The sequence below is a fragment of the Streptomyces anthophorae genome (genome assembly GCF_049310305.1).
GTDB lineage: Bacteria > Actinomycetota > Actinomycetes > Streptomycetales > Streptomycetaceae > Streptomyces.
Genome location: NZ_JBLWQQ010000001.1, coordinates 6,632,163 through 6,744,751, shown reverse-complemented (window position 1 = coordinate 6,744,751; position 112,589 = coordinate 6,632,163). Strand labels below are relative to the sequence as shown.

Genomic DNA, 112,589 nt, shown 5'->3' with positions numbered 1-112,589 from the left:
CATCGCCGTCATCTCCCACTCGCCGGAGAACTGCTTGATGAGCTTCGCCATCATCACGCCCGTCTGCGCCTCCGCGTTGGTGAGGTCGAAGCGGACCAGCTCCTCGCCCGTCGCCGCGTCCATGAGGCGGCAGTACGCCTTGGCGACCTCGGTGAACTTCTGGCCCGTGAACGAGTTCACCGTGAAGACCAGGCCCGTGACCTCCTGGGGGATGCGGCCCAGGTCCACGACGATCACCTCGTCGTCGCCCGCGCCCTCGCCCGTGAGGTTGTCGCCGGAGTGCTTGATCGCGCCGCCCACGATCGAGAGCTTGCCGAAGTAGCAGCTGTCGACGTGGTTGCGCTGCGGCCCGTACGCGATGACCGACGCATCGAGGTCGATGTCCTTGCCGCGGTAGGCGGGCTCCCAGCCGAGGCCCATCTTGACCTGCGAGAGCAGCGGCTTGCCGCCCTTGACCAGGGACACCGTCTGGTTCTTCTGGAGGGAGACGCGGCCCTTGTCGAGGTTGATCTTGCCGGAGCCGGGCGCCGGGGCGGGCGCGGCAGCGGCGGCGGGCGCGGGCGCGGCGGCGACCGGCGGGGGCGGGGCCATCCGCGGGTCGACCGGAGGCGTCGTCGGCGCGGGCATCGGGGCCGGCGGCGCGGGCGGCGCCTGCGGGGCGGGGGCAGGCGCCGCGGCCGGGGCGGCCGGCTCCTCCACCGACACACCGAAGTCCGTGGCGATACCCGCAAGCCCGTTCGCATACCCCTGGCCCACCGCGCGCGCCTTCCACGCGCCGTTCCTCAGGTACACCTCCATGACCACCAGCGCCGTCTCCGCGCCGAGCTGCGGCGGCGTGAACGTGGCGAGGACCGAGCCGTCGTCCGCGCTGCGGATCGTGGCCGTCGGCTCCACGCCCTGGAACGACTGGCCCTCGGCGTCCGGGCTCGCGGTGACGACGATCTTCTCGATGCCCGGCGGCACCGCGGCCGTGTCCACCGTGATGGAGTCCGGCGAGGTGCCGCCGCCCGACGTGTACGTCACGCCGGGCCCCGAGGGCTGGTTGTAGAAGATGAAGTCGTCGTCCGAGCGCACCTTGCCGTCGGCGGTGAGCAGCAGGCCCGATACGTCGAGCCGCACGGGCGCCGTGACGTCAACCGCCACGCGCTGCGCAGTGAGCGGGATGTTCGAGCCGGGAGTCATTGCGGTCATGCCTGGGGTAACGAGCGACTCCGCTTTACCGTTCCCTTACCCGGGACTTTTGCGGGGCACTTTTGCGGGGGACTTTTCGCGCCCCCGCATGCCTGCGGCGCGTAGCTGCGACGCCAGGCATTTAATTTGCGAGAGTGCCCGTCGTGAACATGCACAAAGGGCACCAAACCGGACCGGCCGGGGAAGACCCCCACCTCGACGACCCGATCACCGCCGAGGGGGTCACCGACGCCGGTGACCTCGGGTACGCCAAGAGTCTTCAGCCCCGCCACATCAGCATGATCGCGATCGGTGGGGCGATCGGCACGGGGCTCTTCCTCGGCGCCGGCGGCAACCTCGCCAAGGCGGGACCCGCCCTCGCGTTCGCCTATGCGATCTGCGGCGTGTTCGCCTTCTTCGTGGTGCGGGCCCTGGGTGAACTGGTCGTGCACCGGCCCTCCTCCGGCTCCTTCGTGAGCTACGCGCGCGAGTTCCTCGGCGAGCGGGGCGCGTTCGTGGCCGGCTGGATGTACGTACTGAACTGGTCCTCGGCCGGGATGGCCGACATCACCGCCGTCGCCCTGTACGTGCACTACTGGTCGATGTTCACGACGATCCCGCAGTGGGTGCTGGCCGCGGTCGCCCTCGCGATCGTGCTGACCATCAACCTGATCTCGGTGAAGAGCTTCGGTGAGATGGAGTTCTGGTTCGCCATCGTGAAGGTCGCGGCCCTGGTTCTCTTCCTGCTGATCGGGATCTTCTTCCTGGTGACGGGCAAGCCCGTCGACGGGAATGCCGACCCGGGCATCTCGCTCATCAGTGACAACGGCGGCTTCTTCCCGCTGGGCGTGCTGCCCGTCGTCCTCATCACGCAGACCGTGGTCTTCGCCTACGCGGCGGTCGAGATGGTCGGTGTGACGGCCGGCGAGACCGCGGAGCCGGAGAAGGTCGTGCCGAAGGCCGTGAACTCGATCATGTGGCGTGTCGGCATCTTCTACGTCGGCTCGGTCGTGATGCTGACGCTGCTGCTGCCCTGGACGGCCTACTCGGCGGGCGAGAGCCCCTTCGTGACGGTGCTGTCGAAGATCGGGGTGCCGGCGGCAGGCGGCATCATGAACCTGGTGGTGCTGACCGCCGCGATGTCCTCGCTCAACTCCGGGCTCTACACCACGGGCCGCATCCTGCGCTCGATGTCGATGGCGGGCTCGGCCCCCTCGTTCACGGCCCGGATGAGCGGCAGCCACGTCCCGTACGGCGGGATCATGCTGACGGCGACGGTGGCGCTGTTCGGGGTCGCGCTCAACGCCTGGCTGCCGGAGGACGCGTTCGCCATCGTCACGAACGTCTCCTCGCTCGGCGTCATCTCCACCTGGGTGATGATCATGCTCTGTCACCTGGTGTTCGTGCGGCGCGCGCGAGAAGGCGTCGTGCACCGGCCCGCGTTCCGGCTGTGGGCCTCGCCGTGGATCGAGCTGACGACGATCGCGTTCCTGCTCGCCGTGATCGTGATGATGTGGTTCGACAAGGACGGCGCGGGCCGGAACACGGTGCTGATGCTGATCCCGATCGCGGTGTGCCTGACGATCGGCTGGTACGCGGTGCGGGGGCGGGTCCACCGGATCGCCTCGGAACGCGAGGCGCCGCCGGTGGACCCGCTCGAGTGAGCCCTCGGGCCCTCAGCCCTGGCGCTTCCAGGGGCCCTTGATGGCCAGCATGATGCCGGGCGTCTGGATGTTGGCGTAGAGCGTGGAGCCGTCGGGCGAGAAGGTCACGCCCGTCATCTCGCTGTACTCCGGCTCCGCCTCGGTACCGATGTTGAGGTCGTTGCGCGCGATCGGGTACGTACGGCCCTGCTCGGTCGCCCCGAACAGGTGCTGGATGCCCTCGCCGTCCTCGGAGATGACCAGACCGCCGTACGGGGAGACGGTGATGTTGTCCGGGCCGTCGAGGGCCCCGTCCTTCGACGGGTCCGGGTTCACGCCGAGCAGCACCTTCAGGGTGAGGGTGCGGCGCTTGGGGTCGTAGAACCAGACCTGGCCGTCGTGCGCGACGGGGCTCTCCTCGCGGGCGAACGAGGAGACGACGTAGGCGCCGCCGTCGCCCCACCACATGCCCTCCAGCTTGCGGGCACGGGTGATCTCGCCGTCCTTGAACTGCTTGCGCGTCGACACCGACTTGGCGTCGCGGTCGGGGACGTCGACCCAGTCGACGCCGTACGTCGTGCCGATCTTCGTGGCGCGCGACAGGTCGTCGACGAAGCGGCCGCCGGAGTCGAAGCACCGGGTCGCCTGGAGCACGCCCGCGTCGTCGGCCAGCGTGCGCAGCTTGCCGCGGCCGTGCTCGAAGCCCTTCGGCGGAACCCAGCGGTAGAGCAGTCCGTTGGGGCCCGAGGCGTCCTCGGTGAGGTAGGCGTGGCCGCGCTTGGGGTCGATGACGACGGCCTCGTGCGCGTAGCGGCCGAACGCCTTGATGGGCTTCGGGGACCGGTTGGCACGGCGGTCGGCGGGGTCGACCTCGAAGACGTAGCCGTGGTCCTTGGTGAAGCCCTTGGAACCGGCCTTGTCCTCGGTCTCCTCGCAGGTCAGCCAGGTGTTCCACGGGGTGTGGCCGCCCGCGCAGTTGGTGGCGGTGCCGGCGATGCCGACCCACTCGGCGACCTCTCCGCCGCGGCGCACCTCGACGACCGTGCAGCCGCCGGCCGCCATCGGGTCGTAGACGAGGCCCTCCGTCAGCGGCACCGGGTGCGGCCAGTCGGCGCGGGCGCCCGCCAGCTCGTGGTTGTTGACGAGCAGCGTGGCGCCTCGCGGACCCGCGAAGGTGGCGGTGCCGTCGTGGTTGGAGGGCGTGAACTCGCCGGACTCCAGCTTGGTCTTCCCGCAGTACGTGATGATCGTGTACGAGAAGCCCTCGGGCAGCGCGAGGATGCCGTCGGGGTCGTCGACCAGCGGGCCGTAGCCGATGCCCTTGTCCCTGCCCTTGAGGACGTCGACGGAGGCGTCGTCGGTGGCCGCGAGGGCGTTCGGTGCGGTGGCCAGGGAGCCGACGGACCCGGCGAGTGCGATGCCGGCGCCGGTGGCCGCGGATCGTCTGGTGAAGTCCCTGCGAGTGAGCGACATGCTGGCTGTCTCCCGTGATGATCGATGAGAGTGAACGGGCCCTGTTTTCGGCCATACGTTCTCGCTCGCGTATAAACGGCGGTTGAACACCGTCCAACGCCGAGGGGCCCGCTTACATGACTTCCGTGAACCTGGAACCGTCCGACCGCCGCGTCCTCGTGTCGGGGGCCTCGCGCGGCCTGGGCCGGGCGCTGGCCCGTGCCTTCGCGGCGAACGGCGACCGGGTGGCGGTGCACTACGGCTCGCGGGAGGACGAGGCGCGGGCCACGCTCGACTCGCTCGACGGCGCGGGGCACGTCCTCGTCGGCGGCGACATCTCCACGCCCGACGGCGCGGCAGACGTCGTCGAGCGCGCCGCCGACGGCCTCGGCGGCCTCGACGTCCTGGTCAACAACGCCGCCGTGAACACCCCGCATCCGCCTGCCACCACCCCGTACGAGGAGTGGGTGCGGCAGTGGCAGAGCCACGTCTCCGTGAACCTGCTCGGCACCGCGCACCTCAGCCACCTCGCCGCGCAGCGCATGATCGGGCAGGGCACGGCGGGCCGGATCGTCAACATCGGCTCGCGCGGCGCCTTCAAGGGCGAGCCGGACCACCCGGCGTACGGGGCGACGAAGGCGGCCGTGCACGCGCTCGGCCAGTCCCTCGCGGTGGCGCTCGCGCCGCACGGGATCGGGGTGGCATCGGTCGCGCCCGGCTTCATCGAGACGGAGCGGGTGGCGCACCGGCTGACCGACGAGGTGCGGGCGCAGAGCCCGTTCGGCCGGGTGGCCTCGGCCGAGGAGATCGCCGAGGCCGTCCTGTGGCTCGCCTCGCCGGCCGCGCAGTGGTCCTCCGGCACCGTCCTCGACCTGAACGGCGCCTCGTACCTGCGTACATGACACGGCAAGGGCCCGCGGCCCCCTCCACGGGCCCTGCGCAATCTTCGTAAAGAAGGTCAACAGGCGCATCTCACCCCCAGACCCATGATTTCGCGCGGACCTCCTTGACCGGCCTGCCGAGCGGCAATAGACAGACGGCAGCAGACCGTTCGAAGGTCGGAGGGTGGCGAGCCGATGGACGTACGCCAGGCACGCGGCCTCCATGAGAGCCGGCTGATGAGGCTGGCCAATGTCACCGGAGTCGGGACCGGGAAGGACGAGCACTCGGGCGAGGACGTCATCGTCGTCTTCGTGACCCGCAAAGTGCCCCGCGACCGGCTCCGTGCGGAGGACATCGTCCCCGAAGCGCTCGACGGGGTACCGGTGCGTGTGCTCGCGATCGGTGACGTGCACGCCCAGAACGACGAGTCGTGAGGGGTCCCCCGCACTTCAGCGGCAAGTCAGGGGAATAGAGGTGGTCTGGCGTGCGCCAGCCCGAATTGATGCGCGGACCGGCCGGCGGGCAGCTCAGCGACAGCTCCCGGCAGCAAGCGACCAGCGACTTCCTGCGGCGCGAGGCGCCCCTTGCCAATGTGGTCGGCTTCGGCCACGGCGTGAAATGGTCGAACGGCGAGCCGACGGGCGAGGAGGCCGTCCTCGTCTTCGTGACCCAGAAGGTGCCCGAATCACTGCTCCCCGAACGGGATGTGATTCCGCGTCAGATGGACGACGGCACCCCGACCGACATCGTGGCCGTCGGCCACATCTCCGCCCAGCGCCGGCAGAGCCGCCCCTCGGGGGCCCGCTCCGAAGAGGTCACGTACGGCCCCGACGGCGGCATCTCCCAGCAGCTGTCCGGCGTCGGCCAGCCGCTCCTCGAGGAGCTCGGCGGGCTCGGCGCGTTCGAGCCGCAGCAACTCGTACGCCGGATGCGCCCGTGCCCCTCCGGCTTCTCCGTGGGCAATGTGTCCATCACCGCGGGCACCCTCGGCAGCGTCGTCTACGACTTCCTGCCGGGCGCCACGGTGGACCCGCCGGGCCCGGGGCTCGGCACCCCGGCGAAGTTCTACATCCTCTCCAACAACCACGTCCTCGCCGACTCCAACCGGGCCCAGCTGGGCAGCGCCATCGTGCAGCCCGGCCGGTTCGACGGCGGCACGGACCCCGCGGACCGCATCGCCACGCTGTCCCGCTTCATCACCATCCAGTTCGCCCCGCAGACGCCGCTCGACCGGCAGAACAACGTGGTCGACTGCGCGCTCGCCGAGGTCCAGTTCCAGGACGCCACGCGCGAGCAGTACTTCAGCGGGGCGCCGCGCGCCTGGCGCCGCAAGGCGAACGTCGCGGTCGGCGACCTGGTGAAGAAGACGGGCCGGACGACGAACGTGTCCTTCGGCCGGATCGTCGCGGTCGACGCCACGATCGACGTCAACTACGGCACGGCGGGCACGGCCCGGTTCAAGGACCAGATCCTCACCACGAACATGTCCGCGGGCGGCGACTCCGGCTCGCTCGTGACGTCCTACGACAACGTGGCGGTCGGCCTGCTGTTCGCCGGCTCTTCGACGGTCACGGTCGAGAACCACATCGAGAACGTACGCGCGCTGCTGCGCGTCGAAGTCTCCGAGCAGTTGGCATAGGAGGAGGTGACGGAGACGCCATGACCACTCAGGCACGCAAGGGCAAGGGCCAGACCCGCTCGGAACACCGCTTCCACAACCCGCAGGGCGCGGAGGTCAAGACCCGCGACGAGGCGTTCGCCGCGCAGCGCGAGGTGTCCGCGGAGGCGCTGACGGTCGACTGCAAGCTGGAGCTGAACAACGGCTCGGTCACCTTCGCCATCACCGCGAAGATCAACCCGAACACGCACCCCTTCGTGGTGACCGGCGGCCAGATCACGTCGGGCATCTGCGGTGCCCCGTGGGACATCACCGGTGGCTTCATCGGTGACACCATCCGCCTGGACGCGAAGCGCGCGGGCCAGGGTTCGTGCGCCTCCACGATCACGGTGGTCGGCGAATTCCAGAACCCGCCGTCGTACCGCGGCACGTACGGCTTCGACGGCGCGTCCTCGTCGTTCAAGCACACGACGCGGTATCTCTGCTGAGCGCGCAACGCCCGGCCGCCGCGTACAAGCGGCGGCCGGGCGTATTTCCGGCCCCTGCGGCGATTGAGCAGCGGGGTCCGGGGCAGAGCCCCGAGACCGCAACCCCGCCGCAGCGCACCATCACCCCCCGTTGGCGGACCGCGCCTTGAACGCCGCCTTCCGCGCCTCCTTGGCCACCTTCTTGTCGGGATGCAAGCGCCCCATCGCCTCCAGCACATCGGCGGTAGCCGGGTGCTCCACCCGCCACGCCGCCGAGAAGAACCCGCTGTGCTGCGCCGCGAGCCCCTCCACCAGCGCCTGAAGCTCCTCCGAGTTCCCCTCGATGGACAGCTGCGCCGCGATCGTGTCGACGGTCAGCCAGAACACCAGGTCCTGCGAGGGCGCCGGCACGTCCGCGAACCCGTGCTCGGCCAGCCACACCCGGGCGAGCCCGCCCAGCTCCGCGTCGTCGAGCACCTCGCGCAGCGCCGGCTCGGCCTCCGCGCCGACCAGCGACAGCGCCTGCTGGCACCGCAGTCGCCGCAGCGGCGCCCACTCGTCGGCGCCGCGCGCCGCGGCCAGCAACTCCCGCGCCGCGGCCAGCGGTTCGCGCCGCGCGAGCCACTGCTCGATCTCGACCTGCGCCGCGGCCTGCGGGAACGTGGCCGTACCGTCGAGCAGCGCGTCGGCGCCCTTGTCGGCGAGGTCGCCGACGGCCGGGGCGTCCAGGCCCGCGTCGAGCATCCGCGCCCGCACGCCGTACAGGCCGAGGGGCGTGAGCCGCACCATCCCGTAGCGGGAGACGTCGGAGTCGTCGACGGGCCCGGCGACCGGCTCGTCGGCGTCGGCCATCAGCGCCTCGTCGACCGGCTGGAACTCCACCAGGCCGATCGGGTCGAGCAGCCGGAACTGGTCGTCGAGCCGCATCATCGCGTCCGAGACCTGCTCCAGGACGTCGTCGGTGGGCTCGCCCATGTCGTCGGGCACGATCATCGACGCGGCGAGCGCGGGCAGCGGCACGGCCTCCTCGCCGGCGCCGCCCTCGCTGACCGTCAGCAGATACAGATTGCCGAGCACGCCCTCCAGGAACTCGGACTCCGCCTCGGGGTCCCAGTCGAGCTGCGAGAAGTCGATCTCGCCGCCCTCCTCCATGGCGCCGACCAGGTCGTCGAGGTCGGGCACGCTCGCGTCGGCGAGCACGGTGTCGAGCGCGCCCAGCCACACCGTGAGCACGTCGGCGGGGCCGCCGGAGGTGAGCGTACCGAGCTCCTCACCGACCGTGACGGTGCCCTCCTCCTCGTCCACGACCTCCACGAGGCCCGTGTCGACGGCGATGCGCCAGGCCTCGCTCGCGTACGCGGCGCCGTCGGCCTCGTCGACGGAACCGGTCAGCCCGAGCTCGGCCGCGGCGGCGGGCAGCTGCTCCTCGACGAGCTCACCGCCCGCACCGACCCGGGTCTCGGGGCCTGCCCAGCGGGCGAGCTTCACCGCGCGGGACAGGAGGGGGGTGGCAAGGGCGTCCCGCGCCAGCTCCGCTTCGGCGGGCAGCCGCACCGGCGGCAGGGGGGAGCTGTCTGACATCGGCTGGTTCTCCTCGGGGCGGTGCATGAGGCGTACGTAGGTTTGCGACCGCCCAGCCTAGACGGATTTACACCGGTGCTGCCCGGTTCATGTACCGGTCGGCTCCCCCTCATGCCCCCGACATCCGCGAAACCTTGACAACTCGCGGGCGCAGGACGGAAATTGACGCGCGTAGAAGTACACGGGGGCGCACGGGGTCCACGGCACGCGCCGCCCGGCTCCCGTGGCTCCAGGTCCCGCTCCGCCACCACGTCCCGGCACCCGCCGGCCGCACGTCTTTCGGAGGATCCGTTGTCCCGTCCGACGCCCCACCCGTTCTCCCGGTCGCGCCTCGCCGCGCTGGCCGTCGCCTGCGCGGCGGTGTCCGGCACCCTCGCCACGATCCCGGCCGACGCGGCCGCCGCCGACGTCGCGATCCACGACATCCAGGGCACCACCCGCACGTCCCCGCTCGCCGGACAGCAGGTCACCGGCGTGACGGGGGTGGTGACGGGCGTCAGAACGTACGGCTCGTCCCGCGGCTTCTGGTTCCAGGACACCAGTCCCGACGCCGACCCGGCCACCAGCGAGGGCGTCTTCGTCTTCACGAGTTCCACTCCCACGGTGAAGGCGGGCGACGCCGTCACCGTGTCCGCGACGGTCTCCGAGTACGTTCCCGGGGGCGCCTCGTCCGGCAACCAGTCGCTCACCGAGCTGACGAAGCCGACCGTGACCGTGAACTCGTCGGGCAACCCGGTGCCGGTCACCACCATCAGCGCCACGTCGGTCCCCGCCGCGTACGCGCCGCAGGGCGACCCGGCGGCGAACGGCTCGATCAACAAGCTGCCGCTGCGCCCGAGCGCGTACGCCCTCGACTACTACGAGTCCCTGGAGGGCCAGAACGTCCGCGTCGGCTCCTCGCGGGTCGTCACGGCGTCCGACGCGTACGGCGAGCTGTGGGTGACGGTGAAGCCGCACGAGAACCGCACCAAGCGCGGCGGCACCCGGTACGCCTCGTACGAGGACCAGAACGGCGGACGGCTTCAGATCCAGTCGCTGGGCGCGCTCGCGGACTTCCCCGCGGCCGACGTCGGTGACACCCTGACCGGCACCACCGAGGGCCCCCTCGACTTCAACCAGTACGGCGGATACACGCTGGTGGCACGGGAGTTGGGGACCCTGCGGCAGTCCGGCCCGGAGCGCGAGACGACGCGCGCGCAGAAGTCCGGCGAGCTGGCCGTGGCGACGTACAACGTCGAGAACCTCGACCCGTCCGACACCACCTTCGGCGCGCACGCGGCAGCGATCGTCGACCATCTGCGCTCGCCCGACATCGTGTCCCTGGAGGAGATCCAGGACAACAACGGCGCGAAGAACGACGGGACGGTCGCCGCCGACGCGACGATGGGCAAACTGATCGACGCGATAGCCGCCGCGGGCGGGCCGCGCTACGACTGGCGTTCGATCGACCCGGAGAACAACAAGGACGGCGGCGAGCCGGGCGGTAACATCCGCCAGGTCTTCCTGTTCAACCCGGACCGCGTGTCCTTCACCGACCGCCCCGGCGGCGACGCCACCACGCCGGTGGGCGTGACCCGCGAGAACGGCAGGGCGGCGCTCACCGCCTCCCCCGGCCGCGTGGCGCCCGCCGACACGGCCTGGGCGAACAGCCGCAAGCCGCTGGCCGGCGAGTTCACGTTCCGTGGCAAGCAGGTCTTCGTGATCGCCAACCACTTCGCGTCCAAGGGCGGCGACCAGGGCCTGACCTCCCAGTACCAGCCGCCGGCCCGCTCCTCGGAGACGCAGCGGCACGCGCAGGCGACGGTGGTGAACGCCTTCACCAAGGACATCCTGAAGGCGCAGCCGGACGCGGACGTGATCACGCTCGGCGACATCAACGACTTCGAGTTCTCCGGCACGGCGCAGCGCCTGGAGGCAGGCGGCGCGCTCTGGTCGGCGATCAAGTCCCTGCCGAAGCAGGAGCGTTACACGTATGACTACCAGGGCAACAGCCAGGTCCTGGACCAGATCCTGATCAGCCCGTCGATCAGGAAGAAGGACGCGTTCGCGTACGACAGCGTGCACATCAACAGCGAGTTCCACGACCAGATCAGCGATCACGACCCGCAGGTGCTGCGCTTCCGCCCCTAGGGTCTGCCGTTCGGATCCGCTAGTCGAAGATCCTCGCCAGCCAGTCGCCCCACTCGACCTCGTTGCGCGCGGCGTCGGCGTCCGGCGCGAAGTCATGGACGCTGACGCCCACGGGCGCGCCCCAGTGCCCGCGCCCGAAGAAGCGGTACAGGGCGTCGTCGGTGCGCAGGCCGAGGAACTGGGCGTTGCGGTAGTCGAGCACGGTGTCCAGGGTTCGGCCGTCCGGGCCCTGGACGCGGAACCGGGCGCCCTGCGTCGCGTCGGCGGGCAGGTCGAGCGCGCGGGCGACGGCGGTGAGCGCCTCGGGGTTCGCGGAGGCGGGCGGCCCGTCGAGCGTCGCGAAGGCGGCCGGGCGGCCCGCGAAGTGCGTCACGTACTGGCACAGTGTGTGCAGGTAGAAGTCGGTGTGCTTGTCGCAGGCGTCGTACTGCTCGTCCCAGCGGTCGGCGAAGATGCCGCTGTGGACGTAGCGGACCCGGGCGCGGCTGCCGCCGTCGCGCGGCTCGATGGTCCAGTCGAGCTGGTTCAGCGGCTGCCCCGGCGGCAGGGCGTCCGGGTCGTCGGAGCGGACGGTGAGCCGGTGCGGCGGGTCCCACGCGGTCAGCACGGAGCGGAAGGGGCCCTCGCCGCCCTCCTTGGGCTCGTACTCCATGGGCCACAGCCAGCCGCCGGACCCCTTGGTGACCGCGTCCCACACCCGCTGGGGAGCGGCGCCGACCTCGAACTCACGCCGGACCTCGAACGGCTTTCCGCCGTCGGGGGGCCCGCTCATGACCGCCGGATTCGTCGCATGGACTCACGGTCCCACAGGTCGGCCCGCCCCGCCCCCGCGCGGCTACCCGTCCTCTCCCATCGTCCGCCCCAGGCGTGCCAACTGCCCCTGGAACCAGTCGAGTCGGGCCTGGAGCAGGGCCGCCTCCGCCGCCAGTTCGGGCATTTTGGGGGCGGGTCCCGACGGCCCCGCCGCCGGTGCGGCACGCACCCGCAGCCCGTCTCCCGCGAGCCGGGCGAACGCGTCCAGGGTCCAGCGCGGCCTCCCGCCCACGCACCCGGGACACGCCGCCTCAAGGGCCATCCCCCAAGCTCTCGGCTCCGCTCGAGCAGGGGAGACCCCACTGCCCGCGCGCCCCCACCCGGCGTCGGCGAGCACGGTGGCCTCGGCGCCGCACGGGCACGGGCCGACGGTGGCGGTGCGCACCCGCTGGCGCCCGTAGCGGAACCCGCGCTCGAACCGGATGTAGGGCCCGAGGACGGAGACCTCGAGCAGCACCGCCCTGCGGTGCCCGACCTCGGCCAACATCCCTTCCGCCCAACGGCGTTCGTGCACGCAGTGGAATCCGCAGTCGCAGCGCCGGTGCGGCGCGCGGTGGCGCCGCCCGTACACGCAGCGCGCCTCGTCGAGCACCTGGTAGGGCGCGGCTGCACCGAGCGAGACGCCCAGGAATCCGGCGCTCCCCCGGTCCGCGGCGAGCACGGGGTGGGCGATCTTGTAACCGGTGGGCGGCTCCGTCGGGCGCTCCTGCGGGAGCCGCAGCCTCATCGCGCGGCCGGGACCTCGGCGGGCTCCGGGGCGGCCTCGCGCGCGACGGTCTCGGCCGCCAACTCCTCGGCCTTGTCGTCCACTTCGGGCCGCTCGGTGTCCCGCGGCGCTTCCTCGGCGATTCCGGTGGCGAGTGCTTTGCCGAGCCTCATGGTGCCTCCCCTGAGCGGCCTTCGGCGATCCGGTTGCCGGTCACCGGCCTCTCATGGTGGCGCACCCGGCCCGATTTGGCACCAGTGCGTTCGGCGTCCTGCATGAGCAGGGCGTGCTCGTCGGCCACCAGTGCCTCGGCCACGGCCACCGCGCGCTCCCCCGCGAGCCGCAGCCCGGCCTGCGACCAGGGTTCGGGCGCCGGGTGCCGGCGGCGCCACCACACGGCGCACGCCGCGTAGAGCCCGCTCGCACACATCACCGCGGGCGCGGCAAGCGCCATCACCATGTCTCGCACCACACGCACCTCGCGAACGGACCAGCGTCTTCACTGCGGTTCATCGGGTTTCCGCCGCGCCACCTGAAGCGCACATCTCAGCCAAAACGGTCGACGGGCGACGCATTCAAGCCCCGCCGTTCCGCTTCCACTTCGACTCTTCAGCAGTGCTTCGCACCACCTCGTAGCAGAATTAAGTGGAGCTAAGCGGCGCCCGGACCGACACTCCGGTCATGACCGACGCAACCCCACGCCCTGCCCCCTTCAACCGCGCCCTGTGCGCCATGGTCACGCCCTTCACACGGACGGGGGCGCTCGACCTGTCCGCCGCCCAGAAGCTGGCGGACCGGCTCGTCGCGGAGGGCTGCGAGGGCCTCGTCCTGTCCGGCACCACCGGGGAGTCGCCGACCACGACGGACACGGAGAAGGCCGACCTCGTGCGGGCGGTGCGCGAGGCGGTCGACGGCCGCGCCAAGGTCGTCGCCGGCATCGGCACGTACGACACTCGCCACACCGTCGGCCTCGCCCACGAGGCCCAACAGGCGGGCGCCGACGGCCTGTTGGTCGTCACCCCGTACTACAGCCGCCCGCCGCAGGACGCGGTCGAGGCACACTTCCGGGCGATCGCCGACGCCACGGACCTTCCCCTGATGCTGTACGACATCCCGGGCCGCACCGGCACCCGCATCGAGCCGGAGACGATGATCCGGCTCGCGGGCCACCCCCGGATCGTCGCCGTGAAGGACTGTGCGTACGACCTCCTCGGCACCCAACGGGTCATGTCCGAAACGGACTTGGCGTACTACACGGGCTGCGACGAGTACGTCCTGGCGCTGTACGCGCTCGGCGGCGCGGGCTACGTCTCGACGGTCTCGAACGTGGCGCCCGCCGCCTTCCGCGCCATCGTCGACGCGTACGACGCGGGCGACACCGCGGAGGCCGCCCGCCGCCAGCGACTCACCGTCCCCCTCACCCAGTTGATGATGTACGCGGGTCTGCCGGGAACGGTCACCGCGAAGGCGCTCCTCGGTGGCCCGGTCCGCGCACCGCTGCAACCCGCCGGCCAGGAGGCGGCCGACGGGCTGCGGGCGGCGCTCGAGGAGCTGCTCAGCGCGTCGTGAACTGGGGCGACCAGCGCCCCGGATAGTCGGCCGACGCCCTGCGGAAGTCGCTGAGCTGGACGACCTTGTCGCTGCCGATCGTCACCAGCAGCAACTGGTTGCGGAACTCGCCCTTGCCGTCGCACTTCTTGGGGTCGCAGCCCCAGGCGATGAGCCGCTTGTCGTCGGCCCAGGCGAGCAGCTGCTGCGCGGGCAGCCTGTCGACGAGGTCGCCGGTCCGCGCGTCGTTCACGGCGACGGCGATGGTTTTCTTCCCGCCCGCGAAGTCCCTGCCCGGCGAGAATTCTTCCGTGTAGCTTCCCTCGGTGGACAACGGCAGAGAACCGATCGACGAAGCGACGATGCGCCGGCTGATGGAGGTGCAGCGGATCACGGCGGAGCAGCGGCAGGTGCGGTCCGCCTGGGGCCGGGTCGAGAACTGGCTCGGCGAGCACGCCCCCGGCTCCCTCGCGGCGCTGCGGCCGAGCCCGCAGGCGGGCGAGGTCCAGGAGCTGGCCCGGCGCATCGGCGTCCGGCTCTCACCGAGCCTGACCGCGCTCTGGTCACTGCGCCCCGGCGCGTACGAGGAGCTGCCCTGGGCGGCGTTCATGCTCGACGAGATGGCGCTGCTGCCCCTGGACCGGGTCGCCGAGGCGTACGAGTTCCACATGAGCGTGGCCCGCGGCTCCGGCATCGACGAGGCCGAGGAGGGCGCCGTGCCGCACTGGCGGGCGTCCTGGATCCCCTTCTGCGCCCCCGACCGCCATGAGCTGCATCCCCTGCTGTACGTGGACCTGGAGACGGGCCGGGTCTGCTTCTGGTCGAAGTACGGCGACCGTGGCCCCCGCTACGAGTCCGTGACGGACTACCTGGAGGAGATGGCCGACCGCCTGGAGTCGCCGCACCTGCTGGGCGGGCTCGTACCCGGCACGCAGGACATGCGCGTACTCGTCTGGGACAGCCCCGAACCAGGTACGGATACTCATGACGGGGGCCCGGACCCGGCGTGACCATAGAGGGAAGAACGGCACCATCACCCACGGGGAGACGACCGATGAATGCCCGCACCCTGCTGCGCCTGACTGTCACCAATCCCGCGTCGGCGGTCTATCTCGGCCTGGTCGGGGCGACGATGGTGTTCGAAGCCGTCGTCCTGCTGACGTCCCCCGACCCCGGCATGGTCGGCGTCTGGAGCTTCTTCGTGACCGCTCCGACGTCCCTGGTCGCGATCTCGTTCATCCCCGAGGCACCCTTCGGCGTCCTCGTCGCCGCGGTCGCCGTGAGCGCCCTGGTCCAGTCGCTGGCCCTCGGAGTGACCTACGACGGACTGCGCGGCCGCCTCCGACGGGGGCGCCCCGCCTGACGTCCCCCGGAAAACGCACGAGCGCCCTCCCGTGAACCACGGGAGGGCGCTCGGCTGTACCGGCTGACGCAGGTCAGTTGTGGCTGTGCAGCACCTCGTTGAGGCCGCCCCAGACCGCGTTGTTCGGGCGGGCCTCGACCGTGCCCGTCACGGAGTTGCGGCGGAAGAGGATGTTCGAGGCTCCGGAGAGGTCGCGGGCCTTGACGACGTCTCCGTCGGGCATCGTGACGCGGGTGCCCGCCGTCACGTAGAGGCCCGCCTCGACCACGCACTCGTCGCCGAGCGCGATGCCGACGCCCGCCTCGGCGCCGACGAGGCAGCGCTCGCCGATGACGATGCGGACGTTGCCGCCGCCGGAGAGCGTGCCCATCGTGGAGGCGCCGCCACCGATGTCCGAGCCGTCGCCGACGACGACACCGGCGGAGATGCGGCCCTCGACCATCGACGTGCCGAGCGTGCCGGCGTTGAAGTTCACGAAGCCCTCGTGCATGACCGTGGTGCCCTCGGCGAGGTGCGCGCCCAGGCGGACGCGGTCCGCGTCGGCGATGCGCACACCCTTGGGCGCGACGTAGTCCGTCATGCGCGGGAACTTGTCCACGGACGTCACCTGGAGGTGCAGGCCCTCCGCGCGGGCGTTCAGCCGGGCCGTCTCCAGGTTGTCGACGGCGACCGGGCCGAGCGAGGTCCAGGCGACGTTGGCGAGGAAGCCGAACATGCCGTCCAGGTTCTGGCCGTGCGGCTTCACCAGGCGGTGCGAGAGCAGGTGCAAGCGCAGGTACACGTCGTGGGCGTCGAGCGGCTTGTCGTCGAGGGACGCGATGACCGTGCGGACGGCCACGACCTCGACGCCACGGCGGGCGTCGGGACCGATCGCCTTCGCCGCGCCCGCGCCGAGCAGCTCGACGGCCTTCTCGGCGGAGAGCTTCTCGGTCCCGGCCGGACCGGGCTCGGCGACGAGCTCGGGCTTCGGGAACCAGGTGTCGAGCACGATGCCGTCGGACGTAACGGTTGCGAGGCCGGCGGCGACGGCGCCGGTGGAGCGGGGAGCAGTGGTGTCGGTCATGGCCCCAAACCTAATCGGCGCGGGCCCGCGGAGGCTAACCGGTGCCCGCCCCCGTCTCACCAGCCGGGCGCCGCCGCGGTCAGGGGATCAGCCGCGCCAGCATCTCCCGCGTGTACCCGGGGTCGTACTCGCCGCCCGTCAGCAGCACTTGGAGCGAGATCCCGTCCATGAGCGCGACCAGGGCCCGCGCGGTGACGGGGTCGGTGCGCCGGGCGACGACCTCGGCGAGCTCCTCGCACCACTCGGCTGCGACGGGCCGAAGCGACGGCCTGCGCAGCGCGGCCAGGTACAGCTCGTACTCCAGCTCCACGCCGTCGCGGTCCCCGGCCAGCCACTCGCCGAGCACGGCGGCCAGCTCGGCGGGCAGATCGCTGTCCGGGTCCTCGATGGCGTGGTGCCCCGCGAGGACCTTCGCGAAGCCCTCGTTGGCCTGCCGCAGCGCGGCCACCATCAGCTCGTCGAGCGTCTTGAAGTGGTACGTGGTCGAGCCGAGCGGCACGTCGGCCTCACGGGCGACGGAGCGGTGGCTGAGCCCGCCGATGCCCTTCGAGCCGACCACCCGGATCGCGGCGTCGATGATCCGCTGGCGGCGCTCGGGGTCGTAGCGGCGCGTGCCCATCAGTGCGCCCCGCCCAGATTGAGCAGCACGACGCCCCCGATGACGAGGACGATCCCGCCGACCTTGGCGAGCGTCAGGCCCTCCCCCAGGAACAGCATGCCGATCGCGGCGATGACGGCCGTGCCGGTGCCCGCCCAGATCGCGTAGGCGGTGCCGATCTGCACGGTCTTCAGCGTCTGCGCGAGCAGCGCGAACGCGACGATGTAGCCGGCGACGGTGAGCACCGAGGGCCAGAGCCTGCTGAACCCCTCGCTGTACTTCATGGCGGTGGTGGCCCCCACCTCGGCGGCTATGGCGCCGGCCAGCAGCACGTATCCCATGTGTACGAGTGTACACAGTGTTGCGTACACCCGTACACAGCCAGAGCAGCAAGGCGGCCGGCACGCACCCACCGACCCCCGCTCGCGGGCCCGCATCGCCCACCACACGAACCGCCGCTTCGTGTACGCAGCCCCGGCCGGTTCGTAGCCGCAGGAGACGAGCCGGTCGCCCAGGTGCTGGCACACAACACGACCAGCTCGGCTCGCACATCTCGGCGGCGTACGCCTCGCGCAGGAAGCGGCACAGGCCCCGCAATTGGCTCTCCGGAGCAACGCGACCAAGCCCTCGAAGCTCATCCCGCGCCAGCACGAACCCCCCAACCGTTCCCGCCACTTGGCGGTCACGTCCCTCACCCAGCATCGACGGCGTCGTCATGACCGCCGCTCCACCTCGTCCACGTCCAGGCCAAGCTCGTGGAAGGCGAGCACGTCCGGGTTGGCAAGCAGCACCAGTTCAGGAGTTCGCGCTCCCACTCCGTGGCGCCTGATGAAGAATCACTGCATGCCGTCGAGCGTGCCCGCGCCCCAGCAAAGCGCCCGGGAACAGTTCAGTTCCCTGCTGCAGGAGACACTGCGGGGATTGGGGCGTCCCACGCTCGTCAATATCGTCCGGGCAAGTCGCGTTCGCGGCACTCCTCACTTGAACAAGTCGTCCGTGAGTGAATGGCGTCGCGGAGTGAGCATTCCAGAGACTCACGACCTCCTCGAAACTCTGCTCCTCGCGCTCGATCGCATCGCCGGAAAACGCGGGCTGATGGACCGGGAACAGTGGCTGAGCATCTACGCTGCAGCGCTGAAAGAGGCCCGCACCGGCCCATCAGAACCCGCACCGGTGCGGGACTGGACGGCCATGGAACTGGGTGTCCACAGACCCCAGCTCCTGCCGAACGCTCCGACTCTCACACCGTATGTACGCCGAGATGTCGACGCCACGGTGGAACTGGCTCTGAGTCGGCTCCTGGGCAAGGGCGGCATGGTGCTCCTCACCGGGGACTCGGCTGCCGGCAAGACCCGCACGGCTCACCACGCGATGAGGACGGCCGCGCTGGACTCCATGCTCCTGGCACCACAGGGCAGCGTCGACCTCGCCGACACCGTCGACACGGCTGTGTCCCTGTCTCGCCGAGGAACACCCAGCATCCTGTGGCTCAATGACGCGGAGCGCTTTCTGGGCACGCACGGACTGACCATGCAGCAGTTCAGACGCCTCCGGTCTGCGCGGACGGTCGTGCTTGCCACACTGCGTGACACCTTCCAGCAGCAGCTCCTCACGGACGGCGTCGCAGCAGATGTCATGAATCTGGCCCATGAGATACGGGTCGAGCGCCTGTGGTCGTCTGCCGAACTCTCACGTGCCGCAGAGGTAGCCACATCAGCCCGTGACCCCCGACTGGCGGAGGCTCTACAAGCTTCAACCGATCATGGAATCGCCGAGTATCTGGCGGCAGGACCACAGCTGTGGCGTGAGCTGCAACAGGCTCCCCGCGTCGGGGGAAACCCGCGCGGGGCGGCCCTCGTGCACGCGGCGATCGACCTCGCCCGCGCCGGGATCAGTGGCGCGATCACCCGCGACGCCTTGGTCGATCTACACGAAAAGCTTCTTCCGGGCAGCAACACGTCGCTTCTTACTCCCGAGCCCCTCGACCGCGCCTGGTCATGGGCGACAGAGGCGCGGTATGGGGCGACACGGCATCTGATCCCTGTCGATGACGGCTGGCAGGCCTTCGACTACCTCGTGGATGCGGTGATGAGGGCGACGGCGCCCGCTCCCCTGCCACAGGAAGTCTGGGAGACCGCTCTCGAACTCGCTGTTCAGAGCCACCAACGACACGACGTAGCACTCGCCGCGTTCGCGAACGACCGCTCCGATGTCGGGGAACGCTCACTGGGCCCACTGGCAGAGGCAGGGGATGTGGACGCCATGCGTGCACTGGGAGTGCTGCACCGCAGAAGGGCTCCCAAGCGCGCCAAGGTCTGGTTGAAGAGAGCCATCGCCACCGGCGACGCCGTTTCCATGCGGCTGCTCGGCAACCAATATGTGTTTCAAGGTCAGCGGGGACGGGCCGAGAAGTGGTACCGCAAGGCCGCGAAGGTCGGAGATCCTAAGTCCGAGGCGTACTTCAACGAACCGGGTATCTACCCTCAGCCACGCGATAAGGAGCCGCCCGAAGGGGACCTTTCGCGCAGCTCCGAGGAACTGTCGGACGAGGAGGACGACGACAGGCCGTGGCAGCCCTCGGCACGCACCCTCAAGGTCCTGGAAGCCGCCCTCGACATCGACTGCGACATGACGTACGACGCGATCAAGGAGTTCGGAGGGAAGGCGATCAGGCCGAGGAAGTTCGGGCCGTTCATGCTCGCCAATCTCCCGTCACAGACCTGGCAGCAAGGCCGTAAGTGGCGAAGAAAGTTCGCACGCTGCTACGACGATCTGGCCGAGGACATCCGAGCCGGCCGGCTGCCCTCCCCCACCTGTACGGGCGAAGAGATGGCACTGCACATGGCGCTCCAGAGCGCTTCTGCCATGACGCTGGACCAAATGGACTTCGTGGAGGAGATCTGCGTCGGACTGCCCGAGTCCCCCGACGACTTCGACTGGGCCGACTGCAAGGATCTCCTCTTCGAGGATCACGACGTCCTCTGGCTCTACTGGCCTTGGATGTCGGGCGTCGAAGACCCGGCCGACCCTGTCAACAGGTTCGCAGGCATCGCCTATCTGCGCCCGGAGGAGTGGTTCGAACCGTTCAGCAAGGACAAGGCTCGCGCTTCTGGCCGAGGGCATCGCCGCTGAGCCGGCTGTCTCCTCGTCCGGTCCGGAATTCCGGTCCCGCCCCCATGACCTGGACCTTCCCCGTCTCGACCGCGGTCCGTCACTCCGCCTTTTGAACGACAGCACTTCACTGAGGGCGTCGGGCGAGCGTCCGGCAGTCTCATTGGAAGGCGCACATGAACTCGCTGAGTGACCACATCCCCCTCGTCATCGCCTTGCTGGCTCTTGTAGCCGTAGTGCTGCTCGTGACAACCCTGGTCACGCTACGGGGTCTGCGCGGCGAGCACCGTATCGCTGTGTACCGCTCGTTCCTGCGCGCTCTCCGCAGGTAGGTAGTCAGGGCCGTGAGCAAGCGCTGTGGGGTGCCACCGATGTCGGTGGCACCCCACAAGAGCGGTGAGCAGTGATACTCACACGTTGAAGCCGAGCGCCCTCAGCTGCTCGCGGCCGTCGTCCGTGATCTTGTCCGGGCCCCACGGCGGCATCCAGACCCAGTTGATCCGGAGCTCGTTGACGATGCCGTCGGTGGCGGACTTCGCCTGGTCCTCGATGACGTCCGTGAGCGGACAGGCCGCCGACGTCAGCGTCATGTCGATCGTCGCGATGTTCGCGTCGTCGACGTGGATGCCGTAGATCAGGCCCAGGTTGACGACGTCGATGCCCAGCTCGGGGTCGACGACGTCGTACAGCGCCTCGCGGACCTCCTCCTCGGAGGCCGGCTTCATCTCCACTGCCGTGCTGTCACTCATGCGGTCTTCGCCTCCTCCGCGAAAGCCTGCGCCGTCGCGTCCTTCCACGCCATCCAGCTCAGGAGGGCGCACTTCACTCGGGCCGGGTACTTGGCGACCCCGGCGAACGCGACCGCGTCCTCCAGGATCTCCTCCATCGAGTCGTCCGGCTCGATCTGACCCTTCGACTGCATCAGTTCCAGGAAGGTCTCCTGGATCTTCCGCGCGTCGGACAGCTCCTTGCCGACCAGCAGCTCGTTGAGCACGGACGCCGAGGCCTGGCTGATCGAACAGCCCTGCCCCTCGTACGACACGTCAGCGATCTTCTCGCCTTCGTACTTCACGCGCAGTGTGATCTCGTCACCGCACGTCGGGTTGACGTGGTGCACCTCGGCGTCGCCATCCCGCAAGCCCCGGCCGTGCGGGTGCTTGTAGTGGTCCAGGATGACTTCCTGGTACATCGAATCCAGCTTCATGCGATTCCTCGCCAACCCCTCAACCGAAGAAGTTCCGTACGTGCTCCAGGCCGTCGACCAGCGCGTCGATCTCGCCGGGCGTGGAGTACAGATAGAACGACGCTCGCGTGGTCGCAGGAATTCCGTACCGCAGGCAGACCGGCCGTGCGCAGTGGTGACCGACCCGGACCGCGATGCCCTGCTCGTCGAGGACCTGGCCCACGTCGTGCGGGTGGATGTCGCCGAGCGTGAAGGAGATCGCCGCGCCCCGGTCCTCGGCCGTTGCCGGGCCGATGATCTTCAGGTCGGGGACCTCCTGGAGCCGCTTCACCGCGTACTCCGTGAGCGCCTGCTCGTGCTGGAGGATCCGGTCCATGCCGATCGATTCGAGGTAGTCGATCGCCGCGCCGAGGCCGACGGCCTCCGCGATCGGCGGCGTACCGGCCTCGAACTTGTGCGGCGCCGGGGCGTACGTCGAGGAGTGCATGGACACCGTCTCGATCATCTCGCCGCCGCCGAGGAACGGGGGCAGGTCCTCCAGGAGCTCCTGCCGTCCCCAGAGCACGCCGATGCCCGTCGGGCCGCACATCTTGTGGCCGGTGAAGGCCACGAAGTCGGCCTGGAGCGCCTGCACGTCGACCGGCATGTGCGGGGCGGCCTGCGAGGCGTCGATCAGGACCAGGGCACCGACCTCCTGGGCGCGGCGCACGATGGCCTCGACCGGGTTGTGGGTGCCGAGGATGTTCGACACGAGCACGAAGGAGACGATCTTCGTCTTCTCGGTGATGACCTCGTTGATGTTGCTCAGGTCGAGGCGGCCGTCGTCCGTCAGACCGAACCACTTCAGCTTCGCGCCGGTGCGCTGCGAGAGCAGCTGCCACGGAACGATGTTGGAGTGGTGCTCCATCTCCGTGATCACGATCTCGGTCTCGTGATCGACCTTGTACGGCTCGTCGGCCCAGCCGAGCATGTTGGCGACGAGGTTGAGCGACTCCGAGGCGTTCTTCGTGAAGATGACCTCGTCGCGGCTCGGCGCGTTGATGAACCCGGCGACCTTGTCGCGCGCGCCCTCGTACAGCGCCGTGGCCTCCTCGGCCAGCACGTGAACGCCGCGGTGGACGTTGGCGTTGTGCCGCTCGTAGTACCCCGTCATGGCGTCGAGGACCTGGCGCGGCGTCTGCGAGGTCGCCGCGTTGTCCAGGTACACGAGGTTCTTGCCGTCGTGAAGCACCCGGTCGAGGATCGGGAAGTCCTTGCGGATCGCCTCGGTGTCGAGGAGGCCCGGCAGCTGTGTCACGCGGATGCGCCACCCTTCACGTACTTGTCGTAGCCCTCGGCCTCGAGCTGGTCGGCCAGCTCGGCGCCGCCGGACTCGACGATGCGGCCGCCCGCGAACACGTGCACGTGGTCGGGCTTGATGTAGCGCAGGATGCGCGTGTAGTGGGTCACCAGGAGGGTGCCGACCTCGCCGTTCTCACGGACGCGGTTGATGCCCTCGGAGACGATGCGCAGGGCGTCGACGTCGAGGCCGGAGTCGGTCTCGTCGAGGACGGCGATCTTCGGCTTGAGGAGCTCGAGCTGGAGGATCTCGTGGCGCTTCTTCTCACCGCCGGAGAAGCCCTCGTTCACGTTGCGCTCGGCGAAGGACGGGTCCATGGAGAGCTTCTCCATGGCCTCCTTGACCTCCTTCACCCAGGTGCGCAGCTTGGGGGCCTCGCCGCGCACGGCCGTGGCCGAGGTGCGCAGGAAGTTGGAGACGGAGACACCGGGGACCTCGACCGGGTACTGCATGGCCAGGAAGAGGCCGGCGCGGGCACGCTCGTCGACGGACATCTCGAGGACGTCCTCGCCGTCGAGGGTGACGGTGCCGGAGGTGATCGTGTACTTGGGGTGACCCGCCAGGGAGTACGCGAGGGTCGACTTGCCGGAGCCGTTCGGACCCATGATCGCGTGGGTCTCGCCCTGCTTCACGGTCAGGTCGACGCCCTTGAGGATCTCCTTCGTGGCGTTGTCCGCCTCGACGGTGACGTGCAGGTCCTTGATTTCAAGCGTTGCCATGGGGACTTCAGTTCTCCTGGGTGAGGGAGACGAGAACGTCGTCCCCTTCGATCTTCACGGGGTATACGGGCACAGGGCGGGTGGCCGGGAGGCCGGACGGCTTGCCGGTGCGCAGGTCGAACGCGGACCCGTGCAGCCAGCACTCGATCTGGCAGTCCTCCACCTCGCCCTCGGAGAGCGAGACGTTCGCGTGCGAGCAGATGTCGTTGATCGCGAACACCTCGCCCTCGGTGCTCACGATGGACACGGGCGTGCCGTCGATCTCCACCCGCTTCGGGGTGTCGGTCTCCAGCTCGGCGAGCCCACAGGCACGTACGAAGGACGGGGACATCAGACCGAGGCCTCCAGCTCGACCTCGATCTTCTCGAGCAGGCGCTCCTCGATGTCCGGGACGCCGATCTGCTGGACCAGCTCGGCGAAGAAGCCGCGCACGACGAGGCGGCGGGCCTCCTCGGCGGGGACGCCGCGGGACATCAGGTAGAAGAGCTGCTCGTCGTCGAAGCGGCCGGTGGCGGAGGCGTGACCGGCGCCGACGATCTCGCCGGTCTCGATCTCCAGGTTCGGCACCGAGTCGACGCGGGCACCGTCGGTCAGAACCAGGTTGCGGTTCATCTCGTAGGTGTCCGTGCCCTCGGCCGCGGCCTCGATGAGGACGTCACCGATCCACACGGCGTGCGCGTCGTCGCCCTGGAGCGCGCCCTTGTAGACGACGTTCGACTTGCAGTGCGGGGTGTTGTGGTCGACCAGGAGGCGGTGCTCCTGGTGCTGGCCCGCGTCGGTGAAGTACAGGCCGAACAGCTCGGCCTCGCCGCCGGTGCCCGCGTAGTTGACGCGCGGGTTGAGGCGGACGACGTCGCCGCCGAAGGTGACGACGACCGACTTGAAGGAGGCGTCGCGGCCGACCAGCGCGTTGTGCTGCGCCACGTGCACGGCCTTGTCGTCCCAGTCCTGCACGGAGACGACGGTCAGCTTCGCGCCGTCGCCCAGCAGGTAGTCGACGTTGGCGGCGAGCACCGCGTCACCGGTGTGGTCGATGACGACGACGGCCTCGGCGAAGGCGCCCAGCTCGATGACCTGGTGGCCGTAGGCGACACCGCCCTCGCCGCGCACCGCGATGCGGATCGGCTCGGTGAGGACCGTCTCCTTGGGCACGGAGACGACGGACGCCTTCTCGAACGCCGAGTACGCCTGCGCGGCGACACGGTCGACGGGCTTGCCGGCCTTGCCGACGCGCGCGTCGTCGCGGCCGACCAGTTCGACGCTGACGCCCTCCGGGGCCTCGACGTCGACCTTCACGCCGTCACCGGTCGCGGTGGCGGTGCCGTCGTGCAGACCGCGCAGCCGCTCCAGCGGCGTGAACCGCCACTCCTCCTCGCGGCCGTGCGGGACCGGGAAGTCCTGCACGTCGTAGGAGGGGGGCGCGCTCATGCGCGTGGCAACGGTCGACTCGGCGGCGACCGCGACGGCGCCCGCGGTCGTCGAGCCTGCCGGGATGGTGGTGGGAGCCTCAGCCATGGCTGTCGTGGTGCTCGCTTTCGTTACGTGAGTGACTTGATGGCGACGTCAGTCGGCGGTCAGCCGACCGAGCCTTCCATCTGGAGCTCGATCAGCCGGTTGAGCTCGAGCGCGTACTCCATGGGCAGCTCCTTCGCGATCGGCTCGACGAAGCCGCGCACGATCATCGCCATGGCCTCGAACTCGGAGAGACCGCGGCTCATGAGGTAGAAGAGCTGGTCCTCGGAGACCTTGGAGACGGTCGCCTCGTGACCCATGGACACGTCGTCCTCGCGGACGTCCACGTACGGGTACGTGTCGGAGCGCGAGATCTGGTCGACGAGCAGGGCGTCGCAGAGCACGTTCGACTTGGCGCCCGGGGCGCCCTCGCCGATCTCGATGAGGCCGCGGTAGGAGGTGCGGCCGCCGCCGCGCGCGACGGACTTCGAGACGATGTTGGACGACGTGTTCGGCGCCATGTGGACCATCTTCGCGCCGGCGTCCTGGTGCTGGCCCTCGCCCGCGAAGGCGATGGACAGCGTCTCGCCCTTGGCGTGCTCGCCCATCAGGTAGACGGCCGGGTACTTCATGGTCACCTTGGAGCCGATGTTGCCGTCGACCCACTCCATGGTCGCGCCCTCGTAGGCGACGGCGCGCTTGGTGACCAGGTTGTAGACGTTGTTCGACCAGTTCTGGATGGTCGTGTAGCGGCAGCGCGCGCCCTTCTTGACGATGATCTCGACGACGGCGCTGTGCAGGGAGTCCGACTTGTAGATCGGGGCGGTGCAGCCCTCGACGTAGTGGACGTAGGCGTCCTCGTCGACGATGATCAGCGTCCGCTCGAACTGGCCCATGTTCTCCGTGTTGATACGGAAGTAGGCCTGGAGCGGGATCTCGACGTGCACGCCCTTCGGCACGTAGATGAAGGAGCCACCCGACCACACGGCGGTGTTCAGCGCGGCGAACTTGTTGTCGCCGGTCGGGATGACGGTCCCGAAGTACTCCTTGAAGAGCTCCGGGTGCTCCTTCAGGGCCGTGTCGGTGTCCATGAAGATGACACCCTGCTCCTCCAGGTCCTCACGGATCTGGTGGTACACGACCTCGGACTCGTACTGGGCCGCGACACCGGCGACGAGGCGCTGCTTCTCCGCCTCCGGGATGCCGAGCTTGTCGTACGTGGCCTTGATGTCCTCGGGCAGGTCCTCCCAGGACTCCGCCTGCTTCTCCGTGGAGCGCACGAAGTACTTGATGTTGTCGAAGTCGATGCCCGACAGGTCCGAGCCCCAGTTCGGCATGGGCTTCTTGCCGAACAGCTTCAGGCCCTTGAGGCGGAGCTTGGTCATCCACTCCGGCTCGGACTTCTTGGCGGAGATGTCCTTGACGACGTCCTCGTTGATGCCGCGCTTGGCAGAGGCACCGGCCGCGTCGGAGTCCGCCCAGCCGTATTCGTACTTGCCCAGGCCCTCGAGCTCAGGGTGGGCAGTCTCCTCGATGGGGAGAGTCATGCGGGGTTCCTCCCGGCCGTGCTTGCAGATGCGTTGGTGGTCGTGTTGGGGGTGTTCTTGGGGATGAACGTCGTGCAGACCCCGTCGCCATGGGCGATGGTGGCCAGTCGCTGTACGTGGGTGCCCAGCAGCTGCGAGAACATTTCTGTCTCGGCCTCGCACAATTGCGGGAACTGCTCGGCTACGTGGGCGACTGGGCAGTGGTGCTGGCAGAGCTGCTCACCGACCGGTGCGCTACGCGCCGTAGCAGCGTACCCGTCCGCGCTCAAGGCCCTCGCCAGGGCCTGGGCGCGCTCCTCGGGTGCCGCAGCCTCGATCGCCGCCTTGTAGGGACCGGCCTGAGCGGCGATCCGGGCGCGGGCGAAGGAGACGAGCGCCTCGTCGCCGCCGGCCTGCTCCTTGATCCAGCGGAGCGCTTCCGCGGCGAGCTTGTCGTAGGACTGGTCGAAGGCGTCCCTGCCGCAGTCGGTCAGCGCGAACACCTTGGCGGGGCGGCCGCGGGTGCGGGCGCCGTACACGCGCTGATCCCTGGGCTCCACGACATTGTCGGCACCGAGTGCGTCGAGGTGGCGGCGGACGGCGGCCTGGGTGAGGCCGAGGCGTCCCGCGAGCTCGGCGACGGTGGAGGGGCCGTGGTCCAGGATGGAGCGCGCGACCCGGTTGCGGGTGGACCGCTCCCCGGTCGTGAGCTCCTCTGGGGCCTCGCCGACGTTTTTCACAACGCCATTGTTGCGTAATTCCTCAGACCCTGACAAGCGCGGCGGTGATCGCCGCCCGGTGCCGTACATCACTTAGGCGAACCTAAGTACCCACGTACGGTGACCTGCGAAAACGATCTTTGATCGATCAGAGCCCGGGCGGTGACCGGTATCTCCGCGGTGCCCGATGCCGCCTCTCGCCCGCGCCCACACCCCACCCGACCGGCCCACTCGTCGCACGCGTCGCCCCGTCGACCGACCTCCGCACCCCGTGGGGCCGCCGACTGCCGACGCCGCCCCCGCCTTGGGCAATCTGCCGCCTGGGGCGGCAGGGTGGGCAAGGCGGCCCCCGGTGCCGCGCAACGAAAACGACGGGCGTCGCCCCGGGAAGGCGAACCGACCGCCGGTGTCGCGCTCTGGCGACGGGGGCGGACGCCGAGGCAGGCCCGCCCGCCGGTGGCGGGGACCACGCACGTGCACACCTGGCCGGGAGCCCTGCGCAGCGCGCACCCGCAGACGTCCTTCGCCGCGCTCGGACCCTGCGCCGCCACGGTGACCGAGGGGCACGCGGTCGACTGCCGGCTCGGCGAGCGCAGCCCGCTGGCCCGCCTGGAGGAGCTGCACGCGCGCGTACTGCTCCTGGGCGCGGGATACGAGGCGTGCACCAGCTTCCACCTGGCCGAGTACCGCATCCCGGCCCGGTACGAGGACGCCGGGCGACCGGGCCCGCACGGCTGGGAACACGTGCGCGAGCCCGCGATCGACGCCGCCCGCTTCGACGAACTGGGCGCCGCCTTCGAACAGGACACGACGGTCACCCGCGGCCGGGTGGGCGCCGCCGAGACCCGACTTTTCGGGGGCGCGGAGGCGGTGTCGTACGCGGAGAAGTGGCTCCCCGCGCGTCGGGGCGCCACGCCGCGTCCTTAGACTTGGCCACCATGCGAAGCGAGCCAGTCGTCCACATCACCGGTCTGGTGAAGCGGTACGGAACCAAGACCGCGGTCGACGGCCTCGACCTCACGGCGGCCCCCGGCATCACGGCCGTCCTCGGCCCCAACGGCGCGGGCAAGACCACCACGATCGAGACCTGCGAGGGCTACCGCAGGCCGGACTCCGGCACCGTCCGCGTCCTCGGCCTCGACCCGGTCAAACAGGCCTCCGCGCTGCGCCCCCGGATCGGCGTGATGCTCCAGTCGGGCGGCGTCTACTCCGGCGCCCGTGCCGACGAAATGCTCCGCCACATCGCCAAGCTGCACGCCCACCCGCTCGACGTGGACGCCCTCATCGAGCGCCTCGGTCTCGGCAGCTGCGGCCGCACCACCTACCGGCGCCTCTCCGGCGGCCAGCAACAGCGCCTCGCGCTCGCCATGGCCGTGATCGGCCGCCCCGAACTGGTCTTCCTCGACGAGCCGACCGCGGGGCTCGACCCGCAGGCCCGGCACGCCACCTGGGACCTGGTGCGGGACCTGCGTGCCGACGGCGTCTCGGTCATCCTCACCACGCACTACATGGACGAGGCGGAGCAGCTCGCCGACGACGTGGCGATCGTCGACAACGGCAAGGTCATCACGCAGGGCTCCCCCGAGCAGCTGTGCAAGGGCGGCGCCGAGAACACGCTCCGCTTCTCCGGCCGCCCCGGCCTCGACGTGGCGTCGCTCCTCAAGGCCTTGCCCGCGGACGCGGCGGCGGCCGAGCTGACCCCCGGCTCGTACCGCGTGAGCGGCAAGGTGGACCCGCAGCTCCTCGCGACGGTCACCTCCTGGTGCGCCCAGCACGGCGTGATGCCGGAAAAGATCTCCGTCGAGCGGCACACCCTCGAAGACGTATTCCTGGAACTGACCGGCAAGGAGCTGCGCGGATGAGCGCCGGTACGTACGCCCCCGCCCCCGGAGCCGCCCCGCTCCCCCGCATGATCGCGACGCAGGCCGCGCTCGAGACGAAGATGCTGCTGCGCAACGGCGAGCAGCTCCTCCTCACCGTCGTCATCCCGACGCTGCTGCTCGTCCTGTTCTCGGCCGTCGACATCGTCGACACGGGTTCCGGCAAGGCCGTCGACTTCCTCACCCCCGGCGTCCTCGCGCTCGCCGTGATGTCCACGGCCTTCACGGGACAGGCCATCGCCACCGGCTTCGAGCGGCGCTACGGGGTGCTGAAGCGGCTCGGCGCGTCCCCGCTCCCCCGCTGGGCGCTGATGACCGCGAAGACGCTCTCCGTCCTGGTCACGGAGATCCTCCAGGTCGTCCTGCTCACGGTCATCGCGTTCGCGCTCGGCTGGTCGCCGCACGGGAACCCGTTCGCCGTTCTCCTCCTCCTGGTGCTAGGCACCGCGGCGTTCTCCGGACTCGGCCTCCTCATGGCGGGCACGCTCAAGGCGGAGGCCACACTGGCCGCGGCCAACCTGGTCTTTCTGCTCCTGCTGGTCGGCGGCGGCGTCATCGTCCCGCTCGACAAGTTCCCCGACGCCGCGCAGTCGGTCCTCGGCCTGCTGCCCATCTCGGCGCTCTCCGACGGCCTGCGGGACGTGCTCCAGCACGGCGCCGCGATGCCATGGGGCGACCTCGGGATCCTCGCGGTCTGGGCGGTCGTGGGCCTCGGCGCGGCGGGCCGCTTCTTCCGCTGGGAGTGATGTACGGGGCCGGCCGCGGGACGTAACCCCCGTCACAGTTGGCCCAGTTACGTCCCCCTCGTGAAGCCGTGCACAAGCGGCGGCCTACGATGGGCCCGTGCCAAAGCTGACCCCCACCGACGCCGCGCGGGCGCTGCGCAACCCGCTCGCCTTCATCGCCGAGTACTGGACTCCCACTCAGCGGACCGTCCAGCGCGCGGCCATGTCCGCCGTCGTCATGACGGTGCTCATCGTCTGCACCGGCGGCGCCGTGCGCCTGACGGGCTCGGGCCTCGGCTGCCCGACCTGGCCCAAGTGCACCGACCAGTCGCTGACCGCGACGAGCGAGATGGGCTTCCACGGAGCCATCGAGTTCGGCAACCGCATGCTCACGTACGTGCTGTGCGCCGCGGTCGGCTGGGCGATCATCGCCGCCCGCTCGCGGAAGCCGTGGCGGCGCACGGTGACCCGGCTCGGCTGGGCCCAGTTCTGGATCGTGATGGGCAACGCCGTGCTCGGCGGCATCGTCGTCCTGGTCGGCCTCAACCCGTACACGGTGGCGGCCCACTTCGTCCTGACGACCGCCCTGCTCACCGTCGCGGTGGTGATGTGGCAGCGCACCCGCGAGGGCGACGCCGAGCCGCGCCCGCTGGTCGGCAAGGCCATCAAGCAGCTGGTCTGGGCCCTGGTCGCGGCGGCGGCGCTGCTGATCCTCGTCGGCACCGTGGTGACCGGCGCGGGCCCGCACGCGGGCGACTCCAGCGATGTGCACCGGATGCCGCTCGACTGGGAGACGGTCGCGAAGGTGCACGCGGTCCTGGCCTGGATCGTGGTGACGCTGACCTTCGCGCTGTGGTTCGTCCTGAAGGCGGTCGACGCCCCGAAGGGCCCCCTGCACCGCACCCGCGACCTGTTCCTGATCCTGCTCGCGCAGGGCGTCATCGGCTACGTCCAGTACTTCACGGATCTGCCGGAGATCCTGGTCGGCCTGCACATGCTGGGCTCGGCGCTGGTGTGGATCGGAGTCCTTCGCGTGGTGCTCTCGCTGCGCGAGCGCCCGGTGGCGGAGGCGGACCTCCCGTCGCAGTCGGGCCAGGAGCTCTCGGCGGTCTGACGCCCCCACGGGCTCAGCCGGCGCCGAGCCCGTACACCCGCCGCGCCGTCCCCGACGCGATCATGGCGGCCACCCGCTGCGCGTCGCCCAGCGACCACGCCCCGTCGGCGACCCACTCCCCGAGCACCCGCCCCAGCGCCTGCCGGAAGAGGCGTGCGCCCACCACGTGCAGCTCCGGCAGCCCCTGCGCGCCCGTCGAGAACAGCAGTTTCCCGAACGGCGCCAGCTCCAGGAACTCCGCGAGCAGCCCCGCCGCCCGCGCCCCCGTGCGGGCGAGTGCCGGGCCCAGGTCCGCGTAGACGTGCGGGAAGACGCCCGCCAGATGCGCCGCGTGCCGGTGGTTCGGGTAGCCGTGCAGCAGCACCACGTCCGTGCCGAGCCCCGCGGTGGCGCGGGCGAACTCGGCGAGCACCGCCGGGTCCATGGGGTCGAGGCACCCCCAGCGCAGTTGCAGCGGCCGCCCCGAGGCGACCGCGATCCACAGCAGGTGCCTGAGCAGCACCGGGTCCGTGAGGGCGCCGCCGACCTGCCGCCCCGCGAGCCAGCGCGACGCCGCTCCGCGCACCTCGCCGGGGCCCGGCGGCTGCGGGTCGAGCGCGAGCCCGTGGCGTACGCCGCCGACCGAGGTGAAGGCGACCGCGCCGGCGGCCGCGGCGTGCACGGATTCGGCGAGGTTCGCGAGGAAGGACTCCACGGTCCCCGAGGTGTCGGCGACCTGCTCCGCGAGGAGTTCGAGGCGGACGATCTCGTGGGCCTCGCTGCACGCCGCGGAGGCCATCTCGGCGGGCCCGGTCAGATCGTCCCGCTGCCCCGTGTCCACGAGATACGTGGTGATGCCGCTGCCGCGCAGCAGTCTGCGCCCCGCCTCGACGACGCCCAGTTCGCGGCGCCTCGCCAGATAGCGGGCGGGCGGGCAGTGGGGTTCCAGACCGAGCAGCGGCGGGCACCAGCGGCGCACCGCGAACCCGGTCTGGGTGTCGAAGAAGGTGGTGCCGGGGGCGGGCGGCCCCTCGCCCCGGCCGAGGTGGGCCTCGAAGGTGCCGAGGCCCAGCTCCGTACGCAGCACCCCGTGACAGTACTGATCCACGAGGGACGGCGTTTCGATCATCCGGACTCCCCGTCTATGGACCGTGTACCTACAGTCCTAACGGGTGAACAAGCGTCTGGTGTTGCTCGAATTCGGCCGCCGGATCCGGGAGCCGGGTTCAGCCGCCGAGCTGGATGCCCGCCATCCGCTTCCATTCGTACGGGCCCGTCTCGACCTTGGCCGCGAAGTCGCCGTCGAAGTCCTCGTGGACGGTGATGCCGGCCTTCTCCACGGCCTTCTGCGCGATCTCGTACGTGCGGGCCACCACGTCGCCCCAGCCGCCGTCCTCGCCGACGAGCACGATGCGTGTGCCGTGCTCTCCGATGTACGCGAGCTGCCCCTCGGCACCGCCGTGCGCCTTGGCGAACACGCCGATCTGCTTGGCCAGCTTGGCCGCACGACGCTCGTCCCTGGCCGCCCCGCGGGGCGCCTCAACCGCTTGAGTCTCTGCCATGGACAGGATGCTACCGACGAGTAGCCAAACAAGCGACAAGTGGGGTACGTGGCCTGGGCCACGTACCCCACCAGGAAAGAGCAGAGAGCGCGATCAGCGCAAGAAGGGGTCCACCGCGATCGCCACGAACACCAGCGACACATAGGTGATCGACCAGTGGAACAGCCGCATCTCCTTGAGCTTCGCGCCCGTCACCTCGGCCTTGGCGCGGTTCTGCAAACCGTGCGCCTCCCACAGCCAGAAGCCGCCGGCGAGCAGCGCGACCGCCGTGTAGAACCAGCCCGTGTAACCGAGCGGCTGGAGCAGCAGCGACACCGCGACCATCACCCAGCTGTAGGCGACGATCTGCCTGGCCACGACCTTGTTGGAGGCGAGGACCGGAAGCATCGGAACGCCCGCGCGCGCGTAGTCGTCCTTCACCTTCATGGAGAGCGGCCAGTAGTGCGGCGGCGTCCAGAAGAACATGACCCCGAAGAGGATGATCGGCGCCCACGACATGGAGTTCGTGACCGAGGACCAGCCGATGAGGACCGGCAGGCAGCCCGCGATGCCGCCCCACACGATGTTCTGGGCCGTGCGGCGCTTCAGGATCATCGTGTAGACGACCACGTAGAAGAGCAGCGCGCCCAGCGACAGCCAGGCCGACAGCCAGTTCACCGCGAAGCCGAACAGCAGCGTCGAGATCACCGCGAGGGAGATGCCGAAGACCAGGCACTCGGTGGGGCTGACCATGCCGGTGACCAGCGGACGCTGCGACGTGCGCTCCATGAGGGCGTCGATGTCGCGGTCGTACCACATGTTCAGGGCGTTGGCCCCGCCCGCGGACAGGTAACCGCCGAGGCAGGTGATGAGCACGAGCCAGAGGTCGGGCACACCTTGTTCGGCGAGGAACATCACCGGAACGGTGGTGATGAGGAGCAGTTCGATGATTCGCGGCTTGGTCAGCGCCACGAACGCCTTGATCCGGGCCCCGAACGGCCGCTGGCCCCGACTATTGCTCGTCAGCGCTCCCGCTGGACGGGATTCGACGGCCGTCACGCACACCCCTGACAGAGACTCCAGCGAGCCCCCGTTGCGGACCACTTGATGTGAAGTCCCGGTAAAGGCTCGCGCGTACCACGCCACTCTAGACGTTGCCCATACCCAGCCCTTCGTGGGGGTGGGTCGTGTTGGTCCGCATGCCGTAACGCCCTTGCCCTCCCCTCTTCGGGGAGCTGTCCGGATGAGCATTTCCGGCCACGGATGAGCCCCCATCTGAGCGGCTGCGTATTCACGTGTCGAATGCGCGCGGATCCGCGTCAGGAGGCGGATCCGACAGACTCCCGGCAGTCTGGAATGACTCGAAAAAAAGCACGTTCCAGCGAGGGTAGGCTCGACAACGGCTGGTGACAGACGTCACCGGCAATGAGACATGTGGAGAGGAGCCCTGACCCAGGGTGAGCACCAAGCCGACCACCACAGACTTCGAGTGGACCGATGTGGACCAGCGGGCCGTTGACACCGCTCGCGTCCTGGCCGCCGACGCCGTACAGAAGGTCGGCAACGGCCATCCCGGTACGGCGATGAGCCTGGCCCCGGCCGCGTACACCCTCTTCCAGAAGGTGATGCGGCACGACCCGGCGGACGCCGACTGGGTCGGGCGGGACCGTTTCGTCCTGTCCGCGGGGCACTCGTCCCTGACCCTCTACATCCAGCTGTACCTGGCGGGCTTCGGCCTGGAGCTGGACGACCTCGCGGCGTTCCGCACCTGGGGCTCCAGGACGCCGGGCCACCCGGAGTACGGGCACACCACCGGTGTGGAGACGACCACGGGCCCGCTCGGCCAGGGCGTCGCCAACGCGGTGGGCATGGCCATGGCCGCCCGCTACGAGCGCGGCCTGTTCGACCCCGAGGCCGCCGCCGGGGAGAGCCCGTTCGACCACTACGTCTTCGCCATCGCCGGCGACGGCTGCCTTCAGGAGGGCATCTCCGCGGAGGCCTCCTCCATGGCGGGCCACCAGCAGCTCGGCAACCTGGTCCTGCTGTGGGACGACAACCACATCTCGATCGAGGGCGACACCGAGACCGCGGTCTCCGAGGACACCTGCAAGCGCTACGAGGCCTACGGCTGGCACGTCCAGCGCGTGGAGCCGAAGGCGGACGGCGACCTGGACCCCGAGGCGATCTTCAACGCCATCGAGGCCGCCAAGGCCGTCACCGACAAGCCGTCCTTCATCGCGCTGCGCTCGATCATCGCCTGGCCGGCCCCGAACGCGCAGAACACCGAGGCCGCGCACGGCTCGGCGCTCGGCGACGACGAGGTGGCCGCCACCAAGCGCGTCCTCGGCTTCGACCCGGAGAAGTCCTTCGACGTCTCCGACGAGGTCATCAACCACACGCGCGGCGCCCTGGAGCGCGGCGCGCAGGCCAAGGCCGAGTGGGAGAAGCGGCTCGCCGAGTGGCGCTCCGCCAACCCGGAGCGCGCCGCCGAGTTCGACCGCATCAACGCGGGCGAGCTGCCGGCCGGCTGGGAGGAGAAGCTCCCGGTCTTCGAGACCGGCAAGGCCGTCGCCACCCGTGCCGCCTCCGGCAAGGTCCTCCAGGCGCTCGGCGGTGTGATCCCCGAGCTGTGGGGCGGCTCCGCCGACCTCGCGGGCTCGAACAACACGACGATCGACAAGACGTCGTCGTTCCTGCCCAAGGGCAACCCGCTGCCGGAGGCCGACCCGTACGGCCGCACGATCCACTTCGGCATCCGCGAGCACTCCATGGCCGCGGAGATGAACGGCATCGCGCTGCACGGCCACACGCGCATCTACGGCGGCACCTTCCTGGTGTTCTCCGACTACATGCGCAACGCGGTCCGTCTGTCCGCGCTGATGTCGCTGCCCGTCACGTACGTGTGGACGCACGACTCCATCGGCCTCGGTGAGGACGGCCCGACGCACCAGCCGGTCGAGCACCTCGCCTCGCTGCGCGCCATCCCCGGCCTCAACGTCGTCCGTCCCGCGGACGCCAACGAGACGGCCATCGCCTGGCGCGAGATCCTCAGGCGCGGCAAGAAGGAGTACGGCGTCTCGCACCCGCACGGCCTGTCGCTGACCCGCCAGGGCGTGCCGACGTACGACGCCAACGAGGACACGGTCAAGGGCGGCTACGTCCTGGCCGAGGCCTCCAAGGCGACGCCGGACCTGATCCTGATCGCCACCGGCTCCGAGGTGCACCTGGCCGTCGAGGCCCGTGAGCAGCTGGAGTCCGAGGGCATCGCCACCCGCGTCGTCTCGATGCCGTGCGTCGAGTGGTTCGAGGAGCAGGACCAGGGGTACCGGGACAGCGTCCTGCCGCCGTCGGTCAAGGCGCGCGTCGCGGTCGAGGCCGGGATCGGTCTGACCTGGCACCGCTTCGTCGGTGACGCCGGCCGCATCGTTTCGCTGGAGCACTTCGGTGCGTCCGCCGACGGAAAGGTCCTCTTCAAGGAGTTCGGCTTCACTGCCGAGAACGTGGCCGCCAAGGCGAAGGAATCCCTCGCCGCGGCGCAGCGCTGACGCCAGTACACGACCTGTAGGAGATGCAATTTCCATGACAGACGCACTCAAGCGCCTCTCCGAGGAAGGCGTCGCGATCTGGCTGGACGACCTGTCGCGCAAGCGGATCACGTCCGGCAACCTGGCCGAGCTGATCGACGAGCAGCACGTCGTGGGCGTCACGACCAACCCGTCGATCTTCCAGAAGGCGATCTCCAGCGGTGACGGCTACGAGCAGCAGCTCGCCGACCTCGCCGCCCGGAAGGTCACCGTCGAAGAGGCCATCCGCATGATCACGACGGCGGACGTCCGCGACGCCGCCGACATCCTGCGCCCGGTCTTCGACGCGACGGGCGGCCAGGACGGCCGCGTGTCGATCGAGGTCGACCCGCGCCTGGCGCACAACACCAGGGCGACGGTCGCCGAGGCCCGCCAGCTGGCGTGGCTGGTGGACCGGCCGAACACGCTGATCAAGATCCCGGCGACCAAGGCGGGCCTGCCCGCGATCACCGAGACGATCGGCAACGGCATCAGCGTCAACGTCACGCTGATCTTCTCCCTCGAGCGCTACCGCGAGGTCATGGACGCCTACCTCGCCGGCCTGGAGAAGGCCAAGGCCAAGGGCCTCGACCTGTCGACGATCCACTCGGTCGCCTCGTTCTTCGTGTCCCGCGTGGACGCCGAGATCGACAAGCGGATCGACGCCCTCGGCACGGACGACGCCAAGGCGGCGCGCGGCAAGGCCGCACTCGCCAACGCGCGGCTCGCGTACGAGGCGTACGAGGAGGTCTTCTCCTCCGACCGCTGGGCCGCGCTCGACAAGGCGCAGGCCAACAAGCAGCGTCCGCTGTGGGCCTCGACGGGCGTCAAGGACAAGGCGTACAAGGACACCCTGTACGTGGACGACCTGGTCGCTCCCGGCACGGTGAACACCATGCCGGAGGCCACCCTGGAGGCGACGGCCGACCACGGCCAGATCACCGGGAACACGATCGCGGGCACGTACGACCAGTCCCGCAAGGAGATCGAGGCCGTCGAGAAGCTGGGGATCTCGTACGACGAGGTCGTGCAGCTCCTGGAGGACGAGGGCGTCGAGAAGTTCGAGGCGTCCTGGAACGACCTGCTGAAGTCGACCGAGGCGGAGCTCAAGCGCCTCGCCCCCTCGGAGGGCTGATCCCTTGACCGCACACGGAGCGAACAGCAATCCGCTCCGTGACGCCGCCGACCGACGGCTCCCGCGCATCGCGGGGCCGTCGGGCCTGGTGATTTTCGGCGTTACGGGCGATTTGTCACGTAAGAAGCTGATGCCTGCGGTTTATGACCTCGCGAACCGGGGTCTGCTCCCGCCCGGCTTCTCGCTCATCGGGTTCGCCCGTCGCGAGTGGCAGGACGAGGACTTCGCGCAGGAGGTGCACGACGCGGTCAAGCAGCACGCGCGCACGCCGTTCCGCGAGGAGGTCTGGCAGCAGCTCATCCAGGGGATGCGCTTCGTCCAGGGCAACTTCGACGACGACGACGCGTTCGAGCAGCTCAAGGCGACCATCAACGACCTGGACAAGTCGCAGGGCACGGGCGGCAACTTCGCGTTCTACCTCTCCGTTCCCCCCAAGTTCTTCCCGCAGGTCGTGCAGCAGCTCAAGAAGCACGGCCTGGCGGACGGCTCGAACGACTCCTGGCGGCGCGCCGTCATCGAGAAGCCCTTCGGGCACGATCTCGCCTCCGCCAAGGAGCTGAACGCGATCGTGCACGAGGTGTTCGACCCGGACCAGGTGTTCCGGATCGACCACTACCTCGGCAAGGAGACCGTCCAGAACATCCTGGCGCTGCGCTTCGCCAACCAGATGTTCGAGCCGATCTGGAACCGGTCGTACGTCGACCACGTCCAGATCACGATGGCCGAGGACATCGGTATCGGCGGCCGCGCCGGCTACTACGACGGCATCGGCGCCGCGCGCGACGTCATCCAGAACCACCTCCTCCAGCTGATGGCGCTGACCGCGATGGAGGAGCCCGCCTCCTTCGACGCGGACGCGCTCGTCGCCGAGAAGGCCAAGGTGCTCGGCGCCGTGAAGCTGCCGAAGGACATCGGCCGCGACACGGTGTTCGCGCAGTACGCGGCCGGGTGGCAGGGCGGCGAGAAGGCCGTCGGCTATCTCCAGGAAGACGGCATCGACCCCAAGTCGAAGACCGACACGTACGCGGCGATCAAGCTGGAGGTGGACAACCGCCGCTGGGCGGGCGTCCCGTTCTACCTCCGCACCGGCAAGCGCCTCGGCCGCCGCGTCACCGAGATCGCCGTCGTCTTCCAGCGGGCTCCGCACTCCCCCTTCGACCACACGGCGACGGAGGAGCTGGGGCAGAACGCGATCGTGATCCGCGTCCAGCCGGACGAGGGCATCACGGTCCGCTTCGGCTCCAAGGTGCCGGGCACGTCGATGGAGATCCGCGACGTCTCGATGGACTTCGCGTACGGCGAGTCCTTCACGGAGTCGAGCCCCGAGGCGTACGAGCGGCTGATCCTGGACGTCCTGCTGGGCGACGCCAACCTCTTCCCGCGCACCGAGGAGGTCGAGCTGTCCTGGAACATCCTCGACCCGATCGAGGGCTACTGGGACAAGCACGGCAAGCCCGCGCAGTACCCGTCCGGCACGTGGGGGCCCGCCGAGGCGGACGAAATGCTCGCACGAGACGGACGGAGCTGGCGCCGGCCATGAAGATCGACCTCACGGACACCACCTCCAGCAAGATCAACAAGGCGCTCGTCAAGGGCCGCCGCGCCATCGGCACACCCGCCGTCGGCATGGTGCTGACCCTCGTCATCGTCACCGACGAGGAGAACGCCTACGACGCCCTGAAGGCCGCCAACGAGGCCTCGCGCGAGCACCCCTCGCGCACCCTCGTGGTCATCAAGCGCGTCTCGCGCTCCCCCCGCGACCGCACGAAGTCCCGGCTCGACGCCGAGGTGCGGGTGGGCGCCGAGGCGGGCACGGGCGAGACCGTCGTCCTGCGCCTGTACGGCGAGGTGATCAACCACGCCCAGTCGGTCGTGCTCCCGCTGCTGCTCCCGGACGCCCCCACGGTCGTCTGGTGGCCCGTGGACGCGCCCCTGGACCCCGCGAACGACCCGCTCGGCGCATTGGCCCAGCGCCGCGTCACGGACACGTACGCGGCCGAGCAGCCGGTTCACGAACTGGAGGCGAGGGCCGAGTCCTACGCCCCCGGTGACACGGATCTGTCGTGGACCCGCATCACGCCGTGGCGCTCGATGCTGGCCGCCGCGCTCGACCAGGTGACCTGCGACGTCACCTCGGTCGAGGTCGAGGGCGAGGAGTTCAACCCGAGCTGCGAGCTGCTCGCGATGTGGCTCGCGGACCGGCTCGACGTCCCGGTGCGGCGCAGCCTGTCGGCGGGCCCGGGCCTGACCGGCGTACGCATGGAGTCCACGTGCGGCCCGATCGTCCTCGACCGGGCCGACGGCACCCTCGCCACCCTCTCCATCCAGGGCCAGCCGGACCGCGCGGTGGCGCTCAAGCGCCGCGAGACGTCCGAGCTGATCGCGGAGGAGCTGCGCCGCCTCGACCCGGACGACACCTACGCCGCCGCGCTGCGGTTCGGCGTGGACCGGCTCGGCGAGCCCGAGGACCAGAAGACGGTGCCGGACTCGGTGTCGTCGGCGGCCTCGGCCGCGCCCACGGCGGCGCCCGCCCAGAAGGCGGCCGCGAAGAAGGCACCGGCCAAGAAGGCCCCTGCCAAAAAGGCTCCGGCCAAGAAGGCAACGACGAAGTGAGCGCAGACAAGTGAGTGCAGCACCCCAACTCGTCGTCCACCGCGACAAGGAGCTGATGGCGCAGGCGGCCGCGGCCCGGCTGATCACCAAGATCGTCGACGCCCAGTCCGCCCGCGGCTCCGCCTCCGTCGTCCTGACGGGCGGCCGCAACGGCAACGGCCTGCTGGCCGCGCTGCATGCGGCCCCCGCCAGGGACGCGATCGACTGGGGCCGTCTCGACCTCTGGTGGGGAGACGAGCGCTTCCTGCCGGACGGCGACCCCGAGCGCAACTACACACAGGCGAGGGAGGCACTGCTGGACGCGGTGCCGCTGGACCCCGCGCGCGTGCACCCCATGCCCGCGTCGGACGGCCCCTTCGAGGCGGAGGCCGCGGCCGAGGCGTACGCGGCCGAACTCGCCAACGCCGCGGGGCCCGAGGACCACGGCCCCGTGCCGACCTTCGACGTCCTGATGCTCGGCGTGGGCCCTGACACGCACGTCGCGTCGCTCTTCCCCGAGCTGCCGGCGGTCCGCGAGACGGAGCGCACGGTCGTCGGCGTGCACGGCGCCCCCAAGCCCCCGCCCACCCGCACCACGCTCACGCTCCCGGCGATCCGGGCCGCGCGCGAGGTGTGGCTGCTCGCCGCGGGCGAGGACAAGGCGAAGGCCGCCGCGATCGCGCTGTCCGGCGCGGGCGAGATCCAGGCCCCGGCGGCGGGCGCGTACGGGCGCTCGCGCACGCTGTGGCTGCTCGACGCCGCCGCCGCATCGCAGCTGCCGCCGGCGCTGTACCCGCCGGCTGTCGCGTAACGACGTCCTACGTAGGCGCCAGGGCCCCGCTTCTTAAGAAGTGGGGCCCTACGCGTGCTGCGGCACCCGGTAGTCCGAGCCGTCCTTCTCGCGTACGAGGAGGCCGTCGATGACGCAGTAGCGGCGCAGCGCGGCCGTGTCGTCGTGGACCGTGCGCAGCGCCTCGTTGACCTCGCGCTCGCTGTACGTGCGCTCGGCGTCGAAGAGGGTGCCGGTGAGATGCACGAGGAGGTCGTGGCGGACGGTCGGGCGTACCGGTATGGCGGTGAGACGGCCCCGGGAGAAGAACCCGGTGAGGTGGCGCGGGACCCCCGACGCGGGCTCGGCGGCCCGGTGGTGGCGGAAGATCTCGGGCCCGGCCCACAGCGAGCCGTCGTCGAGGCGCTGGACGAGCCCCGCGGCGATCAGCTTGCCGAGGTGCTTGCGGGCCAGTGGGGAGTCGGCCTCGCGGGGCGGTAGGTCGTCGAGGACGATGCGCGCGTAGAGCCTGAGTCGGTCGGGGTCGGCGAGCGCCGACATGAGCTGGTCCACAGGGTGCCTCCCGGCAGGGTCACGGACGGGCAGTCTCGCCCGCCGGAAGGGCTTTGCGCACCCCAATAACGCTTAACGTCCCCGCAGCTCCCGGTACTTCGCGACCAGCGCCTTCGTCGACTCGTCGAGCCCCGGCACCTGCGCGCCCTCGGTGAGCGCGGGCTCCACGCGCTTGGCGAGCACCTTGCCGAGTTCGACGCCCCACTGGTCGAAGGAGTCGATGTTCCAGACGGCGCCCTGCACGAACACCTTGTGCTCGTAGAGGGCGACCAACTGCCCGAGCACGGACGGCGTGAGGTCCTTCGCGAGGATCGTGGTCGTCGGGTGGTTGCCCTTGAACGTCTTGTGCGGCACCAGCTCCTCGGGCACCCCTTCGGCGCGCACCTCGTCGGGCGTCTTGCCGAACGCCAGCGCCTGGGTCTGCGCGAAGAAGTTCGCCATCAGGAGGTCGTGCTGGGCGACGAGCCCCGGCAGCAGATCGGCGACGGGCTCGGCGAAGCCGATGAAGTCCGCCGGGATCAACTTCGTTCCCTGGTGGATCAGTTGGTAGTAGGCGTGCTGCCCGTTCGTGCCCGGCGTGCCCCACACCACGGGCCCGGTCTGCCAGCGGACCTCCTCGCCGTTGCGCTGCACGTACTTGCCGTTCGACTCCATGTCGAGCTGCTGGAGGTACGCCGTGAACTTGGAGAGGTAGTGCGAGTACGGCAGCACGGCGTGCGACTGGGCGTCGTGGAAGTTTCCGTACCAGATGCCCAACAGGCCCATCAGCAAAGGCACGTTGGACTCGGCGGGCGCGGTGCGGAAGTGCTCGTCGACGAGGTGGAACCCGTCGAGCATCTCGCGGAACGCGTCCGGACCGATCGCGATCATCAACGCCAGGCCGATCGCGGAGTCGTACGAATAACGCCCGCCGACCCAGTCCCAGAACTCGAACATGTTGGCCGTGTCGATGCCGAACTCCGACACCTTCTCGGCGTTCGTCGACAGCGCCACGAAGTGCTTGGCGACGGCTTCCTGACCGGCCCTCAGCTCGGTGAGCAGCCAGTTGCGCGCGGACGTCGCGTTGGTGATCGTCTCGATGGTGGTGAAGGTCTTCGAGGCGATGACGAACAGCGTCTCGGCCGGGTCGAGGTCGCGGACGGCCTCGTGCAGGTCGGCGCCGTCGACGTTCGACACGAAGCGGACGGTCAGCTCGCGGTCGGTGAAGGAGCGCAGCACCTCGTACGCCATCGCGGGCCCGAGGTCGGAGCCGCCGATACCGATGTTGACGACGTTCCTGATGCGCTTGCCGGTGTGCCCGGTCCACTCCCCCGACCTGACCCGGTCGGCGAAGGCGGCCATCTTGTCGAGCACGGCGTGCACACCCGGCACCACGTTCTCGCCGTCGACCTCGATCACGGCGTCACGCGGGGCGCGCAGCGCGGTGTGCAGGACGGCCCGGTCCTCGGTCGTGTTGATCCTGTCGCCGCGGAACATGGCGTCGCGCAGGCCGAACACGTCGGTCGCGGCGGCCAGCTCGCGCAGCAGCCGCAGCGTCTCCTCGGTGACCAGGTGCTTCGAGTAGTCGACGTGCAGGTCACCGACCCGCAGCGTCCAGTCGGACCCGCGCGCGGGATCGGCCTCGAACAAATCCCGCAGCCCTACGTCGCCCAGCTGCTGCCGGTGCTTGACGAGCGCCTGCCATTCGGGCGTCTGGGTGAGTGCTGCCTGCTTGTCGGACGCGTTCATCTCGAAGTTCAGCCTTCTCTCGTACCTGGGTACGTACGGTGCCCCGCTGCTCCCGTCCAACCTAATTGATCAGGGTGAATCGGGCCTTTCCGTGGCCACACGAAAGAGGTACGAGAAAGGGCCGGGCACCTTCTCAGGTGACCGGCCCATTCGTGGGTCAGATCTCGCCCCGCAGTTTCGCGAGCGCCTCGGCGAGGATCGCCTCGCCGTCCGCGTCGCTGCGCCGCTCCCGCACGTAGGCCAGATGCGTCTTGTACGGCTCCGTACGCGGCGGGTCCGGCGGGTTGTCCCGGTCCTGCCCGGCCGGGAATCCGCAGCGCGGACAGTCCCAGGTCTCCGGCACCTGCGCGTCGGAGGCGAAGCTCGGCTGCGTCTCGTGCCCGTTCGAGCACCAGAAGGAGATGCGCAGGCGCGGCGCGGACTCGCCGCGCTCGGCCTCGCCCATCGGCCCCGCCCCGACCCGACTTCCTCGGATCGCGTTGCCACTTGCCACGGTCGTAACTCCCTGCGTGATGGTGCCGCGAAGCGTGTCGGCGTTCGCGCTTCGCCGCGGAGCGCCTCAGTCTACGTAAGGCCCAACGCGCGTCCAGTGCTTGGAGTTACATCGCTCCCCAGACGCAAGCCCCATGATAGGCCGCGTTGTTGAGCGCGTACCGAACATGGGGCTTTACGTGGGAGATATGCGGTTGTGGCGGGCCGGCCCGCAAGAGCGGCGCCCGAAAGTCAGTTGTTGATCTTCATCAGAATGCCGAGCACCACGATGCACGCGAACCACAGGAGACCGACCACGATCGTGATCCGGTCGAGGTTCCGCTCGGCGACCGAGGAGCCGCCGACGGAGGACTGCATGCCGCCACCGAACATGTCGGAGAGGCCGCCACCCTTTCCCTTGTGCATGAGCACCAGGAGCATCAGCAGCAGGCTGAAGACGATCAGGGCGATCGAGAACCCCATAACCACGGCTGGACCAACTTCCTCGGACTTATATGTCGGACTTGCTTGGACGACGGGGCCGAAGCCCGGTAAAGAGCCTCGGCCCCGCAAGGGTACGACGTATGGCGCCTAGCGCCTACTCGCTGCCCGTGTCACTGCTCGTGGAAGCGAACGATCTTGACGAACTCGTCCGCGTCCAGCGAGGCGCCGCCGATCAGCGCGCCGTCGATGTCGGGCTTGGACATGATCTCCGCGACGTTCCCGGACTTCACCGAGCCGCCGTACTGGATGCGGACCTTGTCGGCCACGTCCTGCGAGTACAGCTCGGCGAGCTTGCCGCGGATGGCCCCGCAGACCTCCTGCGCGTCGTCGGCGCCGCACACCTTGCCGGTGCCGATGGCCCACACGGGCTCGTACGCGATGACGATGGTCTCGGCCTGCTCGGCGGGCAGGTCCTTGAGACCGCCCTCGACCTGGGCGAGCGTGTGCGAGACGTGGTCGCCCGCCTCGCGGACGTCCAGCTCCTCACCGACGCACAGGATCGGCGTGAGGCCGTGCTTGTACGCGGCCTTCACCTTGCCGTTGACGATCTCGTCGGTCTCGTCGTGGTACTGCCGGCGCTCCGAGTGGCCGATCGCCACGAAGGTGCACTTCAGCTTGGCGAGCATCGGGCCCGAGATCTCACCGGTGTACGCGCCGGAGTCGTGCGCCGACACGTCCTGGGCACCGTACTTGATCTTCAGCTTGTCGCCGTCGACCAGCGTCTGCACGGAGCGCAGGTCGGTGAACGGCGGCAGGACGGCGACCTCGACGGAGTCGTAGTCCTTGTCCGCGAGAGCGAAAGCGAGCTTCTGGACGTGCGCGATGGCCTCGAGGTGGTTGAGGTTCATCTTCCAGTTGCCCGCCATCAGCGGCGTGCGGCCCTGTACGGGAGCAGTCATGCGGGGTCAGTCCTCCAGTGCGGCGAGACCGGGCAGCGTCTTGCCCTCGAGGTACTCGAGGGAGGCGCCACCGCCGGTCGAGATGTGGCCGAATGCCTTCTCGTCGAAGCCCAGGGTACGGACCGCGGCGGCGGAGTCTCCGCCACCCACCACGGTGAAGCCGGGAGCGTCGATGAGGGCCTGGGCGACCGCCTTGGTGCCCTCGGCGTAGTCGGGGTGCTCGAAGACGCCCATCGGGCCGTTCCAGAACACGGTCTCGGCGTCGGCGAGCTTCGAGGCGTACAGCTCCCGGGTCTCCGGGCCGATGTCCAGGCCCTCCTGGTCGGCCGGGATGGCGTCCGCGGCGACGGTCGAGGGGTTGGCCGGCGTCTTGCCCTTGAGGTCCGGGAACTCGGACGAGACCAGGACGTCGACCGGGAGCACGAGCTCCACGCCGTTCTTCTCGGCGCGCTCCATGTACTCCGTGACGGTCGGGAGCTGGTCCTCCTGGAGGAGCGAGATGCCGACCTCGTAGCCCTTGGCCTTGAGGAAGGTGTACGCCATGCCGCCGCCGATGAGGAGGCGGTCGGCCTTGCCGAGCAGCTGGTCGATGACGGCCAGCTTGTCGGAGACCTTGGCGCCGCCGAGCGCGACCACGTAGGGGCGCTTGACGTCGTCGGTGAGCTTCTTGAGAACGCCGACCTCGGTGGCGATGAGGTAGCCGGCGTAGTGCGGAAGCCGCTTCGGCAGGTCGTACACGGAGGCGTGCTTGCGGTGCACCGCGCCGAAGCCGTCGCCCACGTAGATGTCGGCGAGATTGGCGAGCTGCTCGGCGAAGTCGCCGCGCTCGGCGTCGTCCTTGCTCGTCTCGCCGGCGTTGAAGCGCAGGTTCTCGATGACGGCGACCTGGCCGGGCTCCAGGCCGTCCACGGCCTCGTTGGCCGCGGGACCGACCGTGTCCTGGGCGAACGCGACCGGCTTGCCGAGCAGCTCGCCGAGGCGCTCGGCGGCCGGCAGCAGGGAGAACTGCGGGTCCTGGGCGCCCTTGGGGCGGCCCAGGTGGGAGGCGACGATCACCTTGGCGCCGGCGCCGGCCAGGGCCTGCACGGTGGGCAGGACGGCACGGATGCGGCCGTCGTCGGTGATGACGCCGTCGGCCAGCGGCACGTTGAGGTCGGCGCGGACGAACACCCGCTTCCCGTCGACCCCTTCGGCGAGAAGTTCCTCAATCGTCTTCATGGATGGGCTCCTTGAGAGGGCTGGTCGTGCACGTTCTTTTGTAAGCGGCCTTGAAGGCTGAGCCGTGGCGGCTGACGCGCGAAGGGTCCGGACTGTCGCGCGGCATCGCGCGGGTCCGGACCCTTCGCTCACATCTGAGTGCCTTGCTGCTCCAGAACCTTAGAGGTTCAGAGCTGGCCGCCGACGAAGACCGTGAGGTCGACGAGACGGTTGGAGTAGCCCCACTCGTTGTCGTACCAGCCGAGGATCTTCACCGTCTTGCCCTCCTGGACCATCGTCAGGGAGGAGTCGAAGGTGCAGGAGGCCGGGTCGCTGACGATGTCCGAGGACACGATCGGGTCCTCGGTGTAGTACAGGATGCCCTTGAGGGCGCCGTCGTCCGCGGCCTTCTTGAACGCGGCGTTGACCTCGTCCTTGGTGACCTCGCGCTGAAGGTCGACGACCAGGTCGGTGGCCGAGCCGGTCGGGACCGGGACGCGCATCGCGATGCCGTCGAGCTTGCCCTTGAGCTGCGGCAGGACCAGGGCGGTGGCCTTGGCGGCGCCCGTCGTGGTCGGGATGATGTTCTCCGCGGCGGCCCGCGCGCGGCGCAGGTCGCTGTGCGGGAAGTCCAGGATGCGCTGGTCGTTCGTGTACGCGTGGACCGTCGTCATGAGGCCCTTGACGATGCCGAAGTTCTCGTCGAGAACCTTCGCCATCGGCGCCACACAGTTGGTGGTGCAGGACGCGTTCGAGATGACGTGGTGGTTCGCCGGGTCGTACTGGTCCTGGTTGACGCCCATCACGATGGTGATGTCCTCGTCCTTGGCCGGAGCCGAGATGAGGACCTTCTTGGCGCCGCCCGCGATGTGCTTCTCGGCGTCGGCCTTCTTCGTGAAGATGCCGGTGGACTCGACCACGACGTCGACGCCCAGCTCGCCCCACGGGATGTCGGCGGGGTTGCGCTCGGACAGCACCTTGATGGTGTGGCCGTCGACCGTGATGGTGTCCTCGGTGTGCGACACCTCGGCCTTGAGGCGGCCCAGGATGGTGTCGTACTTCAGAAGGTGTGCGGTGGTCGCGGTGTCACCCAGGTCGTTGACAGCCACGATCTCGATGTCTGCACCCTGCTCAAGGAGGGCGCGGAAATAATTGCGACCGATGCGGCCAAAGCCGTTGATGCCTACGCGGATCGTCACGAACCGATCTCCTCGTTGGTACGCCGGAGTATCGACGCCGGCGAGATTTATTTGGGATGTCCCCGACCGCCTCCGACCCTACCTCCCATAAAGGCTTGGGGTGACATCGAGCGACTCTATGTAGGACACAGCGGCCCGTACTCGTGAGTAACGTACGGGCCGCTGTGTATTTCGCGGGTAATTCAGACCCTGATCACTCGCTAATTGAGCGCAGGGCCTTTCGGATGAGCGCATTTCGATCGGCGGTCCTGGTGACGTGTTCCAGGCCGAATCCGAGCAGCACCGTGTCCGGGGTGCGGATCGCGCCGTACGTCGTGAACAGGTCCTTGGCGAGCGCCCAGTCCTTCACGGCGGGCGGGCTGCCCGCGGGCGGCCCGGGCACCTTCCAGACGCCCAGCGACGCCTCGAAGTCCTCCGTCTGGGTGGCCTGTCCCCCGATGACGACGGAGGCGTTGTCGGCGCGCACGCCCTCGCCCCCGGTGCCGGGGTCGCTCACGTAGCTCAGGGACACCTCGACGGTCTTTCCGGCGTAGGCGCTCAGGTCGTACGAGACCGTCTTCCAGTCGTCCGAGGAGCCGGTGAGGCTGTTCCACTGGCCCGTGGTGCCGGTGTTGCCGCAGGCGGCGCCGTTCGGCGTCAGGTAGCGGGTGAGCGCCGGGTGGTCCTGGACGAAGAACCCGGCCTCGCACTCGGTGGGCACCTTGTTCGACGTGTAGCCGTCCCGGTCGGGCAGGGTCGTCCAGTCCTCCGCCCCGGCGGTGTGCGCCTCCAGGAGTACGTGGTCGTAGCCCGGCTCGGTGTCCCACAGGAGCTGCATCCGCAGCATGGGCTGCTGGGCCGCGGTGACCTGGCTGAGGTCGATCGTGCGGGTCAGACGCTTGTACGCGTCGTCCGTGTGGACGGCGGCCGCCATCCCCGCGCCCTCGTACTGGCCCGCTCCCGCGCTGGTGAACTTCGGCAGCGTGGCGGAGGTCGCCTCGTACAGACCCGCGCCGTTCAGCGGGTTGCCGGGGGCGTCGCCGAGGCTCGCGGCGATCCCGTCGAGGGCGCCGGAGCCGTCGAAGCGGGTCGCCACGGGAGACGCCGTGCGCGAGTAGGCGCCCAGGTAGTACTGGCTGAAGTCGTTCGTCGTGGTGTCGCCGATGTCGACGGAACCGCCCGCCTTCTCGCCGGCCTCGACGAGCTTGCCGCCCTCGTTCAGGTAGTCACGGATCGCGAGCTGGGTGGCGAGGGTCGGCCGGTCCGCGCTCGTGTAGTGGACGACCGCCTTGAAGTGACCGAGGACCGCGAGGGGGTCGGGAGCGCCCTGCTTCGCGACGTTCCAGACGACCGGCGAACGGCCCGCCGCCTTGAGCGCGTCCACGTAGGCGCCCGTCTGCACGCCCGCGGCGTCGTTCTCCGCGACGACCAGGGTGTCTCCCTTGTCGCGTGCGGCGACGGTGTAGGTGAACGGCTCACTACTTGTGCGCTTTCCGGATTTCGTCCGCCCCGTGAACCACACCTCTACCTTGTCGCCCACATCCGCGTCCTCGACCTTCGCCCGATAGGCGTCGAAGTGCAGATTGTCGTCGCCTCCGTAGGTCTCGCCGCCCTTCCAGGCGCGCAATTCCTCGTCGTGCGAACGGCCGCCATTGATGCGGTAGTTCAGCTCCTTGTCGCGGACCGACTTCCGCGCGGTCACGGAGACTTCCTGGTCCCCACCGCGCGCGTACGAAGTGGTGAACTTCGCCGGGGTGAAGTCGGGCGCCTCCATGCCGACCGAGGACGACGGCTGGTCCGGGTGCGAGGCGGTCTCGGCGACCGACATCGCGAAGGGGATGTTCTTCTCGAACTCGGCCTGGATGAGCTTCTCGTCATCCGGGAACGTGAAGATCGACGCGCAGTCGCCGGGCTTCCAGGCGTCGTTGGGGTCGACGTTCGACGCGGTCTGGCAGGTGCTCATCTCGGGGGTGAACATCGAGATGCCGTTGACGTTGCCGGCGTGCCCGTCGGCCTCGCCGTTCGTCGTGTACAGCTCCGAGGAGACCTGCGGGTGGTAGCCGGGGATCGCGGACTTCTCCGGGGTGCCGGCGAGCGCCTTGTAGAGCACGTCGTCCGGGGTCGGCGTGGCGACCTGCCAGCCCACTCCGTAGAGCAGCAGTTCGGCGGCGGAGTGGTAGTTGATGGCGTAGTCGAAGCCGACGCGCTTCTCGAAGGCGTCGAGGGCCTTGGTCTCCGGTTCGGAGCCCGGGCTCGCGCCGCGGTAGGTCTGGTTGGCGGGGTCGGGTGACGAACCCTCGTCGTCGTAGCCCCACTTGTAGGCGAAGTTGCGGTTGAGGTCGACGCCGTCGCCGGTCGTGTACTTGCCGTCGCCGTTGTTGTCGCGCATGTTCTTGCGCCACTGGCGGTTGGCCGCGTCCTTGAACGTCCAGTCGTAGCCGTCGGGGTTCGCGGACAGGACGAACCACATCTCCGTGGAGTCGACGAGCTTCTTGATGCGCGCGTCCTTGGAGTAGTTGTCCACGTAGTGGTGCATCAGGCGGCGGGTCATCTCCGGGGTGATCCACTCGCGCGCGTGCTGGTTCGACATGTACAGCACGGACGGCTTCGCGCCGTCCTTGGTCTTCTTCGCGTTCTTGCTGAGCTTGAGCGCGAGGATGTCCTGGCCCTGGACCGTCTTGCCGATGGAGACGACCTTGGTGAGGTCGGGATGCTCCTGGCCGGTACGGAGCATCTCCTCCTGGAGTCCGCCCTTGCCGCTGTACGGGCGGAAGACGCCGTCGCCCGCCGCCTTCACGCGGGCGGCGGCCGCGCTGCTCAGCTTGTGCTCGGTGAGCTCGACACCCTTCTTGCGAAGGCTGTCGGCCTGCTTGTCGGTGAGGTAGACCTCGACCTTCGCGGTGCCCTTGTCGGGGGCCTGCTCACTGAGTTCGTGGCCGTCCTGGCCGGCCTGGAGGAGCAGGGGTATCTGCTCCTTCGACACCTCGGCGCGGAACACCTTGACGGCGTCCGCGCCCTGACTGCTCTTCGCCGGACCGTCGTCCGCGTGGGCGACGGGCGCCAGTGCGGCGCCTCCCGCCCCCAGGACAAGCGCTCCGACAGCGAGGATCGATCTCGCCCGTCGCCCCGCTCCGTGTCCCGTCCGGCCCGTTCTTCGTCCCACACTTCGTCGCATGAGCCCCCCTTGCAGTTGTCTGCCACGGTTGTGGCGCGATGCCGCAGAAGCGAACAAGCGTCAGAATCGTGACCGTCCATGGTCAAGTCAAGGGGGCCTCAACTCCCGTTCACGGGCGCGAAAAAGCCGGTGGCGGCGCCCGCGATCGGGCGCCGCCACCGGCTCGTCGAAAAGCTGCCGCGGATCAGCCGGCCATGTTCTCCGCGAGGCTCCGCGCCATCTCCTCCGTCATCTCCTCGGCCATGTCCTCCGTGATGTTGGACTCCGTGCCGGGGAGGCCGAGGTCCTGGGCCCGCTTGTCCGCCATGGCCAGCAGGCGGCGGATCCGGCCTGCGACGGCGTCCTTGGTCAGCGGCGGGTCTGCGAGCGCGCCCAGCTCCTCCAGGGAGGCCTGCTTGTGCTCCATGCGCAGCCGTCCTGCCGCGGCGAGGTGCTCGGGCACGTCGTCCGCGAGGATCTCCAGGGCGCGCTGCACCCGGGCACCGGCCGCGACCGCGGCGCGGGCCGAGCGGCGCAGGTTCGCGTCGTCGAAGTTCGCGAGGCGGTTCGCCGTGGCGCGCACCTCGCGGCGCATCCGCCGCTCCTCCCAGGCCAGCACCGACTCGTGCGCACCCATCCGGGTGAGCAGGGCGCCGATCGCGTCGCCGTCGCGCACCACCACGCGGTCCACGCCGCGCACCTCGCGGGCCTTGCTCGCGATCTGGAGCCTGCGGGCCGCGCCGACCAGGGCGAGCGCCGCCTCGGGGCCCGGGCACGTCACCTCGAGGGAGCTGGAGCGCCCCGGCTCGGTCAGCGAGCCGTGCGCCAGGAACGCGCCGCGCCAGGCCGCCTCCGCGTCACAGGTGGCCCCCGAGACCACCTGGGGCGGCAGGCCCCGGATCGGACGGCCGCGGCCGTCCACCAGGCCCGTCTGGCGGGCCAGCTGGTCGCCGCCCGCCACCACTCGTACAACGAACCGCGAGCCGCGGCGCAGCCCGCCGGGCGCCATCACGATCAGCTCCGAGCTGTGCCCGAAGATCTCGAGAATGTCCCGCTTGAGCCGCCGTGCGGCCATCGCGGTGTCCAGCTCCGCCTCGATCACGATGCGGCCGCTCACCAGGTGAAGGCCGCCCGCAAACCGCAGAATGGCCGATACCTCGGCCTTCCTGCAGCAGGTCCGGGTGACGGGGAGCCGGGAGATCTCGTCCTTCACCGCTGCCGTCATCGCCATGGGCCGATCCTTCCATGCATCCGAAAAATACGGTCGTACGCGGCGGCCAACAGCTCCGGGTCGTGCCTCGGAGTGCCGTCGGGCCTGGCCACCGGCGCCAGCTCGACCGCGGCACCGAAACGCTCACGCGCGGTTTCGGTCAGGGATTCGCGATCGGGCACGGCGGCCTCGTCGGCCAGCACCACGTCCAGGGCGAGTTTAGGGGCGTGTCGTCCCAAAACTTCCAAATGACGCTGCGGGGAGAACCCCTCAGTTTCTCCGGGTTGCGGAGCGAGGTTCAGTGAGAGGACCTTGCGGGCCTTCGTCTCGACCAGCGCGTCGAGCAGCTCCGGGACCAGCAGATGCGGAATCACGGAGGAGAACCAGGAGCCCGGGCCGAGCACCACCCAGTCCGCGTCGAGCACCGCGGCGACCGCCTCCGGGACGGCCGGCGGGTCGCGCGGCACCACGTGCACGGACTGGACCTCGCCGCGGGTGAGCGCGACCGTGGCCTGGCCGCGCACCGTCTCGATGTCCTCCGGGCTCGCCGGGTCGTGCCCCTTGACCTGGGCCTGCAACTCCAGCGGGACGGCGGACATGGGCAGCACCCGCCCCTGCGCGCCGAGCAGCTTGCCGACCAGGTCGAGGGCCTGCACATGGTCACCGAGCTGCTCCCACAGGGCGACGATCAGCAGATTGCCGACCGCGTGCTCGTGCAGCTCGCCCTTGGACTGGAAGCGGTGCTGGATGACGCGGGCCCAGGTCTGGCCCCAGTCGTCGTCCCCGCACAGGGCCGCGAGGGCCTTGCGCAGGTCGCCGGGCGGCAGCACCCCCAGTTCGTCCCGCAGACGGCCGCTGGAGCCGCCGTCGTCGGCGACCGTGACGACGGCCGTCAGGTTGTTCGTGATGCGGCGCAGCGCGGCCAGGGACGCCGAAAGACCCATGCCGCCGCCGAGGGCGACGACCTTGGGTGTGGCGCCCTTGCCGGGCTTCACCGGCGAGGTTCGGCGGCGGATCCTGCTGGTGAGCCGCAGGGTGCGTCCCGTCATTCCCGTCCCATGTCGCGATGGACGACCACGGTCTCCACGCCCTGCGCGGCGAGGCGGGCGGCGAGCTTCTCCGAGGTCGCGACGGAGCGGTGCTTGCCGCCCGTGCAGCCGACGGCGATCGTCACGTAGCGCTTGCCCTCACGGCGGTAGCCGGCGGCGATCAGCTGGAGCAGCTCGGTGTAGCGGTCGAGGAACTCCTTGGCGCTGGGCTGCGAGAAGACGTAGTTCGACACCTCCTCGTTCAGGCCCGTGAAGGGGCGCAGCTCGGGGACCCAGTGCGGGTTCGGCAGGAAGCGCATGTCGACCACGAGGTCGGCGTCGACCGGCAGGCCGTACTTGAAGCCGAACGACATGACGGTGGCCCGCAGCTCGGGCTCCTCCTCGCCGGCGAACTGGGCGTCCATCTTGGCGCGCAGCTCGTGGACGTTGAGGCTGGAGGTGTCGATGACCAGGTCGGCGTCGCCGCGCAGCTCGCGCAGCAGCTCGCGCTCGGCGTCGATGCCGTCGACGATGCGGCCGTCGCCCTGGAGGGGGTGCGGGCGGCGCACGGACTCGAAGCGGCGCACCAGAGCCTCGTCGGAGGACTCCAGGAAGACGATGCGGCGCGTGACGTGCTTGGCCTCCAGGTCCGCGAGGGACTGCCGGAGGTTGTCGAAGAAGCGGCGTCCGCGGACATCGACGACGACCGCGATCCGCGCGACGTTGCCCTGCGAGCGGGCGCCGAGCTCCACCATGGTGGGGATCAGCGCGGGCGGCAGGTTGTCGACGACGAACCAGCCGAGGTCCTCCAGACACTTCGCCGCCGTGGAGCGGCCCGCGCCCGACATCCCGGAGATGATCACCAGCTCGGGGATGGCTGCGTCGGGGACGCCCGGCGCCTCGACGGACTTGCCGGTGTCCGCGGCGGCGTCCGTGCCTGTTTCCGTGTCCGCGCCGGTTTCCGGGGCCGTGCCCGCGCCTGGTTCCGTGCCTGGCTCTGTCCCTGATCCGGTGCCCGTGCTCACGTGTGCTCCGTGCTGTGGTTGCGGCTGCTGTTCTTGTGCTGCGGGGCCCTGTGGCGTGCCGCTGGTGTCGCTGCTCTCGTGGTCCTGCTCGCTCATGACTCCTGCCCCCGTCGTTCTTCCGGGGCGCCCGCGCTGACGGGTTGCCCGCCGGTCGGCACGTCCGTCGTACCGGCCGCTTCGTCTTCCTCTTCAATGATCTCTCCGGTGGCGGTGTTCACCGCCGGAGCCGCGGGCGCGGCCTGCGCGAAGGCCGCCACGATGGCCTCGGCCGTCTTGCGGCCTATGCCGGGCACCTCGCAGATCTGGTCGATGGTGGCGGCCCGCAGCCGCTTCACCGACCCGAAGTGCTTGAGCAGCGTCTGCTTGCGCGAGTCACCGAGCCCCGGCACCTCGTCCAGCGGGCCCGCCCTGAAGCGCTTGGCCCGCTTGGAGCGCTGGTAGGTGATCGCGAAGCGGTGCGCCTCGTCCCGCACGCGCTGGAGCAGGTAGAGCCCTTCACTGGTACGGGGCAGGACCACCGGGTCCTCCTCGTCCGGCACCCAGACCTCTTCGAGGCGCTTGGCGAGGCCGCACACCGCGATGTCGTCGATGCCGAGCTCGTCCAAGGCCCGCTTGGCCGCCGCGACCTGCGGCTGCCCGCCGTCGACCACGACGAGCTGGGGCGGGTAGGCGAACTTCTTGGGGCGGCCGTCGTCCTCCGTGAGCCGCGACTCCTCGACGACCGTCCCGTCGGTCCCCTCGGCGCTGTCGGCGGAGTCCGGCTCCTCGTCCGACCACTCGCGCGACTTCGCCTGTGCGGAGAGGTACCGCTTGAAGCGGCGGGTGATGACCTCGTGCATCGACCGGACGTCGTCCTGGCCCTCGAAGCCCTTGATCTCGAACCGGCGGTATTCGCTCTTTCGTGCGAGGCCGTCCTCGAAGACGACCATGGAGGCGACGACGTCGTCGCCCTGGAGGTGCGAGATGTCGTAGCACTCGATGCGCAGCGGCGCGCTGTCCAGGTCGAGGGCCCCGGCGATCTCCTCAAGCGCGCGCGAGCGCGTGGTGAGGTCGGAGGCACGCTTCGTCTTGTGCAGGACGAGCGACTGCTGCGCGTTCCGGTGGACGGTCTCCATCAGCGCCTTCTTGTCGCCGCGCTGCGGGATGCGCAACGACACGTTCGCCCCGCGGCGCTCGGTGAGCCAGGCCTGGACGGGCTCCAGGGGCTCGGGCAGCGCGGGGACGAGGACCTCCTTGGGGACGGCGTCCCCGGTCTCCTCCCCGTAGAGCTGCTGGAGCGCGTGCTCGACGAGGTCACCGCTGGTGACCGCCTCGACCTTGTCGGTGACCCAGCCGCGCTGGCCGCGCACGCGACCGCCGCGCACGTGGAAGATCTGGACGGCCGCCTCCAGCTCGTCCTCGGCGAGGGCGACGAGGTCGGCGTCGGTGGCGTCGGTGAGGACGACCGCGCTCTTCTCCATGGCCTTCTTGAGCGCCTCGATGTCGTCGCGCAGGCGGGCCGCCCGCTCGTACTCCATCTCGTCGGCCGCCGCCGCCATGTCCTTCTCCAGGCGCCGGATGTACGTCCCCGTACGCCCCGCCATGAAGTCGCAGAACTCCTCGGCCAGTTCGCGGTGCTCCTCCGGCGTGACGCGGCCCACGCAGGGCGCCGAGCACTTGCCGATGTAGCCGAGCAGGCAGGGTCGGCCCGTGCGCTCCGCGTTCTTGAACACGCCCTTGGAGCACGTGCGCACCGGGAAGACGCGCAGGAGCAGGTCCACGGTGTCGCGGATCGCCCACGCGTGCCCGTAGGGCCCGAAGTAGCGCACGCCCTTCTTCTTCTGGCCGCGCATCACCTGGACCCGCGGGAAGTCCTCGTTCATCGTCACCGCGAGGTACGGATAGCTCTTGTCGTCGCGGTACTTGACGTTGAACCGGGGGTCGTACTCCTTGATCCAGGAGTACTCCAGCTGAAGCGCCTCGACCTCCGTGGACACCACCGTCCACTCCACGGACGCGGCCGTGGTGACCATCGTGCGCGTACGGGGGTGCAGGTTCGCCAGGTCCTGGAAGTAGTTCGCCAGGCGCTGGCGCAGGCTCTTCGCCTTCCCGACGTAGATCACTCGGCGGTGCTCGTCGCGGAACCTGTACACCCCTGGGGAGTCGGGGATCTGTCCCGGCTTGGGGCGGTAGCTGGAGGGGTCGGCCATGTCAGACACCCTACTGGCGGTGTGTGACAGTTCGGGTGCCCCGCGGTGGTGGCGCCCGGCTCCCGGCGGTACGCGGCCGTCCGCGCCGCCCGACGCCTGTGCGTGGTCGTGCGACGGCGGTCGGTGTGGTGCGCATCGAGGCTTGTGGGGCGCGGGTCAACACGCTTCAATGCCGGGTGACTTGAGGCGGTGAGCATGCGGCTCGACGAACGACGCACCGAAACGGCCCGGGCGCCGAACCTGGAGACGGCGCTGCGCTCCGGCCCGTTCAGCAGCGCCCTGCGGGCCGCGATCGCCGCCCGGCGGCTCCCCCTGCACCGCGTGCGCCACCACCTGGCGCGCCGGGGCGTCCATATCGGCGTCACCAGTCTGAGCTACTGGCAGCAGGGCGCGCGGCGGCCGCAGCGGCCCGAGTCGATGCGGGCCGTGCGGGCCCTGGAGGAGATCCTCGAACTGCCCGAGGAATCGCTGATCCGGCTGCTCGGCCCGGCTCCCGAAGCGGCTGCGTCCAAGCGCCCGACCGGCCGCTCGTACCGTACGCCCACCGAGGCGTCCGGGGCCGTCGAGCGGCTGCTCGCGGAGCTGGAGTCCCCGCTGGACGGCGGGCTGCACACCATCGGGCACCACGAACGGGTACGGATCGGCGGGCACCGGCAGCTCCTCGGCAGGGACTCGCAGCAGATCGTGCGGGCGCACCACGACGGTGTCGACCGCTATATGGCCGTCCACCATGGCGGCCCGGGGTGTTCCCCCGCGGATGTGGCGGTCTACGCCATGGAGAACTGCCGTACGGGGCGGGTGCGCTGGGATGCCGGGACGGGCGTCCTGGTCGCGGAGCTGCTCTTCGACGCGCGGCTCCGGGCGGGCGACACCCATCTGTTCCACTACGGCTTCGAGGACGGGACGGCCGGTTCCGCCTCCGAGTACGTCCGCGGATTCGGCTTCGCCGGAGGGCAGTACGCGCTCCAGGTCAGGTTCGCGGACGACGCGCTGCCCGTGCGCTGCCACCGCTTCGCCCAGCGGTCGGCCGCGGGCCCGCGCGACGAGCGCCACGAACTCGTGCTGAGCGGCCCCCACCGGTCCGTGCACCTGGTGGAGCCGCAGGTGCGGGCGGGCGTTGTGGGGATCGGCTGGGACTGGGAGTGAACGTGCCCGGGTGCGGGGCTCACGTGCCCGGGTGCGCGGTGTGCGTGCCCGGTTCGGGTGAGGCGGGTGCCGCACGGTACGTCAGGCTTTAGCGTCGACGGTGCCCGGAAGGTGCCACCGCCCGCTCGCTCGTCCGTCCGCTCGTCCGCTCGAAAGGAAACACCGTGATCGTCGTCGCCGGAGAGGCACTGATCGACCTCGTCCCGCAGGGCGTGCCCACCGACGGCGGCCCCGGCACCGGACTTCCCGACCTCGCCCCGCGGCTCGGCGGCGGCCCGTACAACACGGCGGTGGCGCTCGGCCGGCTCGGCTCGTCCGTCGCGTTCTGCTCGCGGGTGTCGCGGGACGCCTTCGGGGAGGCCCTGCTCGGCGGCCTGCGGGCGGCCGGGGTGGACGTGTCCCCGGTGCAGCGGGGCGACGAACCGACGACGCTCGCCGTGGCCTCGATCGGCGCCGACGGCTCCGCCGGGTACTCCTTCTACGTGGAGGGGACCGCCGACCGGCTCTTCGCGGTGCCCGAGGCGCTGCCGGAGGGCACGCGCGCGGTGTCGTTCGGCACCTGCTCGCTGGCGCTCGAACCCGGCGCCACCGCGTACGAGGAGGTGATGCGCTCGGCCGCCGCGCAGGGCGTGTGCACGGCGCTCGACCCGAACATCCGGGCCGGACTGATCCCGGACGCGGACGCCTACCGGGCCCGCTTCAAGAACTGGCTGGCGTCGACGACGCTGCTGAAGCTCTCCGAGGACGACGCCGAGTGGCTGGGCGGCACACCGCAGGAGTGGCTGGCCGCGGGCCCCGCCGCCGTGGTGATCACCCGTGGCGGGGCGGGGCTGACCGTGCTCACACGGGACGGGCGCGAGCACTCGGTGCCGGGCGAGCGGGTCGACGTCGTGGACACGATCGGCGCCGGTGACACCGTCAACGCGGCGCTGCTGCACGGGCTCTCGCGGCTTGACGCCCTCTCCCCCACCGCGATCGCCGGGCTCGACGGTGAGGACTGGTCCCGGCTGCTGCGGTTCGCCGCGCGGGCGGCGGCGGTCACCTGCTCCCGGGCGGGCGCGGAGCCTCCGTACGCCGACGAGCTGGTGGGTCCCGCCTGGTGAGGACCGGGCGCCCGGTGAGGTGCGGGCACCCTTCCTGGTGAGATCGGGAGAAGCGGGAGAAGCGAGCCCCGAACGCGCGGCGCCCCGTGGGGAGTTCCCACGGGGCGCCTTCGCTTATCGGCCGGTGCGTCCTGGCCTTCGTCAGGCCTTGCGAGCCTTCCCGGTCGCCTTCTTGGCGGCGGGCTTGGTGGTGGTCGACTTGGTGGCCGCCTTCTTGGCGGTCGTCGACTTCGCCGTGGCGGTCTTCTTCGCCGTCTTGCGGGCGCGCGTGGCGGGCACGGCCGCGTCACTGACCCGGTCGGCGCCGAGGACGTCGCGCAGGAACTTGCCGGTGTGGCTGGTCGGCACAGCCGCGACCTGCTCCGGGGTGCCCTCCGCGACGACGAGACCGCCGCCGTTGCCACCCTCGGGGCCCATGTCGACGACCCAGTCCGCGGTCTTGATGACGTCGAGGTTGTGCTCGATGACGATGACCGAGTTGCCCTTGTCGACGAGCCCGGAGAGCACGGTGATGAGCTTGCTGATGTCCTCGAAGTGCAGACCCGTGGTCGGCTCGTCGAGCACGTACACCGTGCGGCCCGTGGAACGCTTCTGAAGCTCGCTGGCGAGCTTCACGCGCTGCGCCTCGCCACCGGAGAGCGTCGGCGCGGGCTGCCCGAGCCGGACGTAGCCGAGGCCCACGTCGTTGAGCGTCTTGAGGTGGCGGGCGATCGCCGGGACGGCCTCGAAGAAGGTGTGCGCCTCCTCGATCGGCATGTCCAGGACCTCGGAGATGGACTTGCCCTTGTAGTGGACCTCAAGGGTCTCCCGGTTGTACCGCGCGCCGTGGCAGACCTCGCACGGGACGTACACGTCCGGCAGGAAGTTCATCTCGATCTTGATGGTGCCGTCGCCCGAGCAGTTCTCGCAGCGGCCGCCCTTGACGTTGAAGGAGAAGCGCCCCGGCAGGTAGCCGCGGACCTTCGCCTCGGTCGTCTCGGCGAACAGCTTGCGGACGTTGTCGAAGACTCCGGTGTACGTCGCCGGGTTCGACCGCGGCGTGCGGCCGATGGGCGACTGGTCGACGTGCACGACCTTATCGACGAGGTCGTCGCCGTCCACGCGCGTGTGCCGGCCCGGAACGGAGCGCGCCCCGTTCAACTCCCTTGCCAGGTGCGTGTAGAGGATGTCGTTCACCAGCGTCGACTTGCCGGAGCCCGAGACGCCGGTCACGGCCGTCAGGACGCCCAGCGGGAACGACACGTCGATGTCCTGGAGGTTGTTCTCCTTCGCGCCGTGCACCGTGAGACGGCGTGCCGGGTCCGCGGGCCGCCGGATGTCCGGGATCGCGATGGCCTTCTTGCCCGCCAGGTACTGGCCGGTCATCGACTCGGGGTTGGCCAGCAGCTCCTTCAACGGACCGCTGTGCACGACCTTGCCGCCGTGCTCGCCCGCGCCGGGGCCGATGTCGACGATCCAGTCGGCGACCTTGATGGTGTCCTCGTCGTGCTCGACCACGATGAGCGTGTTGCCCATGTCACGGAGCCGGACGAGCGTCTCGATGAGCCGGTGGTTGTCGCGCTGGTGCAGGCCGATGGACGGCTCGTCCAGCACGTACAGGACGCCGACCAGGCCGGAGCCGATCTGGGTCGCGAGCCGGATGCGCTGGGCCTCGCCGCCGGAGAGGGTGCCCGCCGCGCGGTTGAGCGACAGGTAGTCGAGGCCGACGTCGACGAGGAAGCGCAGCCGCTCGTTGACCTCCTTCATGACGCGCTCGGCGATCTTCTTGTCGCGCGCGTTGAGCTTCAGCTCGCTCAGGAAGTCGGCGCAGTCGCTGATCGACATGGCCGAGACCTCGGCGATCGACTTGCCCATGATCGTGACGGCCAGGATGAGCGGCTTCAGTCGCGTGCCCTCACAGGTCGGGCAGGGCACCTCGCGCATGTAGCCCTCGAAGCGCTCGCGGCTCGCGTCCGACTCGGCCTCGCTGTGCCGGCGCTTCACGAACGGGACCGCGCCCTCGAAGGGCGTCGTGTAGCGGCGCTCGCGCCCGTACCGGTTGCGGTAGCGGACCTCGATCTGCGTCTTGTGCCCGTTCAGGAGCGCCTTCTTGGCGCGCTGCGGCAGGCCCGCGAAGGGGATGTCCGTACGGAAGCCGAGCGCGTCCGCGAGGGCGCCGATGAGGCGGCCGAAGTAGTCCTTCGTGTGCCCGTGCGACCACGGGTGGATGGCGCCCTCGTCGAGCGACTTGTCCTCGTCCGGGACGATTAGCTCGGGGTCGACCTCCATGCGCGTGCCGATGCCGGTGCAGTCGGGGCAGGCGCCGAAGGGCGAGTTGAAGGAGAAGGAGCGCGGCTCCAGCTCCTCGAAGGACAGGTCGTCGTACGTGCAGTACAGGTGCTCCGAGTACATGCGCTCGCGCTCCGGGTCGTCCTCGGGGAGGTCGACGAAGTCGAGCACGACCATGCCGCCGGACAGGCCGAGCGCGGTCTCCACGGAGTCGGTGAGGCGGCGCTTGGCGGAGCTCTTCACGGTGAGGCGGTCGACGACCACCTCGATGGTGTGCTTCTCCTGCTTCTTCAGCGTCGGCGGCTCGGACAGCTGGATCGTCTGCCCGTCCACACGCGCGCGGGAGTAGCCCTTGGTCTGGAGGTCGCTGAAGAGGTCGACGAACTCGCCCTTGCGCTCGCGCACGAGCGGCGACAGGACCTGGAAACGGCTGCCCTCGGGCAGCTCCAGGACCTTGTCGACGATGGCCTGCGGCGACTGGCGGGCGATGGGGCGGCCGCACTCCGGGCAGTGCGGCTTGCCCACGCGCGCGAAGAGCAGGCGCAGGTAGTCGTAGACCTCGGTGATGGTGCCGACCGTGGAGCGCGGGTTGCGCGAGGTCGACTTCTGGTCGATGGAGACGGCCGGTGAGAGGCCCTCGATGAAGTCGACGTCCGGCTTGTCCATCTGGCCGAGGAACTGGCGCGCGTACGAGGACAGCGATTCGACGTACCGGCGCTGCCCCTCGGCGAAGATCGTGTCGAACGCGAGGGAGGACTTACCGGAGCCGGACAGACCGGTGAAGACGATGAGGGAGTCGCGCGGGAGGTCGAGCGAGACATTCCGAAGATTGTGCTCGCGCGCGCCACGGACGATGAGACGGTCGGCCACGCCGGTCCGCACCTTTCTTGAATAAGTGACAGGGGCGGGCCCCCGTCTCTCCAGGTCTGGCTTCGCGGGCGCTCACGCCCGTGATCGAGGCGGAGCGGCCCTTGGAAGGCTGTCCTTCGAAGACTAGAGGGAGCCACTGACAACGCCGGTCGGATTCCCTCGTTGGTAACAAACTGGGCCCCGCGGAACTTCCAGGATGCCCGACGCCGCCCTCGACCATATAGCACGTACATTCGATTCACGCGGATCGTAGGCCACCTTCACCCGAACGTGTAGCGGGGCTATCGTCGGCGCCATGAGTGATCATGTGCGCGACCTGGCGTCAGTACGCGAAGCGACCGACCGGCTGCTCGCCGCGGTCGGCACCCTGGACAACGCCGCCGTGGCCGGTCCTTCACGGCTTCCGGGGTGGAGCCGCGGGCACGTTCTCGCCCACCTGGCCCGCAACGCTGACGCGCTCGTCAACGTCCTTGAGGGCCGCCCCATGTACGCGAGCGCCCGGGCCCGGGACGCCGACATCGACCGGGACGCCCCGCGCGGCCTGCGCGAGCACCTCGGCGACGTGCAGGAGAGCGCGGAGCGCTTCCAGCGCCTGGGCGCCGAGGACGCCGACTGGGCGCGCACCGTGGAGCTGCGCAACGGCGTGAAGGACCTCGCCTCGAACGTGCCGTTCCGGCGCTGGATCGAGGTCGAGCTGCACCACGTGGACCTCGGGATCGGCTACGAACTGGAGGATCTCTCCCCCGAGTTCACCCAGCGGGAGATCAACTTCCTCGCGAAGCGGTTCCGCGACCACCCCGGCCTGCCGCCCCTGCTGATCAAGCAGGACGACGGCCGGATGATCTCCACGGGGGCCGTGCAGACGCTCACCATGGACGAGATCAAGGCCGGCACGGGCCCCGCCCCCGAGCTCGGCATCGTCGTCAAGGGCCGCCAGGCCGATCTCCTGGGCTGGCTCTCGGGCCGCAGGGACGGCGGCGCCCTCACCGTCGACCGGGGCTCCCTGCCGGACCTGCCCCCGCTATAGGCTGAATCCATGACGTACAGCGGAGCGGTGAAGGTCGGCGGCCCGGCGGATGTGCACGAGTTGCAGGACCTGATGATCTCCAAGGTCGCGGTCGGACCGATGGACAACAACGCCTACTTGTTGCGGTGTCGCGCGACCGATCAGCAGCTCCTGATCGACGCGGCGAACGAGCCGGAGACGCTGAAGCACCTCATCGGCGAGGACGGCATCGCGGCCGTCGTCACCACGCACCGGCACGGGGACCACTGGCAGGCCCTCCAGGAGGTCGTCGAGGCGACCGGCGCGCGCACGTACGCGGGGCGCGAGGACGTCGAGGGGATCCCGGTGGCGACGGACGTCGCGGTCGCCGACGGGGACACCATCGAGTTCGGCCGGATCACGCTCACCGCCCGCCACCTGGTCGGTCACACGCCCGGTTCGATCGCCCTGGTCTACGACGACCCGCACGGCCACCCGCACGTCTTCACCGGTGACTGCCTGTTCCCCGGCGGCGTGGGCAACACGTGGAAGGACCCCGAGGCCTTCGCGAGCCTCATCGAGGACGTGGAGACGAAGATCTTCGGCACGCTGCCGGACGAGACGTGGGTCTACCCCGGCCACGGGGGCGACACGACGCTGGGCGCCGAGCGCCCCCACCTCCAGGAGTGGCGCGAGCGGGGCTGGTGACCCCTTGGTGGGCCGTTTCGTTTCGGCCCACCTATAGGCGGCGTTTTTACGCCTGCGCCGTGCCCGGCGCGGCGAGCGCCGCCACCCGCTCCACGCCGAACGCGTAGCCCTGCACGCCGCATCCGGCGATCACGCCGTCGGCGCGCAGCGACACGTAGGAGTGGTGCCGGAACTCCTCGCGCTGGTGGATGTTGGAGATGTGGACCTCCACCACCGGCATGCCGTCGCAGGTGTTGAGCGCGTCCAGGATCGCCACGGAGGTGTGCGAGTAGGCGGCCGGGTTGATCACGATGCCGACGTGGTTCTCGCGCGCCTCGTGGATCCAGTCGACCAGCTCGCCCTCGTGGTTGGACTGCCGGAAGTCCACGGTGGCGCCGTGCGCGGTGGCCGCCTTCACGCACAGGGCCTCGACGTCGGCGAGGGTGTCGCGGCCGTAGATCTCCGGCTGGCGCTTGCCGAGCAGGTTCAGGTTCGGGCCGTTGAGAACCATGATCGGGGCGTTGGCGAGCGTGCGCGGCACGAGGGACCTCCGTAGAAGAGCGTTTGCTCCTTGAGGGTCTATCACGGCGCCGTCACCGCCCGAAGGGGGTGGTCACAGGGCGGTCAGGGCGTGACGGCGAGTTCGATGTACGCGGCGAGGATCACCAGATGGACGCCGCCCTGCAACGGTGTGGCACGGCCCGGGACGATGGTGAGCGTCGCGACCACCATGGTCAGCGCGAGCAGCACCATGTGGGTGGCGCCGAGCCCGAGGACGAGCGGCCCGGTCAGCCAGTACGAGGCGATGGCGACGGCCGGCACCGTGAGGCCGATGCTGGCCATGGACGAGCCGAGCGCGAGGTTGAGGCTGGTCTGCACGCGGTCCCTGCGGGCCGCGCGGAGCGCCGCGATGGTCTCGGGCAGCAGCACGAGCAGCGCGATGATCACGCCCACCACCGCCTGCGGCATCCCGGCGGCCGCCACCCCGTGCTCGATCGTCTTCGAGACGCCCTTGGTGAGGCCGACGACGGCGACCAGGGCGAGCCCGAGCAGGCCGAGGCTGAACAGGGCGGTCCGGGTGCTCGGCACGTCGGCGTGGTCGTCGGCGTCGATCACCTCGCCGTGCTTGGTGATCGGCAGGAAGTAGTCGCGGTGCCGCACGGTCTGCGTCGCGACGAAGAGCCCGTACAGGACGAGCGCGGCGACGGCCGAGAAGACCAGCTGGGAAGTCGAGAACTCCGGGCCGAGCTTGCTGGTCGTGAAGGTGGGCAGGACCAGGCAGAGCGTCGCGAGCGTGGCCACGGTGGCGAGGGCTCCCCCGGTGCCCTCGGACTGGAAGACCGCCACGCGGTGCCGCAGCGCGGCCGCGAGCAGGCTGACACCGACGATGCCGTTGCAGGTGATCATGACTGCGGCGAACACGGTGTCGCGGGCGAGCGTGGAGCTCTTGGCCCCGCCGTCGGCCATCAAGGTGACGATGAGCGCGACCTCGATGATCGTCACGGCCACGGCGAGCACGAGCGAGCCGAAGGGTTCACCGACCCGGTGGGCGACGACCTCCGCGTGGTGCACGGCCGCGAGCACGGAGACCGCGAGGACCACCGCGACCACGGCGACGACGACTCCGGGCAGCTCGCGTCCCCAGGTGAACGCGAGCAGCACGACGGCGACCAGTGGCGTCGCTACGGTCCACCGCGTACTCAGCGCCCGCACTGTGGTGATCATTCATCGATGGTGCCCGTGGCGGGGTGGGGGCGCGAGTTCACGGGCGGGCGGCGCCCGGCGGGCGCGGGGCGCCGCGCGCGTACGTCACTTGAGCTCGCGCATGTCCTTGAGGTCGCAGTTGATGAAGGCCGGCGGGCGGGTGCACAGGGCCGAGAGCTGCTTGTTGAGCTCGGCCACCTCGGGGTGTTCGTTGCTGCGCATCGCGTCCTCGTAGGACTCGAACTCGATGACCGCGAGATAGCGGCCCGTGGCGTCCCGGTCCTTGAGCATCATCCGGTGCGTCGGACCGCCCTCGGTGCCCTGCATCCGCTGCTCGAAGGCCTCGAGCAGCTCCCGCATCTCGCCGAACCGCTGCGATTCGAAGTCGATGATCTGGACGAACTTCATGGGGTCCTCCCCCGTCGTGCCCTCGCGCCCCCGCGGGACGCGCTCAGGGCACAAAGAAGCACCGGGAGAGGCACGCGGCAATCGGCCGCGCACCGCTCCCGGTGCTGGTAATTCCTACGCCCGACGCCGTCAGGCCTCGATGCTGTCCTTCTTAGCCGCCTCGGCCGCGTCCCGCTCGGCCTGCTTCTTCGAGGCGATGAGGCTGGTGATCGTCGTGATGATCAGGACGCCGCAGATGACGGAGAGCGAGACCGGGATGGAGATCTCCGGTACGTGCACCCCGGACTCGTGCAGCGCGTGCAGGATCAGCTTCACGCCGATGAATCCGAGGATCACCGACAGGCCGTAGCTGAGGTGCACCAGCTTCTTGAGCAGTCCGCCGATGAGGAAGTACAGCTGGCGCAGGCCCATCAGGGCGAACGCGTTGGCGGTGAAGACGATGTACGGGTCCTGGGTCAGGCCGAAGATCGCCGGGATCGAGTCCATCGCGAACAGCACGTCGGTCATGCCGATGGCGAGCATGACGACCAGGAGCGGCGTCATGACCTTCTTGCCGTGCTGCTGGATGAAGAGCTTCGTGCCGTGGTACCGGTCCGCGACGCCGAACTTCTTCTCGATCGACTTGAGGATCCGGTTCTCCTCGAACTCCTCCTCTTCCTCGTCCGCCATGGCCTCCTTGATGAGCTTCCAGGCGGTGTAGAGGAGGAAGGCGCCGAAGATGTAGAAGACCCAGGAGAAGCTGGAGATGATCGCCGCACCGGCCGCGATGAAGATCGCTCGCAGCACGAGCGCGATCAGCACGCCGAACAGCAGCACGCGCTGCTGAAGCTGGGTCGGGACCGAGAACTTCGCCATGATCAGGATGAAGACGAAGAGGTTGTCCACACTGAGCGACTTCTCGGTGATGAAGCCCGCGAAGAACTCACCGCCGGCCTGGCTGCTCCCCCAGACCATCACGCCGACGCCGAACAGCGCGGCGAGCACGATCCAGACGATCGTCCAGATGCCCGCTTCCTTGATCGACACGTCGTGGGGCTTGCGCCCGATGAAGAAGTCGACCGCGATGAGGGCGCACAGACCGAGAACGGTCAGCACCCACACAGTCATTGATACGTCCACTACTGCGCCTCCGGCGTCGTACGGCTACTGATCAGCGTCGTCGCTGCCGGAGGTCTCTTCCACCCGAGCGCCTTGGCGCGTCTCGGGCCGGCGCCCCGGGATCGAGGCCTTCTGGCCTGTCGTCCGTACTGACGGGAACGCCGCGTTGGAGTACTCCCCTCCGCGTCAAGGAGCGTACTAGAAACACCCATGAAAGGTAAAGGGAAAGGTAAAGAGGTCACCAAGTCCGCAGGTCAAAGGCCCCTCTTCCGACGGGCTTCGGCCACTTCCGCGAGCACGTGGCGCAGGATTCCGCTGCCCTGAGGGACCGCCGGCGGCTCATACGTCCATGCGTGGCCGACCCAGGGATCGGCCAGGTGGCCGTCGGGGACGGGCGTGAGGCGCAGCAGGGCGCGCCACAGGGGATCGAGCAGCGGTCCGTACTCGGCGGCGTCCTCCCGGTCGGCGACCAGCATCAGGTGCACGCCGACCGCCGGCCCCTCGTCCGCGAGGTAGCGCAGCCGGGTGATGGCCCGGTCGTCGAAGCCGTGCGGGAAGTCGTGCACGATCAGGAGCTGCTCGGCGACGTCCAGGTCCGGCGGCAGCGCGTCCACCGCGCCCGCCCGCACCGCCATCTGTACGAGATCGACGCGCTCGGTCAGCCGGGTCAGCGTGTCCGCGACCCCCGCCGCTCCCCTGGCCGGCGCTCCGGCGAGCACGCCCGCGTCCACGAGCGGGGCGAGCGCGCCCGCCGCGGTGCCCGCCGGGTCGACGACGTGCACGCCGAACCCGCCCGCCGGGTAGGCCGCGAGCAGCCGGGCCGCGTGCAGGACGGCGGTGTGGGCGGCACGCGCGCGTAGCGCGTCCGCGTCGGTGGGGTTGTCGGCGGCGGAGGGCCCCGCGTCGATCCACAGGCCACGCTCCAGCGGCAGCCGTACGAGCATCGGGATGCGCAGCCCCGCACTCTCGCTCTCGGGCAGGCTCAGCTCCCCGACCCGGACCGCCATGGGCGTCTCCATGGGGCTGCGGTAGGCGTGCCAGCAGGGGCTGTCCCAGCCCGCGTACGCCGCCGGGAGCGCGGGCTCGACGGCCTCGGCCTCGGCGGCCAGCTGCGCCAGGTCCCGGTCGAGCGCCTCCCTCGCGCGCTCGACCAGGGAGGCGTGCCGGGCGCGGGCGGCCTCGCGCGCGGCGTCGCCCTGGCCGTCGAGGCGGCTGCGCGGGTCGGCGGAGTCGGCCAGCGCCCCGTCGAGCTCGCGCTCCATGCGGGAGTCCGCGAAGTCGACGGCGCCGCGGTACGCGGCCGTGGTGCGGGCCAGGTCCTCGAACATGCCCCACACCTGGTTGTAGAGCCGCTCCGCCAGGGACCACCCCGTCGCGTCCCCGGCGACCGGCGTCGCGGGCTGTTGCTCCGGTGCGGACGGCGCGCGGTCCCGGCGGCCTGGGTGCGTGTAGTCGATGGGGCCGCCCGGTGCCGCGGGCGGCGCGGGGGCGGCCGGAGGCAGGGCCCCGGAGGCGTGCCCCGCGGTGGCCGCCGCGCGGACGTGTGTCCCGTCCGTGGTCTCGGGCGTACGGGTCTCCGGGGTACGCGGCGGGGGCGCCACCGCGCGGTCCCCGACACGGGCGACGGCGTCGTGGACGGCACCGGCGAGGGCCTGCGCGTCCGGCAGGCCCTGGTCGGCGAGGAGGGCGGCGAGGCCTTCGGCGTAGCCCTGGCCGACGGCGCGCACCTTCCAGGCGCTGTGCCTGCGGTAGAGCTCCAGGGCGACGACGGCCGACTCCGTGTCGAGGTCGGTGATCGTGTAGCTGGCCTGCTCCGCGCCGTGCGGCCCGCTGACGGCGAGGAACGGGGCCGCCTCGCCGCCGAACCGGGCCGGCCCGCCGTCGCTCACGGGCAGCGCGAGCAGCACGGTGACGCGGTGCACGTCCTGCGGCAGCGCGTCCAGGTCGACGGCCAGGCGGTGGTCGGCCGCGGCCCGGCGCGGGACCTCGATGCCGGGCAGCACGGGTGCTCCGGGGTGGGCGATCCGGTCCGCGCCACGCACGGCGCCCCGGTCGTCGGCGAGCGTGGCGCCCGCGACGACCGGGCGGCCGGCCGACACCCGGATCTCAAGACGGGTCTGGGTGAGGGGGTGGTTCTGCCCCCTCACCAGTTCGGCCGCCATCGTGGGTCCGCTACAGGCTGGGCAGGATCGAGGGCATCAGGTCCTGGAACGTGCGCCCATGGGCCGCCTCTCCCAGAGCCGTCATCTTCCAGCCCGCGCCGTCCCGGTGCACCTTCGCCATGATCTTCGCCGTGTACTTCCCGCCGCCGTCCAGCGTGTAGCGGGCGAGCTCCTGGCCCGTCGTCTCGTCGACCAGGCGGCAGAACGCGTTCTGCACCTCCTGGAAGGTCTGCCCCGTGAAGGAGTTGACCGTGAAGACGATCTGGTCGATGTGGACCGGGACCCGCTGAAGGTCCACGACGATCGACTCGTCGTCGCCGCCCTGTCCCGCGCCGCCGACCAGATTGTCCCCGGTGTGCCGCACCGAGCCGTCGTCGCTGACGAGGTGACGGAAGAAGACCACGTCGACGGGCTGCTTGTCGGCGAAGAGAACCGCCGACGCGTCGAGGTCGATCTCGCGCGTGCGGGTGCCGAACAGGCCGCGCCGAGGGGCCGCCTGCCAGCCCAGTCCCATCCGTACGGCGGTGAGGGTGCCCCCGCCCTGCTTCTCCAGGCTGATGGCCTGACCCTTGGTCAAGTCGATGCCCACGCGCTGTCCCCTCTCGAACCGTCCCCTGTTGCCGCGCCACGTGCGCGGTTGGCCCAAACCCTAGAGGGCTGCACTGACAGCGCCGCCACCGCGGGCGGGGTTTTGTGGCGGTCTTGCAACACGCCCCCGGCACCCCGCCCGTCGTGGCAGGTCAGGCGATGCCTGCCTCCTTCATCTGCCGCAGTTCCTTCTTCATCTCCGACACCTCGTCGCGCAGCCGTGCCGCGACCTCGAACTGAAGGTCCGCGGCGGCCGCCCGCATCCGCTCGGTCAGCTCCTCGATCTGGCCGGACAGCTCGGCCGCGGGACGGTCGGTGGGAACCGTCTCCTCCGCCTTGCCGCGCTTCTTCCTGGCCGGTGCCTTGTCCGCCTTCCCGGCCGAGGGAACGGGGGCCTTGGCCCCCTTTCCGTCCTTGCCGCCCTTGCGGTAGCCGGTGCCGAGCAGGTCCTCCGTGTCGACGTCCTCACGCGCGATGGACGCCACGATGTCGTTGATCTTCTTCCGGAGGGGCTGGGGGTCGATCCCGTTCGCCTCGTTGTACGCGACCTGCTTCTCCCGGCGGCGGTTGGTCTCGTCGATGGCCTTCTCCATCGCCGGGGTGATCTTGTCCGCGTACATATGGACCTGCCCCGACACGTTTCGTGCCGCACGGCCGATCGTCTGGATCAGCGAAGTACCGGAGCGCAGGAAGCCCTCCTTGTCGGCGTCGAGGATCGCGACCAGGGAGACCTCGGGCAGGTCGAGGCCCTCACGGAGCAGGTTGATGCCGACCAGCACGTCGAACTCGCCCGCGCGCAGCTCGCGCAGCAGCTCGACGCGGCGCAGGGTGTCGACGTCGCTGTGCAGATAGCGGACCTGGATGCCGAGCTCGACGAAGTAGTCCGTGAGGTCCTCGGCCATCTTCTTGGTCAGCGTGGTGACCAGGACGCGCTCGTCCTTCTCCGTGCGCGTGCGGATCTCGTGCACCAGGTCGTCGATCTGTCCCTCGGTGGGCTTCACGACGACCTCGGGGTCGACGAGGCCCGTGGGGCGGATGATCTGCTCGACGTGACCGTCCGCGCGGGAGAGCTCGTAGTTGCCGGGAGTCGCCGACAGATAGACGGTCTGGCCGATGCGCTCCTGGAACTCCTCCCACTTGAGCGGGCGGTTGTCCAGCGCGGACGGCAGCCGGAAGCCGTGGTCCACGAGGGTGCGCTTGCGGGAGGCGTCGCCCTCGTACATGGCGCCGATCTGCGGCACGGTGACGTGCGACTCGTCGATCACCAGCAGGAAGTCGTCCGGGAAGTAGTCGAGCAGCGTGTTCGGCGGGGAGCCGGGCTCGCGGCCGTCGAAGTGCATCGAGTAGTTCTCCACGCCGGAGCAGGAGCCGATCTGGCGGAGCATCTCGAGGTCGTACGTGGTGCGCATGCGAAGGCGCTGGGCCTCCAGCATCTTGCCCTGCTTCTCCAGCTCGGCGAGCCGCTCCTCCAGCTCCTTCTCGATGTCGTTGGCCGCGCGCTCCAGGCGCTCGGGGCCCGCCACGTAGTGGGTCGCCGGGAAGATGTACAGCGAGTCGTCGTCGCTGATGACCTCGCCGGTGAGGGGGTGGAGGGTGGAGAGCGACTCGATCTCGTCGCCGAACATCTCGATGCGGACCGCGAGCTCTTCGTAGACGGGGAAGATCTCGATGGTGTCGCCGCGCACCCGGAAGGTGCCGCGCTGGAACGCCACGTCGTTGCGCGTGTACTGGATGTCCACGAAGCGGCGCAGCAGGTCGTCCCTGTCGATCTCGTCCCCGACCTTCAGTGGGACCATGCGGTCCACGTACTCCTGCGGGGTGCCGAGGCCGTAGATGCAGGAGACGGAGGCGACCACGACGACGTCCCTGCGGGTCAGCAGCGAGTTCGTCGCGGAGTGGCGCAGGCGCTCCACCTCCTCGTTGATCGAGGAGTCCTTCTCGATGTACGTGTCCGACTGCGGAACGTACGCCTCGGGTTGGTAGTAGTCGTAGTACGAGACGAAGTACTCGACCGCGTTGTTCGGCAGCAGCTCGCGGAACTCGTTGGCCAGCTGGGCGGCCAGCGTCTTGTTCGGCGCCATCACGAGCGTGGGGCGCTGGAGCTTTTCGATCATCCACGCGGTGGTGGCGGACTTGCCGGTGCCGGTCGCGCCGAGCAGGACGACGTCCTTCTCGCCGCCCGACACGCGCTTCTCCAGCTCGGCGATGGCCGCGGGCTGGTCACCGCTGGGCTGGTACGGGCTGACGACCTCGAAAGGCGCCACCGTGCGTTCGATCTTGGATACGGGCCGCATGGAATCAACCGTACGACCCACCACTGACAACCGGGCCCGAACCGCTGTCGGGCCCGGCCTTCAGGGGCTCCGGGTCACTGGTCCTGCGGCGTGCGCGAGGCGGGGCGGCCCAGGGGGCGGCGCGGCCGCGTGACGGCCGGCGCGGGGGCGCCGGGCCGGGCCTGCGCCGCTCGGCCGGCGGACCGGCCCGTGACCAGCATCGGGTCGAAGACGACGACCGCCCCGGCCAGCAGCAGGAAGCTCAGCGGGCCGATCAGCATGGGCCCGAGGATGGCGGCGGCCGAGTCCCCTCCGAGGGAACCCGCGGGATCGGTGTGCGCGTGGACGCTGACCCCCGCCATCGCCATGTAGTGCATCCCGGACACGGCGAGCCCCATGATCAGGCTCGCGACGATGCTCCACATGATGCCCCGTACCTGGACGGCCGCCCACAGGGCGGCGGTCGCCGCCGCCATGGCGATGGCCACGGAGGCGACCACGGTGAACGTGTTGTAACTGATCGTCCCGTGAAGGCGCATACCGGCCATTCCGAGGTAGTGCATCGTTGCCACCCCGAGGCCCGTGATGGTGCCCCCGGTGAAGAGGGCGGGGCCGGTCGCGCCCTTGTAGCCGACGATGAAGACGCCGATGCCGACCATGAGGACGGCCACGCCGAGGCTCGCGAACGTGGTCAGAGGGTCGTAGCGGATCGCCATGCCCTTCACGCTGAAGCCCATCATCGCGATGAAGTGCATGGTCCAGATCCCGGAGCCGATCGCCGCCGAGCCCAGCGCGAGCCATCCCGCCCGCCAGCTGCTGGCTACCAGCAGGGATCTGGTGGTGCAGCGCAGTCCCAGGGCGCCACCGAGGCAGGCCATGAGATACGCCACCACGGGGGTGACGAGCCCGTAACTGAAGCCGTCGACCGAACCCTGCATGCGTGACAGCCCTTCCGACTGGATTTCCGTGAGATGTGCAGCTCGTCCCTTCGCGCGCGGCGGCCGAGGCGGCCGCGGGTGAGGCAGAGATTAAAGCGCACACGGGAACGTCCGAACGATTTTCCGGCAAAGAATCCGAGGCGCGACACGGGGGTCGACAGCAGTTGAGTGACTCCATTCAACTCGTGACCATCCTGCGCCTACTTTTCGTTCGCTCTCAGCTGTCAATCTCGTACAGTCCGTGATCCCACGACGTATGAGGAGCACATGTGCACGCACGAGCAGCAGCCGCTCTGACCTCAGTGGCGGGCTCCGTCGTCATCGGTGTCCTGGTCCTGCCCACCGCCGCACAAGCCGCCCCCCAACACAACAAAACCGTGGTCGTCGCCCACCGCGGTGCCTCCGCCTACGCGCCCGAGAACACCCTGGCGGCCATCGACAGGGCGCACGCCCTGGGAGTCACCTGGGTCGAGAACGACGTGCAGCGCACCAAGGACGGTGTCCTGGTCGTCCTCCACGACACCACGCTGGCCCGCACCACCAACGTCGAGCAGGTCTATCCGGACCGCTCGCCGTGGAACGTGTCGGACTTCACCTCGGGCGAGATCGCCAAGCTGGACGCCGGGAGCTGGAAGGGCGTCCAGTACACGGGCACCCGGATCCCGACGCTCCACGAGTACCTGCGGCGCGTCGACCGAAACGACCAGAAGCTGCTCATGGAGATCAAGTCGCCCGAGCTGTACCCGGGCATCGAGGACCAGATCCTGCACCTGCTGCGCAGGGACGGCTGGCTGGACTCCTGGGACGTCAAGCACCGGCTGATCATCCAGAGCTTCAACGCGGACAGCGTGCGGACCGTGCACGCCCGGCGCCCGGACATCAAGACGGGCTTCCTCGGCACACCCGCCGTCTCCGAGCTGCCCTCGTACGCGAAGTTCGCCGACCAGATCAATCCGTCGCACACGACGATCTCGGCGGACTACGTCAAGGCCGTGCACAAGCTCAAGGGCCCGCACGGCAAGCCGCTCGAGTCCTACACCTGGACCGTCAACGACGCGAAGACCGCGCAGAAGGTCGTCGGCTACGGCGTCGACGGGATCATCAGCAACGCCCCTGACGTGGTGCGAGCCGCCGTCGGCGGCTGACCCGCCCGGCGTTGTCAGTGCCCGGCCGTACCGTGGTCGGCATGAACGCCACTGGACCAAGCGAGACCGCTCCCGCCGCGCCGCGGCAGGCAGTGTGGGCCGTCGTGCGCAGTGACATCGGCCCGCTGCTGCTCGCCGCGACGGACGCCGGTCTGGTGAACGTGGTCTTCCACGCCACCGACGCGGTGCGGGACAAGGCTCTCGACCGGCTCGGCTCCCGGCTCGGGGTCGAGCCCGTCGAGGCGCCCGACTCCCCGCTGCTCGCCGAGGCGATACGGCAGCTCGCCGAGTACTTCGCCGGGCGGCGGCGCGAGTTCGACGTGCCGCTCGACTGGTCACTGATCACCGGCTTCAACCGCGAGGTGCTGCGCGAGCTGTTCGCCGGAGTGCCGTTCGGGGCGGTCGTCGGGTACGGGGATCTGGCCCACCGGGTCGGACAGCCGGGCGCCGCGCAGGCCGTGGGCCTCGCCATGGGGTCGAATCCGCTGCCGGTCGTGGTGCCGTGCCACCGGGTCGTGGAGCGCGACGGCGGGACCGGCGGCTTCGGGGGCGGGCTCGAGACGAAGCGACAGTTGCTCGCGCTCGAAGGGGTGTTGCCCGAGCCGTTGTTCTGAGACGGTCCTGGGGCGGGGCGGACGAGCGCGGTCCGCGGGGTTGACGGGGGCGGGGGTGTGCGTTGAGCACGGATGAGGGGCAACTGCGGCGACCGGAGGACGTACCCCCGGAGGACGGGCGTGCCGCCCCGGCCGGGCGGACCGCGGACGCCGAGCCGGGGACCGAGGCGCTTCAGCGGCGTACGCAGCGGGTGCTCGTCGCCTCGCAGATACTCGGCGGGCTCGGGACCGCCACCGGGATCGCGCTGGCGGCCGTGCTCGCCAAGAAGGTCAGCGGGGACGAGGCGCTCTCGGGCCTCGCGTCCACGGCGAGCGTCGCGGGGACCGCGGTGCTCTCGGTGCCGCTGGCCGCGCTGATGAACGCGCGTGGGCGGCGGGCCGGCCTCGTACTGGCCTATCTGATCGGCACGCTGGGCGCGGTGGTGACCGTGGTCGCCGCGGTGATCGGCACGTTCGGGCTGCTGCTCATCGGCCTGATGGGCTTCGGCGCGGCGTCCTCCGCCAACCTCCAGGCCCGGTACGCGGCCGCCGACCTGGCCGAGCCGGACCGGCGGGCCCGCGCCATCTCGACGGTCGTGTGGGCCACCACCATCGGCGCCGTGCTCGGGCCGAACATCGCGGCGCCCGCGGGCCGCAGCGTCTCCGGGCTCGGCATACCGGCGGAGGCCGGGCCGTTCGTGTGGGCCGCCGGGGTGTTCCTGATATCGGCGGTCGTGGTGCATCTGCTGCTGCGCCCCGACCCGCTGTTGACCGCGCGGTCCCTGGCTCCCGCGGAGGAGCAGTCGCCCGCCGCGCGCTCCATACGGGCGGGCTTCGCGGCGGTGTCCGCGTCGCCGCGCGCCCGGCTGGCGCTCGTCACGGTGGCGGTGTCGCACACGGCGATGGTGTCCGTCATGTCGATGACGCCGGTCGACCTCGAACACCACGGCGCGGGTATCGAGTTGATCGGGCTCGTGATCAGCGGGCACATCGCCGGGATGTACGCGTTCTCGCCGGTGATGGGCCGTCTCGCCGACAATTCCCCAAGCCCTCGGCTGCGCTCGCGCAGGGGATACCCCACTGGGCGGCTCACGGTGATCGGGCTCGCGGTGGGACTGCTGGCGTGCGCGGCGCTGCTCGCCGGGACCGCGGGCGGGCGCCACGGGCAGAGCGCGGCGGCCCTGTTCCTGCTCGGACTCGGCTGGTCGGCCGGGCTCGTCGCGGGCTCCGCGCTGCTCACCGACTCCGTGCCGCGGGCCGCCCGGGCCGCCGCGCAGGGGCTCTCCGATCTGACGACGAGCCTGTCGGCGGGGATCGGCGGCGCGACGGCCGGCATCGTGGTGGCGAGGGCGAGCTACGCGTGGCTGAACCTGGCCGCCGCGTGCCTGCTGCTCCCGCTCGGGGCGCTGGCGCTGTTCACGCGGCGGACCCAACACCCGTAGCGGAGGCGGGCGTTCGGGCGCGGCTCAGCCGAGGGTGATGTGGTACGCCTTGCGCAGGGTCTCGTGCACCGTCCAGGTCGTCCGGTCGCCCTCGCGCAGCACGGCGGCCGTGCCGGGAGCCAGTTCCAGGGTGTCGCCGCCCTCGACCACGACGGTGGCGCGGCCGCTGACGACCACGAACAGCTCGTTCGCCTCGGTGTCGGTGACCACGCCGGGCGTGATCTGCCAGATGCCGCGCAGCTGCTTGCCGTCGGCCGACTCCCACAGCACCTTGCCGGTCACCTCCGGGGTGCCGGAGACGATCTGTGCGGGGTCGAGCGGCTCGGGTTCGAGGTCCACGTCGGGGACGTGGACGGCGAAGGAGCCGGGGGAGCTTGCGGGTCGGTCGTTCGTGGTCATGGCCAGTCACCGTAGATGACCTGTGCCTCTCCTCTCACTGGACGGCCTGTGCCGTACGGGGCCCGCCGACTGGACGGCTCGTCGAGGCTTCAACGACTCCGGTCGGAAGGCTCCTCAGAACGCCGTTTCGGTAGCAGACTCCGCCGTGCGCACAGCCGGAGCATCCGCCGTAGACGAGTCACGGAGCCGAAGGGACGGCGATCAGGCATGAGCGGAAACAGGGCAGTCGCATATCTCAAGCCGGGCACGGTGGAGGTCAGGACCATCGAGCACCCGACCCTTGAGCTGAAGGACGGGCCCGGAGTGGCCCCGCAGAACGTGGGCAGGACCTGTCGGCACGGCGTGATCCTCAAGGTGCTCGCCACCAACATCTGCGGCAGCGACCAGCACATGGTGCGCGGCCGCACCACGGCACCCGAGGGTCTCGTCCTGGGTCACGAGATCACCGGCGAGATCGTGGAGAAGGGACCGGACGTCGAGTTCCTGGACGTCGGGGACATCGTCTCCGTGCCGTTCAACATCGCGTGCGGGCGCTGCCGCAACTGCAAGGAGCGCAAGACCGGCATCTGCCTGAACGTCAACCCGGCACGGCCAGGGGCGGCTTACGGCTATGTCGACATGGGTGGCTGGGTCGGCGGCCAGGCCGAGTACGCGATGATCCCCTACGCGGACTTCAACGCGCTGCGCTTCCCCGACGCCGACCAGGCGCGCGAGAAGCTCCTGGACCTGACCATGCTCTCCGACATCTTCCCGACCGGGTTCCACGGTGCGGTGACGGCGGGCACGAAGGTCGGTTCGACGGTGTACGTGGCCGGGGCGGGGCCCGTCGGCCTCGCGGCGGCGGCATCGGCGCACCTGCTGGGCGCGGCCGTGGTGATCGTCGGCGACCTGAACGCCGAACGGCTCGCGCAGGCACGGAGCTTCGGCTGCGAAACGGTCGACCTCACGCGCGGCACCGTGGAGGAGCAGGTCGCCGAGATCCTCGGGGTTCCCGAGGTGGACGCGGCCGTGGACGCGGTCGGCTTCGAGGCCCGCGCGCACGGCCCGGACGCGCCCGAGGCGCCGGCCACGGTCCTCAACTCGCTGATGGGGCTCACCGCTGCCGGTGGCGCGCTCGGCATCCCCGGCCTGTACGTCACCGACGATCCGGGCGGCGTCGACCAGGACGCGCGCACCGGGACGCTGAAGGTGCGGCTCGGTCTCGGCTGGGCGAAGAGTCACCGGTTCACGACGGGACAGTGCCCGGTGATGCAGTACAACCGGGGTCTGATGATGGCGATCCTGCACGAGCGCGTGCACATCGCGAAGGCCGTCAACGCGACCGTGATCGGCATCGAGGACGCGCCGCGCGGCTACGCGGAGTTCGACCAGGGCGCGAGCCGTAAGTACGTCCTCGACCCGCACGGCGCGCTGAGCGGCGTCCGCCCCGTCTGAGTCCGGCAGGGGGAAGTGGGCTCCACGCGCGCGTGGAGCCCACTTCCGAGGCACGACGCGCGGCCGACGGGATGGAGCCCCGCGACGCGGGGAACGTCGACCGCGATGCGCCTACTTCCGCCCCCACGCCGAGATCAGCGGCGCCGTCGCCAGGTCCATGGTCCCGTCGGCGACATTCGCCAGGTGCCGGTCGATCTCGTCGTCCGTCGCCAGGCCCGCCGTCACGAGCTGCGCGCGGATCTGCCCGACCGTCGCCGTCTCCAGCGCCGTGCAGGCAGGTGACGCCAGCGGGAAGTAGGCGTCCGCCTCGACCTGGCGCAGGCCCGCGGCCCGCAGCAGCCCGGGCAGCTTGCGGCCGTAGCCCAGGTCGGCACCGCGCTCCGCGAGCAGGGAACGGAAGCCGTGCCGCAGGCGGTTGGCCAGCTGCTGCGCGGGGCCCGTCTCGTCCGGGCAGAGCAGGGGCTGGAGCGCGGGGTCGGCGTCCTCGATGAGCAGCCGGCCCCCGGGGCGCAGCGCGCGGATCATCGACGCCAACGCCCGCTCCCGGTCCGGGACATGGACCAGGACGAGCCGCGCGTGCACCAGGTCGAAGCTCTCCGCGGGCGGCTCGTCGACGCCGATGTCGTGGCGCCGCACCTCCACGGGCGTGCGGGGCGTGGCGGTCTGCCAGGACGTGTCGATGTCGGTGGCGAGGACCCGGCCGGTCGGGCCGACCTTCCGCGCGAGCCACGAGACCACCGAGGTGCCACCGGCCCCGACCTCCCAGCAGCGCCAGCCGGATCCGATGCCGAGACGCTCGATGTGCCGGAACGTCGTGGGATCGAAGAGGACCGAGAAGGCGTCGAAGCGCTGCCCGGCCTCGGGCTGCTGGTTGTCGAGGAGGTACGCGTGCTCGCCTGATCGCATCATGAACCGATCATCCCAGCCCAATCGTTGGATACGGGACATTGCGCCAGCGGAGCGGAGCCTTCCGTTCCCACAGGGCTGGACACGCTGTCGGTGGCCGCTGGCAGACTGACCACCACGTCATCTTCGCGACGGAAAACGGACGGGAACCGGGAGGGGCAGAGCATGTCCATGGCGGGCAATCTGCGGAAGGTCGGCGGTCTGCGCAGGGTGGGCGGCCTGCGCAAGGTCGCGCGGCTCGCGCGGCGCACGCCCAAGGTCGACCTGAGTCACCCGGCGCGCTCCCCGCTGGGCTCCGCCGTGGTGAATTGCGTGACCTACCGGGAGGGTGTGCGCGAGTCGGGCGACAGCGATCTCGTCGAGTCGGTGCGTGCGGTGCGCAAGGCCGCGGACGGTTTCGTCTGGCTGGGGCTGCACGAGCCGTCGGAGGTGGAGTTCGCGGACATCGCCGAGCTGTTCGACCTGCACCCCCTGGCCGTCGAGGACGCGGTGCACGCGCACCAGCGGCCCAAGGTGGAGCGGTACGGGCAGACGCTCTTCGCGGTCCTGAAGACGGTCTGCTACGTCGACCACGCGGAGCTCACGGCGACCAGCGAGGTGGTGGACACCGGCGAGATCATGGTGTTCCTCGGCCAGGACTTCGTGATCACGGTGCGGCACGGTCGGCACGGCTCGCTCGGCCCCGTGCGCGAGCGGATCGAGGCGGACACGGAGCAGTTGGCCAAGGGCCCCGCGGCGGTGCTGCACGCGATCGCGGACAGCGTCGTCGACGACTATCTGACGGTGATCGACGAGGTCCAGGCCGACATCGACGAGGTCGAGGCCGACGTCTTCGCGGCGAACGGCGCGAAGGCCGACCCCGGCCGGATCTACCAACTCAAGCGCGAGCTGCTCGAGTTGAAGCGCGCCGTGGTCCCGCTGTCCCGGCCGATACAGGAGCTCTCGGGGCGCCCCTTCCCCGCCGTGCCGCCCGAGATACAGGCGTACTTCCGCGACGTGTCGGACCACTTGCTGCGGGCCGCCGAGCAGATAGCGTCCTTCGACGAACTGCTCAACTCGATCCTTCAGGCCCATCTGGCGCAGGTGACGGTCGCGCAGAACGAGGACATGCGCAAGATCACGGCGTGGGCCGCCATCGTGGCCGTGCCGACGATGGGCTGCGGCGTCTACGGCATGAACTTCAAGAACATGCCGGAGCTGGAGTGGCGGTTCGGCTATCCGCTGATGATGTCGGTGATAGCCGTGATCTGTTTCGTGGTCTACCGGGGGTTCAAGCGCAACGGCTGGCTGTGACCCGGGGAGCGACTCACCCGCTCCACGCCGGGTGGCGCGGGTCGTCCGCGCGGACGACGACGTCGGCGCTCGCCGCGGGCCCGGTCTCGCCGTCGTAGCGCTCGAAGGCCGGGAGCGTCCACTGCTCGGACTCGGGGGTGCGGCGCCGCAGCGCGCCCTGCGACAGGCTCACGTGCACGGTCAGATCGAAGGGGAACCAGTGGTGCAGGAGCAGCGGACCGTGCATCAGCAGCACTCCGCCGGGAGGGAGTTGGACGTAGCCGCTGCGGGTCGCGCGATCCGTGACCGGGTCCCAGAGGTCGGGCAGGACACGGCCCGTGCCGTCCGGTTCGAGCGGCCCGAACACCTCGCGCCACAGCGCGCCCGTGTCGAACCAGCCGCTGTAGTACGCCTCGACGTCCCGGTGCCCGTACTCGAACCGGAGCGAGGCCGGGCGCAGAAATCCCTCGGTGCCGACCGTGAGCGAAGACCGGCCGCGGGTGCGCAGGGCCTCGGAGACGAGCGCGGCCAGCTCGCCGGGGCGGGCGGCGGGCGCGCCGTCGAGGGCGACCTTCACCCACGGTCCGCCGTCCGCCGGCTTCAGGTCGAGCAGCCGCTCGGCGAGGGCCTCGCCGAGCCGTTCCCAGGTGATCGCTTCGAGTCGCACGCCCTCCATGATGCAGGGCACGCCCGGGCGGGCATCACGCTCGTATGACCAGAGCCTCCCCACCACGATCCGGAGCCGCCCAGCCGCAGACCGGAGCCGCCCAGCCGCAGACCGGAGCCGCCCAGCCGCAGACCGGAGACGCCCCACCGCAGACCGGAGCCGCGCGCAGCCCCCTCGTCTTCCAGCCGGTCAAGCGCAGGCGGTGCGGCGCCTGCCACCGGGGGCCGCTCGGGCTCCTGACCCTGGAGGACGGGCAGCCGCGCTGTCTGGACTGCGCCGATCTGGGGCACCTGCTGTTCCTGCCGCGCGGGGACACGGCGCTGACCCGCAGGGCACGCGAGGAGAGCGCGCTCTCGGCCGTCGTCGTGCGCTTCCACCGGCGGCGCGGGCGGTACGAGCGGCAGGGCGTGCTCGTCGAGGAGGCGGCGCTCGTACGGGCCGAGGCGCGCTGCCTGGCGGACGCGGAGGCGCGGGCCAGGCGGCGGGCACGGGACGCGGCGCGGCGGGCGGCGCAGGACGTGGTGTTCGTGACGGAGTTCGCGGCGCGGATCCTGCGGCTGTTCCCCGGCTGCCCTGCGGACCGGGCCGCGGCGATCGCCGCGCATGCCGGGGCGCGCGGCAGCGGGCGGGTGGGCCGCAGCGCGGCGGGGCGGGCGTTCTCGGAGGGCGCGGTCGCGGCCGCCGTGCGGGCCGCCGTGCGCCATGTGGACACGCCGTACGACCGGCTGCTGATGGAGGGCGTGCCCCGCAGGGAGGCCCGGGCGCGGGTGGCCGAGGCCGTGGCGGCGGTACTCGGCGAGTGGCAGAGCCCGGCTCCCGGCCCTTCCGTCACGCCCGCCCGGCCCCCCGCGCCCGCCGTACTCCACAGAAACACCACAACCGGCACCGTTCGCTCAATGTAATCGTGAAATCACTGTCCACAACCGACAAACTGCGGCATGATCCCCCTAGATAGGGGGGGCGCATGATCGAAGGTCCGTATTTCGCGCTGGTCGTGCTGGGGGCGGTCTGGTGCGGCGTGAGCGCAGGGGTGTTCCTCGCGTTCTCCACGTTCGTGATGCGCGGCCTCGGCGCGCTGCCGGCAGCGCAGGGGATCGCCGCGATGAACGCCATCAACGTCGCGGCCCTCACGCCGCCGTTCATGGTCGTCTTCCTCGGCGCGGCCGTGCTGTGCGCGGTGATCGCGGTCGTGACGTTCGTGCTCTGGCCCGATCCGGGCACCCTCGAACTGCTGCTCGGCTGCGCCCTGTACCTGGCAGGCTCCTTCGGCGTGACCGTCCTGGCGAACGTGCCGCGCAACGCGGCGCTCGCCGGCCTCTCCGGCGACGAGGAGTCCGAGAGCGGCGCCGCGCAGTGGCGGACGTATCTCGTCGAGTGGGTGCGGTGGAACCACGTACGGGCGGCGGCGGGCGTCGCCGCCTCCGCGCTGTTCGTGCTCGCCCTGACGTGAGCCGGGGCGGCCCGCGCCCACCCGACGTATCGTGACGAAAGGAACCACGGCACCGACAGAAGTCACGGCGTAGGGAGACGGCCATGGCCGACCCCAAGGGCTTCCTCACCACACCCCGGCAGGAGGCGCCGCGCCGACCCGCCGCGGAGCGGGTCCAGGACTGGGACGAGGTGTACGTCCCCGGCGGCCTGCTGCCGATCGTCGAGGCGCAGGCCGACCGCTGCATGGACTGCGGGATCCCGTTCTGCCACGAGGCGTGCCCGCTGGGGAATCTGATCCCCGAGTGGAACGACCTGGTCTCGCGGGACGACTGGCGGGCGGCGAGCGAGCGGCTGCACGCCACGAACAACTTCCCGGAGTTCACCGGCCGCCTGTGCCCGGCCCCCTGCGAGGCGGGCTGCGTCCTCGCCATCAACCAACCCGCCGTGACCATCAAGAACGTGGAAGTCGCCATCGCCGACCGGGCCTGGGACGAGAGCCTCGTGACCGCGCAGCCGCCCGAGCGGCACAGCGGGCGCACCGTCGCCGTCGTCGGCTCGGGCCCCGCAGGGCTCGCGGCCGCGCAGCAGCTGACCCGGGCCGGGCACACGGTCGCCGTGTACGAGCGGGACGACCGGCCGGGCGGACTGCTGCGCTACGGGATCCCCGCCTTCAAGATGGAGAAGCGTCAACTGGACCGAAGGCTCGACCAGTTGACCAAGGAGGGCGTGCGGTTCCGTACGTCGACGGAGATCGGCCGGGACCTCGAAGCCGCCGACCTGCGGTCCCGCTACGACGCCGTCGTGATCGCGACCGGCGCCACGGCCTGGCGCGAACTCGACGTACCAGGTCGAGAGTTGACCGGCGTCGAGCAGGCGATGGAGTACCTGCCGTGGGCCAACCGCACGTACGAGAACGCGAAGAGCACGCGGGGGGAGGCACTGGAGGAGACACCGGACCCGCCGAACTCACCGCTCAGCGCCACCGGAAAGCACGTCGTCATCGTCGGCGGCGGCGACACCGGCGCCGACTGCCTGGGCACGGCGGTGCGCGAACGGGCCGCGTCCGTCACACAGTTGGACATCTACGGCAGGCCGGGCGAGGCGCGCGACGAGGAGGCCGAGCCCTGGCCGACGTACCCGAAGCTGTACCGGCTCTCCGCCGCGCACGAGGAGGCCGACGAGCTGCGCACGGCTCCGGCGGCCGACGCGGACGCCCGGCTCTTCGCCGCCTCCACGCTGCGCTTCACCGGTGACGCGACGGGGCACGTACGGGAACTGCATCTCGTGGAGGTGGACGCGGCGCGCAGGCCGCTGCCGGGAACGGAGCGGACGCTGCCCGCCGATCTGGTACTGCTCGCGCTCGGCTTCCATGGGCCCGAGCATCAAGCGGACGGCCTCATCGAGCAGTTGGGGCTCGAACTGGACGAGCGGGGCCGGCTCGCCCGGGACGCCGCCTTCGCGACGGGTGTGCCGGGCGTGTTCGTCGCGGGGGACGCCGGGCGTGGCGCTTCGCTCGTGGTGTGGGCGATCGCCGAGGGAAGGGCGGCGGCCGCCGCGGTCGACCGCTGGCTGACGGGGCGGACACGACTGCCGGAGCCGATCGGGGCGCACGACCGCCCGATGACCGTCTGAGCGGACCGCCCACCGAAGCGGCCGGCCCGCGGTGTGTCACGACAGCAGAAAGTCCGCGGCCCCCGCCTTCGCTCCCTCGATGAACGCGGTGATCTCACCGATGGTGTAGATCAGCGCGGGCCCGTCCGGGTCCGACGACTGACGTACGGCGACGCGCCCGTCGGCGAGCTTCATGGCTTCGAGGCAGTTGCCCCCGTTGCCACCGCTCCAGGGCTTGTGCCAGCCCTCACTGCCGAGTTCGCGCGCGGGCATGCCGTTGTAGATCGGCTCGCCGTCGACGCCTCGTATTCGGTCCTTGATCGAGTCCATTCACAGCTCCTTGCGGAGATCACGGAGAATCTCCTTTGTGCGTTGCGCCGTCGCGGCATGCGCCGCCATGCGGTCCATGACTTCGAGGTGGGTGGCCACCTCGGGGCGCGCGTCGAGATAGACCGCACCTGTCAGGTACTCGCTGTAGACCATGTCCGGCAGTTCTGACATGGCAAATCGGAACAGGACGAAGGGCCCGTACGTGCCCGGGTGCGGGCCCGCGGCGAACTCCGCGACCTGAAGCGTCACGTTCGGCAGCTCCATCGCCTCGAGCAGCCGGTCGATCTGGGCGCGCATCACGTCCGCGTCGCCGACCGGGCGGCGCAGGGCGGTCTCGTCCATCACGACCCACAGGCGGGGCGCGTCCTCGCGGGTGAGCAGGTTCTGGCGCTGGAGGCGCAGGGCCACGTGCCGCTCGACCACATCGGGGTCCTCGGCGACCGCCCGCCCTATGGCGCCGGATTCCAGCACCCCGCGCGCGTAGTCCTCGGTCTGGAGCAGGCCGGGCACGAAGTGCGGGTCGTAGGACCGGATGAGCCGGGCCGCGCCCTCCAGGCTCACGTACATGGAGAACCAGCCGGGCAGGATGTCGTGGTACCGCTGCCACCAGCCCGGCCTGTTCGCCTCCTCCGCGAGCTGCACGAAGGAGGCGGCCTCGTCGTCGGCGACGCCGTAGGCCTTCAGGAGCAGCTGGACGTACGGGATGCGCAGCGAGACCTCGGCGGTCTCCATGCGGCGGATCGTCGCGGCGGTCACGCGGAGTACTTTCGCGGCCTCCTCGCGCTTGAGCCCGGCACCCTCGCGAAGGTCCTGAAGGCGGCGCCCGAGAACGACCTGGCCGACCGTCGGCGCGGACCGGGGTTCGCTCACGCCCCCTACCTCCCAGTAGTCCCGATGTCTGAATCCCGCCACTTCGCGCCGCGGAAAAAGACCCGAAAGACGTCCCTCACCGGCCGTTTCCTGCGGTTCGACCCCGATTGAGGCCGCGTGGCGCGCTGCTGCGAGCAGTCTGCCATGCCCGCTCCACACGGCATACGCCACTCTGCACTTTTCAGAGTGGCCCTTGCCAAGTGTTCATGGCGGGGAGATAGTGGCAAGCGTGACTCCGTCTGCGCCTTTAGGAACAGAAGCCGGCGAAACTACGCTCGGTGACCGTTCGGGTACCCCGGCAGGGGCTCTCCCGTCGGCTGCCCGTCGCAGCAGTTTCGAACTGGCTCCCCACCCGGGCTCCGCCGCTCAGGCCCGGCGCGTGACGCGCACCCACCTCAGTGCGTGGGGCGCGTGCGAGGACACCTGCGACGCGGCGGCCCTCGTCGTGTCCGAACTGGTCACGAACGCGATCGTGCACACCGCGAGCCGGCGCATCCACTGCGAACTGCGCGAGCTGCGCGACGACGCCGGTGACCGCCTGCGCATAGCGGTCAGGGACGAGGGCTGCATCCCGGGCGACGCGCGCACCGGCCGTGTCGCGCCCGAGGAGGAGCACGGCAGGGGGCTCCTCCTCGTGGCCGCGGTCGCCACGGCGTGGGGCGCCCAGGAGACCGGGCCCGGCCTCCTGGTCTGGGCCGAACTGCCGCACGACGACCGGGAGCCGCAGCCGCCGGGCCCGGTGCCCGGCGCGTCGGACGGCGCCGGATGGGCCTGGTGAACGTCCGCTCCTGCCGGACGGCGGGCGGAGGAACGACGAACGTGCGAAACGGGATCGGATGGGCGTGGTGACAACGGGCAAGCGGACGATGCACTTGAACTCGCTGGCCGGACTGGCCCGGAGGCGTCGCCCCCGGTATCCGGAGCACGCGGACGCGCGTCCCGGCCGCACCTGGCCCGTGCGGCTCAGCGTGCCCGCGGGCATGACCGCGCCGCTCGGCTGCGACGCCGTCGCGGTGCCCGAGGAATTCGGCCGGGCGATGGCGAAGCGGCTGCCGCGCATGGGCTGTGTGTACGCGGACGGGGCGCACTGGTGGTGGCTCGTGCCCTCGGACTCCGATGTGTCCCTGGAGTGGCCCGCGCCCGCGGCCTACACGGCGGGCGCCCTGGTGCGCGACGCGCCGCGGGCCCCGTCCCTGGTGCACTGTCCGGAGGGTTCGGTGCCGTACACGCCGCCGATTCCGCTGTATCTCGCGCTGTGCCGGGTCACGGGGACCACGCCGGTGTGGTCGCGCTCGGTCGGCGCTTCGTAGTTCCTGGCGCCGCTGCGGGGCCAGGTTCGGCCACGGGCGTCAGCCCACCGGATCGGCGACCGGTTCCCGCACGATCACCAGGAACGCGTCCGTGGCGAGGTCCATGACCACCTCGGCCGGCTGACCCTCCTGACGGCGCCTGCTCGCGTACTCCTCCGCGGGCCAGGAGCCGCGGGGCCCGCCCGCCGGGAAGCGTTGCAACACCACTCGTCCGTTGATCATCATTGGTCCCTGCCCCCGTGATCGTGCCGATGCGCGGCGCCCGGCGCGTCCGGGCGCTTCATGAGGGAGAACGTTGACAGGGGCGCTTCCGACTCGCAACGTGACGAGAATGACACCGAGTTGAGACGTGGTCAGGTCGTACGTGCCGGGATCTTGGCGGCTCTCGGTCGAGGCACTCGTCCGGATCCCGGTCGAGGTACTCGTGCGGATCTCAGTCGAGGTACTCGTCGTGGTAGCGCACCCGCGCACTGCCCGCGGGGGCCCCGAGGGCGGACGCGCGCCCCGCCGGCCGCTCCCACTCCTCCTGGCGGCCGAGGGCGGTGAGGTCCAGGAGGTTCGTGGTGAACCCGATGTGGTCCATGCCCCGGGCGAACGTCGAGTACGTGTGGAAGACCCGCTCCCCCTCGCGCAGGAAGCAGCTGATCGCGGGCCGCTCCTGCGGGACGCCGTCCTCGCCCACCACCGTGGCGCCGAAGTCCTGGTTGAAATCGCTGAGATGGGACGAGTACCAGGGCACCGTCCACCCCATCCGCGCCTTGAACGGCAGGATCCTGGTGAACGGGGCGCGGGACACCGCCGCGAACTCCGTGCCGCGGGCCCGCAGATGCGCCAGGTGCCCGATCTGGTCGAGGAATCCGGAGCAGCTGCGGCAGCCCGCGTCCCAGTCCGGCGCGAACATGAAGTGGTAGACGACGAGTTGGGGACGCCCCTCGAACAGGTCGAGCAGCTCCGACTTCCCGTCCGGGCCCTCGAACACGTACGACTTGTCGATCTCGACCATGGGCAGCTCGCGCCGCCGTGTGTTCAGCGCGTCCCGTGCCCGGGTCGCCGCCTTCTCCAGGGCGAGCAGTTCCTCGCGCGCGGCGCGCCACTCCTCGCGCGTGACCACCTTCGGCAGCCCCATGGTTCCTCCTCCGGTCGTGTCTCTCGTCAGGGGTGACCGGGGGGCGGTACGGAACTCATCGCCGCGACGGAAGTTTTTCTGAATTTCCCGGCAGCTCGCCGATTTCCCGGCGGGCCCCTGATTTTCTGAAGGAGCGCTGTCCTCCTCGCGGGGCCGCTGGGACGCTGGCCGCCCCGGCCCGTCCGGGCCGGCCAGAGGACGGAGCACGCCATGCTCGTCGGAACCTGGAACCTGGAGAACCTCTACCGCCCCGGCGGCCCCTACGGTCCCCGCGACAAGGCCGCCTACGAGGCGAAACTCGCCTCCCTCGCCGACACCGTGAACCGGCTGCGGCCGACCCTGCTCGGCGTCCAGGAGGTCGGCGACCCGGCGGCGCTCGACGATCTGGTGCAACTGCTCGACGGCCACTACCGGGTGACGCTGTCGGATTACCCCGACGAGCGCGGGATCCGGGTCGGCTTCCTCAGCGACGTCATCGTGAACGTGGTCTCGGACACGGCCGCGTTCCCCGAGGCCGTGCGCCCGGTGCAGGTCGACGACAGCGGCAGGACCGCGGACCGGACGGGCCGTGGCGTGCTCGCCGTGCACTTCTCGACCCGGGCGACGTGGCTCACGGCCGCCGTCTGCCACCTCAAGTCGAAGCTGCTCGGCTACCCGGGCGGCAGGTTCGTACCGCGCAACGAGGGCGAGCGGGCGCGCTACGCGGTGTACGCGCTGCAACGGCGCGCGGCGGAGGCGGCGACCGTGCGCGCCCTCGCGGACACCCTCATCGGGGAGGACGGCCGCCGTGAACGCGTCGCGGTGCTCGGCGACTTCAACGACGAGGTGGCCGCGGCGACCACGCAGATCCTTCAGGGCCCGCCCGGTTCCGAGATCGGCACACCGGGCTTCGACCACGCCGACAAGGGCGACGCGAAGCGCCTGTGGAACGTGGCGCCGCTGATCCCCGAGGAGCAGCGCTATTCGCGGGTGCAGGCGGGCCACCGCGAGCTGATCGACCACGTCTTCGTCTCGCACGAGCTGCTCGGCCACGTCGTGCGCGCCGGTACGGGCGCGCCGCACGGGGAGGACGCCGCGCTCGCACCGCTGCCGTCGGTGGGCGCGGACCCGCAGGACCGGCGGGACGCGCCGGGCTCCGACCACGCGCCCGTCTGGATCGACCTGCGGCCCTGAACCAGGCGTGTCAGGCGGCGAGTTCCGCGAGCAGCACGTCGATCCTGCGCGCGTGCTGCTCGGGCACCCGCCCGGTGTCGTCGACCTGCACGGCGCACGCGGTCGTCGCGTCGACGAGCCGCTCCAGGACGACGGTCACCTGCCGCGAGCCGTCCGAGTGCCGTGCGAGCACCGGCAGTTCGGCGGCGGCCAGGTCCACGGCGGCCCGCGCCTGGGCGAGCGTCCGGTACGCCTCGCGCCGCAGCGCCCACCGCCCGTGCCGGTCGATCCCCTCGGCGCCCGGCGCGGACTCGCTCAGCACATGCCGTACGTAGGCGTGGGCGGCGTCGTGCGCGACGGCGAGCCGCACCCGCACCCCGCCGCCGCGGTGCCGGCCGGGCAGCGGCAGATGCCCGGCGACCAGCACGATGGCGCAGGCGAGCAGCGTCTCGGTGATCCGGCCCCAGGAGGCCTGCGGCTCCCCGCCGACCATCACCAGGGACAGGACGAGGACGGTGACGACGGCGGTCTGCGCGGCGAAGTGCCGGGTGGCGACGGGGATCAGCGCCCCGCAGGCGGCGACGAGCGCGACGAGCCCGAGGGGGTGGGGCAGTACGGCGGCGAGGCCGGCGAAGAGGACGGCGCCCGCGACGGTCCCCGCCGCCCGGCACAGTGCGCGCGAGGCGAGCGGCCCGAGGTCCGGCTTGACGAGGAAGACGGCGGTGGCGGGCAGCCAGTACCAGTGCAGCGGGTGCAGGGCCTGGGCGACGGCGGCACTGGCCCCGAAGGAGAGTCCGACGCGGACGCCGTACTCGCGCCCGGCGGGCCCGACCACCCGGCGCAGCAGCGTGCGCACGGAGGCGCGGCGGCGCGCCGACGGCAGGTGGACGGCGGCCCCGTCGAAGGCCTCGGCGGCCCGCAGCAGCGACTCGTCGAGCGCCCGCAGTCCCGCGTCGGCGCGGGCCGGGGCGGGCAGCGGGCCCGGCGCCTCCCCGGACCGCACGGCGGCGGCGAGCCGGCGCGGCCCCTCCGCGGCCCGCGCGGGCACCGGCTGCCCGGCCCAGGCGAGCGCGGTGGCGGCCTCGGCGAGCGGGAGGGCGGCGGAGTACTGGCGGCGCAGGCGCAGGGACGCCCGGGAGCGGCCGCGCCGCAGGGCGTCCTGCGCCTGGTCGAGCGCGGCGGTGAGGGCGACGCGGCGCGAGCGGACCTCGGGGCCGCCGACGGCCTCGAGCAGCCGGGCCACGGCCTCGTACACGGAGGCGACCGCGGCGCGCTCACCGTCGTAGAGGTAGCCGAGCCCCTTCGTGCGTACGTTCGCGCGGACGGGAGAGGGCAGCAGGAGCCGCAACAGGATCAGCCACGCGGCGCCGCCTGCGAACAGCAGCGCGCGCTGCCAGCCGGGCTCCGGCAGCGGCATTCCGGCACCTATGGCGACGGTGACGAGGAACTGGGTCCCGGTGGAGGACGCGACGGGCCCGACGGCGCTGAAGGCACCGCCCACGAGCCCGAGCACGGCGAAGAGGCAGGCGATGAGCGCCCCGGTCGGCAGCGAGCCCCCGATGAGGCTGCCGACGGTCATGCCCAGGGCCCCGCCGAGCGCGGGCCCGCCCAGCCGTGACACGGCGGCGAGCCGCGGCCCCGGCCGGTCGTTGACCCCGGCGAGCAGGGTCCCGAGCGCGAGCAGCACTCCGCTGGACGGCCGCCCGGCGGCGACGGCGACGAGCAGCAGCGGCCCGCCTGCCAGGGCCCCGCGCACGACGGCGGGCCACGGCACGGGCGCGCGCTGGGCGCGCAGGGCGTGGCTCAGCCAGGGCGGAAGCGAATGGGGGCGGCGCATGACGGTGAGCAGACTCCTGTCGTACGAACACGGAGGGGTGCCGGACGCCGTCGGCCAGCCTGAACTGGTCTGTCAAGAGTAAGCGGAGTTGTTGGAGGGGAGGAAACGGCGAGGTTTCCGGAATGTGACACTTGACCGTGCCCACACGACGTACTGCTCAGGACCACGGCGGCTGGCCGGACCTGCCCGGCGACACGGCCCTGACGATCCACGTCCCGGAGGCGGACGCGCTGGTCCGCACGCCGTCGAGGGCCCACATCACGCTCCTCTACCCGTTCCTCCCGCTGGAGCGGATCACGCCGGAGACGGACGCGGACCTGCGCGCGCTGTTCGCGGCGGCGCCTCCGCTCCCGCTCACCTTCTCTGAGGTACACCGCTGGCCGGGAGTCCTCTATCTGCCCCCGGCCCCGGACGACGGCCTCCGCACCCTGACGAAGTCGATACGGGAACGCTGGCCGGAGGCGGTCCCGTACCGCGGCATCTTCGGCGACGAGGGCCTCGACCCGCATCTCACGCTGGCGAGCGGCGCGGGCACGGACGACATCCCGGAGACTGAGTTCACGGGGGCGCTGCCGCTGCACGCGCGCGTGGAGTCGGTGAAGCTGATCGTGACGGAAGGCGCGGGGACGGGCTGGCGGGACCTCCGCACGTACCCGCTGGGCTACTGAGCCTCGGCGACGGCCCGCGCCAGCAACTCCCGGGCCCGGTCGACGATTTCCTCCAGCGAGAGCGCGGGGTCGGCCACCACCCGGTCGATCCCCCGCAGCCCGGCCCGCTCCAGCAGCCGCTTCTCGTTGGTCACCCACTCCCCGCGCGCGGCGAGCACGGCGTGGGCGGCCTGCATGGCCGCGATGGCGACCGCCCCCACGACCTCGGTGCGCCCGCCGAGGGGCGCGTTGTTCCCCTTCGCGTAGTCGAGGGTGATCGAGGCGCGCCCCCACCACACGTCGGGGGCGGCCTTGCGCAGGGCGGCGGGGTAGCCGTCGGGCCGGGGCGTGCGCCCGCGCAGCACACGGTTCACAGCCAACTCGGCGACGACGAGATACGACGGAATCCCGGCGAGGTGGAACATCAACGGCTCGACCCGAAACCGCCCGGCCTCGGCCTCGGCCAACTCGTGCTCGACGACGTCGAGGTCCCGGTAGTGCACATCGACACGCCGCCCGTCGACGCTGAGCCAGGCCCCACCGTTGAACACCCCGCCGCCCCAGCGCCCGATCTCGGAGACCTCGCCCTCCCACCCGACGTCCCGCAGGTGCCGGGGCGCGAACAGCCCCTCGCTCCCCCGGTAGTACACGGCGGTGTCCCAGTCGCTCGCGGCGGTGTGCGTGCCTTGGGCGCGTGACCCGCCGAGGGTGACGGCGTGCACCCCGGGCAGGGCGCCGAGCCGGTCGGCGAGGCGGTCGAGGAAGACGTCATCGGTGAACTCGGGCATGAGCGCACGTTACGCCCGGGGCCACCGCCCCGGATCGACCCGCCCCACGGGGTGCCGCCACCGATGGTGTCGGGCACGCGACTCCGGCCGAACGGGACGACATGACTCCCATCTACAGGGTCCAAAGTCCTGGACACAGTTCCCTGCAGTCCCGGAACAGAACCGTCCCCTACCTGCTGCTACAAGACGGGGTACGTCCCGGTACGCGTTGGACTACCGTTACACGTGGCACTCACCTGTTGATCAGGGTCCCCTGACCTCTGCCCTCCACCACCCCGCCCGAGCCCCGGCAGGCGCGGCAGCCGTAAGGGCGGGGCGGCCAGGCGTTGGCAGTGACGGTGGCAGGCGGACCGCTACGGGACGTGCGCGAGGCCCCGGCGGGGAGCGGAGCAAGCGGTGCCCAGCTGAACGGTCGACACCTCCCGGCCGGCAGCCGGAAGGTGCTCCACGATGGGGCTCCGCATGGTGCGGGCACGGGATGCGACCATCATCACGATCAACACCCCTAACACCGTCACCCGCGTAGTCGCTGCTCACCCGGAGCGCCCCTATCAGCCTCGACGGGCCCGAGGCCCTCGCCCTCATTGGCCCGAGGCAGACCCCACATCGATGCGATCGTCAGCCGACTCACCGAGCTGATACCGGGTCGGCCTGCGCCCCCCCATGACTCTCATCCCTGACGTTAAGAATTCAACTTGCGTGGATCCCTGACTGACAGATGGGGTTCACGCCAACTCGGTTCCATTTAATGGGAGTTACCCATCTCATGGATGACTCGCCCGACACTTGGGCTCACTCGCCATACGATCCATTTCGCGGAATCCACCGCCTTGCGAATGCCCCCGCCTGGGGATTCGGGATTGCGAGATCAAGGAATTCATGCGAGTGAAAATAATCAGCCGCACGTCAGCAAGCGACAGAGCTACCGCAAGGTGGCCTACACGTTCTACCGCGGGCCGTCCAAGGTCATCATGAGATGCGGCACCTCCAGCTGGGGGTACAAGCACATCGCAGCGCGGGGGCGTTGGAGCGGGAGCTTCAAGAACAATTCCTGCCGACCCAGGCCGACCAGAAACTTCAAGGTGGTTTACAACCAGGGCCCCTACGGGGGCCCGGCTCAAGGGTCAGCCCGCAGGGCATCATCACCGCTACCGTTGAATACACCACCTTCGAGGCAACGAATTGTTGAGACTGAAATGGCCACAGCGGAACAGGTTCAAGAGCAACTCATCGAGCGGATCTCGGGGGTTCAGCGACAAGGCCCTGGCGTCCCCATCGAAGTCCTCGCGGTACGCGTTCCCTCGATCCGTCCGACACTGAACATCGAGATGGATGTCCAGGTGTCCGAGGAGCGCTGGCGGGTCTCGCTCGCCTACAGCGGACCCGACGCGAGCATGGTGAGCGGCGACCTCACCGAGAGTTCGATGCACACCCTTGAGCTTCTGGTGCGCACCAACCTGTTCGACTGGTGGCACACGAAGGACACGGAGCGTGCGTCCGCCCGCATGGGCCGGCGACTGACCTGACGGCGAAGCCAACGGTGCCCTGAGACTCACCTCAAGTGAGCCGCAGGGCACCGGTTTTGTTCCCACCGGGCGTCATCCGCGCGCCGCGAACCCCACGAACGCCTTCCAGGCCGAAGGTGCCACGTCCACCATGGTCCGGCCCCGGTCCTTGGTGTCACGTACACAGGCCACCCCGACAACCGGTTCACGCCCCACGTCATCTGCTGCACGTGGCCGACCCACGGATCGGCGGGGCCGTGCGGCCGCCCGATCCGGTGCGCCCTGCGCGTCGGTCCTGGTGTCGAACCTTTCGCGCTGCCCTACCCACCCACCCACATCCAAAGTACTGTGGATGTCATGGCGACAACGTACGAGGACGTTCCCTTCAGCGAGCTGCTCCACCACCCGGCAGCCACCGCCCGGCGCCTTGATGCGGTACGTGCCCTTCGGCTGCGTCGCCGCGGCGCGGGCGATCTCGCCCTGATCCGCGCCGATCAGCTGGAGCGAGACGCCACAGTGATCGACTTCACCGCCCGCCTCTTGGCCGGCCTGGTCAGCACCGGCAATCTGGCCATATTGCGCGAGCTGCTGCCCGACGCGTTGCCCTGGTCGGTGTTCCTTCCCGATGAGGACGTCGAGACGATGCTCGCCGAGCTCACCGACACTGCTCGAGGCGCCGCCGCTCTGGAGAACCTCGCCCCGATCGCCCTGCTACTCACCCAGTGGCGACACAGCGCGGAGGTATACGCCGATCCGGCACTGCACGCCGCCCTCACCCGGGAGCCGGACGGTGACCTGGGCCCGGTGGCTGCCCCGCAGGCGGCCGAGTGAGCCCCAAACGCGGCGACCGGGCCGCACCCGGCGCTCGACGAACCGGACCGTCACCACCGTCTGAAGGGCAAGCTGGGCAGCGCCGTCTGGAAGGGCGACACCATGGAACGCTGGCAGTTCGAGGTCACAGGCGGCGGCCGCATCTGGTACCTCGTCGACGAGCCGAACCGCATCGCCTGGATCACCTACGCGGGCACCGGCCACCCCAAGGCCACCGAGTAGGGCGTCGGCCACGGTTGGCTCGGCGTGTTGTTGAATGCCGTGACGCGCCACCCTTCTGCGCCCGCCAACCGCTGGGTCGACCGCGCAAGCACGGGCACTCTGCAGGCCGGCGAGCACGGTGTGAGCGCAAGACCGAGTCACTGTGACGTGGTATGGCGGACACACCGCCATACCACGTCACAGTCCCGGCTCCCCTGCCACTGCCCGCCTCACGGTTCCTGGACACCGAACTCACCCCACCGGCTTCCCCAACACCACACCCCCGTCCGGCGCCTCCGGCCGGTCCGGGCGAAGTCGCGAATGCTCCTCGACGTCGCCTCGGAGGCGGTCGAGCAGCGCTGACCACATCCCCTGGTGTCGACTGAGGCCGACCTCGATGGCGGTCCTGATTCGCTCCGCGTCCGGGCCCGCGTAGTCGACGCCCGAGGTCTTCTGGCGGTTCGACACGAGGACCATCGTCAGGCCGGGGGCTTGGTGGTCGTGGCTGAGCCACTTCGCGTAGTCCCAGTCGCGCTTCTTCGTCGAACCGACCAAGAACACACGGCAGTTGGTGACGACGAGCTCGCCCGCATCGGTGCGCTCGTTGTACTGCTGCCCCTGTCGCTGCCGGACCTCGACCAGCTTCGCCGTCGCCGTGACCGCCAGGACTTCCTCGCCCTTGCGTCGCTTGCCCCAGCGCCACTCCGCGACGGCGAAACGACCGGCCTTCATGTCGCGCGCCATGTCGACGCGTGCCGTGAGCCGATTCCGCTCCGCCTTCCACGTCGCGAGTTCCCGCTCGTACGCCTGCATGGCGCGCAGAGCCTCCTGCTCCCTGCGCTGCTCTTCCCTGGCGCGCTGTGCCGCCTGGCGCTGGATGTCACGTTCCACGGCAGCAGCGACTCGGGCTCGCCGCCGGGCCCTCATCCACGCGGCGATGCGCGCCCGTCGCAGCCAGATCAGTACGACGACCGCCAGGACGAACAGCAACAGGATCAGCGCCACCACGATCTGCGCCGTCGTCCAGTCGTCCGCAACGTGCACGGTCAGCGTGCGCCGACTCGTATTGCCCGCGGCGTCGGTCACGGACACCGTGACGTAGACGTCGCCGGGCGCGGCCGACGCCCGTACGGTCCGCCGGCCGTCGTCCAGGGTGAACTTCCCGGCGAGCGACTCCGGAGCCTCGATATGGACCGCCGCTCCGCTTTCACCGGTGACGGTCAGGACGAGTTCCCGGTGACGGGCGCGTTCCTTGTCGTACGAGAGCGTGGCCTTCGGTGCCTTGGTGTCGACGACGGTCTTGGGGCCCTCGTTCGTGGCGGCGCGGCCGAAGGGGTCGGTGAGCGCCAGTTTCGGGAGGTACGAACCGTCGGGGAGGTGCAGAGCGATCTCGGCGTGGCCCTTGTCGTCGAGGGTGACCTTCCGCTTCTGCGTGCCGACGTCGAGCGTGCCTCGGGCCGCGCGCGGGCCGGTGATGGTGAAGCGGGTGTCTTCGTCGTGGGAGTCGGTCGCGGATTCGAGCTTCGGCGCCAGGGCCTTGAGGTCCACGACTGCCTTCGCCCCGACCTTGGTCACGTTCCCGGCTTTGTCGCGGAGTGAGCCGGTGATCGCGTGCGTACCGTTGGGCAGCCAGAGCGACTCCTTGAAGTCACCGCCCTCGCTGGTGCCGCGCCAGCGGGTCGACGTGCCTGCCACGCGTATGTCGTAGTCCGTTCCCAGGTCGGTGATGAAGGACAGTTCCACCGCACCCGTCGCCCCGTCCGGGTCGCTGACCTCGAGGTCGTCGAGGGGCGGCCCCTCGGCGTCGACATCGACGGTGAACTCTTTGCTCGGATCACTGGAGTTGTCGGCCGCGTCGACGGCTATCAGGACGTATGTGTGCTCGCCGTCGTCGGCGGTGAAGCCGACGGTCTGGGATGCGCCGGTCGCCGTTGCCTTCGCGACCCTCTTGCCGTCCTCCGGGAAGTCCGGGTCGTCCACTTCCCGCACCTCGATACGCGAGCCACGCTCAGCCTTTGCCGTCACCGTCACCTTGCCCCCGGCCCCGGCCTTCGGGTTCTCGGTGGACGGCGCCTTCGGCGGCTCGTAGTCCTCGGTCTCCTGCCCGTCATCGGCGCCCGCGCCCGAGTCGGAACCCGAGCCAGGCAGGCTGCTGTAGCCGCATTCGGAGAAATAGCCGAGATCTCCGCACACGTAGGAGCCGGTGTCGGAAGGACAGGAATGCCAGCGGTGGCAGCCGTCCCGATGCGCGGATGCGGTCGGAGCGCCGGCGAACAGCGCGGCCGCGGCGAAGACCAGTGCGGCACTGCCGGTCACGCAGCGGCGCATGGTGGCGCGAACGTTCACGTGCGGTGAATCCCCCAGTTGAAACGCCGCTCCCCTGCGGCGGAAGAGCCGCAGCTTCGCACACACAATCCACACATGACAATCACAGTGCCATCAATTGCCACCAGAGCAAGGGCTGGGAATCGGAGCGGGATGCCATCGCCGAGCTGATCGACACGTGGGACGACATCCCCCGCGAGCAGATCGCCATCTGCGTGCCGACCAACGAGATGGCACAGGAGGTTGCGGTGACGCTTGCTCACGCGGGCGTCCGGGCTGTCGAGATCGGCCCCGACGGCCCGCGCGGGAGCGAGGGCGTTCACATCGGCACGATGTTCCGGTTCAAGGGCCTCGAATACCAGCGCATGATCATTGCCGGTGCGAGCGAGGGCCTCGTCCCCCCGCGGTCCCGCGACTCACTGGCGATCTTCTGGCACGGGACGCCCAGCCGATTCCTGGAACCCCTGTTGGCCGCATGACCCACGGGCTCCCTCACCGTCACCTGGGACTCAGGTGACGGTGAGGGAGCCCGACTCCGCCCGCTCCCGCCTGCACACCACCCCGTACACCCCGGCTCCCACCGCCGTCCCGATGAACCACGAATACGCCGCCACCGAGTCGAAGTACGGGACGAGGGCCAGCACCACGGCCAGTGCCGCCGACGGGACGAACGCCGCCAGCGCCTTCGGGTTCACCCCGTGCCGGTAGTAGTAGCGGGACCCCGGCCGCGCGTCGAAGAGCGCCTCCGTGTCGACCCGGCCGCGCTTCACCCAGAAGTAGTCGAGCATCAGGATGCCGAAGAGCGGGCCCAGGAACGCGCCGAGGCCGCCCAGGAAGTAGTTCACGACGTCCGGGTTGGAGTACAGGTTCCACGGTGTGACCAGCAGGGCCAGGACCGTCGAGATCGCCCCGCCCACCTTGAACGTGATCTTCTGCGGCCAGACGTTCGCCAGGTCGTACGCCGGGGAGACGAAGTTGGCCACGATGTTCACGCCCATCGTGGCGATCGCGAAGGTCAGTGCGCCGAAGACCAGGACCCACGTGTTGCCGATCCTCGCCACCAGCAGCGCCGGGTCGGTGATCGCCTCACCGAAGACCTCGACACTGCCCGCCGTGACCACGACGGACAGCACCACGAAGGCGGTCGAGTTGATGGGCAGGCCCCAGAAGTTGCCGCGGCGCACGGTCCGGTAGTCCGGTGCGAAGCGGGAGAAGTCGCAGAAGTTGAGCATCAGCGTGCCGTACGTGGCGAGGATCAGGCCGATCGCGCCGAACCACTGGCGGAACTGTTCGCCGGCGGACACCGGGTGCGGCGTCGACGTCAGCGAGATCGTCCAGCCGGCCTTCGCCCAGACCCAGATCGCGAGGGCGAGCATCACCACCCAGATCGCGGGGCCGCAGAAGTCCTGGAACTTGCGGACCGACTCCATGCCGCGCGTGATGATCAGGGACTGGACCAGCCAGAGGAGGAGGAAGGAGGCCCAGCCCAGCGCGTGCAGGCCGAGGAAGGAGTGTTCCGTCCACGACTTCGTCGCCGGGAACGCCGCCAGCACCATCACGTTCACGGCGACCGAGGCCAGGTAGGTCTGGATGCCGTACCACATGATGGCGATCACGGCCCGGACGAGAGCGGGGATGTTCGCTCCCCAGACGCCGAAGCTGATCCGGCTGACGACCGGGAACGGGACGCCGTGGCGCTGGCCGATGCGGCCCATCGCGTTGCAGCCGATGTAGATCAGGACGAAGCCGATGAGCAGCGAGGTGAAGACCTGCCAGGCGTTGAGGCCGAGCACCAACAGGCCTGCGGCGAACGTGTAGTTGCCGAGGTTGTGGACGTCGGACATCCACAGGGCGAAGAGGTCGTAGACCTTCCATGTGCGCTCGCGGGCCGGCGCCAGGTCCTCGTTGGTCAGGCGCGGGTCGGGCGGCATGGGGGTGGTGGGCTGGGAGTGCACGGGCTCGGCCACGGACATACGGGTCCTCCGGCGAGGGGGCATTGGGGGATGTTTGGTATACCAATACCGCGCGATCGTCCCGCTGCCGACCGCATCCGGCAATGTCCGTGCGGTTACATCTCCGTAAACCCACCCCAGTCCCCCTGCCTCTCGGCGACATCGACGAAGATGGACCCATGACGACGGCAGGATCGGTGGAGCCCCTGGGCGCGGTGCGCGAGCGCGTGCTCGCGGCCCTGCGCGAGGACATCATCGGCGGGCGCAGGCGACCGGGCGACCGGCTCGTCGAGCGGGAGCTCGCCGAGCGGTTCGGGGTCTCCCGGGTGCCCGTCCGCGAGGCGATCCGGGCGCTGCTCGCCGAGGGCTTCGTGACGTACGAGACGCCCCGCAGGGCCGTCGTGCGGACCCTGACCCGCACCGACGTCACCGAACTGTACGAGCTGCGCGAGGCCTTGGAGGTCTACGCCGCCGGGCTCGCGGCCGAGCGGGCCACCAAGGACGATCTGGCGGAGCTGGAGGAGCTGCTCGAACGGGCCACGCGGGCGACGCGCGAGGGCGACGCCGAGACCAACACCGACGTCAACTCCCGTTTCCACGACCGGCTGTTGGAGATGGCGCGCAATGACCTCATCGTCTCCGTGATGCAGCCCGTCGGCGGGCGGCTGCGCTGGCTCACCCGGCGCGCCGAGGAGTGGGCCCAACAGCTCGCCGAGCACCGGGAGTTGTACCAGGCGATGGCGGGCGGCGACGCCGACCGGGCGCGGGCGGTCGCCCTCACCCACGTCCGCACCAACTACCACTTCACCGTGCGCCACCTCTTCGACGAGGAGCCCACCCCGTAACTCCGGGCCGTCAGGCGGCTCCGCTCCCGCCGAACCGGTCCAGGGCCGCGACCAGTTCGTCGGTGATGCCGCGCGCCCCCGCGTTGTGCCCCGCGTCGTCCACGACGATCAGCTCGGCGTCCGGCCAGGCCTGCGCGAGCCGCCACGGGATGCCGAGCAGATTGCCCAGGTCCACCTTTCCCTGCACCACGACCGCCGGGACCCCCTTGAGCCGTGGCAGGTCGCGCAGCACCGTGTCGGGCGCGTCCAGGAAGTGCCCCCGACTCCAGTAGTGCGTCACCGTGCGCGCGAAGCCGTACCGGAACTCCGGGTCCTGGTAGCGGGGCACGGAGCGCGGCGGCCGCGAGACGCACGCCGTCTCCCAGTCGGTCCAGGCGAGGGCGGCCCGCTCGCGCACGGCCGGGTCGGGCGACTCCAGGAGCCGGTTGTAGGCGGCCGCGAGATCGCCGTCCCGCTCCCCCTCCGGCACCCCGTCGAGGAACGCGGCGAACGCCTCCGGGAACACCGCGCCGAGGCCCCGCGTCAACAGGTCGACTTCTTCCTGGCTGCCCGTCGCGAGGCCCGTCAGGACCAGTTCGGAGACGGACTCCCGGTGCGTCTGCGCGTACCGCAGGGCCAGGACGGAACCGAAGGACACGCCCCACACCAGCCAGCGCTCGATGCCGAGGTGGGCGCGGAGCAGCTCCAGGTCGGCGATCAGCTTCGGCAGCGTATTGACGCTCATGTCGGTGTCGTACGCGCTCGCCGGCGGCGTGGAGCGGCCCGCGCCGCGCTGGTCGAGCAGCACGATCCGGTAGCGCTCGGGGTCGAACAGACGGCGGGCGAAGGGCGTGGCCCCGGAGCCGGGCCCGCCGTGCAGCACGACGGCGGGCTTGCCCTGCGGGTTTCCGCAGGTCTCCCAGTGGATCCGATTGCCGTCGCCCACGTCCAGGAGGCCGTGCTCGTACGGTTCGACAGGCGGGTACAGAGGCATCCGGCGAAGTTACTGCACGGACTGCTCGCCCGTCTTGATGCTGCGCATCCGCCCGTACGCGTACACACAGCCCGCGAGCGCCAGGTCGGACAGCAGCATGAAGCCGATGGAGTACGAGTTCTGAGCGCTGTAGATCGCGCCCATGACCAGCGGCGGGACGAAGCCGCCGAGGCCGCCGATCGCGCCGACGATGCCGGTGACCGAGCCGACCTGTGAGGGTGGGGTGACCTGGGCGACCAGGGCGAAGACGCTGCCGCTCGCGGTGCCGAGGCCCGCGCCCATGACGAGCATGTCGACCGTGCCGCCGGGGGCCAGATGCGGGTTGAAGGCCTGCACGATGGCGAAGATCGCGACGACCGCGAGCGCCCAGGCGGTGACGACGGCCGGGTGGATCCGGTCGGAGAGCCAGCCGCCGATCGGCCGGAAGACGACGGTGACGAGGGCGAACCCGGCGGCCTTGGTGCCCGCGTCGATCGGGTCGAGGTCATACCAGGTCTTCAGGTACGTGGGCAGATAGGTGCCGTACGCGACGATGCCGCCGAAGCCGATCGCGTAGAGCGCCGACAGCTCCCAGGTCACCCGCAGCTTCCCGGCCTGGCCGAGGCGTTCGCCGAGCGAGGTGGTGGGGACGGTGCGGCCCGGGTGGTCGCTGATGAAGAGCCAGGCGATCACCACGTACGCGGCGAGCGCGATGGCGACGATGTAGAACGGCAGGTTCTCGCCGTGCTTGGCGATGCGCGGCGTGAAGTACCCGGACAGCGCCACGCCGCCCATGCCCATGCCGAAGATGCCGACGGCCGCGCCGCGCTTGGCGGGCGGGAACCAGGAGTTCACCAGCGGCACCCCGATGGCGAACGTGGTGCCGCCGAGGCCCAGCAGGAAGCCGACGAGAACCATGGCCAGGTAGGAGTCCCTGGCCACCGTCACCAGGAGCACGGGGATGATCGTCGCCGCGGTGACCAGCGGGAACATCATCTTGGCGCCGAACTTGTCGGTCAGGGCGCCGACCGGGATCCGGCCCAGCGAACCGACGATCACCGGCACGGCGACCAGGAAGGACTGCTCGAACGAGCTGAGCTTCAGGGACTCGCCGAAGGCACTGCCGAGCGGGGCGATGAGATTCCAGGCCCAGAACGTGAGCGCGAAGCCCACGGTCGCCACGATGAGGTTGCGATAGGCCGCCGCGGGCGGCTTGGGCGTCGTCTCCTGCGCTGTCTCTGCTGCCACACGGCCACGCTAGGAAGCGGGCGGGTCGCGGTCCTCCCGAGCGGGGCCGAACGGGTGCAATCCGGCCGCGCGCGCCGCGTCGCGCAGCACGCCGCGCAGCATCTCGGGGGTGAGTCTGCCGGTGAAGGTATTGCGCTGGCTGACGTGGAAGCAGCCGAACAGGGCCAGCCCTTCGAGGTCGACGCGGGCGCCGTGCGCGAAAGCGGGGCGCGGGCGCGGCACCTCCCACCCGGCCTCGGCGAACGCGGGCAGCGCCGCCTGCCAGCCGAACGCGCCGAGCACGACGACCGCGCGCAGCGTGGGCCGCAGCAGGCGCAGCTCCTGGACGAGCCAGGGCCTGCACGTGTCGCGCTCGGCCGGGGTCGGCTTGTTCGCGGGCGGCGCGCAGTGCACCGGTGAGGTGATCCGGACGCCGTCCAGCGTCAGCCCGTCGTCGGCGCTCACGGCGTCAGGACGGGAGGCGAGCCCGATGTCGTACAGGGCCCGGTAGAGGACGTCGCCCGACCGGTCGCCCGTGAACATGCGGCCCGTGCGGTTGGCGCCGTGCGCCGCGGGCGCGAGGCCGACGATCAGGAGCGAGGCGTCGGGCGGCCCGAAGCCGGGCACCGGGCGCCCCCAGTACGTCCAGTCGGCGAAGGCGGCGCGCTTGGTGCGCGCCACCTCCTCACGCCACTCGACGAGCCGCGGGCAGGCCCGGCAGTCGCTGATCCGCTCGTCGAGTTCACCGAGACCGTCCATGCCACCCGACGATAGGCGCTACGTGAACGCGGCCCCCAGCGCGACGAACACGCAGATCAGCACGAACAGGATGGCCAGCAGCGGCCACACGAACCGCAGGTACTTGTCGTAGCCGACCTTGGCGAGGGCCACGCCGCCGATGGTGACGGCGGTCGTCGGCACCCACAGGTTCATCCAGCCGCTGGCCGCCTGCCACGCGGTGACGACGACCGCGCGCGAGACGTCCGCGAAGTCGGCGAGCGGCGCGAGGATCGGCATGGCGAGCGTGGCGTGCCCGGACGTGGACGGGATGAGGAAGGCCAGCGGCAGGTTCACGAGGAAGACGATGATCGCGAAGACGCCGGACGAGGTGCCCTTCACGACGCCCTCGATGGCGTGCAGCACCGTATCCGTGATCTTCGAGTTGTTCATGATCACGGTGACGCCGCGGGCCAGCAGGATGACGAGCGCGGGCGAGACGAAGTCGGCCGCTCCCTGGATGATCGTCGAGCTGAGCTTCTGCTCGCCCATCCGCGCGACGATCCCGACGAGCACGGCCGCGACCAGGAACAGCGCCGCCAACTGCGGGAAAGACCAGTCGAGTTCGAAGCCGTACGGGGTCGCGTCGGCGTCTCCTGTCAGGGCGCTCGCCCAGGGCACCACCGAGAAGATCATGAAGGCGAAGACGAGCGCCGTGGCGAGCAGAACGCCCTTGTGCAGGCCGGTCAGTTCGGGGACCTCGGCGGTCTCCGCGGACGTCTCGTCCAGGTCCCGGTCCCCCGGCAGGAAGCCCGAGATCGAGCGCCCCGGATCGCGCCGCACCCGCTTCGCGTAGCGGATGACGTACGCGATGGTGACCGCGGTCAGCACGATCCACATCACGAACCGCAGCGCGATGCCGTCGCCCAGCGAGATCTCGGCGGCCGACGAGGCGACGCCGGTCGCGAACGGGTTGACGGTCGAGCACAGCACGCCGACCCCCGCGCCGAGGATGATCGCGCCGACCGCCGTCATCCGGTCGTAGCCGAGCGCCAGCATCAGCGGCACGATCAGGCCGTAGAACCCGAGCGTCTCCTCCGCGAAGCCCTCGACCGTGCCGAGGACGGAGAAGACGGCCATGACGCCCGCGATGAGCAGCGCCCCGCGCTCGCGAAGCCGGTGGGCGAGGCGGCCGATGCCCCGGTCGAGAGCGCCGGTCGCGAAGACGACGGTGATGAAGGCACCGATCGCGAGCACGAACAGGAAGACGCCCGCACTGCCGTACAGATCACCGGAGTTGTCGGGCGAGACGAGGGCGGTCTTCGGGTCCTGGATGCCGTAGAGGCCGTTGACCGGGGCGAGGAAGAGGTCGTTGAGGCGGTCGACGAAGGACTGCCCGGAGTCGACGCGCTGGTACGTGCCCTCGACGGGCGCGCCCTCGCCGTTCCTGTCGTACTCCCCCGACGGGATCAGGAACGCGAGCAGCCAGATCGCGATCGTGACGACGGCGAGGACGGTGAGGGCGCTGGGGAAGGTGAACTTCTTCTTCGCCGGGGGCTGTTCGGGCGCCTCGGCCGTGTCGGTCGGCCCCGCGGTGCTCATGCTCCGCTCCGGAAGTCGGCCGCGTACTCCCGCACGAACGCGCACATCGCGACGACCGTGGCGTGCAGTTCGGAGAACAGGACGCGTTCGTTGGGGGCGTGCAGATTGCAGAGGTTGTCCTGGGCGCCGAAGAGCAGCACCTCGGCGCCGGGCGCCGCCTTCGCGAGGCCGTTGACGAGCGGGATGGAGCCGCCGGTCGCGACGTACGAGGCATCGGTGCCCCACGCCTCCTTGAGCGCGGCGCGGGCGGCACGGTAGGCGGGGCCGCCGGTCGCCGCCTCGTAGCCGGGCCCGGTGTCGCCGGGCGTGACGGTGAGCGCGACACCGAAGGGCCGCAGCGACCGCAGATGCCGTACGAGCAGTTCCTGGGCCTCGTTCGGGTCCTGCTGGGGGTGGAAACGCAGGTTCAGCTTGGCGCGGGCGTGCGGGACGACGGCCGAGGCGGCGCCCGCCACGCTCGGCGCGTCCAGGCCGATGACGGTGATCGCGGGACCGCTCCAGAGGCGTTCGCCGAGGGTGCCGCTGCCGAGCAGCGGGAGGCCCTCCGCGACGCCGGCCAGCTCACGGAACTCGTCCTCGGTGTAGCTGGTGCCCGTCCACTCGTCGCGGCGCAGACCCTCCACGGCGACGTCGCCATGCACGTCGTGGAGCGTGGACAGGGCCTTGAGGAGGACGAGCAGGGCGTCGGGGGCCGCGCCGCCGAACTCGCCGCTGTGGCGGGCCTCTTCGAGGGTGCGGACCTCGACGGTGACCTCTGCGGCGCCGCGCAGGCCGGTGGTGAGGGTGGGGGTACCGGGACGGATGTTGCCGAGGTCGGCGATGACCATGGCGTCGCAGGCGAACCGGGCCGGATCGCTGGGCGGATACGCGTCGAACGCGCTGCCGTACTCCTCCTGGCCCTCGAAGACGATCTTCACGCCGACGGGCGGGCGACCGCCGAAGGCCCGCAGCATCCCCAGATGCGCGATGACGTTCGACTTGTCGTCCGCGATGCCGCGCGCCCGCAGCCCGCCCTCGATCTCGGTCGGTGTGAACGGCGGCGACTTCCACAGGCTCTCGTCGCCGGGCGGCTGCACGTCGTAGTGGGAGTAGAGCAGGACGGTCGGGGCGTCGGGCGTGGGCGGCGGGATCTCGCCGAAGATCACGGGGGCGGTGTCGGGCAGGTCGAGGGTCTCGATCCGCTCCACGCCCGCGTCCCGCAGCAGCCCGACGAGCAGGTCGTGGGCCTCGCGCACCGGCTCCGCCGGGTAGCCGGGGAAGGCCACGGACGGGATGGCCGCCAGCCGCTCCAGGTCGGACCGCAGTCCGTCCATCAGTCGGTCGACCGCCGCCCGCGGGTCGCCGTTCGGGTCGATGGCATCCGTGCCGTCCATGTCTTCATGCACCCCTCGCTGTCGAATACGCTCCTTTCGCCCGGATTATCCGGGGAGGTCGGGGGGAGTCCGCCCGGGGCTCGCCGAGGGGCACGACAACGGGTTCGGGGCGCGGCCCGCGCGGGACTATCGTCGGACGCATGGCATCGCAGACACCGGGGACACCACAGGCGCCGGACGGTCCGGACGGCGGCGGGAGCGTGCGGGTCGACAGCTGGATCTGGGCCGTACGCCTGGTCAAGACACGCTCGGCGGGCGCCGCGGCCTGCAAGGGCGGGCATGTCAAGGTCAACGGGACGAGCGTCAAGCCCGCCCACGCGCTGCGCATCGGGGACGAGGTGCGGGTGCGCAGGCCCGGCGACCGCGAGCGCCTGGTGAAGGTGGTGCGTCTGATCCGCAAGCGGGTCGGGGCGCCGGTCGCCGCCGAGGCCTACGTCGACAACTCCCCGCCGCCGCCCCCGCGCGAGGTGATCACCCCGGTCGGCGTCCGCGACCGCGGCGCGGGCCGCCCGACGAAGCGCGACCGCCGGGAACTGGAACGCCTCCGGGACGTCTTCGGCCAGGGCCCGCCCGGCAATTGAGGCACGGCCCCCGGGGCGAAAGATTGGGGCTCTGCCCCATACCCCGCTGCTCAATCGCCGCAGGGGCTTGATTTTTCAAGCCCCTGCGGCAAATCAAGCCCCAGCGGCGGGTGGGCAAAATCAAGCCCCGCCGGCGATTGAGGCGCGGGGTCCGGGGCGGAGCCCCGTGGCGTAGGACCGGTGTCCCGAAACGGAACCGAGGGCCCCACCCACCGTCACGCCAAAACAGCCCGCACCCACGTCCCGTCCTCCGTCAGCACCCGGTCGACCTCCAACCCGGCCTGCGCCAGCGCCTGTTCGAACTCCGCCGGACTGAGCGGGCACACCCGGTACGTCTGCGTCCACACCGCATCCGGGAACTCGTACTCGACCTTCACCGAGCGCACGCCCTCGCCCACCGGCTCCGAGTAGAGCTTGCGGATCGTGAACCCACCGCCGGGCCCGGTCACTTCCCGCGGCAGGTTCTCGTGCGCCCCCTGCCGCTCGCGCTGGATCAGCACGCTGCCGCCCTCGGCGACATGACGCCGGCACGCGGCGAGCATCCCCGCACGCACCTCCGGGTCCCCGGTGTGGACGAGGATGGACCCGAGCAGCACCACGTCGAACGTCTCGCCGAGGTCGAGGCTCTCGATGGCGCCGCGCACCGTGCGCGCGCCCCTGACCCGCTCCAGCATCTCCGGCGACTCGTCCACCGCAGTCACCTGGAAGCCACGCTCGACGAGCCCGTGCGTCACGCGCCCGACCCCGCAGCCGAGCTCCAGCACGGTCGCACCGGCGGGCACGGCGCCCGCGACGACATCCGGTTCGTCCTCGACCACGAGCCGCGAATACAGCTCCACGGCACAGCCGTCCGGCGTGATGGCGCCCGGTCCCGTGCCCTCATATCCCGTACGCATCTCAAGGCTCATGCAGGCCCAACGAACCGCCCACCCGTCCGGTTCCAGCCGGCCGCCCCCGCACCCGTGAGTGGCATCCTGGAAGGTGCCGCACCCCGAGGGGATGGTGATCATGGACCGCACGCATCCGCATCGCACGCACCTGCCGCATCCGGCGCACTTCGTCCGCACCGGTGACGAGCCGGTCACCGCCCGCAGCCCGCTGCGCCTGCGGCTCGGGCTCGCGCTGTTCGGGCTCGTGTGGACGGTCTTCGGTACGGTCGCGTTCCTGCTCGCGCACCGCCCGGGGTGGGCCCTGGCCTGCGGAATCCTCTGGCTGATCACGACGGTCGACCTGTTCATGATCCTGCGGCACATCCGCCAGGGCCCGCACTACCAGCCGGGCCGGGACGTCCCGCCGTACCGCAGGGCGCGCTAGCGCCCCTCAGTCGTCGAAGCGGGCCGCCGCCAGGTACTCCGGCTGCGGGTCGAGCGCGGCGGCGAGGCGGAAGTGCTTGCGCGCCTGCCGCGGGCGCGACCACCGCTCGTACGTCCTGGCCAGCGCGAAGTGCGCGAACGCGTTGTCCGGCTCGCGCTCCAGGACGATCGTGAACTCCAGCTCGGCCGCCCGCAGTTGCGCGGCGGCGAAGAAGGCGCGGGCCCGCAGCAGCCGGGCCGCCGTGTGCTCCGGATGGGCGGCGAGCACGTCGTCCAGAAGCTTCACCGCTCCGCGCGGATCGCGCGCGGCGAGGAGCTGCTCGGCGGCGCGATAGTCGATGACGTGTGTCTCCGGGGTGGCCTCGGGCACGACGAACCTCCTCCTGGTGTCGACCAGGTCAACACCGTGGACCGTGAGGGCTATTCCTTCCCCCGGCCCTGCGGCGGAACACGCGGCGCGGTCAGCGCGAGCGGCTCAGGGACACCGTGAGCACCATGCCCACGAGCACGAGCAGGGCTCCCGCGATCATGAAGGCCCGGTCGACGCCGGGCCGTTCGCCGCCGAGCAGCACGGTCTCGCGCGGATCCTCCGTGTCGTACGCGACGCTGACGACCCCGCCTGCGGGCAGCGGACGCCGCTTGCTGGGCGGCACCGGCGAGACGACCTCCACGACCCGCCCGTCCCCCGTCTCGAACTGCAACAAGGGCCGGTCCGAACCCTGCGGCGGCGGCTTGACCAGAGCCTGCGCGATGTTCCCCGCGCCCTGGATGCGACGACCGCGCTGCACCCCGTACGCGCCCGCGACCAGCGCCACCAGACCGCCCAGCGCGGTGCAGGCGGCGAGAACGATCACGCGGTCGCGGCACGCGCCCGGCGCGCCAGCTCCGCCCAGACCTCGTCGACCCGCGCCCGGAGCCGCTCCAGCGGTACGTCGTTGTCGATCACGATGTCGGCGATCTCGAGGCGCTTCTCGCGGGTGGCCTGCGCGGCCATCCGGGCCCGCGCGTCCTCCTCGCTCATGCCGCGAAGCCGGGTGAGGCGGTCGAGCTGGGTCTCGGGGCTCGCGTCGACGACGATCACCAGGTCGTAGAGCGGGGCGAGCCCGTTCTCGGTGAGCAGCGGCACGTCGTGCACGACGACGGAGTCGGGGCCCGCGGCGGCCTCCAGCTCGGCGGACCGGGTGCCGACCAGGGGGTGCACGATCTTGTTGAGGGTGGCCAGCTTGTCGGAATCCGCGAACACGACGGACCCGAGCTTCGGCCGGTCGAGGCTGCCGTCCGCGGCGAGCACCTCGTCGCCGAACGCCTCGACGACGGCCGCGAGCCCCTCGGTCCCGGGCTCGACGACCTCCCGCGCGATCCTGTCGGCATCGATCAGCACGGCCCCCCGCTCCACGAGCAGCCGTGACACCTCACTCTTGCCGGCGCCGATTCCGCCGGTCAGCCCCACCTTCAACATAAGCGGAAGCTTAGGGCCTGTCCGGGGAATCGGGCAGAGCCCGTGATCAGGCAGGGGCCGTGATCAGGCGTCGCCCTCGCGCTCCGCCAGGAACTTCTCGAACTCCTGGCCGATCTCGTCCGCCGACGGGATGTCCATGGGCTCCGCCAGCATGTTGCCCCGCTGGTTCGCTCCGGCAGCCGCGTCGTACTGGTGCTCAAGGCCCTGGACCAGGGAGACCAGCTCCTCGTCGCCCTCCTGGACCTGCCGGTCGATCTCCGTCTGCGTGCGGTGCGCATCCGTGCGCAGCCCGTGCGCGACGCCCGGCAGCACCATTCCGGTCGCCGCCGTGATCGCCTCGAGGACGGTCAGCGCGGCGTCCGGGTACGCGGAACGCGCGATGTAGTGCGGGACGTGCGCGGCGACACCGAGGACGTCGTGCCCGGCCTCCATGAGGCGGTACTCGACGAGGGCCGCGGCGCTGCCCGGCACCTGCGCCTCGTCGAACGGGCTGGCGTGTCCGGGCACCAGATCGGTGCGGTTGCCGTGCGGGGTGAGGCCGACGGGGCGGGTGTGCGGGACGCCCATCGGAATCCCGTGGAAGTTCACCGCGAGGCGCACGCCGAGACGCTCCGCGATCTGCCGCACCGCGGCCGCGAAACGCTCCCACTCGACATCCGGCTCGGGCCCGGCGAGCAACAGGAACGGCGCCCCCGTCGCATCCTGCACGAGCCGCACCTCCAGCACCGGCGTCTCGTACTCGGTCCACCGGTCGCGCCGGAACGTCAGCAGCGGGCGGCGCGAGCGGTAGTCCACGAGCCGGTCGTGGTCGAAGCGGGCGACCACCTGGTGCGGCAACGAGTCGATGAGCCGCTCGACGATCTGGTCGCCGGTCTCACCGGCGTCGATGTATCCGTCGAAGTGATAGAGCATGACCAACCCGGCCGACTCCTGGGCCAGCGCCATGTCCACGGCGGCGAGCCCCTTCGGCTCCCATGAGTACAAATCCTGCGGATCAAGCACAGTGACCGCTCCTCCTCGTGTTCCATCCCAAGAACGCGCGGAGCGGGTGCGGACATTCCCGCCCGCACCCTTTCTCAGCTGCCTCTTACGAAGATGAACGACGCGTGAGGGGGCGTCGGGCCATGGTCAGTCGGCCAGCACGCGCGCGTGCAGCCTGCTCACGGCCCGCCGCGCCGACGTGAACGCCCCGTGCTGCCAGGCGTCGGTGTAGCTGAGCCAGTCGCCGGCGAAGTAGACGCGGCCCGTCGGCTCGTTGAGCGGCTTGTAGCGGGGATCGTCGGGGCCGCCCGGGGTGTCGTGCCAGGCGGCTTCCAGGTGCGGCGTCTGCCGCCAGTGGTGCGAGAACGAGGACGCCAGCTCACTCCGGTACTTCTCGCCGTAGATCTTCACGCCCTGCGCCACGGCCCGCGCCTCGCGCTTGTCGGGCGTGAGCTTCGCGTACGCGTCGGCATCGGCCTCGTAGTTGTAGTAGCCGATCATGAGGCCGCGCTCGCCGTGGAACCCGTACGACGGGTGCCAGATGTGGCTGAGGTCCATGTCGGTCTCGGTGATGCCGCCGTAGATCCGGTGGTCCAGCTCCCACCAGCGGGACCTGTACTCCAGGCCGATCTTCCCCGCGGACTGCGGCGTGATGGCCTCCAGGGCGCTCTGCACGCCGGAGCCGAGGTTGTGCGGGATCTTGGCGAGGATGTTGGGCGGCAGCGCCCCGACGCAGAAGTCCGCCTCGACGACCCTGGTCCGACCGCCCTGCGCGTAGGTGACGGAGACCCCGTCCCCCTTGTCCGTGATCTTGCTGACGACTGCCCCGGTACGTATCCGGGAAGCCCCTATCGCGCCCGTCAGCGCCTTCGGTATCCGGTCCATCCCGCCGACCGGCTGGAACATCAGCATGGCCTGGTCGAAGCCGAACTCGAAGGAGAAGTAGCGCCCGACGCCGCTCGCGAACACCTCGGACGCGGAGGGCACGTCCCCGAGCACCACGCCCGGCGTCCCGGTCGCGGCGGGCACGGTCGAGTACCCGCGCCGGTCGCACCCCTCGTAGGCGAGCTTGTCCCCCAGCGCCCCGAAGTCCTTCAGGAACTCGACGAGCCGCTCCTGGTCGGCACTGCTCAGCTCCTTGTCCAGCGCCCCCTTGTCGGAGGCCTTGGCCAGCAGCTCGGACACGTAGCCGTAGACATCGGCCTTGGCGGTTCTGTACCGCACGGGCTTCGTCATCCCCGCGGACTCGTTGAAGAGGTACGCGTCGGCATTGGTATTGGTGAACACCTCGATGGGGACGCCGAGTTCACGGCAGTAGTCGAGCGTCACCATCCACTGCGGAAGTCTCGCGGGTCCGGCGTTCATGTACTGCCCGTCGCTGAAGCGCGCGGTCTGCCGGTTCCCGTACGTGTCGACGGTCGAATCCCCGCCCCGCACCGTGAAGTTGCGTCCGCCGGTCCGGTCCCTGGCCTCCAGGACCGTACAGTCGTAGCCGGCCTTGCCCAGCTCGTACGCGGTGGCGAGCCCGGCGATGCCACCGCCCACGATCACGACCTTCGCGGCGCCGCGGCCGCTCAGCGAGAAGTCCCCCGACCGCGGCGCGCGGTACGGCGCTTCGCGCCGCGCGGCCTGCGCGGTGGGTGCGAGCCCGAGGGCCCCCATGGTCGCGAACATGGCCCCGGCACCCCCGCTGACGCCCACGTTCCGCAGGAACGCCCGCCGACTGCTGCCCGTCCTTGCCGCCTGCTGTGCTGCCGCCATGTGCCCAGCTCCCCTCGGGATCAGTCCGATCTTGACCGACCCGGGGATGCTGGCAACGCCGTGTTACGGCCCGCCCCCACTGGGTGTATCCCCCACGTAACAGACGCCCCCGGGGCCACGGGATCTGTTCGGGGCGCGGGGAACCGCGCGCGCAACGCCGCCGCCCGTGGAACAGCCGACGACCCGACGCTCTGTGGCCCAAGGCAAAAAACAACGGTGGGCCCGCACCCAAAGGTGCGGGCCCACCGCTAACTACCTGCTAGCGCAGAGCGTTTCAGCTCTGGCCACCCGCCAGCTTCTCGCGAAGCGCGGCGAGCGCCTCGTCCGAGGCGAGCGCGCCGGAGTTGTCGGCCGTCTCCGAGGAGTACGAGCCGCCGCCGCCACCGCTGCCACCGGACGCCGCCGGAGCCGAGGCACCGGCGGGAGCCGCGGCACCCTCGGCCTCGGCCTGAGCGTCGGCCTCGCGGGACTTGATGACCTGAGCCTGGTGCTGCTCGAAGCGCTGCTGCGCCTCGGCGTACTGGGTCTCCCAGGCCTCGCGCTGGGTGTCGAAGCCCTCGAGCCAGTCGTTGGTCTCGGGGTCGAAGCCCTCGGGGTAGATGTAGTTGCCCTGGTCGTCGTAGGACGCGGCCATGCCGTACAGGGTCGGGTCGAACTCGACGACCGACGGGTCGGCGCCGAAGGCCTCGTTGGCCTGCTTCAGCGAGAGGCTGATGCGACGACGCTCGAGGTCGATGTCGATGACCTTGACGAAGATCTCGTCGTTGACCTGGACGACCTGCTCCGGGATCTCCACGTGACGCTCGGCCAGCTCGGAGATGTGGACCAGGCCCTCGATGCCCTCGTCGACGCGGACGAACGCACCGAACGGAACCAGCTTCGTGACCTTGCCGGGAACGACCTGGCCGATCTGGTGCGTACGGGCGAACTGCTGCCACGGGTCTTCCTGCGTCGCCTTCAGCGACAGGGAGACACGCTCGCGGTCCATGTCGACGTCGAGGACCTCGACGGTGACTTCCTGGCCGACCTCGACAACCTCGGACGGGTGGTCGATGTGCTTCCAGGAGAGCTCGGAGACGTGGACGAGACCGTCGACGCCACCCAGGTCCACGAAGGCACCGAAGTTGACGATCGAGGAAACGACGCCGGAGCGGACCTGACCCTTCTGCAGGGTGGTGAGGAACGTCTGGCGGACCTCGGACTGGGTCTGCTCGAGCCAGGCACGGCGGGACAGGACCACGTTGTTGCGGTTCTTGTCCAGCTCGATGATCTTCGCCTCGAGCTCCTTGCCCACGTAAGGCTGAAGGTCGCGGACGCGGCGCATCTCGACGAGGGAGGCCGGCAGGAAGCCACGGAGGCCGATGTCGAGGATGAGACCACCCTTGACGACCTCGATGACGGTACCGGTGACGATCCCGTCCTCTTCCTTGATCTTCTCGATCGTGCCCCAGGCACGCTCGTACTGAGCGCGCTTCTTGGACAGGATCAGGCGGCCTTCCTTGTCCTCCTTCTGGAGAACCAGGGCCTCGATCTCGTCGCCGACGGCCACGACCTCGTTCGGGTCGACGTCGTGCTTGATCGAGAGCTCGCGGCTCGGGATGACACCTTCGGTCTTGTAACCGATGTCGAGGAGAACCTCGTCCCGGTCAACCTTGACGATGACGCCGTCGACGATGTCGCCATCGTTGAAGTACTTGATCGTCTCGTCGATGGCGGCGAGGAATGCTTCCTCGTTACCGATGTCGTTGACCGCAACCTGCGGGGTGGTGGCGGTGGTCTCGGTGCTGCTCGTCATGTGGGAAAGGGCTCCGGCGGACATTGAAAGTCGGGGGGTACTGCTACGCCGGGAGCCCGTTTCGCTCTGAAGAAGCCGGACAGCCTTGGAAGCGCCGAATCCGGACTTCCGTGAGGAACCGGTGGCGCCTCGATAACCGAGGGGACATACAACAGATGCGAGCACAGCCTGCTATGTCCGAGGTGCGCAGGCCCGCAGCGCAACTTGTAGCATACGGGGGCAGCCGGACAGGGTCAATGCGCGAAGGCGCACACCCGGGGCGGATCGCCGCATACCCGGCACAAAACCTGTCACGCGAGGCCACTGGCGTCGCCATGGGCCTCGCAGGGCCCGCACACTATTACGAGGGAGCCGATCATCCAAGAGTCCGGACCAATGGAAGCGCACGACTCCCCCTCTACGGTCGACGACGACTCGACGGCGACCCGGCGGGACGCGGACA

At 70.4% G+C, this 112,589-nt stretch carries 106 protein-coding genes and 2 pseudogenes (2 of these 108 cut by a window edge); 42 read left to right on the top strand and 66 right to left on the bottom strand.

Annotated features, from left to right (window positions below):
* On the bottom strand, positions 1-1,182 hold the 5' portion of the coding sequence (locus ACNYS0_RS30585) for a TerD family protein (RefSeq protein WP_422482816.1). Its footprint begins 63 nt before the window's first position; 1,182 of the gene's 1,245 nt are visible here — the first part of the coding sequence; the start codon lies at positions 1,180-1,182; its stop codon lies beyond the left edge, outside the window.
* A 158-nt stretch (positions 1,183-1,340) separates the two neighbouring features.
* On the opposite strand from ACNYS0_RS30585, the gene ACNYS0_RS30580 reads away from it, so the two are divergent.
* A complete protein-coding gene (locus ACNYS0_RS30580) occupies positions 1,341-2,834 on the top strand; it encodes an amino acid permease (RefSeq protein WP_422482815.1) in 1,494 nt (497 codons plus the stop codon).
* Between the two features lie 12 nt (positions 2,835-2,846).
* On the opposite strand, the gene ACNYS0_RS30575 is transcribed toward ACNYS0_RS30580, so the two are convergent.
* Positions 2,847-4,286: an alkaline phosphatase PhoX gene (locus tag ACNYS0_RS30575; protein ID WP_422478095.1), complete on the bottom strand. Its 1,440-nt coding sequence runs from the start codon at positions 4,284-4,286 to the stop codon at positions 2,847-2,849.
* A 116-nt stretch (positions 4,287-4,402) separates the two neighbouring features.
* On the opposite strand from ACNYS0_RS30575, the gene ACNYS0_RS30570 reads away from it, so the two are divergent.
* The 4 genes from ACNYS0_RS30570 (at position 4,403) to ACNYS0_RS30555 (ending at position 7,253) form a co-directional block, all read left to right on the top strand.
* A complete protein-coding gene (locus ACNYS0_RS30570; protein ID WP_422478093.1) occupies positions 4,403-5,167 on the top strand; it encodes an SDR family NAD(P)-dependent oxidoreductase in 765 nt (254 codons plus the stop codon).
* Positions 5,168-5,341: 174 nt separating this feature from the next.
* Positions 5,342-5,581, top strand: coding sequence for a hypothetical protein (locus tag ACNYS0_RS30565; protein WP_422478091.1), 240 nt, complete (start codon positions 5,342-5,344; stop codon positions 5,579-5,581).
* A 50-nt stretch (positions 5,582-5,631) separates the two neighbouring features.
* Complete coding sequence (locus ACNYS0_RS30560; protein ID WP_422478089.1) at positions 5,632-6,786, top strand: chymotrypsin family serine protease; 1,155 nt, start codon at positions 5,632-5,634, stop codon at positions 6,784-6,786.
* 20 nt (positions 6,787-6,806) lie between these two features.
* A complete protein-coding gene (locus tag ACNYS0_RS30555; RefSeq protein ID WP_385766068.1) occupies positions 6,807-7,253 on the top strand; it encodes a hypothetical protein in 447 nt (148 codons plus the stop codon).
* 120 nt (positions 7,254-7,373) lie between these two features.
* Here the strand turns inward: ACNYS0_RS30555 and ACNYS0_RS30550 are convergent, their stop codons facing one another.
* Positions 7,374-8,813: a hypothetical protein gene (locus ACNYS0_RS30550; protein ID WP_422478087.1), complete on the bottom strand. Its 1,440-nt coding sequence runs from the start codon at positions 8,811-8,813 to the stop codon at positions 7,374-7,376.
* A gap of 291 nt (positions 8,814-9,104) precedes the next feature.
* Between ACNYS0_RS30550 and ACNYS0_RS30545 the strand changes: the two genes are divergently transcribed.
* Entirely contained in the window at positions 9,105-10,943 is a 1,839-nt protein-coding gene (locus ACNYS0_RS30545; RefSeq protein WP_422478085.1) for an endonuclease/exonuclease/phosphatase family protein, read from the top strand.
* Between the two features lie 19 nt (positions 10,944-10,962).
* On the opposite strand, the gene ACNYS0_RS30540 is transcribed toward ACNYS0_RS30545, so the two are convergent.
* The 4 genes from ACNYS0_RS30540 to ACNYS0_RS30525 form a co-directional block, all read right to left on the bottom strand.
* Positions 10,963-11,715 carry an SRPBCC family protein gene (locus tag ACNYS0_RS30540; protein WP_422478083.1) on the bottom strand — a complete coding sequence of 251 codons (753 nt, stop codon included), beginning with the start codon at positions 11,713-11,715 and terminating at the stop codon, positions 10,963-10,965.
* Positions 11,716-11,778: 63 nt separating this feature from the next.
* Positions 11,779-12,483, bottom strand: coding sequence for a hypothetical protein (locus tag ACNYS0_RS30535; RefSeq protein WP_422478081.1), 705 nt, complete (start codon positions 12,481-12,483; stop codon positions 11,779-11,781).
* Positions 12,480-12,635, bottom strand: a complete 156-nt coding sequence (locus ACNYS0_RS30530; protein ID WP_422478079.1) for a hypothetical protein — start codon at positions 12,633-12,635, stop codon at positions 12,480-12,482. Before ACNYS0_RS30530 ends, ACNYS0_RS30535 begins: the two co-directional genes overlap by 4 nt.
* A complete protein-coding gene (locus ACNYS0_RS30525) occupies positions 12,632-12,931 on the bottom strand; it encodes a hypothetical protein (RefSeq protein WP_422478077.1) in 300 nt (99 codons plus the stop codon). Before ACNYS0_RS30525 ends, ACNYS0_RS30530 begins: the two co-directional genes overlap by 4 nt.
* Positions 12,932-13,143: 212 nt before the next feature.
* Between ACNYS0_RS30525 and dapA the strand changes: the two genes are divergently transcribed.
* Complete coding sequence (dapA, locus tag ACNYS0_RS30520) at positions 13,144-14,031, top strand: 4-hydroxy-tetrahydrodipicolinate synthase (RefSeq protein ID WP_422478075.1); 888 nt, start codon at positions 13,144-13,146, stop codon at positions 14,029-14,031.
* Here dapA and ACNYS0_RS30515 read toward each other — a convergent pair.
* Positions 14,018-14,344 carry a hypothetical protein gene (locus ACNYS0_RS30515; protein ID WP_422478073.1) on the bottom strand — a complete coding sequence of 109 codons (327 nt, stop codon included), beginning with the start codon at positions 14,342-14,344 and terminating at the stop codon, positions 14,018-14,020. The genes dapA and ACNYS0_RS30515 overlap by 14 nt on opposite strands.
* Between ACNYS0_RS30515 and ACNYS0_RS30510 the strand changes: the two genes are divergently transcribed.
* On the top strand, positions 14,337-15,020 hold the full coding sequence (locus ACNYS0_RS30510; RefSeq protein WP_422478071.1) for an SMI1/KNR4 family protein: 684 nt from the start codon (positions 14,337-14,339) through the stop codon (positions 15,018-15,020). The two genes, ACNYS0_RS30515 and ACNYS0_RS30510, sit on opposite strands and share 8 nt — an antisense overlap.
* A 44-nt stretch (positions 15,021-15,064) precedes the next feature.
* Positions 15,065-15,373: an SCO4225 family membrane protein gene (locus ACNYS0_RS30505; protein ID WP_422478069.1), complete on the top strand. Its 309-nt coding sequence runs from the start codon at positions 15,065-15,067 to the stop codon at positions 15,371-15,373.
* Between the two features lie 73 nt (positions 15,374-15,446).
* On the opposite strand, the gene dapD is transcribed toward ACNYS0_RS30505, so the two are convergent.
* The 3 genes from dapD to ACNYS0_RS30490 all read right to left on the bottom strand — a co-directional run bounded on the left by dapD (position 15,447) and on the right by ACNYS0_RS30490 (position 17,375).
* Positions 15,447-16,436: a 2,3,4,5-tetrahydropyridine-2,6-dicarboxylate N-succinyltransferase gene (gene dapD, locus ACNYS0_RS30500; protein WP_422478067.1), complete on the bottom strand. Its 990-nt coding sequence runs from the start codon at positions 16,434-16,436 to the stop codon at positions 15,447-15,449.
* A 79-nt stretch (positions 16,437-16,515) separates the two neighbouring features.
* Complete coding sequence (locus ACNYS0_RS30495) at positions 16,516-17,055, bottom strand: TetR/AcrR family transcriptional regulator (RefSeq protein ID WP_422478065.1); 540 nt, start codon at positions 17,053-17,055, stop codon at positions 16,516-16,518.
* Entirely contained in the window at positions 17,055-17,375 is a 321-nt protein-coding gene (locus ACNYS0_RS30490) for a DMT family transporter (protein WP_422478063.1), read from the bottom strand. Before ACNYS0_RS30490 ends, ACNYS0_RS30495 begins: the two co-directional genes overlap by 1 nt.
* A gap of 502 nt (positions 17,376-17,877) precedes the next feature.
* On the opposite strand from ACNYS0_RS30490, the gene ACNYS0_RS30485 reads away from it, so the two are divergent.
* The gene (locus ACNYS0_RS30485; protein WP_422478061.1) at positions 17,878-20,166 is read left to right on the top strand and encodes a tetratricopeptide repeat protein; all 2,289 of its coding nucleotides are present in this window, start codon (positions 17,878-17,880) and stop codon (positions 20,164-20,166) included.
* A 389-nt stretch (positions 20,167-20,555) separates the two neighbouring features.
* Here the strand turns inward: ACNYS0_RS30485 and ACNYS0_RS30480 are convergent, their stop codons facing one another.
* The 8 genes from ACNYS0_RS30480 to ACNYS0_RS30445 are packed head-to-tail and all read right to left on the bottom strand — an operon-like array spanning position 20,556 to position 27,104.
* The gene (locus ACNYS0_RS30480) at positions 20,556-20,894 is read right to left on the bottom strand and encodes a metal-sulfur cluster assembly factor (protein WP_266720908.1); all 339 of its coding nucleotides are present in this window, start codon (positions 20,892-20,894) and stop codon (positions 20,556-20,558) included.
* Positions 20,891-21,349, bottom strand: a complete 459-nt coding sequence (gene sufU, locus ACNYS0_RS30475) for a Fe-S cluster assembly sulfur transfer protein SufU (protein WP_422478059.1) — start codon at positions 21,347-21,349, stop codon at positions 20,891-20,893. The genes ACNYS0_RS30480 and sufU overlap by 4 nt, the downstream gene beginning before the upstream one ends.
* A 19-nt stretch (positions 21,350-21,368) precedes the next feature.
* Positions 21,369-22,625, bottom strand: a complete 1,257-nt coding sequence (locus ACNYS0_RS30470) for a cysteine desulfurase (RefSeq protein ID WP_422478057.1) — start codon at positions 22,623-22,625, stop codon at positions 21,369-21,371.
* Positions 22,622-23,386: a Fe-S cluster assembly ATPase SufC gene (gene sufC / locus ACNYS0_RS30465; RefSeq protein WP_385766119.1), complete on the bottom strand. Its 765-nt coding sequence runs from the start codon at positions 23,384-23,386 to the stop codon at positions 22,622-22,624. Before sufC ends, ACNYS0_RS30470 begins: the two co-directional genes overlap by 4 nt.
* 7 nt (positions 23,387-23,393) lie before the next feature.
* On the bottom strand, positions 23,394-23,717 hold the full coding sequence (locus tag ACNYS0_RS30460) for a non-heme iron oxygenase ferredoxin subunit (protein WP_422478055.1): 324 nt from the start codon (positions 23,715-23,717) through the stop codon (positions 23,394-23,396).
* Positions 23,717-24,901: a Fe-S cluster assembly protein SufD gene (sufD, locus tag ACNYS0_RS30455; protein ID WP_422478053.1), complete on the bottom strand. Its 1,185-nt coding sequence runs from the start codon at positions 24,899-24,901 to the stop codon at positions 23,717-23,719. Before sufD ends, ACNYS0_RS30460 begins: the two co-directional genes overlap by 1 nt.
* A 59-nt stretch (positions 24,902-24,960) precedes the next feature.
* A complete protein-coding gene (gene sufB / locus ACNYS0_RS30450) occupies positions 24,961-26,385 on the bottom strand; it encodes a Fe-S cluster assembly protein SufB (RefSeq protein WP_422406622.1) in 1,425 nt (474 codons plus the stop codon).
* On the bottom strand, positions 26,382-27,104 hold the full coding sequence (locus ACNYS0_RS30445; RefSeq protein WP_399232390.1) for a helix-turn-helix transcriptional regulator: 723 nt from the start codon (positions 27,102-27,104) through the stop codon (positions 26,382-26,384). Before ACNYS0_RS30445 ends, sufB begins: the two co-directional genes overlap by 4 nt.
* A gap of 122 nt (positions 27,105-27,226) precedes the next feature.
* Here ACNYS0_RS30445 and ACNYS0_RS30440 point away from each other — a divergent pair.
* From ACNYS0_RS30440 to ACNYS0_RS30425, 4 genes and pseudogenes are all read left to right on the top strand, one after another.
* Positions 27,227-28,010, top strand: a pseudogene (locus tag ACNYS0_RS30440) (AAC(3) family N-acetyltransferase).
* 11 nt (positions 28,011-28,021) lie between these two features.
* The gene (locus ACNYS0_RS30435; protein ID WP_422478051.1) at positions 28,022-28,945 is read left to right on the top strand and encodes an ABC transporter ATP-binding protein; all 924 of its coding nucleotides are present in this window, start codon (positions 28,022-28,024) and stop codon (positions 28,943-28,945) included.
* Complete coding sequence (locus ACNYS0_RS30430; RefSeq protein ID WP_422478049.1) at positions 28,942-29,709, top strand: ABC transporter permease; 768 nt, start codon at positions 28,942-28,944, stop codon at positions 29,707-29,709. The genes ACNYS0_RS30435 and ACNYS0_RS30430 overlap by 4 nt, the downstream gene beginning before the upstream one ends.
* A gap of 97 nt (positions 29,710-29,806) precedes the next feature.
* Complete coding sequence (locus tag ACNYS0_RS30425) at positions 29,807-30,802, top strand: COX15/CtaA family protein (protein WP_422478047.1); 996 nt, start codon at positions 29,807-29,809, stop codon at positions 30,800-30,802.
* Positions 30,803-30,815: 13 nt separating this feature from the next.
* On the opposite strand, the gene ACNYS0_RS30420 is transcribed toward ACNYS0_RS30425, so the two are convergent.
* The 3 genes from ACNYS0_RS30420 to ACNYS0_RS30410 form a co-directional block, all read right to left on the bottom strand.
* Entirely contained in the window at positions 30,816-31,910 is a 1,095-nt protein-coding gene (locus tag ACNYS0_RS30420; RefSeq protein ID WP_422478045.1) for an amidohydrolase family protein, read from the bottom strand.
* A gap of 97 nt (positions 31,911-32,007) precedes the next feature.
* Positions 32,008-32,343, bottom strand: coding sequence for a hypothetical protein (locus ACNYS0_RS30415; protein WP_422430261.1), 336 nt, complete (start codon positions 32,341-32,343; stop codon positions 32,008-32,010).
* A gap of 93 nt (positions 32,344-32,436) precedes the next feature.
* A complete protein-coding gene (locus ACNYS0_RS30410) occupies positions 32,437-33,387 on the bottom strand; it encodes a heme o synthase (protein WP_422434437.1) in 951 nt (316 codons plus the stop codon).
* A gap of 392 nt (positions 33,388-33,779) precedes the next feature.
* Between ACNYS0_RS30410 and tkt the strand changes: the two genes are divergently transcribed.
* The 5 genes from tkt to pgl are packed head-to-tail and all read left to right on the top strand — an operon-like array spanning position 33,780 to position 40,423.
* Complete coding sequence (tkt, locus tag ACNYS0_RS30405; RefSeq protein ID WP_422478043.1) at positions 33,780-35,867, top strand: transketolase; 2,088 nt, start codon at positions 33,780-33,782, stop codon at positions 35,865-35,867.
* Positions 35,868-35,901: 34 nt separating this feature from the next.
* Positions 35,902-37,020 (top strand): transaldolase, encoded by a 1,119-nt coding sequence (tal, locus tag ACNYS0_RS30400; RefSeq protein WP_422478041.1) that lies wholly within the window; start codon positions 35,902-35,904, stop codon positions 37,018-37,020.
* A gap of 4 nt (positions 37,021-37,024) precedes the next feature.
* Positions 37,025-38,560: a glucose-6-phosphate dehydrogenase gene (zwf, locus tag ACNYS0_RS30395; protein WP_422478039.1), complete on the top strand. Its 1,536-nt coding sequence runs from the start codon at positions 37,025-37,027 to the stop codon at positions 38,558-38,560.
* Positions 38,557-39,633, top strand: a complete 1,077-nt coding sequence (opcA, locus tag ACNYS0_RS30390; RefSeq protein ID WP_422478037.1) for a glucose-6-phosphate dehydrogenase assembly protein OpcA — start codon at positions 38,557-38,559, stop codon at positions 39,631-39,633. The genes zwf and opcA overlap by 4 nt, the downstream gene beginning before the upstream one ends.
* A gap of 10 nt (positions 39,634-39,643) precedes the next feature.
* Positions 39,644-40,423, top strand: coding sequence for a 6-phosphogluconolactonase (gene pgl, locus ACNYS0_RS30385; RefSeq protein WP_422478035.1), 780 nt, complete (start codon positions 39,644-39,646; stop codon positions 40,421-40,423).
* Positions 40,424-40,471: 48 nt separating this feature from the next.
* On the opposite strand, the gene ACNYS0_RS30380 is transcribed toward pgl, so the two are convergent.
* The 12 genes from ACNYS0_RS30380 to uvrC all read right to left on the bottom strand — a co-directional run bounded on the left by ACNYS0_RS30380 (position 40,472) and on the right by uvrC (position 55,537).
* Positions 40,472-40,954 (bottom strand): DUF2087 domain-containing protein, encoded by a 483-nt coding sequence (locus tag ACNYS0_RS30380; RefSeq protein ID WP_422478033.1) that lies wholly within the window; start codon positions 40,952-40,954, stop codon positions 40,472-40,474.
* A gap of 72 nt (positions 40,955-41,026) precedes the next feature.
* Complete coding sequence (gene pgi / locus ACNYS0_RS30375) at positions 41,027-42,682, bottom strand: glucose-6-phosphate isomerase (RefSeq protein ID WP_422478031.1); 1,656 nt, start codon at positions 42,680-42,682, stop codon at positions 41,027-41,029.
* 157 nt (positions 42,683-42,839) lie between these two features.
* A complete protein-coding gene (locus ACNYS0_RS30370) occupies positions 42,840-43,175 on the bottom strand; it encodes an RNA polymerase-binding protein RbpA (RefSeq protein ID WP_003976875.1) in 336 nt (111 codons plus the stop codon).
* Between the two features lie 230 nt (positions 43,176-43,405).
* Complete coding sequence (secG, locus tag ACNYS0_RS30365) at positions 43,406-43,636, bottom strand: preprotein translocase subunit SecG (protein WP_306322637.1); 231 nt, start codon at positions 43,634-43,636, stop codon at positions 43,406-43,408.
* A 131-nt stretch (positions 43,637-43,767) separates the two neighbouring features.
* Positions 43,768-44,556, bottom strand: a complete 789-nt coding sequence (tpiA, locus tag ACNYS0_RS30360) for a triose-phosphate isomerase (RefSeq protein ID WP_422478029.1) — start codon at positions 44,554-44,556, stop codon at positions 43,768-43,770.
* 6 nt (positions 44,557-44,562) lie between these two features.
* Positions 44,563-45,774 (bottom strand): phosphoglycerate kinase, encoded by a 1,212-nt coding sequence (locus tag ACNYS0_RS30355; RefSeq protein ID WP_422478027.1) that lies wholly within the window; start codon positions 45,772-45,774, stop codon positions 44,563-44,565.
* A 167-nt stretch (positions 45,775-45,941) separates the two neighbouring features.
* Positions 45,942-46,952, bottom strand: a complete 1,011-nt coding sequence (gap, locus tag ACNYS0_RS30350; protein WP_422478025.1) for a type I glyceraldehyde-3-phosphate dehydrogenase — start codon at positions 46,950-46,952, stop codon at positions 45,942-45,944.
* Positions 46,953-47,145: 193 nt separating this feature from the next.
* Complete coding sequence (locus ACNYS0_RS30345) at positions 47,146-50,106, bottom strand: M14 family metallopeptidase (RefSeq protein ID WP_422478023.1); 2,961 nt, start codon at positions 50,104-50,106, stop codon at positions 47,146-47,148.
* A gap of 184 nt (positions 50,107-50,290) precedes the next feature.
* Positions 50,291-51,316 carry a DNA-binding protein WhiA gene (whiA, locus tag ACNYS0_RS30340; protein ID WP_422478021.1) on the bottom strand — a complete coding sequence of 342 codons (1,026 nt, stop codon included), beginning with the start codon at positions 51,314-51,316 and terminating at the stop codon, positions 50,291-50,293.
* Complete coding sequence (locus tag ACNYS0_RS30335; protein ID WP_422478019.1) at positions 51,307-52,344, bottom strand: gluconeogenesis factor YvcK family protein; 1,038 nt, start codon at positions 52,342-52,344, stop codon at positions 51,307-51,309. The genes whiA and ACNYS0_RS30335 overlap by 10 nt, the downstream gene beginning before the upstream one ends.
* A complete protein-coding gene (gene rapZ, locus ACNYS0_RS30330) occupies positions 52,341-53,444 on the bottom strand; it encodes an RNase adapter RapZ (RefSeq protein ID WP_422478017.1) in 1,104 nt (367 codons plus the stop codon). Before rapZ ends, ACNYS0_RS30335 begins: the two co-directional genes overlap by 4 nt.
* On the bottom strand, positions 53,441-55,537 hold the full coding sequence (uvrC, locus tag ACNYS0_RS30325) for an excinuclease ABC subunit UvrC (RefSeq protein WP_422478015.1): 2,097 nt from the start codon (positions 55,535-55,537) through the stop codon (positions 53,441-53,443). The genes rapZ and uvrC overlap by 4 nt, the downstream gene beginning before the upstream one ends.
* Before the next feature lie 195 nt (positions 55,538-55,732).
* Here uvrC and ACNYS0_RS30320 point away from each other — a divergent pair, with 195 nt between their 5' ends.
* Both ACNYS0_RS30320 and ACNYS0_RS30315 read left to right on the top strand, forming a co-directional pair.
* Positions 55,733-56,683 (top strand): hypothetical protein, encoded by a 951-nt coding sequence (locus ACNYS0_RS30320; protein WP_422478013.1) that lies wholly within the window; start codon positions 55,733-55,735, stop codon positions 56,681-56,683.
* Between the two features lie 164 nt (positions 56,684-56,847).
* On the top strand, positions 56,848-57,786 hold the full coding sequence (locus ACNYS0_RS30315; protein ID WP_422478011.1) for a carbohydrate kinase family protein: 939 nt from the start codon (positions 56,848-56,850) through the stop codon (positions 57,784-57,786).
* Between the two features lie 141 nt (positions 57,787-57,927).
* Here the strand turns inward: ACNYS0_RS30315 and uvrA are convergent, their stop codons facing one another.
* Positions 57,928-60,924 (bottom strand): excinuclease ABC subunit UvrA, encoded by a 2,997-nt coding sequence (gene uvrA, locus ACNYS0_RS30310; protein ID WP_422478009.1) that lies wholly within the window; start codon positions 60,922-60,924, stop codon positions 57,928-57,930.
* Positions 60,925-61,219: 295 nt separating this feature from the next.
* On the opposite strand from uvrA, the gene ACNYS0_RS30305 reads away from it, so the two are divergent.
* Positions 61,220-61,951: a maleylpyruvate isomerase family mycothiol-dependent enzyme gene (locus ACNYS0_RS30305; protein ID WP_422478007.1), complete on the top strand. Its 732-nt coding sequence runs from the start codon at positions 61,220-61,222 to the stop codon at positions 61,949-61,951.
* Between the two features lie 9 nt (positions 61,952-61,960).
* Positions 61,961-62,617 carry an MBL fold metallo-hydrolase gene (locus ACNYS0_RS30300; RefSeq protein WP_422478005.1) on the top strand — a complete coding sequence of 219 codons (657 nt, stop codon included), beginning with the start codon at positions 61,961-61,963 and terminating at the stop codon, positions 62,615-62,617.
* A gap of 46 nt (positions 62,618-62,663) precedes the next feature.
* Here the strand turns inward: ACNYS0_RS30300 and aroQ are convergent, their stop codons facing one another.
* The 8 genes from aroQ to ACNYS0_RS30260 all read right to left on the bottom strand — a co-directional run bounded on the left by aroQ (position 62,664) and on the right by ACNYS0_RS30260 (position 71,767).
* Positions 62,664-63,137: a type II 3-dehydroquinate dehydratase gene (aroQ, locus tag ACNYS0_RS30295; protein WP_306322556.1), complete on the bottom strand. Its 474-nt coding sequence runs from the start codon at positions 63,135-63,137 to the stop codon at positions 62,664-62,666.
* Between the two features lie 83 nt (positions 63,138-63,220).
* Entirely contained in the window at positions 63,221-64,321 is a 1,101-nt protein-coding gene (locus ACNYS0_RS30290; protein ID WP_422478003.1) for a calcium:cation antiporter, read from the bottom strand.
* 84 nt (positions 64,322-64,405) lie between these two features.
* On the bottom strand, positions 64,406-64,708 hold the full coding sequence (locus ACNYS0_RS30285; RefSeq protein ID WP_422478001.1) for a hypothetical protein: 303 nt from the start codon (positions 64,706-64,708) through the stop codon (positions 64,406-64,408).
* A 129-nt stretch (positions 64,709-64,837) separates the two neighbouring features.
* On the bottom strand, positions 64,838-65,827 hold the full coding sequence (locus ACNYS0_RS30280; RefSeq protein WP_422477999.1) for a TerC family protein: 990 nt from the start codon (positions 65,825-65,827) through the stop codon (positions 64,838-64,840).
* A 233-nt stretch (positions 65,828-66,060) separates the two neighbouring features.
* A complete protein-coding gene (locus tag ACNYS0_RS30275) occupies positions 66,061-67,968 on the bottom strand; it encodes a TerD family protein (RefSeq protein WP_422477997.1) in 1,908 nt (635 codons plus the stop codon).
* Positions 67,969-67,978: 10 nt separating this feature from the next.
* Positions 67,979-68,557: a TerD family protein gene (locus ACNYS0_RS30270; protein ID WP_422477995.1), complete on the bottom strand. Its 579-nt coding sequence runs from the start codon at positions 68,555-68,557 to the stop codon at positions 67,979-67,981.
* Between the two features lie 151 nt (positions 68,558-68,708).
* A complete protein-coding gene (gene uvrB, locus ACNYS0_RS30265; protein WP_422406654.1) occupies positions 68,709-70,850 on the bottom strand; it encodes an excinuclease ABC subunit UvrB in 2,142 nt (713 codons plus the stop codon).
* A 74-nt stretch (positions 70,851-70,924) separates the two neighbouring features.
* On the bottom strand, positions 70,925-71,767 hold the full coding sequence (locus tag ACNYS0_RS30260; RefSeq protein WP_422477993.1) for an MHYT domain-containing protein: 843 nt from the start codon (positions 71,765-71,767) through the stop codon (positions 70,925-70,927).
* 269 nt (positions 71,768-72,036) lie between these two features.
* Here ACNYS0_RS30260 and ACNYS0_RS30255 point away from each other — a divergent pair, with 269 nt between their 5' ends.
* From ACNYS0_RS30255 to ACNYS0_RS30245, 3 genes are all read left to right on the top strand, one after another.
* Positions 72,037-72,912, top strand: a complete 876-nt coding sequence (locus ACNYS0_RS30255) for a glycerophosphodiester phosphodiesterase (protein WP_422477991.1) — start codon at positions 72,037-72,039, stop codon at positions 72,910-72,912.
* 41 nt (positions 72,913-72,953) lie between these two features.
* Positions 72,954-73,526, top strand: a complete 573-nt coding sequence (locus ACNYS0_RS30250; RefSeq protein WP_422477989.1) for a methylated-DNA--[protein]-cysteine S-methyltransferase — start codon at positions 72,954-72,956, stop codon at positions 73,524-73,526.
* A gap of 191 nt (positions 73,527-73,717) precedes the next feature.
* Entirely contained in the window at positions 73,718-74,947 is a 1,230-nt protein-coding gene (locus tag ACNYS0_RS30245) for an MFS transporter (protein WP_422482814.1), read from the top strand.
* A gap of 24 nt (positions 74,948-74,971) precedes the next feature.
* Here the strand turns inward: ACNYS0_RS30245 and ACNYS0_RS30240 are convergent, their stop codons facing one another.
* Positions 74,972-75,346 carry a cupin domain-containing protein gene (locus ACNYS0_RS30240; RefSeq protein WP_422477987.1) on the bottom strand — a complete coding sequence of 125 codons (375 nt, stop codon included), beginning with the start codon at positions 75,344-75,346 and terminating at the stop codon, positions 74,972-74,974.
* A 207-nt stretch (positions 75,347-75,553) separates the two neighbouring features.
* On the opposite strand from ACNYS0_RS30240, the gene fdhA reads away from it, so the two are divergent.
* A complete protein-coding gene (gene fdhA, locus ACNYS0_RS30235) occupies positions 75,554-76,780 on the top strand; it encodes a formaldehyde dehydrogenase, glutathione-independent (protein ID WP_422477985.1) in 1,227 nt (408 codons plus the stop codon).
* 111 nt (positions 76,781-76,891) lie between these two features.
* Here the strand turns inward: fdhA and ACNYS0_RS30230 are convergent, their stop codons facing one another.
* Complete coding sequence (locus tag ACNYS0_RS30230) at positions 76,892-77,689, bottom strand: methyltransferase domain-containing protein (protein ID WP_422477983.1); 798 nt, start codon at positions 77,687-77,689, stop codon at positions 76,892-76,894.
* 162 nt (positions 77,690-77,851) lie between these two features.
* On the opposite strand from ACNYS0_RS30230, the gene ACNYS0_RS30225 reads away from it, so the two are divergent.
* Positions 77,852-78,979: a magnesium and cobalt transport protein CorA gene (locus tag ACNYS0_RS30225; protein WP_422477981.1), complete on the top strand. Its 1,128-nt coding sequence runs from the start codon at positions 77,852-77,854 to the stop codon at positions 78,977-78,979.
* Between the two features lie 13 nt (positions 78,980-78,992).
* Here ACNYS0_RS30225 and ACNYS0_RS30220 read toward each other — a convergent pair whose 3' ends face one another.
* Positions 78,993-79,625 (bottom strand): nucleoside/nucleotide kinase family protein, encoded by a 633-nt coding sequence (locus ACNYS0_RS30220; RefSeq protein ID WP_422477979.1) that lies wholly within the window; start codon positions 79,623-79,625, stop codon positions 78,993-78,995.
* 236 nt (positions 79,626-79,861) lie between these two features.
* Here ACNYS0_RS30220 and ACNYS0_RS30215 point away from each other — a divergent pair, with 236 nt between their 5' ends.
* From ACNYS0_RS30215 to ACNYS0_RS30205, 3 genes are all read left to right on the top strand, one after another.
* Entirely contained in the window at positions 79,862-80,527 is a 666-nt protein-coding gene (locus tag ACNYS0_RS30215) for a DUF2293 domain-containing protein (RefSeq protein ID WP_422482813.1), read from the top strand.
* A 62-nt stretch (positions 80,528-80,589) separates the two neighbouring features.
* Positions 80,590-81,075 (top strand): anthrone oxygenase family protein, encoded by a 486-nt coding sequence (locus ACNYS0_RS30210; RefSeq protein ID WP_422477977.1) that lies wholly within the window; start codon positions 80,590-80,592, stop codon positions 81,073-81,075.
* A gap of 83 nt (positions 81,076-81,158) precedes the next feature.
* Positions 81,159-82,688, top strand: a complete 1,530-nt coding sequence (locus ACNYS0_RS30205; protein WP_422477975.1) for a glutamate synthase subunit beta — start codon at positions 81,159-81,161, stop codon at positions 82,686-82,688.
* Positions 82,689-82,724: 36 nt separating this feature from the next.
* Here ACNYS0_RS30205 and ACNYS0_RS30200 read toward each other — a convergent pair whose 3' ends face one another.
* Both ACNYS0_RS30200 and ACNYS0_RS30195 read right to left on the bottom strand, forming a co-directional pair.
* A complete protein-coding gene (locus ACNYS0_RS30200) occupies positions 82,725-82,997 on the bottom strand; it encodes a DUF397 domain-containing protein (RefSeq protein WP_385765527.1) in 273 nt (90 codons plus the stop codon).
* Positions 82,998-83,867, bottom strand: a complete 870-nt coding sequence (locus tag ACNYS0_RS30195; RefSeq protein ID WP_422477973.1) for a helix-turn-helix domain-containing protein — start codon at positions 83,865-83,867, stop codon at positions 82,998-83,000.
* 379 nt (positions 83,868-84,246) lie between these two features.
* On the opposite strand from ACNYS0_RS30195, the gene ACNYS0_RS30190 reads away from it, so the two are divergent.
* Together ACNYS0_RS30190 and ACNYS0_RS30185 are read left to right on the top strand one after the other, a co-directional pair.
* Positions 84,247-84,645 (top strand): ATP-binding protein, encoded by a 399-nt coding sequence (locus tag ACNYS0_RS30190; RefSeq protein ID WP_422406667.1) that lies wholly within the window; start codon positions 84,247-84,249, stop codon positions 84,643-84,645.
* Positions 84,646-84,703: 58 nt separating this feature from the next.
* Positions 84,704-85,177, top strand: coding sequence for a hypothetical protein (locus ACNYS0_RS30185; protein WP_422477971.1), 474 nt, complete (start codon positions 84,704-84,706; stop codon positions 85,175-85,177).
* A gap of 39 nt (positions 85,178-85,216) precedes the next feature.
* Here the strand turns inward: ACNYS0_RS30185 and ACNYS0_RS30180 are convergent, their stop codons facing one another.
* Positions 85,217-85,399 carry a hypothetical protein gene (locus tag ACNYS0_RS30180; protein ID WP_422477969.1) on the bottom strand — a complete coding sequence of 61 codons (183 nt, stop codon included), beginning with the start codon at positions 85,397-85,399 and terminating at the stop codon, positions 85,217-85,219.
* Between the two features lie 211 nt (positions 85,400-85,610).
* Positions 85,611-86,303, bottom strand: a complete 693-nt coding sequence (locus ACNYS0_RS30175; protein WP_422477967.1) for a DUF899 domain-containing protein — start codon at positions 86,301-86,303, stop codon at positions 85,611-85,613.
* A 210-nt stretch (positions 86,304-86,513) separates the two neighbouring features.
* Between ACNYS0_RS30175 and ACNYS0_RS30170 the strand changes: the two genes are divergently transcribed.
* The gene (locus tag ACNYS0_RS30170) at positions 86,514-87,476 is read left to right on the top strand and encodes an endonuclease/exonuclease/phosphatase family protein (protein WP_422477965.1); all 963 of its coding nucleotides are present in this window, start codon (positions 86,514-86,516) and stop codon (positions 87,474-87,476) included.
* A gap of 10 nt (positions 87,477-87,486) precedes the next feature.
* Here the strand turns inward: ACNYS0_RS30170 and ACNYS0_RS30165 are convergent, their stop codons facing one another.
* Positions 87,487-89,292: an FUSC family protein gene (locus ACNYS0_RS30165; protein ID WP_422477963.1), complete on the bottom strand. Its 1,806-nt coding sequence runs from the start codon at positions 89,290-89,292 to the stop codon at positions 87,487-87,489.
* A gap of 137 nt (positions 89,293-89,429) precedes the next feature.
* On the opposite strand from ACNYS0_RS30165, the gene ACNYS0_RS30160 reads away from it, so the two are divergent.
* Positions 89,430-89,960, top strand: a complete 531-nt coding sequence (locus ACNYS0_RS30160) for a 2'-5' RNA ligase family protein (protein WP_422477961.1) — start codon at positions 89,430-89,432, stop codon at positions 89,958-89,960.
* On the opposite strand, the gene ACNYS0_RS30155 is transcribed toward ACNYS0_RS30160, so the two are convergent.
* Positions 89,954-90,727: a nucleotidyltransferase domain-containing protein gene (locus ACNYS0_RS30155; RefSeq protein WP_422477959.1), complete on the bottom strand. Its 774-nt coding sequence runs from the start codon at positions 90,725-90,727 to the stop codon at positions 89,954-89,956. The genes ACNYS0_RS30160 and ACNYS0_RS30155 overlap by 7 nt on opposite strands.
* A gap of 1,196 nt (positions 90,728-91,923) precedes the next feature.
* Between ACNYS0_RS30155 and ACNYS0_RS30150 the strand changes: the two genes are divergently transcribed.
* The gene (locus ACNYS0_RS30150) at positions 91,924-92,253 is read left to right on the top strand and encodes a hypothetical protein (protein ID WP_422477957.1); all 330 of its coding nucleotides are present in this window, start codon (positions 91,924-91,926) and stop codon (positions 92,251-92,253) included.
* 336 nt (positions 92,254-92,589) lie between these two features.
* Positions 92,590-93,063, top strand: a complete 474-nt coding sequence (locus ACNYS0_RS30145; RefSeq protein WP_422477955.1) for a hypothetical protein — start codon at positions 92,590-92,592, stop codon at positions 93,061-93,063.
* A 453-nt stretch (positions 93,064-93,516) separates the two neighbouring features.
* On the opposite strand, the gene ACNYS0_RS30140 is transcribed toward ACNYS0_RS30145, so the two are convergent.
* The gene (locus ACNYS0_RS30140; protein WP_422477953.1) at positions 93,517-95,610 is read right to left on the bottom strand and encodes a hypothetical protein; all 2,094 of its coding nucleotides are present in this window, start codon (positions 95,608-95,610) and stop codon (positions 93,517-93,519) included.
* A 101-nt stretch (positions 95,611-95,711) separates the two neighbouring features.
* Between ACNYS0_RS30140 and ACNYS0_RS30135 the strand changes: the two are divergent.
* Positions 95,712-96,068 (top strand): annotated as a pseudogene (locus ACNYS0_RS30135) (UvrD-helicase domain-containing protein); the annotation flags it as partial.
* A gap of 30 nt (positions 96,069-96,098) precedes the next feature.
* Here the strand turns inward: ACNYS0_RS30135 and ACNYS0_RS30130 are convergent.
* Positions 96,099-97,562: an NCS1 family nucleobase:cation symporter-1 gene (locus ACNYS0_RS30130; RefSeq protein ID WP_422477951.1), complete on the bottom strand. Its 1,464-nt coding sequence runs from the start codon at positions 97,560-97,562 to the stop codon at positions 96,099-96,101.
* 158 nt (positions 97,563-97,720) lie between these two features.
* Between ACNYS0_RS30130 and ACNYS0_RS30125 the strand changes: the two genes are divergently transcribed.
* The gene (locus ACNYS0_RS30125) at positions 97,721-98,386 is read left to right on the top strand and encodes a GntR family transcriptional regulator (RefSeq protein WP_422477949.1); all 666 of its coding nucleotides are present in this window, start codon (positions 97,721-97,723) and stop codon (positions 98,384-98,386) included.
* A 10-nt stretch (positions 98,387-98,396) separates the two neighbouring features.
* Here ACNYS0_RS30125 and pip read toward each other — a convergent pair whose 3' ends face one another.
* The 5 genes from pip to ACNYS0_RS30100 are packed head-to-tail and all read right to left on the bottom strand — an operon-like array spanning position 98,397 to position 104,257.
* Complete coding sequence (gene pip, locus ACNYS0_RS30120; RefSeq protein WP_422477947.1) at positions 98,397-99,359, bottom strand: prolyl aminopeptidase; 963 nt, start codon at positions 99,357-99,359, stop codon at positions 98,397-98,399.
* Positions 99,360-99,368: 9 nt separating this feature from the next.
* The gene (locus ACNYS0_RS30115; protein ID WP_422477945.1) at positions 99,369-100,586 is read right to left on the bottom strand and encodes a nitrate/nitrite transporter; all 1,218 of its coding nucleotides are present in this window, start codon (positions 100,584-100,586) and stop codon (positions 99,369-99,371) included.
* 9 nt (positions 100,587-100,595) lie between these two features.
* Positions 100,596-101,324 carry a uracil-DNA glycosylase gene (locus ACNYS0_RS30110; protein WP_422477943.1) on the bottom strand — a complete coding sequence of 243 codons (729 nt, stop codon included), beginning with the start codon at positions 101,322-101,324 and terminating at the stop codon, positions 100,596-100,598.
* An 18-nt stretch (positions 101,325-101,342) separates the two neighbouring features.
* Complete coding sequence (locus ACNYS0_RS30105; RefSeq protein ID WP_422477941.1) at positions 101,343-102,884, bottom strand: YfcC family protein; 1,542 nt, start codon at positions 102,882-102,884, stop codon at positions 101,343-101,345.
* On the bottom strand, positions 102,881-104,257 hold the full coding sequence (locus ACNYS0_RS30100) for a M20/M25/M40 family metallo-hydrolase (protein ID WP_422477939.1): 1,377 nt from the start codon (positions 104,255-104,257) through the stop codon (positions 102,881-102,883). The genes ACNYS0_RS30105 and ACNYS0_RS30100 overlap by 4 nt, the downstream gene beginning before the upstream one ends.
* A gap of 140 nt (positions 104,258-104,397) precedes the next feature.
* Between ACNYS0_RS30100 and ACNYS0_RS30095 the strand changes: the two genes are divergently transcribed.
* On the top strand, positions 104,398-104,838 hold the full coding sequence (locus ACNYS0_RS30095) for an RNA-binding S4 domain-containing protein (protein WP_422477937.1): 441 nt from the start codon (positions 104,398-104,400) through the stop codon (positions 104,836-104,838).
* 215 nt (positions 104,839-105,053) lie between these two features.
* On the opposite strand, the gene ACNYS0_RS30090 is transcribed toward ACNYS0_RS30095, so the two are convergent.
* The gene (locus ACNYS0_RS30090) at positions 105,054-105,734 is read right to left on the bottom strand and encodes a class I SAM-dependent methyltransferase (protein WP_422477935.1); all 681 of its coding nucleotides are present in this window, start codon (positions 105,732-105,734) and stop codon (positions 105,054-105,056) included.
* 112 nt (positions 105,735-105,846) lie between these two features.
* Between ACNYS0_RS30090 and ACNYS0_RS30085 the strand changes: the two genes are divergently transcribed.
* Complete coding sequence (locus ACNYS0_RS30085) at positions 105,847-106,152, top strand: DUF6343 family protein (protein WP_422477933.1); 306 nt, start codon at positions 105,847-105,849, stop codon at positions 106,150-106,152.
* Positions 106,153-106,158: 6 nt separating this feature from the next.
* Here the strand turns inward: ACNYS0_RS30085 and ACNYS0_RS30080 are convergent, their stop codons facing one another.
* From ACNYS0_RS30080 to rpsA, 6 genes are all read right to left on the bottom strand, one after another.
* Complete coding sequence (locus tag ACNYS0_RS30080; RefSeq protein ID WP_422477931.1) at positions 106,159-106,521, bottom strand: tetratricopeptide repeat protein; 363 nt, start codon at positions 106,519-106,521, stop codon at positions 106,159-106,161.
* 91 nt (positions 106,522-106,612) lie between these two features.
* Positions 106,613-107,005 (bottom strand): hypothetical protein, encoded by a 393-nt coding sequence (locus tag ACNYS0_RS30075; RefSeq protein WP_422477929.1) that lies wholly within the window; start codon positions 107,003-107,005, stop codon positions 106,613-106,615.
* On the bottom strand, positions 107,002-107,610 hold the full coding sequence (coaE, locus tag ACNYS0_RS30070; protein ID WP_422477927.1) for a dephospho-CoA kinase: 609 nt from the start codon (positions 107,608-107,610) through the stop codon (positions 107,002-107,004). The genes ACNYS0_RS30075 and coaE overlap by 4 nt, the downstream gene beginning before the upstream one ends.
* A 63-nt stretch (positions 107,611-107,673) precedes the next feature.
* Positions 107,674-108,612 (bottom strand): PAC2 family protein, encoded by a 939-nt coding sequence (locus ACNYS0_RS30065; RefSeq protein ID WP_422477925.1) that lies wholly within the window; start codon positions 108,610-108,612, stop codon positions 107,674-107,676.
* A gap of 126 nt (positions 108,613-108,738) precedes the next feature.
* Positions 108,739-110,265 carry a flavin monoamine oxidase family protein gene (locus ACNYS0_RS30060; protein ID WP_422482812.1) on the bottom strand — a complete coding sequence of 509 codons (1,527 nt, stop codon included), beginning with the start codon at positions 110,263-110,265 and terminating at the stop codon, positions 108,739-108,741.
* Positions 110,266-110,626: 361 nt separating this feature from the next.
* On the bottom strand, positions 110,627-112,147 hold the full coding sequence (gene rpsA / locus ACNYS0_RS30055; RefSeq protein ID WP_385765598.1) for a 30S ribosomal protein S1: 1,521 nt from the start codon (positions 112,145-112,147) through the stop codon (positions 110,627-110,629).
* A gap of 375 nt (positions 112,148-112,522) precedes the next feature.
* Here rpsA and ACNYS0_RS30050 point away from each other — a divergent pair, with 375 nt between their 5' ends.
* Positions 112,523-112,589, top strand: partial view of a class I SAM-dependent methyltransferase gene (locus ACNYS0_RS30050; RefSeq protein ID WP_422477923.1) — the beginning only. 764 nt of this gene lie beyond the right edge of the window; the window shows 67 of its 831 coding nt (coding positions 1-67); its start codon is at positions 112,523-112,525; the stop codon falls past the right edge of the window.

Excerpts from the sequence above, each read along its gene's own strand:
- ACNYS0_RS30580 (WP_422482815.1), top strand. The coding sequence starts at position 1,341 with ATGCACAAAGGGCACCAAACCGGACCGGCCGGGGAAGACCCCCACCTC.
- ACNYS0_RS30575 (WP_422478095.1), bottom strand. The coding sequence starts at position 4,286 with ATGTCGCTCACTCGCAGGGACTTCACCAGACGATCCGCGGCCACCGGC.
- ACNYS0_RS30570 (WP_422478093.1), top strand. The coding sequence starts at position 4,403 with ATGACTTCCGTGAACCTGGAACCGTCCGACCGCCGCGTCCTCGTGTCG.
- ACNYS0_RS30565 (WP_422478091.1), top strand. The coding sequence starts at position 5,342 with ATGGACGTACGCCAGGCACGCGGCCTCCATGAGAGCCGGCTGATGAGG.
- ACNYS0_RS30555 (WP_385766068.1), top strand. The coding sequence starts at position 6,807 with ATGACCACTCAGGCACGCAAGGGCAAGGGCCAGACCCGCTCGGAACAC.
- ACNYS0_RS30550 (WP_422478087.1), bottom strand. The coding sequence starts at position 8,813 with ATGTCAGACAGCTCCCCCCTGCCGCCGGTGCGGCTGCCCGCCGAAGCG.
- ACNYS0_RS30540 (WP_422478083.1), bottom strand. The coding sequence starts at position 11,715 with ATGAGCGGGCCCCCCGACGGCGGAAAGCCGTTCGAGGTCCGGCGTGAG.
- ACNYS0_RS30535 (WP_422478081.1), bottom strand. The coding sequence starts at position 12,483 with ATGAGGCTGCGGCTCCCGCAGGAGCGCCCGACGGAGCCGCCCACCGGT.
- ACNYS0_RS30530 (WP_422478079.1), bottom strand. The coding sequence starts at position 12,635 with ATGAGGCTCGGCAAAGCACTCGCCACCGGAATCGCCGAGGAAGCGCCG.
- dapA (WP_422478075.1), top strand. The coding sequence starts at position 13,144 with ATGACCGACGCAACCCCACGCCCTGCCCCCTTCAACCGCGCCCTGTGC.
- ACNYS0_RS30505 (WP_422478069.1), top strand. The coding sequence starts at position 15,065 with ATGAATGCCCGCACCCTGCTGCGCCTGACTGTCACCAATCCCGCGTCG.
- dapD (WP_422478067.1), bottom strand. The coding sequence starts at position 16,436 with ATGACCGACACCACTGCTCCCCGCTCCACCGGCGCCGTCGCCGCCGGC.
- ACNYS0_RS30495 (WP_422478065.1), bottom strand. The coding sequence starts at position 17,055 with ATGGGCACGCGCCGCTACGACCCCGAGCGCCGCCAGCGGATCATCGAC.
- ACNYS0_RS30490 (WP_422478063.1), bottom strand. The coding sequence starts at position 17,375 with ATGGGATACGTGCTGCTGGCCGGCGCCATAGCCGCCGAGGTGGGGGCC.
- ACNYS0_RS30485 (WP_422478061.1), top strand. The coding sequence starts at position 17,878 with ATGCCGTCGAGCGTGCCCGCGCCCCAGCAAAGCGCCCGGGAACAGTTC.
- ACNYS0_RS30480 (WP_266720908.1), bottom strand. The coding sequence starts at position 20,894 with ATGAGTGACAGCACGGCAGTGGAGATGAAGCCGGCCTCCGAGGAGGAG.
- sufU (WP_422478059.1), bottom strand. The coding sequence starts at position 21,349 with ATGAAGCTGGATTCGATGTACCAGGAAGTCATCCTGGACCACTACAAG.
- sufC (WP_385766119.1), bottom strand. The coding sequence starts at position 23,386 with ATGGCAACGCTTGAAATCAAGGACCTGCACGTCACCGTCGAGGCGGAC.
- ACNYS0_RS30460 (WP_422478055.1), bottom strand. The coding sequence starts at position 23,717 with ATGTCCCCGTCCTTCGTACGTGCCTGTGGGCTCGCCGAGCTGGAGACC.
- sufD (WP_422478053.1), bottom strand. The coding sequence starts at position 24,901 with ATGGCTGAGGCTCCCACCACCATCCCGGCAGGCTCGACGACCGCGGGC.
- sufB (WP_422406622.1), bottom strand. The coding sequence starts at position 26,385 with ATGACTCTCCCCATCGAGGAGACTGCCCACCCTGAGCTCGAGGGCCTG.
- ACNYS0_RS30435 (WP_422478051.1), top strand. The coding sequence starts at position 28,022 with ATGCGAAGCGAGCCAGTCGTCCACATCACCGGTCTGGTGAAGCGGTAC.
- ACNYS0_RS30430 (WP_422478049.1), top strand. The coding sequence starts at position 28,942 with ATGAGCGCCGGTACGTACGCCCCCGCCCCCGGAGCCGCCCCGCTCCCC.
- ACNYS0_RS30420 (WP_422478045.1), bottom strand. The coding sequence starts at position 31,910 with ATGATCGAAACGCCGTCCCTCGTGGATCAGTACTGTCACGGGGTGCTG.
- ACNYS0_RS30415 (WP_422430261.1), bottom strand. The coding sequence starts at position 32,343 with ATGGCAGAGACTCAAGCGGTTGAGGCGCCCCGCGGGGCGGCCAGGGAC.
- tal (WP_422478041.1), top strand. The coding sequence starts at position 35,902 with ATGACAGACGCACTCAAGCGCCTCTCCGAGGAAGGCGTCGCGATCTGG.
- opcA (WP_422478037.1), top strand. The coding sequence starts at position 38,557 with ATGAAGATCGACCTCACGGACACCACCTCCAGCAAGATCAACAAGGCG.
- pgi (WP_422478031.1), bottom strand. The coding sequence starts at position 42,682 with ATGAACGCGTCCGACAAGCAGGCAGCACTCACCCAGACGCCCGAATGG.
- secG (WP_306322637.1), bottom strand. The coding sequence starts at position 43,636 with ATGGGGTTCTCGATCGCCCTGATCGTCTTCAGCCTGCTGCTGATGCTC.
- tpiA (WP_422478029.1), bottom strand. The coding sequence starts at position 44,556 with ATGACTGCTCCCGTACAGGGCCGCACGCCGCTGATGGCGGGCAACTGG.
- ACNYS0_RS30355 (WP_422478027.1), bottom strand. The coding sequence starts at position 45,774 with ATGAAGACGATTGAGGAACTTCTCGCCGAAGGGGTCGACGGGAAGCGG.
- ACNYS0_RS30345 (WP_422478023.1), bottom strand. The coding sequence starts at position 50,106 with ATGCGACGAAGTGTGGGACGAAGAACGGGCCGGACGGGACACGGAGCG.
- whiA (WP_422478021.1), bottom strand. The coding sequence starts at position 51,316 with ATGGCGATGACGGCAGCGGTGAAGGACGAGATCTCCCGGCTCCCCGTC.
- ACNYS0_RS30335 (WP_422478019.1), bottom strand. The coding sequence starts at position 52,344 with ATGACGGGACGCACCCTGCGGCTCACCAGCAGGATCCGCCGCCGAACC.
- rapZ (WP_422478017.1), bottom strand. The coding sequence starts at position 53,444 with ATGAGCGAGCAGGACCACGAGAGCAGCGACACCAGCGGCACGCCACAG.
- uvrC (WP_422478015.1), bottom strand. The coding sequence starts at position 55,537 with ATGGCCGACCCCTCCAGCTACCGCCCCAAGCCGGGACAGATCCCCGAC.
- ACNYS0_RS30320 (WP_422478013.1), top strand. The coding sequence starts at position 55,733 with ATGCGGCTCGACGAACGACGCACCGAAACGGCCCGGGCGCCGAACCTG.
- ACNYS0_RS30305 (WP_422478007.1), top strand. The coding sequence starts at position 61,220 with ATGAGTGATCATGTGCGCGACCTGGCGTCAGTACGCGAAGCGACCGAC.
- ACNYS0_RS30300 (WP_422478005.1), top strand. The coding sequence starts at position 61,961 with ATGACGTACAGCGGAGCGGTGAAGGTCGGCGGCCCGGCGGATGTGCAC.
- ACNYS0_RS30290 (WP_422478003.1), bottom strand. The coding sequence starts at position 64,321 with ATGATCACCACAGTGCGGGCGCTGAGTACGCGGTGGACCGTAGCGACG.
- ACNYS0_RS30285 (WP_422478001.1), bottom strand. The coding sequence starts at position 64,708 with ATGAAGTTCGTCCAGATCATCGACTTCGAATCGCAGCGGTTCGGCGAG.
- ACNYS0_RS30275 (WP_422477997.1), bottom strand. The coding sequence starts at position 67,968 with ATGGCGGCCGAACTGGTGAGGGGGCAGAACCACCCCCTCACCCAGACC.
- uvrB (WP_422406654.1), bottom strand. The coding sequence starts at position 70,850 with ATGCGGCCCGTATCCAAGATCGAACGCACGGTGGCGCCTTTCGAGGTC.
- ACNYS0_RS30260 (WP_422477993.1), bottom strand. The coding sequence starts at position 71,767 with ATGCAGGGTTCGGTCGACGGCTTCAGTTACGGGCTCGTCACCCCCGTG.
- ACNYS0_RS30250 (WP_422477989.1), top strand. The coding sequence starts at position 72,954 with ATGAACGCCACTGGACCAAGCGAGACCGCTCCCGCCGCGCCGCGGCAG.
- ACNYS0_RS30240 (WP_422477987.1), bottom strand. The coding sequence starts at position 75,346 with ATGACCACGAACGACCGACCCGCAAGCTCCCCCGGCTCCTTCGCCGTC.
- fdhA (WP_422477985.1), top strand. The coding sequence starts at position 75,554 with ATGAGCGGAAACAGGGCAGTCGCATATCTCAAGCCGGGCACGGTGGAG.
- ACNYS0_RS30230 (WP_422477983.1), bottom strand. The coding sequence starts at position 77,689 with ATGATGCGATCAGGCGAGCACGCGTACCTCCTCGACAACCAGCAGCCC.
- ACNYS0_RS30225 (WP_422477981.1), top strand. The coding sequence starts at position 77,852 with ATGTCCATGGCGGGCAATCTGCGGAAGGTCGGCGGTCTGCGCAGGGTG.
- ACNYS0_RS30210 (WP_422477977.1), top strand. The coding sequence starts at position 80,590 with ATGATCGAAGGTCCGTATTTCGCGCTGGTCGTGCTGGGGGCGGTCTGG.
- ACNYS0_RS30205 (WP_422477975.1), top strand. The coding sequence starts at position 81,159 with ATGGCCGACCCCAAGGGCTTCCTCACCACACCCCGGCAGGAGGCGCCG.
- ACNYS0_RS30200 (WP_385765527.1), bottom strand. The coding sequence starts at position 82,997 with ATGGACTCGATCAAGGACCGAATACGAGGCGTCGACGGCGAGCCGATC.
- ACNYS0_RS30185 (WP_422477971.1), top strand. The coding sequence starts at position 84,704 with ATGGGCGTGGTGACAACGGGCAAGCGGACGATGCACTTGAACTCGCTG.
- ACNYS0_RS30180 (WP_422477969.1), bottom strand. The coding sequence starts at position 85,399 with ATGATCAACGGACGAGTGGTGTTGCAACGCTTCCCGGCGGGCGGGCCC.
- ACNYS0_RS30175 (WP_422477967.1), bottom strand. The coding sequence starts at position 86,303 with ATGGGGCTGCCGAAGGTGGTCACGCGCGAGGAGTGGCGCGCCGCGCGC.
- ACNYS0_RS30170 (WP_422477965.1), top strand. The coding sequence starts at position 86,514 with ATGCTCGTCGGAACCTGGAACCTGGAGAACCTCTACCGCCCCGGCGGC.
- ACNYS0_RS30165 (WP_422477963.1), bottom strand. The coding sequence starts at position 89,292 with ATGCGCCGCCCCCATTCGCTTCCGCCCTGGCTGAGCCACGCCCTGCGC.
- ACNYS0_RS30155 (WP_422477959.1), bottom strand. The coding sequence starts at position 90,727 with ATGCCCGAGTTCACCGATGACGTCTTCCTCGACCGCCTCGCCGACCGG.
- ACNYS0_RS30150 (WP_422477957.1), top strand. The coding sequence starts at position 91,924 with ATGGCCACAGCGGAACAGGTTCAAGAGCAACTCATCGAGCGGATCTCG.
- ACNYS0_RS30145 (WP_422477955.1), top strand. The coding sequence starts at position 92,590 with ATGGCGACAACGTACGAGGACGTTCCCTTCAGCGAGCTGCTCCACCAC.
- ACNYS0_RS30130 (WP_422477951.1), bottom strand. The coding sequence starts at position 97,562 with ATGTCCGTGGCCGAGCCCGTGCACTCCCAGCCCACCACCCCCATGCCG.
- ACNYS0_RS30125 (WP_422477949.1), top strand. The coding sequence starts at position 97,721 with ATGACGACGGCAGGATCGGTGGAGCCCCTGGGCGCGGTGCGCGAGCGC.
- pip (WP_422477947.1), bottom strand. The coding sequence starts at position 99,359 with ATGCCTCTGTACCCGCCTGTCGAACCGTACGAGCACGGCCTCCTGGAC.
- ACNYS0_RS30110 (WP_422477943.1), bottom strand. The coding sequence starts at position 101,324 with ATGGACGGTCTCGGTGAACTCGACGAGCGGATCAGCGACTGCCGGGCC.
- ACNYS0_RS30105 (WP_422477941.1), bottom strand. The coding sequence starts at position 102,884 with ATGAGCACCGCGGGGCCGACCGACACGGCCGAGGCGCCCGAACAGCCC.
- ACNYS0_RS30100 (WP_422477939.1), bottom strand. The coding sequence starts at position 104,257 with ATGGACGGCACGGATGCCATCGACCCGAACGGCGACCCGCGGGCGGCG.
- ACNYS0_RS30095 (WP_422477937.1), top strand. The coding sequence starts at position 104,398 with ATGGCATCGCAGACACCGGGGACACCACAGGCGCCGGACGGTCCGGAC.
- ACNYS0_RS30090 (WP_422477935.1), bottom strand. The coding sequence starts at position 105,734 with ATGCGTACGGGATATGAGGGCACGGGACCGGGCGCCATCACGCCGGAC.
- ACNYS0_RS30085 (WP_422477933.1), top strand. The coding sequence starts at position 105,847 with ATGGACCGCACGCATCCGCATCGCACGCACCTGCCGCATCCGGCGCAC.
- coaE (WP_422477927.1), bottom strand. The coding sequence starts at position 107,610 with ATGTTGAAGGTGGGGCTGACCGGCGGAATCGGCGCCGGCAAGAGTGAG.
- ACNYS0_RS30060 (WP_422482812.1), bottom strand. The coding sequence starts at position 110,265 with ATGTTCGCGACCATGGGGGCCCTCGGGCTCGCACCCACCGCGCAGGCC.
- rpsA (WP_385765598.1), bottom strand. The coding sequence starts at position 112,147 with ATGACGAGCAGCACCGAGACCACCGCCACCACCCCGCAGGTTGCGGTC.